Annotated in this window: 112 protein-coding genes, 1 tRNA gene, 1 other RNA gene, 3 pseudogenes and 1 riboswitch; of the genes and pseudogenes, 47 read left to right on the top strand and 70 right to left on the bottom strand. The window is 70.1% G+C overall.

From position 1 onward, the window contains the following. Positions 1–114: 114 nt before the first annotated feature. Complete coding sequence (locus ACLQ2T_RS20615) at positions 115–1,641, bottom strand: DUF6297 family protein (protein ID WP_425767976.1); 1,527 nt, start codon at positions 1,639–1,641, stop codon at positions 115–117. Continuing rightward, positions 1,638–2,294, bottom strand: coding sequence for an ABC transporter ATP-binding protein (locus ACLQ2T_RS20610; protein WP_425767975.1), 657 nt, complete (start codon positions 2,292–2,294; stop codon positions 1,638–1,640). Before ACLQ2T_RS20610 ends, ACLQ2T_RS20615 begins: the two co-directional genes overlap by 4 nt. A 63-nt stretch (positions 2,295–2,357) precedes the next feature. On the opposite strand from ACLQ2T_RS20610, the gene ACLQ2T_RS20605 reads away from it, so the two are divergent. Further along, positions 2,358–3,287, top strand: a complete 930-nt coding sequence (locus ACLQ2T_RS20605; protein WP_425767974.1) for an LLM class F420-dependent oxidoreductase — start codon at positions 2,358–2,360, stop codon at positions 3,285–3,287. A gap of 2 nt (positions 3,288–3,289) precedes the next feature. Here the strand turns inward: ACLQ2T_RS20605 and ACLQ2T_RS20600 are convergent, their stop codons facing one another. Next, the gene (locus tag ACLQ2T_RS20600) at positions 3,290–3,688 is read right to left on the bottom strand and encodes a hypothetical protein (protein ID WP_425767973.1); all 399 of its coding nucleotides are present in this window, start codon (positions 3,686–3,688) and stop codon (positions 3,290–3,292) included. 59 nt (positions 3,689–3,747) lie between these two features. Between ACLQ2T_RS20600 and ACLQ2T_RS20595 the strand changes: the two genes are divergently transcribed. Beyond that, positions 3,748–4,983 (top strand): FAD-binding protein, encoded by a 1,236-nt coding sequence (locus ACLQ2T_RS20595; RefSeq protein ID WP_425767972.1) that lies wholly within the window; start codon positions 3,748–3,750, stop codon positions 4,981–4,983. Positions 4,984–5,098: 115 nt separating this feature from the next. Here the strand turns inward: ACLQ2T_RS20595 and ACLQ2T_RS20590 are convergent, their stop codons facing one another. The 3 genes from ACLQ2T_RS20590 to ACLQ2T_RS20580 form a co-directional block, all read right to left on the bottom strand. Continuing rightward, positions 5,099–6,238, bottom strand: coding sequence for a site-2 protease family protein (locus tag ACLQ2T_RS20590; protein WP_425767971.1), 1,140 nt, complete (start codon positions 6,236–6,238; stop codon positions 5,099–5,101). A 105-nt stretch (positions 6,239–6,343) separates the two neighbouring features. Then, positions 6,344–6,763, bottom strand: a complete 420-nt coding sequence (locus tag ACLQ2T_RS20585) for a PIN domain nuclease (RefSeq protein ID WP_425767970.1) — start codon at positions 6,761–6,763, stop codon at positions 6,344–6,346. Then, the gene (locus tag ACLQ2T_RS20580; protein WP_327024600.1) at positions 6,760–6,966 is read right to left on the bottom strand and encodes a type II toxin-antitoxin system VapB family antitoxin; all 207 of its coding nucleotides are present in this window, start codon (positions 6,964–6,966) and stop codon (positions 6,760–6,762) included. The genes ACLQ2T_RS20585 and ACLQ2T_RS20580 overlap by 4 nt, the downstream gene beginning before the upstream one ends. A gap of 161 nt (positions 6,967–7,127) precedes the next feature. On the opposite strand from ACLQ2T_RS20580, the gene ACLQ2T_RS20575 reads away from it, so the two are divergent. The 3 genes from ACLQ2T_RS20575 to ACLQ2T_RS20565 are packed head-to-tail and all read left to right on the top strand — an operon-like array spanning position 7,128 to position 10,570. Further along, the gene (locus ACLQ2T_RS20575) at positions 7,128–9,221 is read left to right on the top strand and encodes a prolyl oligopeptidase family serine peptidase (RefSeq protein WP_425767969.1); all 2,094 of its coding nucleotides are present in this window, start codon (positions 7,128–7,130) and stop codon (positions 9,219–9,221) included. A gap of 60 nt (positions 9,222–9,281) precedes the next feature. Then, positions 9,282–10,382: a helix-turn-helix domain-containing protein gene (locus ACLQ2T_RS20570; RefSeq protein ID WP_425767968.1), complete on the top strand. Its 1,101-nt coding sequence runs from the start codon at positions 9,282–9,284 to the stop codon at positions 10,380–10,382. Further along, on the top strand, positions 10,379–10,570 hold the full coding sequence (locus ACLQ2T_RS20565; RefSeq protein ID WP_425767967.1) for a hypothetical protein: 192 nt from the start codon (positions 10,379–10,381) through the stop codon (positions 10,568–10,570). Before ACLQ2T_RS20570 ends, ACLQ2T_RS20565 begins: the two co-directional genes overlap by 4 nt. A gap of 463 nt (positions 10,571–11,033) precedes the next feature. Here the strand turns inward: ACLQ2T_RS20565 and ACLQ2T_RS20560 are convergent, their stop codons facing one another. After that, the gene (locus ACLQ2T_RS20560; RefSeq protein WP_425767966.1) at positions 11,034–11,921 is read right to left on the bottom strand and encodes a hypothetical protein; all 888 of its coding nucleotides are present in this window, start codon (positions 11,919–11,921) and stop codon (positions 11,034–11,036) included. Positions 11,922–12,117: 196 nt separating this feature from the next. Between ACLQ2T_RS20560 and ACLQ2T_RS20555 the strand changes: the two genes are divergently transcribed. Further along, positions 12,118–12,459, top strand: a complete 342-nt coding sequence (locus ACLQ2T_RS20555; RefSeq protein WP_425767965.1) for a hypothetical protein — start codon at positions 12,118–12,120, stop codon at positions 12,457–12,459. Between the two features lie 121 nt (positions 12,460–12,580). Beyond that, positions 12,581–12,979 carry a hypothetical protein gene (locus tag ACLQ2T_RS20550; RefSeq protein ID WP_425767964.1) on the top strand — a complete coding sequence of 133 codons (399 nt, stop codon included), beginning with the start codon at positions 12,581–12,583 and terminating at the stop codon, positions 12,977–12,979. A 144-nt stretch (positions 12,980–13,123) separates the two neighbouring features. Here ACLQ2T_RS20550 and ACLQ2T_RS20545 read toward each other — a convergent pair whose 3' ends face one another. From ACLQ2T_RS20545 to ACLQ2T_RS20515, 7 genes are all read right to left on the bottom strand, one after another. Further along, a complete protein-coding gene (locus tag ACLQ2T_RS20545; RefSeq protein ID WP_425767963.1) occupies positions 13,124–13,369 on the bottom strand; it encodes a hypothetical protein in 246 nt (81 codons plus the stop codon). A 29-nt stretch (positions 13,370–13,398) separates the two neighbouring features. Beyond that, on the bottom strand, positions 13,399–13,821 hold the full coding sequence (locus tag ACLQ2T_RS20540; protein ID WP_425767962.1) for a hypothetical protein: 423 nt from the start codon (positions 13,819–13,821) through the stop codon (positions 13,399–13,401). Beyond that, positions 13,805–14,482 carry a hypothetical protein gene (locus ACLQ2T_RS20535; RefSeq protein ID WP_425767961.1) on the bottom strand — a complete coding sequence of 226 codons (678 nt, stop codon included), beginning with the start codon at positions 14,480–14,482 and terminating at the stop codon, positions 13,805–13,807. Before ACLQ2T_RS20535 ends, ACLQ2T_RS20540 begins: the two co-directional genes overlap by 17 nt. Beyond that, the gene (locus tag ACLQ2T_RS20530) at positions 14,479–14,739 is read right to left on the bottom strand and encodes a hypothetical protein (protein WP_425767960.1); all 261 of its coding nucleotides are present in this window, start codon (positions 14,737–14,739) and stop codon (positions 14,479–14,481) included. The genes ACLQ2T_RS20535 and ACLQ2T_RS20530 overlap by 4 nt, the downstream gene beginning before the upstream one ends. 3 nt (positions 14,740–14,742) lie before the next feature. After that, positions 14,743–15,006, bottom strand: a complete 264-nt coding sequence (locus ACLQ2T_RS20525; RefSeq protein ID WP_327024609.1) for a hypothetical protein — start codon at positions 15,004–15,006, stop codon at positions 14,743–14,745. Positions 15,007–15,184: 178 nt separating this feature from the next. Continuing rightward, on the bottom strand, positions 15,185–15,391 hold the full coding sequence (locus tag ACLQ2T_RS20520; RefSeq protein ID WP_425767959.1) for a DUF397 domain-containing protein: 207 nt from the start codon (positions 15,389–15,391) through the stop codon (positions 15,185–15,187). A gap of 13 nt (positions 15,392–15,404) precedes the next feature. Next, positions 15,405–16,241, bottom strand: a complete 837-nt coding sequence (locus ACLQ2T_RS20515; protein WP_425767958.1) for a helix-turn-helix domain-containing protein — start codon at positions 16,239–16,241, stop codon at positions 15,405–15,407. Between the two features lie 332 nt (positions 16,242–16,573). On the opposite strand from ACLQ2T_RS20515, the gene ACLQ2T_RS20510 reads away from it, so the two are divergent. The 3 genes from ACLQ2T_RS20510 to ACLQ2T_RS20500 are packed head-to-tail and all read left to right on the top strand — an operon-like array spanning position 16,574 to position 19,211. Then, entirely contained in the window at positions 16,574–16,936 is a 363-nt protein-coding gene (locus ACLQ2T_RS20510) for a DivIVA domain-containing protein (protein ID WP_425767999.1), read from the top strand. Further along, the gene (locus ACLQ2T_RS20505; protein ID WP_425767957.1) at positions 16,933–17,190 is read left to right on the top strand and encodes a hypothetical protein; all 258 of its coding nucleotides are present in this window, start codon (positions 16,933–16,935) and stop codon (positions 17,188–17,190) included. The genes ACLQ2T_RS20510 and ACLQ2T_RS20505 overlap by 4 nt, the downstream gene beginning before the upstream one ends. After that, entirely contained in the window at positions 17,187–19,211 is a 2,025-nt protein-coding gene (locus ACLQ2T_RS20500) for a hypothetical protein (protein ID WP_425767956.1), read from the top strand. The genes ACLQ2T_RS20505 and ACLQ2T_RS20500 overlap by 4 nt, the downstream gene beginning before the upstream one ends. A gap of 22 nt (positions 19,212–19,233) precedes the next feature. Here ACLQ2T_RS20500 and ACLQ2T_RS20495 read toward each other — a convergent pair whose 3' ends face one another. The 3 genes from ACLQ2T_RS20495 to ACLQ2T_RS20485 all read right to left on the bottom strand — a co-directional run bounded on the left by ACLQ2T_RS20495 (position 19,234) and on the right by ACLQ2T_RS20485 (position 22,612). Then, positions 19,234–19,971, bottom strand: a complete 738-nt coding sequence (locus ACLQ2T_RS20495; RefSeq protein ID WP_425767955.1) for a DUF6518 family protein — start codon at positions 19,969–19,971, stop codon at positions 19,234–19,236. 106 nt (positions 19,972–20,077) lie between these two features. Then, positions 20,078–20,935: a L,D-transpeptidase family protein gene (locus ACLQ2T_RS20490; protein ID WP_425767954.1), complete on the bottom strand. Its 858-nt coding sequence runs from the start codon at positions 20,933–20,935 to the stop codon at positions 20,078–20,080. 228 nt (positions 20,936–21,163) lie between these two features. Next, positions 21,164–22,612: an alpha-amylase gene (locus ACLQ2T_RS20485; protein WP_425767953.1), complete on the bottom strand. Its 1,449-nt coding sequence runs from the start codon at positions 22,610–22,612 to the stop codon at positions 21,164–21,166. 96 nt (positions 22,613–22,708) lie between these two features. On the opposite strand from ACLQ2T_RS20485, the gene ACLQ2T_RS20480 reads away from it, so the two are divergent. The 4 genes from ACLQ2T_RS20480 (at position 22,709) to ACLQ2T_RS20465 (ending at position 27,905) form a co-directional block, all read left to right on the top strand. Next, complete coding sequence (locus ACLQ2T_RS20480; RefSeq protein ID WP_425767952.1) at positions 22,709–24,667, top strand: hypothetical protein; 1,959 nt, start codon at positions 22,709–22,711, stop codon at positions 24,665–24,667. A gap of 2 nt (positions 24,668–24,669) precedes the next feature. Then, positions 24,670–26,130 carry an NADH-ubiquinone oxidoreductase-F iron-sulfur binding region domain-containing protein gene (locus tag ACLQ2T_RS20475; protein WP_425767998.1) on the top strand — a complete coding sequence of 487 codons (1,461 nt, stop codon included), beginning with the start codon at positions 24,670–24,672 and terminating at the stop codon, positions 26,128–26,130. 115 nt (positions 26,131–26,245) lie between these two features. Continuing rightward, entirely contained in the window at positions 26,246–26,863 is a 618-nt protein-coding gene (locus ACLQ2T_RS20470; protein ID WP_425767951.1) for a redoxin domain-containing protein, read from the top strand. Between the two features lie 34 nt (positions 26,864–26,897). Continuing rightward, positions 26,898–27,905: a cytochrome c biogenesis CcdA family protein gene (locus ACLQ2T_RS20465; protein ID WP_425767950.1), complete on the top strand. Its 1,008-nt coding sequence runs from the start codon at positions 26,898–26,900 to the stop codon at positions 27,903–27,905. Here the strand turns inward: ACLQ2T_RS20465 and serS are convergent. The 4 genes from serS to ACLQ2T_RS20445 all read right to left on the bottom strand — a co-directional run bounded on the left by serS (position 27,876) and on the right by ACLQ2T_RS20445 (position 32,131). Beyond that, positions 27,876–29,156: a serine--tRNA ligase gene (gene serS / locus ACLQ2T_RS20460; protein WP_425767949.1), complete on the bottom strand. Its 1,281-nt coding sequence runs from the start codon at positions 29,154–29,156 to the stop codon at positions 27,876–27,878. The genes ACLQ2T_RS20465 and serS overlap by 30 nt on opposite strands. Positions 29,157–29,335: 179 nt before the next feature. Further along, positions 29,336–30,439 carry a MerR family transcriptional regulator gene (locus ACLQ2T_RS20455; RefSeq protein WP_425767948.1) on the bottom strand — a complete coding sequence of 368 codons (1,104 nt, stop codon included), beginning with the start codon at positions 30,437–30,439 and terminating at the stop codon, positions 29,336–29,338. Between the two features lie 33 nt (positions 30,440–30,472). Beyond that, positions 30,473–31,669 carry a saccharopine dehydrogenase family protein gene (locus ACLQ2T_RS20450; protein WP_425767947.1) on the bottom strand — a complete coding sequence of 399 codons (1,197 nt, stop codon included), beginning with the start codon at positions 31,667–31,669 and terminating at the stop codon, positions 30,473–30,475. Positions 31,670–31,723: 54 nt separating this feature from the next. Beyond that, positions 31,724–32,131 carry a hypothetical protein gene (locus tag ACLQ2T_RS20445; RefSeq protein ID WP_425767946.1) on the bottom strand — a complete coding sequence of 136 codons (408 nt, stop codon included), beginning with the start codon at positions 32,129–32,131 and terminating at the stop codon, positions 31,724–31,726. A gap of 125 nt (positions 32,132–32,256) precedes the next feature. Between ACLQ2T_RS20445 and ACLQ2T_RS20440 the strand changes: the two genes are divergently transcribed. Continuing rightward, positions 32,257–35,007, top strand: coding sequence for a LuxR C-terminal-related transcriptional regulator (locus ACLQ2T_RS20440; protein WP_425767945.1), 2,751 nt, complete (start codon positions 32,257–32,259; stop codon positions 35,005–35,007). A gap of 36 nt (positions 35,008–35,043) precedes the next feature. On the opposite strand, the gene ACLQ2T_RS20435 is transcribed toward ACLQ2T_RS20440, so the two are convergent. Together ACLQ2T_RS20435 and ACLQ2T_RS20430 are read right to left on the bottom strand one after the other, a co-directional pair. Then, positions 35,044–35,589 (bottom strand): DsbA family protein, encoded by a 546-nt coding sequence (locus ACLQ2T_RS20435; protein ID WP_425767997.1) that lies wholly within the window; start codon positions 35,587–35,589, stop codon positions 35,044–35,046. Between the two features lie 81 nt (positions 35,590–35,670). After that, a complete protein-coding gene (locus tag ACLQ2T_RS20430) occupies positions 35,671–36,360 on the bottom strand; it encodes a BON domain-containing protein (RefSeq protein ID WP_425767944.1) in 690 nt (229 codons plus the stop codon). 415 nt (positions 36,361–36,775) lie between these two features. Here ACLQ2T_RS20430 and ACLQ2T_RS20425 point away from each other — a divergent pair, with 415 nt between their 5' ends. Next, the gene (locus tag ACLQ2T_RS20425; RefSeq protein WP_425767943.1) at positions 36,776–39,511 is read left to right on the top strand and encodes a cellulose binding domain-containing protein; all 2,736 of its coding nucleotides are present in this window, start codon (positions 36,776–36,778) and stop codon (positions 39,509–39,511) included. A gap of 93 nt (positions 39,512–39,604) precedes the next feature. On the opposite strand, the gene ACLQ2T_RS20420 is transcribed toward ACLQ2T_RS20425, so the two are convergent. Beyond that, entirely contained in the window at positions 39,605–40,009 is a 405-nt protein-coding gene (locus ACLQ2T_RS20420) for a hypothetical protein (protein ID WP_425767942.1), read from the bottom strand. Between the two features lie 515 nt (positions 40,010–40,524). On the opposite strand from ACLQ2T_RS20420, the gene ACLQ2T_RS20415 reads away from it, so the two are divergent. Beyond that, entirely contained in the window at positions 40,525–40,890 is a 366-nt protein-coding gene (locus ACLQ2T_RS20415; protein ID WP_111218982.1) for an STAS domain-containing protein, read from the top strand. Positions 40,891–40,895: 5 nt separating this feature from the next. Here ACLQ2T_RS20415 and surE read toward each other — a convergent pair whose 3' ends face one another. The 6 genes from surE to ACLQ2T_RS20385 all read right to left on the bottom strand — a co-directional run bounded on the left by surE (position 40,896) and on the right by ACLQ2T_RS20385 (position 47,947). Continuing rightward, positions 40,896–41,720, bottom strand: a complete 825-nt coding sequence (surE, locus tag ACLQ2T_RS20410; RefSeq protein ID WP_425767941.1) for a 5'/3'-nucleotidase SurE — start codon at positions 41,718–41,720, stop codon at positions 40,896–40,898. Continuing rightward, complete coding sequence (locus ACLQ2T_RS20405; protein WP_425767940.1) at positions 41,717–42,697, bottom strand: 1-phosphofructokinase family hexose kinase; 981 nt, start codon at positions 42,695–42,697, stop codon at positions 41,717–41,719. Before ACLQ2T_RS20405 ends, surE begins: the two co-directional genes overlap by 4 nt. A gap of 214 nt (positions 42,698–42,911) precedes the next feature. Next, entirely contained in the window at positions 42,912–43,970 is a 1,059-nt protein-coding gene (locus ACLQ2T_RS20400) for a coiled-coil domain-containing protein (RefSeq protein WP_425767939.1), read from the bottom strand. Positions 43,971–43,974: 4 nt separating this feature from the next. Next, a riboswitch (cyclic di-AMP (ydaO/yuaA leader) is annotated at positions 43,975–44,108 on the bottom strand. A 184-nt stretch (positions 44,109–44,292) separates the two neighbouring features. Next, the gene (locus ACLQ2T_RS20395; RefSeq protein ID WP_425767938.1) at positions 44,293–46,404 is read right to left on the bottom strand and encodes a HelD family protein; all 2,112 of its coding nucleotides are present in this window, start codon (positions 46,402–46,404) and stop codon (positions 44,293–44,295) included. Between the two features lie 97 nt (positions 46,405–46,501). Continuing rightward, complete coding sequence (locus ACLQ2T_RS20390; RefSeq protein ID WP_425767937.1) at positions 46,502–47,416, bottom strand: alpha/beta fold hydrolase; 915 nt, start codon at positions 47,414–47,416, stop codon at positions 46,502–46,504. Positions 47,417–47,617: 201 nt separating this feature from the next. Beyond that, a complete protein-coding gene (locus tag ACLQ2T_RS20385; protein ID WP_425767936.1) occupies positions 47,618–47,947 on the bottom strand; it encodes a hypothetical protein in 330 nt (109 codons plus the stop codon). 308 nt (positions 47,948–48,255) lie between these two features. On the opposite strand from ACLQ2T_RS20385, the gene ACLQ2T_RS20380 reads away from it, so the two are divergent. Both ACLQ2T_RS20380 and ACLQ2T_RS20375 read left to right on the top strand, forming a co-directional pair. Then, positions 48,256–48,747: a DUF3145 domain-containing protein gene (locus tag ACLQ2T_RS20380; RefSeq protein ID WP_327024631.1), complete on the top strand. Its 492-nt coding sequence runs from the start codon at positions 48,256–48,258 to the stop codon at positions 48,745–48,747. A gap of 88 nt (positions 48,748–48,835) precedes the next feature. After that, positions 48,836–50,593, top strand: a complete 1,758-nt coding sequence (locus ACLQ2T_RS20375) for a glycoside hydrolase family 3 protein (protein ID WP_425767935.1) — start codon at positions 48,836–48,838, stop codon at positions 50,591–50,593. 26 nt (positions 50,594–50,619) lie between these two features. Here the strand turns inward: ACLQ2T_RS20375 and ACLQ2T_RS20370 are convergent, their stop codons facing one another. The 6 genes and pseudogenes from ACLQ2T_RS20370 to ACLQ2T_RS20345 all read right to left on the bottom strand — a co-directional run bounded on the left by ACLQ2T_RS20370 (position 50,620) and on the right by ACLQ2T_RS20345 (position 56,192). After that, entirely contained in the window at positions 50,620–51,267 is a 648-nt protein-coding gene (locus tag ACLQ2T_RS20370; protein WP_425767934.1) for a lipoprotein, read from the bottom strand. Positions 51,268–51,422: 155 nt separating this feature from the next. Continuing rightward, a complete protein-coding gene (gene fabF / locus ACLQ2T_RS20365; RefSeq protein WP_425767933.1) occupies positions 51,423–52,649 on the bottom strand; it encodes a beta-ketoacyl-ACP synthase II in 1,227 nt (408 codons plus the stop codon). Positions 52,650–52,651: 2 nt separating this feature from the next. Further along, positions 52,652–52,891 (bottom strand): acyl carrier protein, encoded by a 240-nt coding sequence (locus ACLQ2T_RS20360; RefSeq protein WP_013735281.1) that lies wholly within the window; start codon positions 52,889–52,891, stop codon positions 52,652–52,654. A gap of 77 nt (positions 52,892–52,968) precedes the next feature. After that, positions 52,969–53,913 carry a beta-ketoacyl-ACP synthase III gene (locus ACLQ2T_RS20355; RefSeq protein WP_425767932.1) on the bottom strand — a complete coding sequence of 315 codons (945 nt, stop codon included), beginning with the start codon at positions 53,911–53,913 and terminating at the stop codon, positions 52,969–52,971. A 47-nt stretch (positions 53,914–53,960) separates the two neighbouring features. Continuing rightward, a pseudogene (locus ACLQ2T_RS20350) lies at positions 53,961–54,884 on the bottom strand (ACP S-malonyltransferase); the annotation flags it as partial. Positions 54,885–54,962: 78 nt separating this feature from the next. Further along, complete coding sequence (locus ACLQ2T_RS20345; RefSeq protein WP_425767996.1) at positions 54,963–56,192, bottom strand: PucR family transcriptional regulator; 1,230 nt, start codon at positions 56,190–56,192, stop codon at positions 54,963–54,965. 183 nt (positions 56,193–56,375) lie between these two features. Here ACLQ2T_RS20345 and ACLQ2T_RS20340 point away from each other — a divergent pair, with 183 nt between their 5' ends. Next, a complete protein-coding gene (locus ACLQ2T_RS20340; protein ID WP_425767931.1) occupies positions 56,376–56,744 on the top strand; it encodes a hypothetical protein in 369 nt (122 codons plus the stop codon). Between the two features lie 38 nt (positions 56,745–56,782). Here the strand turns inward: ACLQ2T_RS20340 and ACLQ2T_RS20335 are convergent, their stop codons facing one another. The 4 genes from ACLQ2T_RS20335 to ACLQ2T_RS20320 form a co-directional block, all read right to left on the bottom strand. Next, positions 56,783–57,433, bottom strand: coding sequence for a hypothetical protein (locus ACLQ2T_RS20335; protein WP_425767930.1), 651 nt, complete (start codon positions 57,431–57,433; stop codon positions 56,783–56,785). A 270-nt stretch (positions 57,434–57,703) separates the two neighbouring features. After that, positions 57,704–59,113 (bottom strand): glutamate--tRNA ligase, encoded by a 1,410-nt coding sequence (gene gltX / locus ACLQ2T_RS20330; RefSeq protein WP_425767929.1) that lies wholly within the window; start codon positions 59,111–59,113, stop codon positions 57,704–57,706. Positions 59,114–59,128: 15 nt separating this feature from the next. Then, a complete protein-coding gene (locus ACLQ2T_RS20325; RefSeq protein ID WP_425767928.1) occupies positions 59,129–60,400 on the bottom strand; it encodes an MFS transporter in 1,272 nt (423 codons plus the stop codon). Beyond that, positions 60,397–61,746 carry a GH1 family beta-glucosidase gene (locus ACLQ2T_RS20320; protein ID WP_425767927.1) on the bottom strand — a complete coding sequence of 450 codons (1,350 nt, stop codon included), beginning with the start codon at positions 61,744–61,746 and terminating at the stop codon, positions 60,397–60,399. The genes ACLQ2T_RS20325 and ACLQ2T_RS20320 overlap by 4 nt, the downstream gene beginning before the upstream one ends. A gap of 187 nt (positions 61,747–61,933) precedes the next feature. Here ACLQ2T_RS20320 and ACLQ2T_RS20315 point away from each other — a divergent pair, with 187 nt between their 5' ends. After that, the gene (locus tag ACLQ2T_RS20315; RefSeq protein WP_327024643.1) at positions 61,934–62,380 is read left to right on the top strand and encodes an SRPBCC family protein; all 447 of its coding nucleotides are present in this window, start codon (positions 61,934–61,936) and stop codon (positions 62,378–62,380) included. Between the two features lie 89 nt (positions 62,381–62,469). Here ACLQ2T_RS20315 and ACLQ2T_RS20310 read toward each other — a convergent pair whose 3' ends face one another. The 3 genes from ACLQ2T_RS20310 to aceE form a co-directional block, all read right to left on the bottom strand. Beyond that, entirely contained in the window at positions 62,470–63,396 is a 927-nt protein-coding gene (locus tag ACLQ2T_RS20310; RefSeq protein ID WP_425767926.1) for a hypothetical protein, read from the bottom strand. Beyond that, on the bottom strand, positions 63,393–64,682 hold the full coding sequence (locus ACLQ2T_RS20305) for a choice-of-anchor B family protein (protein ID WP_425767925.1): 1,290 nt from the start codon (positions 64,680–64,682) through the stop codon (positions 63,393–63,395). The genes ACLQ2T_RS20310 and ACLQ2T_RS20305 overlap by 4 nt, the downstream gene beginning before the upstream one ends. Positions 64,683–65,099: 417 nt before the next feature. Then, positions 65,100–67,844, bottom strand: a complete 2,745-nt coding sequence (gene aceE, locus ACLQ2T_RS20300; protein WP_425767924.1) for a pyruvate dehydrogenase (acetyl-transferring), homodimeric type — start codon at positions 67,842–67,844, stop codon at positions 65,100–65,102. Between the two features lie 244 nt (positions 67,845–68,088). On the opposite strand from aceE, the gene ACLQ2T_RS20295 reads away from it, so the two are divergent. The 5 genes from ACLQ2T_RS20295 (at position 68,089) to ACLQ2T_RS20275 (ending at position 72,590) form a co-directional block, all read left to right on the top strand. Continuing rightward, a complete protein-coding gene (locus tag ACLQ2T_RS20295) occupies positions 68,089–68,493 on the top strand; it encodes a secondary thiamine-phosphate synthase enzyme YjbQ (RefSeq protein WP_425767923.1) in 405 nt (134 codons plus the stop codon). Between the two features lie 71 nt (positions 68,494–68,564). Further along, a complete protein-coding gene (locus tag ACLQ2T_RS20290) occupies positions 68,565–71,360 on the top strand; it encodes a transketolase C-terminal domain-containing protein (RefSeq protein WP_425767922.1) in 2,796 nt (931 codons plus the stop codon). Between the two features lie 111 nt (positions 71,361–71,471). Next, positions 71,472–71,909 (top strand): DUF3052 domain-containing protein, encoded by a 438-nt coding sequence (locus ACLQ2T_RS20285; RefSeq protein WP_425767921.1) that lies wholly within the window; start codon positions 71,472–71,474, stop codon positions 71,907–71,909. Positions 71,910–71,963: 54 nt separating this feature from the next. Beyond that, complete coding sequence (locus tag ACLQ2T_RS20280) at positions 71,964–72,428, top strand: peroxiredoxin (protein ID WP_425767920.1); 465 nt, start codon at positions 71,964–71,966, stop codon at positions 72,426–72,428. An 87-nt stretch (positions 72,429–72,515) separates the two neighbouring features. Then, a tRNA-Val gene (locus ACLQ2T_RS20275) sits at positions 72,516–72,590 on the top strand. A gap of 74 nt (positions 72,591–72,664) precedes the next feature. On the opposite strand, the gene ACLQ2T_RS20270 is transcribed toward ACLQ2T_RS20275, so the two are convergent. From ACLQ2T_RS20270 to ACLQ2T_RS20205, 14 genes are all read right to left on the bottom strand, one after another. Then, positions 72,665–73,906, bottom strand: a complete 1,242-nt coding sequence (locus ACLQ2T_RS20270; protein ID WP_425767919.1) for a tyrosine-type recombinase/integrase — start codon at positions 73,904–73,906, stop codon at positions 72,665–72,667. After that, positions 73,906–74,106 (bottom strand): helix-turn-helix domain-containing protein, encoded by a 201-nt coding sequence (locus tag ACLQ2T_RS20265; protein WP_282237281.1) that lies wholly within the window; start codon positions 74,104–74,106, stop codon positions 73,906–73,908. The genes ACLQ2T_RS20270 and ACLQ2T_RS20265 overlap by 1 nt, the downstream gene beginning before the upstream one ends. A 30-nt stretch (positions 74,107–74,136) precedes the next feature. Further along, positions 74,137–75,912, bottom strand: a complete 1,776-nt coding sequence (locus ACLQ2T_RS20260; protein WP_425767918.1) for a replication initiator — start codon at positions 75,910–75,912, stop codon at positions 74,137–74,139. Then, positions 75,912–76,181: a hypothetical protein gene (locus ACLQ2T_RS20255; protein WP_425767917.1), complete on the bottom strand. Its 270-nt coding sequence runs from the start codon at positions 76,179–76,181 to the stop codon at positions 75,912–75,914. Before ACLQ2T_RS20255 ends, ACLQ2T_RS20260 begins: the two co-directional genes overlap by 1 nt. Next, complete coding sequence (locus tag ACLQ2T_RS20250) at positions 76,178–76,924, bottom strand: hypothetical protein (protein WP_425767916.1); 747 nt, start codon at positions 76,922–76,924, stop codon at positions 76,178–76,180. The genes ACLQ2T_RS20255 and ACLQ2T_RS20250 overlap by 4 nt, the downstream gene beginning before the upstream one ends. Continuing rightward, complete coding sequence (locus ACLQ2T_RS20245; RefSeq protein WP_425767915.1) at positions 76,924–77,298, bottom strand: RRQRL motif-containing zinc-binding protein; 375 nt, start codon at positions 77,296–77,298, stop codon at positions 76,924–76,926. The genes ACLQ2T_RS20250 and ACLQ2T_RS20245 overlap by 1 nt, the downstream gene beginning before the upstream one ends. After that, positions 77,295–77,597 carry a hypothetical protein gene (locus ACLQ2T_RS20240; RefSeq protein ID WP_425767914.1) on the bottom strand — a complete coding sequence of 101 codons (303 nt, stop codon included), beginning with the start codon at positions 77,595–77,597 and terminating at the stop codon, positions 77,295–77,297. The genes ACLQ2T_RS20245 and ACLQ2T_RS20240 overlap by 4 nt, the downstream gene beginning before the upstream one ends. Further along, complete coding sequence (locus ACLQ2T_RS20235) at positions 77,594–78,034, bottom strand: DUF6197 family protein (protein WP_425767913.1); 441 nt, start codon at positions 78,032–78,034, stop codon at positions 77,594–77,596. Before ACLQ2T_RS20235 ends, ACLQ2T_RS20240 begins: the two co-directional genes overlap by 4 nt. Before the next feature lie 85 nt (positions 78,035–78,119). Beyond that, on the bottom strand, positions 78,120–78,329 hold the full coding sequence (locus tag ACLQ2T_RS20230; RefSeq protein WP_425767912.1) for a hypothetical protein: 210 nt from the start codon (positions 78,327–78,329) through the stop codon (positions 78,120–78,122). Continuing rightward, positions 78,326–79,195, bottom strand: coding sequence for an FtsK/SpoIIIE domain-containing protein (locus ACLQ2T_RS20225; RefSeq protein WP_425767911.1), 870 nt, complete (start codon positions 79,193–79,195; stop codon positions 78,326–78,328). The genes ACLQ2T_RS20230 and ACLQ2T_RS20225 overlap by 4 nt, the downstream gene beginning before the upstream one ends. 83 nt (positions 79,196–79,278) lie before the next feature. After that, the gene (locus ACLQ2T_RS20220) at positions 79,279–80,217 is read right to left on the bottom strand and encodes a hypothetical protein (RefSeq protein ID WP_425767910.1); all 939 of its coding nucleotides are present in this window, start codon (positions 80,215–80,217) and stop codon (positions 79,279–79,281) included. A 108-nt stretch (positions 80,218–80,325) separates the two neighbouring features. Beyond that, positions 80,326–80,511, bottom strand: a complete 186-nt coding sequence (locus ACLQ2T_RS20215; protein WP_425767909.1) for a hypothetical protein — start codon at positions 80,509–80,511, stop codon at positions 80,326–80,328. 25 nt (positions 80,512–80,536) lie between these two features. After that, entirely contained in the window at positions 80,537–80,965 is a 429-nt protein-coding gene (locus tag ACLQ2T_RS20210; protein WP_425767908.1) for a DUF3307 domain-containing protein, read from the bottom strand. 249 nt (positions 80,966–81,214) lie between these two features. Continuing rightward, positions 81,215–81,532, bottom strand: coding sequence for a hypothetical protein (locus ACLQ2T_RS20205; RefSeq protein WP_425767907.1), 318 nt, complete (start codon positions 81,530–81,532; stop codon positions 81,215–81,217). 180 nt (positions 81,533–81,712) lie between these two features. Here ACLQ2T_RS20205 and ACLQ2T_RS20200 point away from each other — a divergent pair, with 180 nt between their 5' ends. Further along, a complete protein-coding gene (locus ACLQ2T_RS20200; RefSeq protein WP_425767906.1) occupies positions 81,713–82,471 on the top strand; it encodes an XRE family transcriptional regulator in 759 nt (252 codons plus the stop codon). A gap of 4 nt (positions 82,472–82,475) precedes the next feature. Beyond that, positions 82,476–82,946 carry an NUDIX domain-containing protein gene (locus ACLQ2T_RS20195; protein WP_425767905.1) on the top strand — a complete coding sequence of 157 codons (471 nt, stop codon included), beginning with the start codon at positions 82,476–82,478 and terminating at the stop codon, positions 82,944–82,946. Here the strand turns inward: ACLQ2T_RS20195 and ACLQ2T_RS20190 are convergent. From ACLQ2T_RS20190 to ACLQ2T_RS20175, 4 genes are all read right to left on the bottom strand, one after another. Continuing rightward, positions 82,934–83,500: an HD domain-containing protein gene (locus ACLQ2T_RS20190; protein ID WP_425767904.1), complete on the bottom strand. Its 567-nt coding sequence runs from the start codon at positions 83,498–83,500 to the stop codon at positions 82,934–82,936. The two genes, ACLQ2T_RS20195 and ACLQ2T_RS20190, sit on opposite strands and share 13 nt — an antisense overlap. Positions 83,501–84,112: 612 nt before the next feature. Beyond that, complete coding sequence (locus ACLQ2T_RS20185) at positions 84,113–85,021, bottom strand: hypothetical protein (protein WP_425767903.1); 909 nt, start codon at positions 85,019–85,021, stop codon at positions 84,113–84,115. Between the two features lie 625 nt (positions 85,022–85,646). Next, positions 85,647–86,384: a VOC family protein gene (locus ACLQ2T_RS20180; protein WP_425767902.1), complete on the bottom strand. Its 738-nt coding sequence runs from the start codon at positions 86,382–86,384 to the stop codon at positions 85,647–85,649. Between the two features lie 164 nt (positions 86,385–86,548). Then, positions 86,549–87,115 (bottom strand): dihydrofolate reductase family protein, encoded by a 567-nt coding sequence (locus ACLQ2T_RS20175; protein ID WP_425767901.1) that lies wholly within the window; start codon positions 87,113–87,115, stop codon positions 86,549–86,551. Positions 87,116–87,192: 77 nt separating this feature from the next. On the opposite strand from ACLQ2T_RS20175, the gene ACLQ2T_RS20170 reads away from it, so the two are divergent. Both ACLQ2T_RS20170 and ACLQ2T_RS20165 read left to right on the top strand, forming a co-directional pair. Further along, complete coding sequence (locus tag ACLQ2T_RS20170) at positions 87,193–87,777, top strand: TetR/AcrR family transcriptional regulator (RefSeq protein ID WP_425767900.1); 585 nt, start codon at positions 87,193–87,195, stop codon at positions 87,775–87,777. 102 nt (positions 87,778–87,879) lie between these two features. Further along, positions 87,880–89,025, top strand: coding sequence for a polysaccharide pyruvyl transferase family protein (locus ACLQ2T_RS20165; RefSeq protein ID WP_425767899.1), 1,146 nt, complete (start codon positions 87,880–87,882; stop codon positions 89,023–89,025). 147 nt (positions 89,026–89,172) lie between these two features. Here the strand turns inward: ACLQ2T_RS20165 and ACLQ2T_RS20160 are convergent, their stop codons facing one another. Continuing rightward, positions 89,173–89,379, bottom strand: coding sequence for a hypothetical protein (locus tag ACLQ2T_RS20160; RefSeq protein ID WP_425767898.1), 207 nt, complete (start codon positions 89,377–89,379; stop codon positions 89,173–89,175). A 100-nt stretch (positions 89,380–89,479) separates the two neighbouring features. Between ACLQ2T_RS20160 and ACLQ2T_RS20155 the strand changes: the two genes are divergently transcribed. From ACLQ2T_RS20155 to ACLQ2T_RS20140, 4 genes and pseudogenes are all read left to right on the top strand, one after another. Further along, positions 89,480–90,001, top strand: a complete 522-nt coding sequence (locus ACLQ2T_RS20155) for a DinB family protein (RefSeq protein WP_425767897.1) — start codon at positions 89,480–89,482, stop codon at positions 89,999–90,001. Positions 90,002–90,270: 269 nt separating this feature from the next. Then, positions 90,271–90,976 (top strand): annotated as a pseudogene (locus tag ACLQ2T_RS20150) (ATP-dependent helicase); the annotation flags it as partial. Between the two features lie 20 nt (positions 90,977–90,996). Next, the gene (locus ACLQ2T_RS20145; RefSeq protein WP_425767995.1) at positions 90,997–93,612 is read left to right on the top strand and encodes a DEAD/DEAH box helicase; all 2,616 of its coding nucleotides are present in this window, start codon (positions 90,997–90,999) and stop codon (positions 93,610–93,612) included. Further along, positions 93,609–94,538, top strand: coding sequence for an SWIM zinc finger family protein (locus ACLQ2T_RS20140; RefSeq protein WP_425767896.1), 930 nt, complete (start codon positions 93,609–93,611; stop codon positions 94,536–94,538). Before ACLQ2T_RS20145 ends, ACLQ2T_RS20140 begins: the two co-directional genes overlap by 4 nt. A 26-nt stretch (positions 94,539–94,564) precedes the next feature. Here the strand turns inward: ACLQ2T_RS20140 and ACLQ2T_RS20135 are convergent, their stop codons facing one another. Together ACLQ2T_RS20135 and ACLQ2T_RS20130 are read right to left on the bottom strand one after the other, a co-directional pair. Next, a complete protein-coding gene (locus ACLQ2T_RS20135) occupies positions 94,565–94,822 on the bottom strand; it encodes a DUF3040 domain-containing protein (protein ID WP_425767895.1) in 258 nt (85 codons plus the stop codon). 449 nt (positions 94,823–95,271) lie between these two features. Continuing rightward, entirely contained in the window at positions 95,272–95,943 is a 672-nt protein-coding gene (locus tag ACLQ2T_RS20130; protein WP_425767894.1) for a bifunctional DNA primase/polymerase, read from the bottom strand. Between the two features lie 241 nt (positions 95,944–96,184). On the opposite strand from ACLQ2T_RS20130, the gene ACLQ2T_RS20125 reads away from it, so the two are divergent. The 5 genes from ACLQ2T_RS20125 (at position 96,185) to ACLQ2T_RS20105 (ending at position 100,969) form a co-directional block, all read left to right on the top strand. Continuing rightward, the gene (locus ACLQ2T_RS20125) at positions 96,185–97,414 is read left to right on the top strand and encodes a helix-turn-helix domain-containing protein (RefSeq protein WP_425767893.1); all 1,230 of its coding nucleotides are present in this window, start codon (positions 96,185–96,187) and stop codon (positions 97,412–97,414) included. 16 nt (positions 97,415–97,430) lie between these two features. After that, positions 97,431–98,003 (top strand): flavoprotein, encoded by a 573-nt coding sequence (locus tag ACLQ2T_RS20120; RefSeq protein ID WP_425767892.1) that lies wholly within the window; start codon positions 97,431–97,433, stop codon positions 98,001–98,003. 163 nt (positions 98,004–98,166) lie between these two features. Further along, the gene (locus ACLQ2T_RS20115; protein WP_425767994.1) at positions 98,167–99,027 is read left to right on the top strand and encodes a Nif3-like dinuclear metal center hexameric protein; all 861 of its coding nucleotides are present in this window, start codon (positions 98,167–98,169) and stop codon (positions 99,025–99,027) included. Continuing rightward, positions 99,017–99,754: a zinc ribbon domain-containing protein gene (locus ACLQ2T_RS20110; RefSeq protein ID WP_425767891.1), complete on the top strand. Its 738-nt coding sequence runs from the start codon at positions 99,017–99,019 to the stop codon at positions 99,752–99,754. Before ACLQ2T_RS20115 ends, ACLQ2T_RS20110 begins: the two co-directional genes overlap by 11 nt. 3 nt (positions 99,755–99,757) lie before the next feature. Continuing rightward, positions 99,758–100,969 carry a bifunctional RNase H/acid phosphatase gene (locus ACLQ2T_RS20105; protein ID WP_425767890.1) on the top strand — a complete coding sequence of 404 codons (1,212 nt, stop codon included), beginning with the start codon at positions 99,758–99,760 and terminating at the stop codon, positions 100,967–100,969. On the opposite strand, the gene ACLQ2T_RS20100 is transcribed toward ACLQ2T_RS20105, so the two are convergent. Next, positions 100,970–101,731 carry a sulfite exporter TauE/SafE family protein gene (locus ACLQ2T_RS20100; protein WP_425767889.1) on the bottom strand — a complete coding sequence of 254 codons (762 nt, stop codon included), beginning with the start codon at positions 101,729–101,731 and terminating at the stop codon, positions 100,970–100,972. 247 nt (positions 101,732–101,978) lie between these two features. On the opposite strand from ACLQ2T_RS20100, the gene rnpB reads away from it, so the two are divergent. Both rnpB and ACLQ2T_RS20090 read left to right on the top strand, forming a co-directional pair. Then, positions 101,979–102,395, top strand: an RNA gene (rnpB, locus tag ACLQ2T_RS20095) — RNase P RNA component class A. 827 nt (positions 102,396–103,222) lie between these two features. Continuing rightward, the gene (locus ACLQ2T_RS20090; RefSeq protein ID WP_425767888.1) at positions 103,223–104,062 is read left to right on the top strand and encodes a deaminase; all 840 of its coding nucleotides are present in this window, start codon (positions 103,223–103,225) and stop codon (positions 104,060–104,062) included. Between the two features lie 99 nt (positions 104,063–104,161). Here ACLQ2T_RS20090 and ACLQ2T_RS20085 read toward each other — a convergent pair whose 3' ends face one another. Together ACLQ2T_RS20085 and ACLQ2T_RS20080 are read right to left on the bottom strand one after the other, a co-directional pair. After that, the gene (locus ACLQ2T_RS20085) at positions 104,162–105,340 is read right to left on the bottom strand and encodes a hypothetical protein (protein ID WP_425767887.1); all 1,179 of its coding nucleotides are present in this window, start codon (positions 105,338–105,340) and stop codon (positions 104,162–104,164) included. 207 nt (positions 105,341–105,547) lie between these two features. Further along, positions 105,548–105,958: a GntR family transcriptional regulator gene (locus ACLQ2T_RS20080; protein WP_425767886.1), complete on the bottom strand. Its 411-nt coding sequence runs from the start codon at positions 105,956–105,958 to the stop codon at positions 105,548–105,550. 417 nt (positions 105,959–106,375) lie between these two features. Here ACLQ2T_RS20080 and ACLQ2T_RS20075 point away from each other — a divergent pair, with 417 nt between their 5' ends. The 5 genes from ACLQ2T_RS20075 (at position 106,376) to ACLQ2T_RS20055 (ending at position 108,883) form a co-directional block, all read left to right on the top strand. Continuing rightward, positions 106,376–106,507 carry a hypothetical protein gene (locus tag ACLQ2T_RS20075; RefSeq protein ID WP_425767885.1) on the top strand — a complete coding sequence of 44 codons (132 nt, stop codon included), beginning with the start codon at positions 106,376–106,378 and terminating at the stop codon, positions 106,505–106,507. Positions 106,508–106,575: 68 nt separating this feature from the next. After that, a complete protein-coding gene (locus ACLQ2T_RS20070) occupies positions 106,576–106,839 on the top strand; it encodes a hypothetical protein (RefSeq protein WP_425767884.1) in 264 nt (87 codons plus the stop codon). Next, entirely contained in the window at positions 106,826–107,170 is a 345-nt protein-coding gene (locus ACLQ2T_RS20065) for a hypothetical protein (RefSeq protein WP_425767883.1), read from the top strand. Before ACLQ2T_RS20070 ends, ACLQ2T_RS20065 begins: the two co-directional genes overlap by 14 nt. Then, positions 107,157–108,119: a GntR family transcriptional regulator gene (locus ACLQ2T_RS20060; RefSeq protein ID WP_425767882.1), complete on the top strand. Its 963-nt coding sequence runs from the start codon at positions 107,157–107,159 to the stop codon at positions 108,117–108,119. Before ACLQ2T_RS20065 ends, ACLQ2T_RS20060 begins: the two co-directional genes overlap by 14 nt. Then, complete coding sequence (locus tag ACLQ2T_RS20055; RefSeq protein ID WP_425767881.1) at positions 108,107–108,883, top strand: glycosyltransferase; 777 nt, start codon at positions 108,107–108,109, stop codon at positions 108,881–108,883. The genes ACLQ2T_RS20060 and ACLQ2T_RS20055 overlap by 13 nt, the downstream gene beginning before the upstream one ends. Positions 108,884–108,938: 55 nt before the next feature. On the opposite strand, the gene ACLQ2T_RS20050 is transcribed toward ACLQ2T_RS20055, so the two are convergent. The 3 genes and pseudogenes from ACLQ2T_RS20050 to ACLQ2T_RS20040 all read right to left on the bottom strand — a co-directional run. Further along, positions 108,939–109,838, bottom strand: a complete 900-nt coding sequence (locus tag ACLQ2T_RS20050) for an IS3 family transposase (protein ID WP_102660004.1) — start codon at positions 109,836–109,838, stop codon at positions 108,939–108,941. Continuing rightward, positions 109,835–110,137, bottom strand: a complete 303-nt coding sequence (locus ACLQ2T_RS20045) for a transposase (protein WP_158244936.1) — start codon at positions 110,135–110,137, stop codon at positions 109,835–109,837. The genes ACLQ2T_RS20050 and ACLQ2T_RS20045 overlap by 4 nt, the downstream gene beginning before the upstream one ends. Before the next feature lie 60 nt (positions 110,138–110,197). Further along, positions 110,198–110,415 (bottom strand): annotated as a pseudogene (locus tag ACLQ2T_RS20040) (hypothetical protein); the annotation flags it as partial. Here ACLQ2T_RS20040 and ACLQ2T_RS20035 point away from each other — a divergent pair. Further along, on the top strand, positions 110,404–110,760 hold the full coding sequence (locus ACLQ2T_RS20035) for a hypothetical protein (RefSeq protein WP_425767880.1): 357 nt from the start codon (positions 110,404–110,406) through the stop codon (positions 110,758–110,760). The pseudogene ACLQ2T_RS20040 and the gene ACLQ2T_RS20035 sit on opposite strands and share 12 nt — an antisense overlap. Positions 110,761–111,141: the final 381 nt, after the last annotated feature.

Here is a 111,141-nt window from a genome sequence, read left to right as displayed (position 1 = left end):
ATCGATCCTTGGGAACCTCTGATTCACAAGTCGCCCGCATGAAGAACAAGCCCTTGCGGACGACTGCAATCACTGCAAAGATTTGCGTCCACCTGGCTCGAAACAACCGGTGGTTCACACCTGGGAGCGGCGACCGTCCGTGCCGAAACGCAGATAGGCCCGCACCGCCAGCACAGCGCAACCGGCCTGGACGGCGACCCAACCCCAGCCGGGCCGGACCGGTCCCAGCAGAGCGACCAGAGCCGGTGTCGCGAACAGCAGCACATCGACGCCGTTGAACAGCCACAACAACGGCCCGGGAGAGAAGGCGCCCATCGGAGTGACGACCAGAGGCAGGGAGTGGTCGATCCGACCCGCCTGCGCCCGCCGGACGGCCAACATCGCGGCCGTCGGGCCGAACGCCAACCCCAGCGCCCACCACGGGCCCGGCGGCAGGTCACCGAGCCATCCCAGTACCGCCAGGGCCAGCCCGGACCAGACCGTGGCCAGCACCGTCGGCAGGACCAGCCGGATCGCGACCGCCCGCCGGCCGGTCAGTCCCAGCAGCCGCAGCAGCGCTGGATGGGCCACGTCGCGGCGCAGCGCGTCGAGGGTGACCCCGGCAGCGGTGACCGCCCCCGCCACCAGGGCAGCCACCGGCAGCCAGTCGGCACCGGCAGCGAGCACCGCCGGCAGCGGAGTAGCCGCCGCCAGCCAACCCAGTCGCCGACCGCGTCGGCGAAGCACCAGCAGATCCTGTTGCAGCGGCACCAGCGCACCGAACCGGGGACGCAACGGCCGGGAGCGCAGTGCCCGCCGCCGCCAGTACCGTCGCTCGTGCAGGTCGGCGAGGAAGGACGGCTCGACGGCGTACGCCGCGTCCAGGTAGGTGCCGACGGTCAGCGACGGCTCGTGCAGTCGGATGTCGGGCAGGCGGGTCAGGTCACGGACGGCCAGGGCGGTGAGTCCGGCGACCACGAGCAGGGCGCCGAGGGTGAGCGGCAGCGGTGGCCCGTCGAGGCCGGGCAGTGTCGGCAGCGGTCGTACCCGGGCGAGCAGTACGGTCGCGCCCAGCGCCACCAGCAGCGCCGGCATGGTCAGGTCCAGCACCCGGGCGTACCCCGGTCGGCGCTGCGCGGCCACCGCGAGCAGCGCCAGGAACCCACCGGCGGTCACACCCAGGGCGAGCCAGTCGGCCAGTACGGCCCCGGACACCGGGCGGACCGCCAGGCGGGCGGCGCCGGCCAACGCCAGCAACGCGCCGATGGCCGCCCCGACCGCCAGCGCCCGCACCAGCGCCGGTAGCAGCAGGCCACGCCGGGGCACCGGCGTCGGCAGCAGCCAGGTCAGCTCACCGCGCCCGAGGAACAACGGACCCGTGGAGCGCAGCAGCAGCACCAGACCGGCGGCGCCCGCGCCCAGCAGCACCAGCGCCACCAGCCGGTCCGGCGGGGTCGCCCCGGTCGTCGGCCACATCGCCGACCCCACCCCCGGACCGAACACCGCGACCGCCATCGCCACCGTCAGCAGCACCAGGTACGCGTTCTCCAACGAGAGCGAGGGGGCGCGTTCCGCGCGGCGCCTGCGTACCCAGCGGCGTAGCCGACGGGCGGTCGGCGGCACCGGCTCCGAACGGGTGGGCGCCTCGGCCACTCGTGTCATGTGCCCGGACCGGGCACCGGTGACCCGGTGTGCAGCCGGAGAACCGGACAGTCGAGAGCGGCCACGAAGACCGGATCGTGACTGGCGAACAACAGGCTCCCGTCGGCGGCCAGATGATCGCGGAGCAGACCGGCCACCACCGGCCGGATCGCCGCGTCCAGCCGCTGCTCCGGCTCGTCGAGCACCAGCAGCTGCGCCGGGCGGGCCAGGGCAGCGGCCAGCAGCAGGCGTTGCCGCTCGCCCGAGGAGAGCCGCTCCGGGGTGCTGTCGCCGAGATCGCGCAGGCCCAGCACGGACAGCAGCTCGTCCACCCGACCGTCGGCCGGGTCGTCGCCACCGGCCAGCCGGACCAGCTCCACGTGCTCCCGGACGGTCAGCCCGGCGTACCAACTGGGTTGCTCGACGGTGGCCACCACCCGGCGCCAGAACGCGGCCGAGCCGTCCGGCGCGGCCCCGAACACCCGGACCCGGCCCGCGCTCGGTTCGGTAAGGCCGGTGACGCAGCGCAACACGGTGGACTTGCCCGCGCCGTTCTCGCCGACCAGGCAGAGCGCGCCGCCCACCGGCAGGTCGAAGTCGACGTCCCGCACCACCGTCACGCTGCCGAAGGTGACCGCCAGACCCGCGACGTCGACGATCGGTTCAGCCACCACGCCAAGATAGATCGACGGCACAAGTCGGGGCGGTGGGGCCGTGGGCTTTCTATGCTCGACCTCATGGAACTGCGGATCTTCACCGAGCCCCAGCAGGGGGCTACCTATGACGACCTGCTCGCCGTGGCCCGGCGTGCCGAGGAGACCGGCTTCGGCGCCTTCTTCCGCTCGGACCACTACCTGAAGATGGGGTCGGTAAGTGGCGATCCCGGCCCCACGGACGCCTGGACGACCCTGGCCGGGCTGGCCCGCGACACCCGATCCATCCGGCTCGGCACCCTGATGACCGCGGCGACCTTCCGATTTCCCGGGCCGCTGGCGATCACGGTCGCGCAGGTCGACCAGATGAGCGGGGGACGGGTCGAGCTGGGCATCGGCACCGGCTGGTACGACGCCGAGCACAGCGCGTACGGCATGCCCTTCCCGGCCCTGGGGGAGCGGTTCGACCGGCTGGAGGAGCAGCTGGCGATCATCACCGGGATGTGGCGGACCCCCTCGGGTCAGACCTTCGACTACACCGGCCGCCACTACCAGGTCAGCGACTCACCGGCGCTGCCCAAGCCGGTGCAGCAGCCACACCCGCCGATCCTGCTCGGCGGCAAGGGCGCGAAGCGTACCCCGCGACTGACCGCCCGCTACGCCGACGAGTTCAACCTGCCCTTCGTCTCGATCGCGGACACCGAGGCCCAGTTCGAGCGGGTCCGGGCCGCCTGCCAGAGCATCGACCGGGACCCGACCGAGCTGGTCTGGTCCAACGCGCTGGTGCTGTGCTGCGGGAAAGACGAGGCCGAGGTGGCCCGACGGGCCGCCGCCATCGGCCGGGAGCCGGACGAACTGCGCGAGAACGGCCTGGCCGGCACCCCGTCCGAGGTCGTCGACAGGATCGGCCAGTACGCCGCCGTCGGCAGCCAGCGCATCTACCTCCAGGTGCTGGACCTGGGCGACCTGGACCACCTGGACCTGGTCGCCGGCGAGGTGATGCCCCAGCTCTGAACTCAGCGCGACGACGAGCGCAGCACCGTGTCCAGCCGACCGTCCCGATCACTGTCCAGGTAGGTGACGTCCGGTATCCCGTCACCGTCCAGGTCGAACTGCACTACATCGGCCACCCCGTCGCCGTCGACATCGGTGACCACCTGCACGGAGCCGTCCAGATGTCGACTGACGATCGACCGGCCGCCGCCCGCAAGGCGGGGCGGCGGCCCGGGGGTCGGCACCGGCGTCGGCGCCGGTTCGGGCGTCGGGTTCGGCTGCGGGCCCGGCTGGCTCGCCTCCACCAGGGGGTACGCCCCGGTCGGGCCGCTGGCCGGCTCGACCCCGCTGCCGCCCGGATCGATCTCCTCCTCGGAGGGGTACACATCGCCCCTGGGGGCGGGATCACGGTAGCTGCTCATCGGCGTAGGGTTCCCCGGCGGAGCCGGCGGTAACCGTCGGCGCGGCGAAGGGGGGCGCAGTGCCGACGCACCGTAACTGGGCCGGCAACATCCAGTACTCCGCCCGGGCCTACCACCGGCCCACATCAGTCGAGGAGCTGGCGGCCCTGGTAGCCGGCAGCGACCGGATCCGGGCGGTGGGCAGCGGACACTCCTTCAACCGGCTCGGTGACACCACCGGAGACCTGGTCACCCTGGCCGGACTGCCGGACACCGTGCGCCTGGACGAGGAACGCGCCACCGTCGAGGTCCCGGCCGCGATGCGCTACGGCGACCTGGCCACCTGGCTGCACGAGCGGGGGTACGCCCTGGCCAACCTGGCCTCCCTGCCGCACATCTCGGTGGCCGGTGCGGTGGCCACCGGCACCCACGGCTCCGGCGAGCGCACCGGCAACCTGGCCACCGCGGTGGCCGCCCTGGAACTGGTCACCGCCACCGGCGAACTGCGTACCGTGCACCGCGGCAGCGACGACTTCGCCGCGACGGTGGTCTCCCTAGGGGCCCTGGGCATCGTCACCCGGGTCACCCTGGACGTGCTGCCCACCTTCGACCTGCGCCAGTACGTCCACCTCGACCTGCCCCGCGCGGCCCTGGACGAGGCCCTCGGGTCCGCGTACAGCGTCAGTGTCTTCACCGACTGGCGCTCGACCCGCGGCACCCAGGTCTGGCGCAAGCAGCTAGCGGAGGCGCCGCCGCCCCCGGCGGGCTGGCTCGGCACCACGGCGGCCGACCGGCCCTGCCATCCGGTGCCCGGGATGCCCCCGGCCAACTGCACCGAGCAGCTCGGCGCGGTCGGACCCTGGCACGAGCGACTGCCGCACTTCCGGCTCGGCTTCACCCCCAGCAGCGGCGAGGAGTTGCAGTCCGAGTACCACCTGCCCCGCGCCTGCGCCGCCGAGGCCCTGGCCGCCCTGGACGAGGTGGCCCCCCTGATCGCCCCGGTGTTGCAGATCAGCGAACTGCGCACCATCGCCGCCGACGACCTGTGGCTCAGCCCGCAGTACGAGCGCGACAGCCTGGCGGTGCACTTCACCTGGATCGCGGACGCCGCACAGGTACTGCCGGTGGTCGCCGAGGTGGAACGGGCCCTGGCCCCCTACCGTCCCCGCCCACACTGGGGCAAGGTCTTCACCACCGCCCCCGAGGACATCGCCGCCACCTACCCCCGCTGGCCCGACTTCGCCGCCCTGCTGCACCACCTCGACCCCACCGCCAAGTTCCACACCCCCACCCTCAACCCCCTCTTCCCCCGCTGACTGCCCTGCCCGCCTCGCCCCGCCCCGCCCTGCTCGCGTCGATCTTGCACTTTTGGTCGCTGATACGCGGCTTTCGTCCCTGTATGCACCGACGAAAGGTGCATGATCGGCGGGGCTAGCGGCCGGTGGTGACGCGGTCGCGGAGGTGGCCGCGTTGGACGGCGCGGCTGATGTCGCTGGGGGAGACGATGCCGACCAGTTGGCCGTCGATGACCACCAGGGCTCGGCCGTCGGCGCACTCGCTGAGGCGGGGCAGCAGGTCGGTGAGTTGCTCCTCGGGGGAGGCGAGCACCAGATCCTCGGCCCGACAGGCCACCGCCGCCAGGGTGGTGCTGCCGCGTTGGTCGCCCGGCACCCCGCGGACCCGGTCGAGGGTGACCAGACCGACCGGCCGCCCGTCCTCGGTCAACGGCAGCGCGGTGTGCCGGTACGCGAACAGGTAGTTGTCGACGAAGTCCGCCACGGTCAGCTCACCCGAGGCGGTCTGCGGCTGCGGGGTCATCACCTCGCCGACCCGTACCCCACGCAGCGCGTCCCCCACCCGGGCCTGCCGTTCCTCCATGCTGGCCGCGCCGATCAGGAACCAGCCGATCAACGCCAACCAGAGCCCACCGAACCCGGCGCCGCTGAGGAACCGGAACAACCCCAGCCCGATCAGCAGCACGCCGAGCACCCAACCCGCCCGGGCCGCCACCACCGAGGCCCGGGTCCGGTCCCCGGTGGCCTTCCACACCGCCGCGCGCAGCAGCCGCCCGCCGTCCAGCGGCGCCGCCGGCAGCACGTTGAACAGGGCCAGCAGCAGGTTGATGCCGGCCAGCCAGGCCATCGCGCCCAGCAGCAGCCCCTGCACCCCGGCCAGGCTGAGCACTATCGCGATCGCCCCGAAGAACACCCCGATGATCAGGCTGACCAGCGGCCCGACCCCGGCGATGCGCAGCTCCGCGCCCGGGGTGCGGGCCTCGCCGCGCAGCTCGGCTACCCCACCGAAGAGCCACAGGGTGATCCCCTGCACGCTCAGCCCGTTGCGCTTGGCCACCACCGCGTGGGACACCTCGTGGGCGAGCAGGCCCAGGAAGAAGACCACCGCCGCCGCCAGACCCGCGAAGACGTACGCGACGACCGACCGGCCCGGATAGGACACCGGGAACAGGTTCGCCGACAACCCCCACCAGATCAGCGCGAAGATGAACAGGACACTCCAGTTCACGCCGACCGGTACGCCCGCGATCCGACCGAGCCCGAAACTCGCCCTCATGCCTGACCTGATACCCGGGGAGGCTTAACCCATGCCGTGTGGGCGACTTGCGCACCGCAGCGACCGTTGGCGTCTCGCTTCCGCTGAATCGACTAGTGCCGACGATCAGTCCGTAGTCCCGGCTGGTACGACCCAGGTGGTGGGCTGGCCGGTTATCGCGGTGATCATGTCGTAGTCGCCGTCATAGTGCAGCACAGTGGCTCCGTGCCGCTCTGCGGTCGCGCCAATCACCAGGTCAGCCATCGACAGGGCTCGGTGATTGCCCTTGTGTAATGCCTGGAGCTGGACTTCGACCGCCCGGTCCCAGACCTCGTCCGGCGTGGCAAGCCAGTGGAAGCCGCCGAGCAGCCAGCGCGCCCGCTGAGCTTCCCTGGCCGTCCGGGCGCTCTGAATCACCTCGATCTCGATCGCGCCACACACCGCCAACAGCCCGCGCTCGGACAACTCATCGAGCACTGGTGCGACGGCCGGTTTGGGCCAGCGGGCAAGTGCGGACTTGTCGAGCAGGTACAGCTCTCGACTCACGCCGCATCCGGCGTCGAGTCGGGGTGGCCGGTGAGATCCGGCAGGCCGCCGCTCTTGAGCCAGTCGGCGAACTCACGCCGTTTCTCCCGATCGACAGCGGCCTTCAATGCGGCGTTGACGGTCGCCTTCTTCGTGGTCGTACCGAAGATCTTGGCGGCTTCGGCAAGTAGTTCGTCATCGACGTCGAGGATCGTCCTGGACACGAGTTCCTCCAGTTCGGTGCGGCGCTTCCGCGATGATATCAACTTTCCGCGATCTTGATATCTAATGGCTGTCCGGCGATCTGCGGGTTCGGTCAGCGGGGAATGTACCTTGTGGTACTGCTGCGGCGGTGGCCGTCGTCAGGGCGCTAAGGAGTCGGTGGATGGGTGAGGATTCGCCGGGCGGGGACCCGTACCACTGGCTTGAGGACATCGATGGCGCGGCGGCCGCCCGGTGGGTGAGGGAGCGCAACGCGGAGGCTGTCGCGGCGCTGGCCGGCGGCCCGACGTTCGTCGCGCGGCAGGCCGAGATCCGGCAGATTCTCGACTCGGACGACCGCATCCCCTATCCGGGCTGGCGCGGGGACCACTTCTACTACAACTTCTGGCAGGACGCGGCGCATCCGCGCGGGCTCTGGCGGCGGACGACACTCGAGGAGTACCGCCGCGCCGAGCCGGAGTGGGATGTCCTGCTCGACGTCGATGAGCTGGCCGAGCGGGAGGGCGAGAACTGGAACTGGGGTGGCGTGACGACGCTGCCGCCCGAGCACCGGCGTTGCCTGATCAGCCTGTCCCGCGGGGGCGCGGACGCGGTGGTGGTGCGCGAGTACGACCTTGTCGACCGGGCCTTCGTGGCCGACGGCTTCACCGTCGCCGAGGCCAAGACCTATGTCGGCTGGATCGACGCGGACCACATCTACGTCGGCACCGATCTCGGACCGGGATCGTTGACCGAATCCGGCTATCCCCGACAGGTGCGGCGCTGGCGACGCGGCACGCCACTGGCCGAGGCCGAAGTCGTGTACGAGGTGTCCCGCGAGGATGTCAGCGCGTACGGCTGGCGCGACCTGACGCCCGGTTTCACGCGCGACTTCGTCCGCCGCCGCCTGGACTTCTTCCGCTCGGAGAACTTCGTGCTGACCGGGGCGGGCGAACGGGTCCGGATCCCGGTGCCCGAGGACGCCGGCTGGGACGTACACCGGGAATGGTTGGTGATTCGGCCGCGTACGCCGTGGCCGGTGGGGGAGTCGACCTACCCGGCGGGTGCCCTGCTGGCGATCCGGTTCGACGCCTTCCTCGCCGGCAGCCGGGACCTGACGGTGCTGTTCCAGCCCGACGACCGTACGGCGCTGAGTGGTTACACCTGGACCCGCCACCACCTGATCCTGACCACCCTCACCGACGTACGCAGCACCCTTGAGGTGCTCACCCCCGGTGAAGGTGAGTGGCGGCGGGCCCCACTGCCGGGAGTACCGGCCGACGAAGAGGGCCACCTCGTCGAGACCGACCCGGACCTCGGCGACACCTACCTGGTCGCCTCGGAGGGCTTTCTCCAGCCGGCCACGCTACGGCTCGGGCAGATCGACGGCACCGTCGAAACCCTCAAACGGACACCGGCATTCTTCGACACCGAGGGCCTGACCGTACGCCAGTTCTTCGCCACCTCCGCCGACGGCACCCGGGTGCCGTACTTCGTGGTCGGAGATCCGGCCGCGCCCGCCGGACCGACGCTGCTGACCGGGTACGGCGGCTTCGAGATCTCGAAGACCCCCGGCTACTCCGGGCTCATCGGCCGGGGCTGGCTGGCCCGGGGCGGCACGTACGTGGTCGCGAACATCCGGGGCGGCGGCGAGTACGGACCACGGTGGCATCGGGCCGCGTTGCGGGAGAACCGGCCCCGGGCGTTCGAGGACTTCGCGGCGGTGGCCGGTGACCTGGCCGACCGGGGCATCACCACGCCGGATCAGTTGGGCATCGAGGGCGGCAGCAACGGCGGCCTGCTGATGGGGGTGATGCTGACCCGCTACCCGGCGCTGGTCGGCGCCGTCGTCGCGCACGTCCCACTGCTGGACATGCGGCGCTACCACCGGCTGCTGGCCGGCGCCTCCTGGATGGCGGAGTACGGCGACCCGGATGCCCCCGAGGACTGGGCCTACCTGCGGGAATACTCGCCGTACCACAATGTTCGCGAAGGGGTCCGCTACCCGCCGGTCCTGTTCGTCACCTCCACCCGCGACGACCGGGTGCACCCCGGCCACGCGCGCAAGATGACCGCCCTGCTCCGCGAGTACGGCCACGATGCCACTTACTACGAGAACATCGAGGGCGGGCACGGCGCGGCTGCCAACAATGAGCAGCGCTCCTTCATCAAGGCGCTGGCGCTGGAGTTCCTCTGGCAGAGACTCTCCCCAGCGCGAGCCGTCGTACCGGGCCAGCGCAGCCGGTCCGCGGACCGCAATGTGCCCGAACTGCCGTAACCTGCTGGCTTCGCATCGTGTGTTGACCCATTCCGGCGTCGACTGTGCGATTATCGCACCATGGCTGGCGAGCAGCAGGACTGGCAGCGCATTGGCGAACAGGTGCGTCAGGCACGGATGTCGCTCGGCGTCTCGCAGCAGGACCTCGCCGACCGGGTCGGGCTTGACCGGACGATGCTTGCCAAGGTCGAAGCTGGCACGAGGCGTGTCGACGGAGTGGAGTTGGCACGGCTGTCTCGTGCTCTCAAAGTGTCGATGGAGTATCTGATCGAGCCGCGACCGGCAGTGCTGTCGCGGCGCGCCGTAACGCTGACCGAAGAGACCGACACCGTGGCGGGGCGCTCATCCGAGCGCTTGGAAATCGCCTTGGCCGAGTGGCTGCGCAATGTTCGGCAACTTGCCAGCCTCGGGACCTTGCAGACCCATCCGCTGCGCCAGTACCCGCAAGCGGTGACGTCGGAGGACGACGCGCGGCAGGCCGCCCGGTGGCTGCGGCAGCAGATGGGCCTCGGCAGCGAGCCCATCGGCAGCATCATGCAGCTCTGCGAACGTGCTGGTCAGTGGGTGCTCGTCACCGACCTACCCGGAGATGGCGCATCCTTGGTCGATGGCGATGTCGCCGTCGCCGTGGTGAGCACCGAGGGCGACCCCGGCCGCCGTCGCACCACCGCAGCGCACGAACTGGGCCATTTGGTCATCGGCGACGAGTATTCCAGCGATCTGGGGGTCAGCGCGTCACGCGCGGACCGGGAACTGGTGATTGACGCCTTTGCCGCCGAACTGCTGCTGCCGATCGACGCGATAGCTAGTGCCCGAGCCGCCGGGCAGTTGACCCGAGAAGTGCTGATCAGCTACGCGGCGCGATACCGCACCTCCTGGGTCCTGGCGTTGCGGCAGGCAGAGCAGGCCCAGGTGATCGATGCCGCGACGCGCAGTGCGTGGAGTTTTCCTCGACCTACGCGCGCGGAATTCATGGAGGCGGTTGGCTGGGCACCCCAACCCGACCTGATGGCCGTGCGGGTGCCGCCAGGCTATGCACATGCGGTCATCAAGGCGTGGCGGGACAACCGGATCACCCGGGCCAGGGCCATCGAAATGATGTACGGCCAGATCACCGACGCGGACCTGCCGGAGGAGACCGATCCGGAGCTTGCCCCGTGAGCGGTCCACCGCAGACCGTCTTCGTCCTCGACACGATGATCCTGTCGCACTTCACACTTGCTGACCGGTTGGATGTCCTGCAAGACCTGTTGATTGACGCGGACTGCTGGACAACGCAGGTGGTCATGGAAGAACTGCGGGAGGGCGCAGCCGCTCATCCGGCGCTACTCACGATGAGTAATCGGTGACGTGGGCTAGCGCCCGGATCGCGGCAGATCCGGATACTGCAAGTAGCTCATATCGGCTGGCCGTTGATCTGCAGCCAACCGGGTAGCCTCCTATATAGGAACCACCGTACAGTCCGGCCCCTACGCGCTGCGTTCGGGCCGATTGCAGGCTTAAGGCTTGGCCCAGACCGGAATGGAAACGTAGGCGCAGAGGCGCAGAGGCGCTGATCGAGCGGTGCGGAATACGCCGTCATCCCGCACCCCCTCGACGTCACGAACCGGCTGGACGAACCTCCGCAGGTAAGCCGCAACAGACACACATTTCCCCAGGGGAGCAGTTTGGTACTGCACAAACTCCCCTGGGAGTAGGACCGATGCGGCGCCCTCGTACCTACGAATCCGAACACTCAAGGGCAGCTGAATCACGTAGTTGCCCAGAACAGGCGAAGCTGCCGCGAATCCGGCTGCTCGACGGTGAGGTTATTTAGGCGGGAAGCCGCGCCTTCAACGACTGGCGGGCGCCTCGCATGTCCGTCCATGACAGCTCCACCCACTCCGTGATGTGCTCATAGGTGTCGGAAATCCATACCTGCTGTGTCACTTCTCCTGGTCGCACCACGTCGGCCGCCTGCCCCTCAAGGTGAGGCTCGGTCCCGGTGTTGTCCGTGAAGCGCACCTTGCTAGCCGGAGCATTGCCGACATTGGTAAACGTGATCACGATCGAACCGCCCGACCTGTGGGAGGCCACAGCATCAAACGTGGCCTGCGGCTGGTCAACCTCCAGCAGGAGGGTCCAGGGCTTGCCGCTGGCTCGGGCGCAAAGAAGCTCAAGCTGGATCGGGGACTCGTCGTACCGACTCACCCAGGTGTCTGCGCTTGTCCACGTAGGCGGCAAGCTTGGTTCGAGTTCGAGCTTGTGCCGCTCGCCGCGTCGTAAGGCAAAGGCCGCCGTAGTCTGCCCGAGTTTGTCCGATTGGTCGACACCGGGAACAAGCCGGTAGGGTCCCCAGACCGTATCGTCCATCTGCTGCTGACTCGGGCTTCCTGCCAACAGCGAGGTTGGGGGCTGATCACTCCGAATTCGGACGACGACTTCGTCCAAGCCCGGCAGGCCGGCGGGTCCTTCGAGGGTGAGGGTCAGAACAACCCGGTTGCTGCCGTGTTCACGCGCCATCGCGGACACCACGAAGTGAGGCGTCAGTTCGGCATTTCGGCGCTCAGCCTCAAGCTCTGCCGTCTCCTTAGCCGAAGCCGCAGCTGTCTCGGCCGCTCGGGTAGCTCGCCGAGTGAAATGCACGCTCACGACGAGTGCAAGAATGCCTGTCGCAGCACCCGTTATGCCACCGATCCACGACAACGCCTCCAAGTCCACGGTCCACATCGTAGTGACGCAGCCAACCATCGCCACGCACGCCGCGCAGTAAGTAGCAGTGGCGGCCTTGGGCGAGGGTGACCACGTATGCCGCCACGGTCCGAGGGGTTGTCGGCGGGTGGCAGGTCGCCACCTGCAGCGGACCGTAGCGCCCGGTCGGCGGCAGATCAGGACGCCGGCTGCGATCATCGGACGGATGGAGGTACGTGTCGCCGCAGTGCACCCCGGTACGCCCACCATGGTCGAAGCCGTGTTGGCCGGCGTTCGGCTGAAGGCCGAATGGGTTGGACAGCCCGCCCAGCCCGGCGAGATCGTCGATGTCGAACTCGACAGTGACGACATGCTCGAATGGGGCGACGCGATTGCGATGGCCGACGCCGAATCGACGCTGCACGAAGGCCCCCCGACTGCGCGGAACCGTCGAAGACCACGAGCAACAACTCCTGACCATACGGATCACCGACGGACTGTTGCAGGTCGAGCTCAACAACGGCCCAGTCAACATCCCGCCCGGCACGGCTGTTGCCGTCGTTGTTGAGCATCTCAAGCTGTATCCCACCGGCATATGAGCCTGACGAGCTCACCGATCTTGACGGCCTCGCGCGGAACGCGGCATGAGCGTGCATTTCTCGTCCTGGCAGGCCGCTACCCTCCGGGGTGTGGACGATCCCCGAGGCCCCAGCGAACGCCTCGTCGAGCAACGCCTGCGCAATCGCGTCATGGAAGCGCTGGTCGCCCTGAGCGAAGGTGACTCAGGCGTTCCCAGCGTCGGCGTCGGCGACTACGTCAACCAGTTCTTCGACTTCATCGACGACGACATCCCGTGGCACTGGCGCGACTGGTCGTGTTTCACGCCCGAGGAGGTTGAGCGACTCGACGCGGTACACCGATTGCTGAATGCAGCCTGCGCCGCAACGCCTCGGATCGACACCGACGACGACTTCATCGCCTCCGGCTGGCCGGCCAGGATTCAACCCGCTGCTCGCACGGCGTTGAACGTCATGCAGGCAAGGGGCCGATTCCGGGAGGACGCCGAGGAAGAGACTCCCTCCGAGTAGTACCGCTTAGCGAGCAGTGAGCGGATACCTACGCGCGTGGATCTGGCTGCGGTCGTGGTCGACTGCCGCGACAGCAGCTACCGCATGCGGCAACGGGCGTGCCGCGAATTCGCGGTGAGTCCACGCCCGAGCGCGTCGTTCCGGTCAGGCCGATGGAAGGGAACGAACTTCCACACCGTCGGCGAGCCAGTCGCCGATCACGGTCGGATCGACCAGGCCAGCCCTGAGCGTCGCGTCCGATCCGTTGATGATGATCAGGTCATCGGGTTGCAGGTTGAGCAGGTCCCTGGCTGCTGGACCGATGTATGCGATGGCGACGCGCTTACGGGTCGCCTGCTGCACATACCGTTCCAAGCCATCCCATGCGTTGTCGGCGATCAACCGCATCATGACCTTGATCCTGGCACTAGAGGCTGGACTTACATGTACTCCGCAGCGGTCTGTTCCGCTTCGGCGACGAAGGCGTCAAGCTGCTCCGGCGTCAGGCTGGCTTCCTGCAGGAGTCGGGTAAGGACGAACAGTTCTGCACCGAGCGCCACGTCCGGAGCTATGTTGTCGGCAAGTTCTGGCTCGCCGAGGGCCGCGCGGATCAGCCCTTCGGTCTCAAGTGCGGGAATGGTGTCGCCCTCCTCATAGCTGGCCCGAGCTGTGGCCACGAACTGGGCGATGTCGGCAGGTGTGGCGTCTGCTCCGAAGCGTCGGTTGACGGCGATGGCGAAGGCGGCACCGATCACCTGGAGGCCCCCCGCCCAATTGGCGCGGTCAAGATCAGCGATGAGGGCGTCGGTGGTCTCCCAGTCGCCCCGCGCCATTGCCTGGATCAACTCACCCAGTTTCGTCACGGCCACGCCTCCTTATCCTCGGAATGTTCTTCTTGACGATTGCTGTGATCCGGTGGACTGCCACGCCAGCCAGTAGGCCGACGACGACGAGGTTTCCGGCAGCATCCGGTGCGTCTATCTTTGGCCGTGCTGTCGGGTCGGGTGCACTTGGGGTCGCCGTGCCAGTGGAATGTGAGCCAGCCGCGCCGCTTGGATTTCGCACCACCTTGACTGTCTGCTGCACGGCCCGGGTCGCGCTGGCTGCCTGATCTTGTAACTCGTCCGCGTTGCGGACCGCGCGCTTGAGGAACGTCCCGACGTTCTTGCGCGCGAGTTCTCGCTTCTCACTGTCTGCGAGCAGGTCTTCGCCGGTGGGAGATGCCCCCTCGGCCGCACTCCGGGGAGTCGCCGAGCCCGGCGCAATCGCGTTGACGTAGTCGGCGAGGTGATCGGCGGCGACGCTGCTCAACCTTCCGAGTCGGCCAGCCTTCGCTGCTGACGTCTGGCTGTCCTTGATGGCTGCCTGAACCCTCGGATGGCTGCTGCCCTTACCACCAGAAATGAAGTGGCTTGTCGCCTGCTCGATGTCTGCCTGTGCACGGATGGCCTGGATGGCGAGAGCGTCGAGATCCTTTATGGCGGAGTTGAGCTGGGCGACGACCTGGGCGATGAGGCCGCTCATCCGAGTCCGGTGACAAACGATGATGCATGGGCTTTCGCCCTCTTGATGGTCCGCAGGGTCAGATCGACCTCGCGCTGCGCGGCCAACAACGCTCCGCGGGCTGCCTGAGCCTTCTCGTGTTGGCTGCCATCGAGAGTGGCCACCACAAGGCGGATCACATCCTCGAGAACGGTTCCGATGCCCTCGACCGTTGTAGTGGCCTGGTCGAGGGAATGGTTACCTTCTCCGAATACCGCCTTGATGTCGCCAATGCTCACGGGTCAGCCCAGGACGCTGATGTACTGCCGGGCGGCCTGGGTGCTGCCCTGAAGCGTCGTCGCTGCTTCGATCAGCCGCTGCTTGCTCTGCTCGGCGCGGGCGATGGCCTCGCCGATCGCCGGGTGACCGGTGCCGGCGGCGACCGAACGCAGCCGGGCGAGCACCTGCTCGGTGCCGTCGATGGCCGCCCGGATCTGGTTCGTGGTGGCGTTGCTCTGCTCGGCTGCCTGGGCGAGCGCGGCCTTGACCTGCTCGATACTGGCCATGCTGTTCCTTCCGAAGCTGCGGTAGCCGTCGACAAACCACGATGTTTACGGATCCGTGGCCGGACGAACACTATCCGACGTCCTGCAGCATTCGCAGCCCCGCAAGGGTCAACTCTCGCCCTGAGCAATGGCGAAGGGCACCGTCCAGTGGCTGGACGGCGCCCTCGCCTTATCGGCCTCAGTTACCGAACATGTCCCGCTGCACGCCGGTCACGAAGGCGATCCAGGATGCCGGACTGAAGGCGAGGACGGGTCCGTCAGGGTCCTTGCTGTCTCGCAGGCCGACCGATCCCGCGAGGTCGTCCGCGACTTCGACGCAGTTGCCGGAGCCGTTGCTGCGCGTGCTCTTTCGCCAGGTCACGCGGGCCGTGCTGACCTCTTCCACCCGCGCCGTCCTCTCATAGCTCGTTGATCGCCCCCTGGATCAGGTCGCGCGAGTCCCGAGTGCTGGCCGCCGAGGCGACCAGGTGCTCGAAGACCCGGCTGTATTCCCTGACCTGTTGGCCTTCGAGGTAGAGGCTACCCGCGCGGGTTTCCACGTAGACGACGCCGGGATCGGCTGGCTCAGGGAATGTGAGGATGCTGAACGCGCTGCCCATCGAGCCGTACTCGCCGGCGGCGAAGGTGAGGATCTGGATCGTGCGTCCAGGACGGTCTGCCTCCTCGGCGAGCCGCTGCAACTGCCCCTTGAAGGCGACGACGCCACCGACCGGACGGCGTAGGGCAGCCTCGTCCAGCACCACCCACAACTTGGGCGGTGACTCGGTCTGCTGGCGGCGTAGCCGAAGCTCGACGCGCCGGTCGATTTCCTCGGCTGGTGCGTCGGGATGCTCGGCGCGGATGACCGCTCGGGCGTAGTCGGCGGTCTGGAGTAGACCGGGGATCAGTTGTGGCTCGAAAGCTCGGATCTCCGATGCCTCCGCCTCCAAGCCGACGTAGACCTCGAACCACTCTGGCAGGACATCGTCGTAGGCCTGCCACCAGCCGCGCTTGCGGGCGTCTCGGGCTACCTGGACCAGCGCGTCGACCTCTTCTCCTTCGACGCCGTACAACTCCAGCAGGCCACGCGCGACCGGTGGCATGACGGAAACCTGAGCGTTCTCGATCCGGCTCAACGCCGACTTGGAGATGCCGATCTCCTTGGCGGCTTGGTCGGCGGTCATGCCGGTCTGCTCTCGCAATCGGCGCAGAGCAGCGGCCAGGCGTCGACGTCGGACGGTCGGGCTTCCAGTCATGGCGATCAGTGTTCCGCAATGGGGTCGAGTCCGCAACGACCTAGTTCCGAATCGGGAGTTGCGTAAAGGGCGCGATCCGATGCACGATGAGTGATGTCACGGTTCGGCTGGGTTACCGAAGTTGCTCGGTCCTCTGTGGCTTCGTGTCTGCCCTGGTGCCGTACTGCGATGAGGGCTGCGGTGGCAGGTGCGTGGCGGGTCCGTCGGTGCGCGGCGGGCCGACGGGCCCGCCGTTTTCATCGCCCACGCTGACGAGAGCGAGGTCTGTCATGCGCAACCCTTTCCGGCGACGAGCCGAGCGGTACGACGCCCGGCACACCGCAGCGCACCCCATGCGGACGGCAGAGCGCACCAACAGCACCAGGTGGTCCGACGAGCAGCAGAGCGAGAGCGTCGGCACCTGTTACCGGGCGGCGAGCTATCGGCCGTGGCAGGTGCGGGATCGGCGGTTCCGGTTGAGCCGGCGTGGCTACGACCCGGCGGAGGTGGCCGAGTTTCTCGACCGGGTGGCCGACGACCTGGAGGCCGCGTACGAGCAGGTGGCCCAGTCGCACCGGGAGGCGGCCCGGGTCCGGGAGGCGTTGCGGCAGTGGCAGACCGAGCGGGGTGAAGCCCGGCATGGCAGCGCGAACCACAGGCCGGTGTACCGCCAGGCGGTGCAGCAGCAGCCGGCGAATCAGGGAGCGTGGCGGTGAGCGGGCGGTACGTGGTGCATCTGCCGGTTCAGGCGGGCGATCTGCTGGCGGCGCAGCGGCTGGCGCGGTTGATGGCCCGGTGGGCGCGGGTGCTGCCGCAGGCCGACCCGGGGGAGACCACCGTCTCGGCCGAGGACGACCAGGGCGTACGCCATCGGGTTTTCTGCGACCTGCGGCTGCCCGGTGGTGGTAGGTGCCTGCTGCGGGCCGACCACGACGGTGACTGCGCGCGGCGGCTGGGCGGTCGGTCGTGAACACGGTGGACTGCGACGACTGCGGCGGGCTGGGCTTTCGGGTACGGCGATGCCAGTGCACCCGGGGTGGCGACCGGCTCATCGTGGACGGCGGCGAATACCGCGACGAGGCGTACGCCGACTGTCGGCTCTGTGGCGGTGACGGCAGTGTGGCCGAGCCGTGTCATCGGTGCGGGCGTGGTGGGCGGCGGCGGGCGGAGCTGGTGGTGACCGTGGTCAACCTGGACACCGGGGCGGCGGCGTCGCGGCGGCTGGTGCCCGGTCGGCTAGACCCACCGAACGGCCGGGAACGGGTCCGTCGGGCGGGGGAGCTGGTCGGTGGGCTCTGCGCCACTGTCGGGGTACGCGGGCTGCGCCCCCGGTGGGGACGGCGGGATCTGGACGAGACGCTGTTCTGGTTGCCGCCGCAGTGGCGGCCCGAACTGCCCGAGCAGCAGCGGTGGGTGTTGGAAGCCGAGGCCCTCGCCCGGCACGACAACGATCCGTGGTGGATCTTCGTCGGCCGGGGCAGCGCGACACCGTCGCCGCCCGATCCGGCCGTCGAGCTGTCCCGGCTCTGCGGGCTGGCCGACCTGCTCCATCTTGACCTGGTGGTGGAAGCTCGCCGCCGTAGCTACGACGGGGTTGTCTGGGAGCTGCGGTACGAGCTGCCGGGTAGTCCGGTGCCGCTCGACCGGCAGGTGCACGCGTACGCCCGGGATCTGCCCTCGGCGATCGCCGACACGAGTTTCCGGGCCGCCATCTGCGGGTTGGACGAGCGGGGGCGGCAGGCGCCGCTGTACACGGTGCGGCCGGTGTCGGCTGTCGGCGTACCCCCGATCATGGATCTTGATCGGCTCGGCCGGGCGGTGCTCGCGGAGCTGGTCGGCGACGCGCCCGGCGCTCAGGCGATCTGGCGGGACGGCCGCTGGTGGCACACCGCGCTGCAACCGACCGGCAGCGTCGAGAGCCTGCACGAGCGGGAGACCGGGCAGATCGTCCGGCACGTCACGGAGACACTGCGGCGGGCCAGCGAACCACCCGACCCGGCCTGGTGGGGTGAGCCGATAGCGCATCGGCCCTGCCCGGACTGTCGGCCCGGCAGTCGGTTGCGTCGCTGCGACTGCCGACTCGGCACCTCCGTACCCGACCCGGCCTGCCCCGACTGCTCGGGTGCCGGTCTGGCCCCCTCGGTGGGCTGCTGCTCGACCTGCCGGGACAGCGGCCGGATTCCGGCGGCCGTGTCGGTGACCGTGACCGACCTGCGTCAGGTCAGCCACGGAACCTGGCGGCCCGACGCGGACGAGGTGGCTCCGGTGGTCGCCCACCAGCCCAACGGCAAACCGGTGCATCAGCTCGGCCCACACCGACGGCTGGCCCGCTACGCCGACACCTTCCGGGTACGCCCGGCCGACCTCACCCGGCTCGACACGGACTGGCCCGTCGAGCCGGACCTGCTCGACGGGATCGTGACCGTTCATGAGCCTGGCGTCGACCCGGTACGCCAGCACGTCGAGCAGCTCGCCGCCGGGCTGCCCGGGGCGCGGCTGTTCGTGCTGGCCGCCGTGCCGGACGCGCCGCCGCTGACCGACCTGCTGCGCCTCGCCCACGCTCTGGACCTCACCGCCGTGCTGACCTACTGCGACCACCGGCTCGACGCCGGTGACCCGCGCAAGATCCAGGGGGAGCGGTGGGATGTGCGGGTCATCGCCCGGGATGCGCAGGTCGGGGCCGAGTTCCCGTTCGGCGCCAGTGTCGAGGCGGCCGTGGCGCGCTGCGTCGAGTACCTCGACTGTCACCTGGTCGCCAGCGTGCCCCGGGACCCCGACCAGCCGGTGCCCGCCCCACAGGCCGTACCCTCGCCGCCGCTGCCGGACCCGACCGAGTTGCTGCGCCGCGTCGGGTGGCACTACGCCGGGCAGCCGGTGGTGGCGGCGTTCGACCGGACAGGCTGTCGGCTCTGGCTGACCGGGGAGGACACCCTCCAGCCACTCGCCCAGGCCGCCACCCTCGACGACGCCGTCTCCGCCCTGCGTCTATGACCATGGGCACTGCCGCCCTGCGTCAGATGACGGTGGTGATCGAACTGATCTGGTGCCAGAGCAGCGCCCCGGCCAGGCTGGCCACCACGGAGGCGGCCACGAAGATCGGCCACGACCTTGGACCCCGGCGGTACGCGAGAAGCATGGTTGCTCCGATCACCGCTAGTAGGACGCTGACCGTGGCGGAAAGCACCTTTCCCAGGAAGAACCCGTCGAGGGCGTGCCAGGCACGGAAGATCATCAGGAATTCCAGGCCCTGCCCGGCGAGGAGCCCGAGCGCCATCCCGGCGGCCACCGACGCCGCAGTCCGCTTCCCTCTTCGGACGAGCGCGCCCAGGTAGCCCAGGGTGACCCCGGCGAGGACCGAGGCGGCGAGCCAGAACGCGGTGACCCGCCCGATCGAGGCCAGATTGCTTAGGGCGGACGAGCCGCCGTCCTCGAGGGTGCCCAAGCGCCAGCGTCGGCCGTGAGCGACGATCAGTCCGTAGTAGACGATCGTGGCGATCAGCAGGAGGGCGGTGGCGTTGATCGGTGCCATCGCCCGGCGGGTCGTCAGGTAGCCGGCAACAAGGGCCGCCCCGCCCCAGGCGAAGCCCGTGCTGGTGAGGGTCAGCACGATCACCCCAGCCGTGCCCGGCAACTCGTCGCCGACGAAGGCGAACAGGCCCAGGGCTGCCCCGACCGGCAGCAACGACTTCCACGGCAGGTGTCGGTACCTGCGGACCGCCGTACCATCCGTCTCAGCCCGCGCTGCGGTCATCAATCTCGCCAACTGCCCGGTCGTCCACGGGCAAGGTTGCGCGTGTCCATCGCCCGGGAGCATGCCACAGCCGGTCAGGATGCGCGGACCGCAAACCCTCTGCGGATCAGGCTGTCGGGGGTGGGCTGGGTAGCCGGTCGACGACCACTACCGGGCTGCCCGGGGGCACCTCCTTCAGCAGCAGCCGCTGGCCAGCGGGAGTCAGCCGGATGCAGCCGTTGGTGGTCTTCCGACCCAGTTCGCCGTCGTGGTACCAGGTGTGGATGCCGATGTGTGCGCCGCGCAGGCCGGCCGGTACGGAGTCCGGGTCGTCGGGTATCGAGCCGAGGGCGTAGATGTCGACCCCGCCGTAGACCGACTCGGGTGGCGGCGTGCGACCCAGCACGAAGGTGCGACCCAGCGGGGTCTCCTGGCCGTGCAGCCCCAGGCTGACCCGCCAGCTGCGCCTGGCGACGCCGTCGCGGTACCAGGTGAGCCGGTACGGCACCCGCTCGACGATGATCTGGTCCCGCAGCTCGACCGTCTTGAAGCCGCCGGGCGGTAGCCAGGCCAGCTTGCGGTTGGCCGACGGCAGCAGCACCGCCGTCCAGCCGGCCTCGCGGCGGGCGACCGGGACGGTCAGGTCCACCCCGCTGATGGTGGGCATGAGGAAGGCGATCGGGCGCCCACCGGGCCGGTCGTAGGCGGCGAGACGGCGCTGCGGGCGTACGCCCTCGGTGAGCGGCCTGGTGTCCAGGGCGTCCGGGTCGTCGGGGAAGCCGACCGGCGCGGGGTCGTAGTCGATCTCCGGCAGGTGATCCGGTGCCGGCGCGGCCGGTGGAATGGTCTCGGCGATCTCCGTCGGCACCGGCGCTGTCGGTGCCGGGGCCTGGTCGGTGGGCCGGGCGACGGGTGCCGGCCCCGCGGAGGGTGTCAGGGCCCAACCGGCGTACGCCGACCCACCCAGCAGCACCGCAACACCCACCGCCGCGACGACCCACCGCCGCCTATTCCCAAACCTCCCAAAAGCCACTACTAACCCTAACCTCCCCACCTACCCCAGCACCCCCAAACCACCCCACCCGCCCGCACTCCGAGCCATTTTGATCAAGAGGTTTGCGTCTGGATCCGGCCAGATCCTGACGCAAACCTCTTGATCACCGAAGCGGGAGCGGGAGCGCGGCGGAGGGGAGGGGGAGGGGGAGGGGAGGCCTCAGGGGAGGCGGGCGGAGAGGTGGATGGCTAGGGCGTCGTGGGCGGGGATGTTGGCGGTGAACCAGCCGTTGGCGTCGACCGTGATGACCGGGCCGGAGCAGGTGCCGCCCGAGAAGGTGCCGTGGATGATGTCGCAGTAGCGGCCGGCGGGCAGGCCGGTGTAGTAGGAGCGGCCGTTGATGGCGGAGTCTTCGTCGTTGATGGTGATGAAACCCTTGCCGGTACGGCTGAAGGCGATGTGCTGGGCGCCGTTGTCGTACCAGTTGCTGACGCCGGTGCCCTCGGTGGCGTTGCGGAAGCCGACCATGTTCGCGATGACCGGCCAGCGGTGCTCGCACTCCCAGCCGGAGTAGCAGACCGTGTTGCGGGTCTTGTTGTTGCTGTCCGAGGGTGGGCCCGCGTCGCGGCTGCTGTAGGTGTAGCTGGACATCACCGTCGGCGAGCCGTACGGCCAGGCCAGCATGAAGGCGTTGGCCAGCGCGTAGATGCCCCGGTCGCGGTAGGTGAGCACCCCGCCGTCGTCGCGTTGGGTGTCGTGGTTGTCGATGAACACCGACGAGACCCCGCTGGGCAGATGCCCCCAGCCCGCACCGAAGTTGCGCAGGTACGCCAACCGCTCGGATCGGAAGACCCGGGCCAGGTCCTTGCCGTAGCGGAACTCGTGCACGTCGCCGTTGCCGGTGTACTCCTCGGGCCGGATCGGCTCACCGGCGCCGTAGATGACCTCCTGCACGATGTACGGGCGGCGGTTCAGTCGACTGAGGATGTTGGCGATGTCGGCGGCGGGCATGTGTTTGCTGGCGTCCAGCCGGAAGCCGTCCACCCCGAGGGAGAGCAGGTCGTTGAGGTACGCGGCCAGCCGCGAGCGGACGTAGTCCGAGCCGGTCTTCAGGTCGGCGAGGTTGACCAGCTCGCAGTTCTGCACCTCGTACCGGTCGTTGTAGTTGACGATGTCGTTGTTGCCGTTGCGGCCGCAGTAGTTGAAGTCCTGCGCCTGATAGATCCCGGGGTAGACGTGGTGCTGGTACGACGATCCGGCCCAGCCGGTGCCGCCGCCCGACTGCCCGGACATGTGGTTGATGACGGCGTCGACGATCACCTTGACGCCGGCCGACTGACAGGTGGCGACCATGGACCGGAACTGGTCGCGGGTGCCCTTGCGGGACTCGATCCGGTAGCTGACCGGCTGGTACGCCACCCACCACTGGTTGCCGCGGACGTGCTCCTGCGGCGGCGAGACCTGGACGTAGCCGTAGCCCTTCGGGCCCAGGGTGCTGGTGCACTCGCTGGACACCGAGGGCCAGTTCCACTCGAACAGGTTGGCGATGACCTTCTTGCCGCCGGTCGGGGCGGCGACGGCCGGGGGTGCCGTCACGACGGTGGGGGAGAGCAGGGTGGCGATCGCGCCGAGGGCCACGATCGCCGTACGGAGTCGACGTCGGTGCATCGGAAGCTCCTGGGGGAGTGGGCGGTTGCCTGAATCTTGCATCGATGCTGAAAAATTTCAGCAAGGTTACAAGTTGATTTCACAGGCTGTCAACGCATGGACATGCGTCAGTGTTCGAGCGGGGTCTACACGCGCCAGGAGTGGGGGTGGTTCGACAAGTCGTGGAGATTTTTTCGGCGCGGGCTGATCCGTCCGGCATCCGACTGCGTACTGGAGTGGGGAACAGGTCGGCCGGTGGTACGCCGCCGCGAGACGATCGAGGAGCACATGGCCCGGGCTATGCAGAACGAGACGCCGCCTGCCGTCCGAACCAGCAGCAGCAGTAGAGGGGTCCAGGTGGCCTCCCGCGGCCAGATCCTGGCGCTGTCCGCGTCCGGGCTGGCCGCGGTGTGGGCGCTGGTCATGCTCACCGGCGCCGGCCAGCAGGCGTACGCGATGGGGTTCTTCTTCACGGAGTTCTTCGCCGGGGTGATCGCCCTGGTCGCGCTGAGCCTCACGGTGATGATGGGTCTGCTCTCCACCGACCGGCTGGTGCTGCTCATCCGGCACCGGGTCCTGTTGCAGTCCGCGCACCGGGCCACCGGCATCCTCGGGGTGGCGGGCCTGGGCTTCCACGTCATCACCAAGATCACCACTGGTCGGGCCGGGATGACGGACGCGGCCGTGCCCTTCGTCGGTGGGCGGGGCCTCTACGTCGGGCTGGGCACCATCGCCGCGCTGCTCATGGTGAGCGTGCTGTGGACCGGGATCATCCGGGCCCGGTTCGCCGACATCGGCCCCAAGTGGGTGTGGCGGGCGCTGCACTCCCTGGCGTACCTGTCCTGGCCGTTCGGCATCTTCCACGGCCTCGGTGCCGGCCGCCCGCCGGCCACCTGGGTCAGCCTGAGCTACGGGCTCTGCGTGGTGCTGGTGGTGATGGCGCTGTTGGTCCGTCTCTCGGTCACCCTTCAGCGGCGCAGCCGGGAGCGGCACCAGGCCGCCGCCCTGAACGAGGCGATGACCGGCAAGGGCAGTGACGAGACCCGACCGAAGACCCTGCTCGGCAACCTGACCAAACGCGCCGGTGAGGGGGAGCGGAGCCGCCGCGACACGAGCTGGGCGGAGAGCACCTCCGGTACCTGGGCCAGCCCCACCATCCGGCGCAACGACCCGGAGCGGTTCACCGTGCCGGTGGTGCCGCAGCCGGGCACCCTGCGCGAACCGGTCCGCCCCGGCCGGGAGCGCCGGGACGAGGAGTTCGAGCCGGCCGCCCGGCGTACCTCCTGGCGCGAGGAGGAGGACGTGGAGCGCGCGGTACGCCGGGAGACCGAGTTGCTCGAACCGGTGGCCCGTCGGCGCCGTGACGAGGAGCCGGTCGGCCGGCGTGGTTCCCGCCGCGAGGAGGAACTGGAGCCGGCACCGCGCCGTTCCCGGATCGACGACGACGTGGAACCGCGTCGTTCCCGACGGGACGAGGAATCGAGTCGGCGTCGCGTCGACCGGCGGGACGAGGACTACGAGCCGGTCGCACGCCGCACCACCCGACGCCGCGACGAGGAACCGGTGGCCGACGTCGACCGTGAGCCCGGCGGCCGGCGCTACCGCGACGACGCGGCGTACGGCCGGTCGCGGCGGTCCCGGTCCGACCTGGACGCCGGCACCCGTTACTCGGCACCCCCGCAGGGCATCGTCGAGGAGCCGGAGGAGCCCTGGGACAGCCCGCGCCGCTGGGAGTCCACCGCGCCCATCTCCGGCTCGCCGATCTCGGGCTCGCCCATTTCGGGTTCACCGATCTCGGGCTCGCCCATCTCCGGGTCGCCGATCTCGGCCGCACCGCGTAGTGGTGGCGGTCGGCACAGCGCCGACGACGACGGCCCGGAGGCGGAGACCGACTACTGGCGGCCCCCGGCCCGGTACGCCCCGGACGACGTCGCCGACGACGACACCCCGACCCTTGTCGACCTGGCCGCCCGACGGGCTCAGCGGGCGGCCGCGGACAGCCGGCGTCGCCGCCGGGCCGATCCGGACTCGGTCGATGGGGCCTACTGGGCCGGCCTGCGAGGGGAGGCCAAGTGACGATGCGCACCACCGTGCCACCTGTCGCCTGCGTGGGCGAGCCACGGATCACCGCCGGGTTCGCCGAGTTCGGTCGCCTGGACCTGCGGGCACACGAGATGGTGCACGGCCCGATCAGCCCGATGGAACCGTCAAGCCTGCTGCGACTGGCCGAGGGCATCCAGCTCAAGGGCAAGGGCGGTGCCGGGTTCCCGTTCGCCCGGAAGCTGCGCGCGGTGCTGGAGTCCTGCGAACGCCAGGACCTGCCCCCGGTGGTGGTGGTCAACGCCACCGAGGGTGAGCCGGCCAGCTGGAAGGACAAGGTCATCCTCACCCGGGCGCCGCACCTGATCCTCGACGGTGCCGCCCTGGCCGCGTTCGCCCTGGACGCCGAGGAGATCGTGCTCTGCGTGGCCGACGACCTGATCGGCCGGGACTCCCTGATGGAGGCGCTGGAGGAGCGCCGGATGCCGGTACCCACCAGTGTGGTCACCGTGCCGCACCGCTTCATCAGCGGCGAGGGTGGTGCACTGGTCAACGGGATCAACGGCCTGCCGCACATCCCGCCCGGTACGAAGAAGCGGTCCAGCGACTCCGGCGTCAACAACCTGCCCACCCTGCTGTCCAACGCCGAGACGTACTCCCAGTTGGCGATCGCCGCCCGGCTGGGCCCGTACGAGTACGCGGCCCTCGGCACCGACGACGAGCCCGGCACCGTGCTGCTGAGCATCACCGGCGCGGCCAAACGCCACGCGGTGGTGGAGTGCGCCGCCGGCACCCCGCTGCGGGAGATCCTCGAACTCTGCGAGGTCCCCGAGGGGCCCGGCATCCTGATGGGCGGCTACCACGGCAAGTGGATCACCTGGGAGGCCGCGAACAGGGCCGAGGTCTCCCGCAAGGGACTGGCCGCGGTCGGGGGCACCCTCGGCGCCGGCATCATCGTCCCGCTGGCCAACGACACCTGCCCGCTGGGTGAGGCCGCCCAGGTGGTGCGGTATCTGGCCGGGGAGTCCGCCGGGCAGTGCGGCCCCTGCAAGCGCGGGCTGCCGGACCTGGCCCGCGCGGTCGATCTGGCGGTCTCCGGCAGCGCCCCGGTGGAGGTCGTTCGCGCCGCCGCCGGGGACGTCAAGGGACGCGGTGCGTGCAGCCACCCGGACGGTACCTCCCGGTTCGCGCTGTCGGCGATGGAGGTCTTCGCCGAGGACCTGAAGAAGCACACCACCGGAGAAGGCTGCGGGCGACGGGTCAAGGGCGTGATGGGCCTGCCCGGTGCCCCCGACCCGGATCCCCAGAAGCTGGTCCTGGACTGGTCCCGATGCGACGGTCACGGCCTCTGCGCCCACGTCGTACCGGACTTCATCCGGCTGGACCAGAACGGATACCCGGCTTTCCCACCCACCCCGGTGCCCACCTGGCTGCGGGAGGGCGCCTCGAAGGCGGTGAAGGTCTGTCCGGAGCTGGCCCTGCGACTGGCCAAGGCCTGAAAGCCGCCCGGCAGCCCCGACCACCCGGCAGTCTCTGGCCGACCGGCGGGGACGCCCGGCCGACCGGCAACGCCCGGCAAGCGGCCCGGCACCTGACCCGACGAAGGAGACGCCGATGGGGACGGCACGAAGGACCGGACTTACCGCAGCCCTGCTGGCGGTCGTCCTGGCCGGGGCCGGCTGCGGCGCCGAGGCGGTCGCGCCGGCCGATGCCCGGCCCGACTCGCCCTCGGCCGACGCTCCGCCCGGCTCCACCCCGGCCGACGACGCGGCGACTCCGGCCGGCGGCGCCGTGTCCCCGGGGGCCGCGCCCACCGGGCCGGTGACCGTGCCGGACACCCTCCGGTTCACCGGCAGAACCCTCGACGGTACGGCGTTCGAGGCCGCCGGACTGGCCGGTCGGCCGGTCGTCCTCTGGTTCTGGGCGCCGTGGTGTGCCGCCTGCGCCAGCCAGGCCTGGACGGTGGCCGAGATCGCCCCGGGGTTCCGGGACACCGTGCCGATCGTCGGGGTGGCCGGGCTGGGCGAACACCGGGCGATGACCGACTTCGTCACCGAGTTCGAGTTGGCGCCGGTGCCGCAGCTCGATGATCGGGAGGGTGTGCTCTGGCGGCGCTTCGCCGTCACCGAACAGAGCACCTTCGTGATCATCGACCGGGAGGGCCGGGTGATCCACAAGGGTTGGCTGGACGGGGAGGACCTCACCCGCCGGGTCACCGCCCTGGCCGCCTGATGCCGAGGCCGTACCGGCACCGGAGACCCCGCTGATGGAGGCCACCCTGCTGCTGGCGTTGACCGCCGGGATGCTCGGCGCGGTCAACCCGTGCGGCTTCGCGATGCTGCCGGCGTACCTGTCGCTGCTGGTGGCCGGAGCCACCGACACCGGTGGCGCGGTACGACGGGCGCTCACCGCCGCCGCCGCGCTGACCCTCGGGTACGTCGTCGTGTTCGGTGCCTTCGGCCTGGCCCTGGCCCCCCTCGCTGGTTGGCTGCGCCCTCGGCTGCCCTGGTTCACCGTCGGGTTGGGGCTGCTGCTGGTGCTGCTCGGCTGCTGGCTGCTCGCCGGCCGACGGCTGCCCACCCTGCGCCCGCTGGCCCGGGCACCCCAACTGACCCGTTCGCTGCCGTCGATGGTGCTGTTCGGCATGGCGTACGCGGTCGCCTCGTTGGGCTGCGCCATCGCACCGTTCCTGGCCATCGTGGTGACCAGCCTGCGGGCCGGTACCTTGCCGCGCGGGCTGGCCCTGTTCGGCGCGTACGCCCTGGGGATGGGGTTGGTGGTGGCGGTGGCCGCCCTGGGGGTGGCACTGGTACGCGGCGAGGTGGTGGCCCGGCTGCGTGGCGCCGGTGCCTGGGTGCCCCGGCTCAGTGGCCTGGTGCTGCTGCTCGCCGGCGGCTATGTCGCCTGGTACGGCTGGTACGAGGCCCGCCTGTTCGCCGGCCACCGAGACGCCCTGACCGACCCGGTGATCGTCGGGGCAGCGCAGGTCCAACGCTGGCTGGCCGCAACCCTAGACACCGTCGGCCCCACCACCCTGGCCCTCCTCCTGGCCACCCTCACCCTCCTCACCCGCCCTCGCCCCCACCCTCGCCTCCGCGATCTTGCACTTTCTGCCCCGACAAAGGAGACAGATGTGGGCGTTTCAGCGACCAAAAGTGCAAGATCGACGCAGAGGTCGACCGCCAGCGCAGAGGTCGAGGTCGACGTCAAGGCGCGCGGTGGGGGTGGGGGAGAGGGAGAGGGGTTAGCGGGGGGCCAGGCGGTCGGTGCCTAGACGGTCGCGCAGCACCTCGGGGACCAGGACTGAGCCGTCGGGCTGCTGGAACTGCTCCAGGATGGCCGGGTACAGGCGGCTGGTGGCCAGGGCCGAGCCGTTGAGGGTGTGTACGAAGCGGGTCTGCTTGCCGCCCGGCTCCCGATAGCGGATGGCCGCCCGGCGGGCCTGGTAGTCACCGCCCCAGGAGACCGAGGAGACCTCCTTGTACTTGCCGGTGCTCGGCATCCACACCTCGATGTCGAGGGTCTTGCGCATCGAGGCGCTGGAGTCCCCGGCGGCCAGCAGGCTGCGCTGGTAGTGCAGCCCCAGCCCTTCGACCAGGCTCTCCGCGTGGGTGACCATCTGCTCCAACGCGGCCTCGGCCTGCTCGGGCAGGGTGAACTGGAAGATCTCCACCTTGTTGAACTGGTGGCCGCGGACCGTCCCCCGCTCGTCCGAATGCGACCCGGCGGCCTCCCGCCGGTAGCAGGGGGTGTACGCGAACACCCGCAGCGGCAGCTTCGCGGTGTCCAGGATCTCGTCCTGGTACGCCCCGAGGATCGCCGTCTCCGCGGTGGGCAGCAGGAACTGTCCACGCGGGGCGGACTGCTTGTCCAGGTGGTAGACGTCGTCGTAGAACTTGGGGAACTGGCCGGCGGCGAAACCGGCGGTGTCCAGCAGCAGGTGCGGCGGGAGCAGGAACTCGTACCCGGCCTCGATGTTGCGCTCGATCAACCAGTTGATCAGCGCCCACTCCAGCCGGGCGCCCAGCCCGGTGTACATCCAGAAGCCCGACCCGCCCAGCTTGACCCCACGCTCGTGGTCGACCAGACCCAGCATCCGGCTCAACTCGACATGGTCCCGCAGCTTCTCGATGACCGGCGGGGAACCGAAGGTCTTGACCACCCGGTTGGCTTCCTTGCCACCGGAGATCACGTCGTCGGCGGGCAGGTTGGGCAGCTCGCTCATTACGGTACGCAGCCGGGACTGCACCTCGTCGAGCTCGGCCTCCAACTCGGCTACCTGCTTACGCCCGGCCTCGTCGGTCACCTGCGGCTCGACACCGGCCCGCTTGGCCTGCGCGTACGCCCGGGCCTCGGCCTTGCGACGCTGCCGCTCCCCGTCGATCTCGGTGATCAGCCGGCGGCGTTCCCGGTCGAGGTGCTGGATCTCCTCCAGCACCTGGTCGACCTCGGCGGCATCGAGCCGCTTGGCCAGCGCGGTCGCCACCGCGTCGCGATCCTTACGGATCAACTCCATGTCGAGCATGCTGCTCCGTACCTTCAGGTCAGGCTGACCCGGTGATGCTACCGCCGGGCACCGACCGTCCTGTCTCCCGCACCCGCCCCTCCTCCATCCGGGCCCGACCGGCCCGGCACGCCAGCCCGCACCGCCGGTCCAGCGCTCACCGGCAGAGCAGGCCGCGAGGCGGATCAGGGCGCGAGGGCTCACAGGCGGATCGGCATCAGGATGGAGAAGGCGCCCTCGTCGTCCGGGCGGCGGATGGTCAGCGGGGTCAGCGGGCTGTCGAGCTCCAGGGTCAGGTGCCGCCCGCCCGCCGCGTCCAGCGCATCGAGCAGATAGTCGCCGTTGACGCCGACCCGTAGTTCGGTGCCGTCCGCGCCGACCGGGTCGCCGCCGTCGGTCAGGTCGTCCGGGCCGAGCAGGCGGAGCCGGTCCGGCGTACCCAGGCCGAGCACGGTCACCGGCCAGGACCGGCCGGCGTACTCCCGCAGGATGGTCGGTCCGCCCGCCCGCAACGCGGCGACCAGCCACTGCGCGTCGACCGGAACCCGCCGGGCGGCATCGGAGCGCGGCAGCAGTACGTGGTAGTCCGGAAACTCCTCCGGCAGGGCGGTGGCCCGCAGTTCCTGCCCGGCCACCTGCGCTACCAACGACGAGGCGGACAGGACCAACTCGATCTCACCCTGTCCCGGACCACCCGGAGCGGGGTCGAGCAGGTGGCGCAGGGCCTCTACCGCCTCCAGGGGCAGCAGGGTCCGCACCGAAGGGCCGTGCACCACCGCCTCGGCGGTCGCCACCGCCAGCCGGTGCCGGTCGGTGGCCACCAGTTCCAGGCCGGTGCCGGTCACCTCGAACAGCACCCCGGTCAACGCCGGCACCGCCGGGTCGGTGCCGACGGCGAACCGTACGGCGTCCATGGCGGCGACCAGCGCGGCACCGGTCAGGGTGAGCCGGGTCAGGGTGGCGGGCCCCTCGGCCGGCAACAGGGACCGGATCCGGGACACCTCCCGGCGAGCGTCGGCCAACCCCTGCTCCAGCCGCCGCAGGTGGGTGTCCAGGAGCCGGTGCACCACGGCCGGTTCGGCGCGTACCGCCTCGGCGATCTCGGCCACCGGCATTCCGGCCCGGCGCAGCCCGGCCACCAGCCGGGCGGGCGCCACCTGGTCGTGGGTGTAGCGGCGGTAGCCGGTCACCGGGTCGACCCGGGCGGGCACCAGCACCCCGGCGGCGTCGTAGAACCGCAGGGCGCTCACCGTCAGTCCGCTGGCCCTGGCCAACTCGCCGATGCTGCGCAGGTCACTGTCCACCCCCAGATCGTGCCCCCTCGACCTGCTTGAGGGTCAACCCGCCGAAGGTGCCTTGCCTTCGTCCAGGACCTCGAATTTCATCCCGGCGGTGGTCAGGCGGTGCAGCAGGGCGTCGCCCATCGCGGTTACCGGGGTGACCTGCCCGGCGGTGGGCGGCAGGTCGTCCAGGGCCAGGCAGAGGGCCGATTCGGCGAGCATCTTGGCGGTCTCGTCGTAGCCGGGATCGCCACCGGCCACTTCGGTGACCACCCGCCGGTCGCCGCCGCGACCGACGAACCGGACCCGGAACCACGACTTGGCCCGCTGCTCGGGGCTGGGTCCCTGCCCGGAGGCGAGTCGGCCGAGCAGCCAACGCCGGGTCGGCGGCAGCTTCACCAGGGCGGTCAGCGTGCCAAGACCGGCACCGGCGGCCAGCACCGTCGGCAGTCGCCGTACCGCCGCGAAGTGCCGGTAACGGAAGTCCGGGCCGTACTCCGGGCGGGCCGCGGCGGATCGGCGGACCATCTGCGGGTCGATGGTGGGCAGGGGTACCGCCCAGACCGGCAGGTCGCGTGAGCGGGCCACCTTGCCGGGCACGGCCCGCACCTGGCGGCCGGTCGGGCGCGGCTCCACCGCGCGGCGTTCGCGGGCCGCCCGGGCGGTCTCGGCGGTACGCGAGAAGGCGGTCAACGCGGAGTGGTAGGTGCCGGCGGAGACCCGGCCACCGGCGCGTACGTAACCGTCCACGGTGATCGGCACCTCGGCGGGCAGGTGCTTGATGGTGAACCAGACCCCCAGGTCATGGGGGATGGAGTCGAAGCCGCAGGCGTGCACCAGCCGGGCGCCGGTGCGTACCGCCTCGGCGTGATGGCGCACGTACATCAGGTCGACGAACTCCGGTTCCCCGGTGATGTCCAGGTAGTCCGTGCCGGCGGCGGCGCAGGCGGCCACCAGCGGCTCCCCGTGCCGGATGTACGGCCCTACCGTGCTGGCCACCACCCGGGCGGCCTCGGCCACCGCCCGCAGCGACCCCGGGTCGGTGACCTCGGCGGTGAGCAGCGGCAGGGTGGCCAGGGCCGGGTCGATCCCGGCCAGCCGGTCACGGACCCCGGCCAACTTGTCGGGGTTGCGTCCGGCGATTGCCCACCGCAGCCCCGGTGGGGCATGTCGGGCGAGATATTCGGCGGTCAACCCGCCGGTGAAGCCGGTAGCCCCGAACAACACGATGTCGTACGCCCGCTCCGCCGTCATCCCGCGATGATGCCAGGCGGCCCCGACAACCGCTCGGTGCCGCCCTGCCCGCACTCAGTCCGCACGGCCGGGCGGCGGCAGTTCCCCGGTCTCGGCCAGCTGCTTGGCCTGCCACAACGCGTGCCGGACCGCCAGCCGGGGATCGTCTGCGACCAGATGCGCACCCAGCCCGGTGGGGTCGGCCACCGGTCGGGCGGCCAGCTCGGTGCGTCGCTCGTCGGGTGGGCCGCGCAGCTCGACCTGGATGGCCCCGTCCAGCCGGCGCAGCGGCTCCGGCCAGATTCCCGCCGGCAGCACCTCCTCGGGCGGCCGGGCGATGGCGATCACCTGCCAGGACCGGGTACCTCCGGGGGCCGCACCGGTTCGGCCGGGCAGCCGACGGCCCAGGGCGGTGCGCAGGGCTCGCAGGGTGGCCGTACCGAGGACGCCGAGTACCGCGAAGGCCGTTCCCACCCGTCCCACCGGCACCCCTTCCGTCGACCGATCTCCACCGTCACCGCGGTCGGGGTGAACCCGGCTCCCCCCGAAGGGGTGAACCGCCCGGGGGCGGGTAACCGCCGGCCGCAGGACCCCAGGGGAGGGGACACATGGCCGTGGGGGTGGACCGGATGGCGCAGGACCGCACAAACCTCCGGGCCGCCGTACCGGGCGCTCCACCCGTGCTGGCCTCCCGGCTGTCCCCGGCCGCCCTGCCCGAGCCGGTGGTGCTGCGACCCCGGCTGGCCCGGCTGCTGGACGAGGCCGTGGCCCGACCGGTCACCCTGCTGCGGGCCCCGGCAGGCTGGGGAAAGACGACGGTGCTGGCCTCGTGGCGGCAGGCGGTCACGCAGGCGGGTGGGGCAGGACCGGCCTGGGTCTCCGTCGAGGCCGGGGACGACGCGGACCGGCTCTGGGCGTACCTCGCGGCCGCCCTGCGCTCGATCATCGAGGTGGACCCGGCGGCGACCCCGATTCCTGATCGGCCGCCTGGGCCGGACGAGTTGGAGGTGTTGGCCGCCGCCCTGGCCGCCCGGGAACAGCCGGTGGTGCTGATCCTGGACGACCTGCACCGGGTCACCGATCCGGCGGCGGTGGCCGGGCTGGAGTTTCTGCTGCGGCACACCGACCAGCGGCTGCGTCTGGTGATGGCCGGGCGGTCCGGCCCGCCCCTGGCGGTGCAGCGACTGCGGCTGGCCGGTGAGTTGACCGAGATCGGCCGAGACGAACTGGCCTTCACCGGCGACGAGATCGCCGACCTGCTGACCGCGCACGGTGCGGCCGTACCGGCGGCGGCGGTGCGCCGCCTGCGGCAGCGGACCGAGGGCTGGCCGGCGGCGCTGCGCATCGCCGCCCTGGCCCTGCGCCAGCAGCCGGATCCGCAACGGTGGATCGACCAGCTCGGGGCCGACCAGCCGGAGATCACCGGCTACCTACGCGAGGAGGTGCTCGCCGGGCTGGCCCCGCAGGACCGTGAGCTGCTACGCCGGGCCGCGGTGGCGGACACCGTCTGCGTCGGGCTGGCCGGTGCGCTGACCGGGGACCCGGCCGTCGAGGAGCGGCTGAGCGGTCTTGCCGAGGACGCCGGGTTGCTGCACCACGACGGGGGCCGCCCGGTGTGGTACCGCTGCCATCCCCTCCTGGCCGACCTGCTGCACCGCGAGTTGGGTCGGCTGCCCGCCGAGGAACTGCGTGACCTGCACCTGCGTGCGCAGGGCTGGTACGCCGACAACGGTCGACCGGCCGAGGCCCTGCGGCACGCCCTCGCCGCGCAGGACTGGACCAACGCGGTCGACCTGTTCGTCACCCGATGGCCGGAACTCGTCCCGGCGGGCCGGGTCGACCGGTCCGGACCGCCGCCCCCGGCACCCCCGCCGGAGGCGGTGACCCGGGATCCGGAACTCGCCCTGGCCTGCGCCGTCGACCGGGCCCTGCACGGCGACCGGGAGGCGGCCGAGACCCAACTGCGGCTGGCCGCCGAGTCCGGCCGCCGACTGCCCCAGCCCCGCCGGACCCGGTTCGACCGGCTGGTCGTCGCCGCAGACCTGGCCCTGGCCCGGTTGACCGACAACCCTGCGGCGGTACGCGCAGCCGCCACCCGCCTGCTCGCCACCACCTCCCTGGCGGGGGGCGGCCCGCAGGGTCCGGTCGCCGGGGTGCCGCGTACCGGCGACAGTGCGGACGTGGCGGCGGTGGCCGGCACGGAGTTGGCTCGGCTGGCCCTGGAGGCCGGGGAGTTGACCGAGGCGGCGCAGGGGTTCGAGGGGGCGTTGTCGGCCGCCCGGGCGGCCGGCCGACTCCGTCCGGAGCTGGTCTGCGCCAGCCGTGGGGCGCTGCTGGCGGCGCTGGGCGGCAACCTGCGGGCGGCCGAGGAGACGGCCCGTGCCGCCCTGGCCCTGCCCCCCTGTCAGGGCTGGTCGGCACCGCTGGACTGCGGGTACGCGTACCTGGCCCTGGGGTTGGTGGCGCTGTACCGGGACCAGCCGGCGGAGGCGGCGGCGAACCTGACCCTGGCGGCGGCGGCCACCGGCGACCCCCTGGCCGGGGCGGTGGCGGCCTGGTGCCGCTCGCTGCTGTGCCGCGACGATGGGGACCTGGGGCAGGCGCACCGCCTGCTCGTAGCGGCCCGGGAGCGCTGGTCGCCGCGGACCGGCCCGTTGGCAGCCTGGCTGCTGGCCGCCGACCTGGATCTGCACGCCGCCCGGGGCGACCTGTCCACCGCCCGTGAGCTGGCGGTGGGTGCGATGGCGCAGTTCAGCACCCCCGGGCGGGACCTCTCGACGGCCGTGCTGGCGGTGGCGGCGGCCCGGGTGGAACTGCGGGCCGGTGACCCGCACGCCGCCGCCCGTCTGCTGCCGGACTGGGCGGCCGGGCCGGCAGCCGACTGGCCCCTGCCGGTACGCCTGGACGCCGCGCTGCTCGACGCGGTGCTGGCGGCCACCGACGGCGACCACCGCCGGGCGGGGCGCACCCTGGAACAGGCCCTCGACCTGGCCGCCCCCGACGATCACCGCCGGTCCTTCCTGCGGGCCGAACCGGGCCTGCGGGACCTGCTGGCCGCCCACCTGGACGCCGGTACGGCGCACTGGCCGATGGTCAGTGACCTGGTCCGGGCGGTGGACACCCCGGCGGAACCGACCACCTCGGGCACCTCCGTGGCGGCGCTGGACGAGCCCCTGACCGAGCGGGAGCTGACCATCCTGCGCTACCTGCAGAGCATCCTGTCCAATGTGGAGATAGCGGCCGAGCTGTCGGTGTCGGTGAACACCGTCAAGACCCACGTTCGCAACATCTACCGCAAACTCGACGCCACCCGCCGCCGCGACGCAGTCCGCCGCGCCCGCGAACTGCACCTGATCTGAAAGCCCGGTGCGGGTTCGCGGGCGCACGACGGCCGGTCAGTCGTCGGCGGCGTCGACGATGGTCAGCAGGGTGGCCAGGTCGAACTCCCCGTCGAGTCGGGTGTCGTTGACGAACAGGGTGGGGGTGGCCTCCACCCCGCTGCGGATGCCGCCGACGAAGTCGTACCGGATCCGGTCACCGCCGACCTGCCGCCCGGTCTCCGCCTCCACCTCGGCCACGGGCAGCCCGAGCTGCTCCACACCGAGCATCAGGTGTACCGGGTCCAACTCCTCCTGGTGCTCGTAGAGCCAGTCGTGCAGCTCCCAGAAGCGCCCCCGTCGCCCGGCGGCCTCGACCGCCTCGGCGGCCATCTCGGCGTACGGGTGCATGTTCGCGATGGGGAAGTGCCGGTAGACCAGGCGGACGATGTCGGACCGTTGCCGGAGCAGCTCACGCAGGTTGGCGTGCGCCTGGCCGCAGTAGGGGCACTGGTAGTCGCCGTACTCGACGATGGTCACCGGCGCGTCCATCGGCCCTCGGACGTGATCGCGTTCCGTGACGGGGGTGCGGAGCCGCGCAGTGACCTGCAATGGGGTGGTCAGCTGATCGGTCATGACTGCCAGGCTGCTACCCGGCCGGGTGAGGGCGGGTCACCCGGCCCGGGTGGTTGAGACGGTGGCGTCTCAGCGCAGCACCGGTGCCACGGCGATGTGGTTCTGCACCTCCCGGATGCCCGGCGCGGACCAGGCGACCCGCTCCACCTCGGCGCGTTCGGGCATCGAGTGCACCACGCCGCCCAGCAGCACGGTGTCGCCGTGGACCCGTACGGTCACCTGCTCGGCGACGGTGGCCCGATTACGGGCCAGGGCGTCGACGATCCGGTCGGCCAGGGTGACCCCGTCGGGACGGACCGCCGGGCGCACCATGATGCCGTTACTGACCCCCCGTACGCCGTGGAGCCGTTCGACCGACTCCTGCGCGGCCCGCCGCTGGTACTCCCATTCGACCTCGCCGTGCAGGGTGACCCAGCCCTGCGAGACCGTCAGATCCAGCTGCTCGATCGGTACGAAAGCGTGCCACTGCAAGGCGTGCTGGACCGCCCTGGCGATCTCCGAATCGGCGGGTTCCGCCCCGCTGGCCAGCCGTACGGCCACGTCGTTGGCGACCGCCCGCACCTGGGTGACCCGGTGGGCCGCACGTTCCGCCGCCCACTTCTTGGCGTAGCTGTCCACTTGGCCGGTCAGGGTCACCACCCCCTCGGCCACGCTCACCCCGATCTCATGCGGCTGCACCCGAGGCTCCCAGCCCAGCTCGTCGAGCACCGCAGCTCGAATGTCCTGATCCCTGCGCTGAATCATCGAAACACTCACCATCACCCAACTCCTTCCTACCGACCCTGCACGAGTCCTCCCGCCGCCCCCCTTTCTCCCGGTGATCAAGAGGTTTGCGTCTAAAACGCCTCGATTCCTGACGCAAACTTCTTGATCAACCCAGGCCAGCCCGGGTGGCCCGGGCAACGCGCATAGTCCGGGCCTGGGTCTGGTGGGTGAGGGGTGGGGCGGGTTCGGGGATCAGCCTGGTGGTGGGGTGGGTGAGGTGGGCTCACCCGGGTGGGAGGAAATGCGTGGGAGCGCTTCCATTGATCTCGATGGCCGGTTAGGCTGAGGCTATTCCTCGGGTGCGGGAGCCATCGCGCCGGTGCCGGAGCCAGGGCAGCTCCGACGGGTTTTCCCTGTGCGTCCAGCCTGCCCCGACACGGGTGTGGGGTGTCCCCCGAGAGGAACCCAGATGCGGAGAAGTTTCGTCAGTGCGGTGGTGGCCGCCCTGGTCGCCGTCACGGCGGTGGTGGCGTTGCCGCTTACCGCCTCCTCGGCACCGGCCGGAAAGGCCGCCACGGAGGCGTACGACTGGCGCAACGTCCGGATCGACGGCGGCGGCTTCGTACCCGGAATTATCTTCAACCCCACCGAGCGGAACCTGATCTACGCCCGGACGGACATCGGCGGGGCGTACCGTTGGAACCAGTCCACCCGGTCCTGGATCCCGTTGCTGGACTGGGTGGGCGAGGACCGCTGGGGCTGGAACGGGGTGGTCAGCCTGGCCACCGACCCGGTGCAGACCAACCGGGTGTACGCCGCCGTGGGCATGTACACCAACGACTGGGACCCGAACAACGGCGCGATCCTGCGCTCCACGGACAAGGGCGACACCTGGCAGGCGTTCGAGCTGCCGTTCAAGAACGGTGGCAACATGCCCGGCCGGGGCATGGGGGAGCGGCTGGCCGTGGACCCCAACCGCAACAGTGTCGTCTACTACGCCGCCGAGGGCGGCAACGGCCTGTGGCGCAGCACCGACCACGGCACCACCTTCGCCAAGGTGACCAGCTTCCCCAATGTCGGCAACTATGTGGCCGATCCGAACGACAGCAGCGGCTACCAGTCCCAGAACCAGGGCCTGACCTGGGTCAGCTTCGACAACTCCACCGGTACGCCGGGCTCGGTCACGCAGACCATCTACGTCGGGGTGGCCGACAAGCAGAACCCGGTCTACCGCAGCACGGACGGTGGCGGCACCTGGGAGCGGATCCCGGGGCAGCCCACCGGGTACCTCGCCCACAAGGGGGTGGTCGATCACGTCGGCGGCCACCTCTACATCGCCACCAGCGACACCGGCGGGCCGTACGACGGCGGCAAGGGTGACGTCTGGAAGTTCACCCGGTCCACCGGCACCTGGACGCAGATCAGTCCGGTGCCGTCGAGCAGCGCCGACGCCTACTTCGGCTACAGCGGCCTGACCATCGACCGGCAGAACCCGAACACCCTGATGGTGGCCACCCAGATCTCCTGGTGGCCGGACGCGATCTTCTGGCGCAGCATCGACGGGGGCGCCGCCTGGAGCCGGATCTGGGACTGGGGCAGCTATCCGCAGCGCGTCAAGAAGTACACCATGGACATCAGTTCCGTGCCGTGGCTGACCTTCGGGGCCAACCCCCAGCCGCCGGAGGAGACACCGAAGCTGGGCTGGATGAACGAGTCGGTGGAGATCGACCCGCACGACTCGGACCGGTTCATGTACGGCACCGGGGCGACCATCTACGGCAGCACCGACCTGACCCGGTGGGACACCGGCGGCACCATCACCGTCCGGCCGATGGTCGAGGGCCTGGAGGAGACCGCGGTGCTCGACCTGATCAGTCCGCCCTCGGGCGCACCCCTGGTCAGCGCGCTCGGCGACATCGGCGGCTTCCGGCACACCGACCTCGACGCCGTCCCGGCGATGATGTTCACCCAGCCGGTCTTCACCAGCACCACCAGCCTCGACTACGCCGAAGCCAACCCCTCGGTGATGGTCCGCGCCGGCGACTTCACCGACGCCGACCGGCCCAACGACAGTCATGTCGCCTTCTCCACCGACGGCGGAGCGAACTGGTTCCAGGGCAGCGAACCCGCCGGGGTCAACCGGGGTGGCACGGTCGCCGCCTCGGCCGACGGCAGCCGTTTCGTCTGGGCCCCCGGCGACGAGGGGCAGCGGGTCGTCCACTCGGTGGGCTTCGGCAACTCGTGGACCGCGTCCACCGGCATCCCGGCCAACGCCATCGTCGAATCCGACCGGGTCAACCCGAGCAGGTTCTACGGCTTCAGCGCCGGCCGGTTCTATGTGAGCACCAACGGTGGGATCAGCTTCACCGCGTCCGCCGCGACCGGGCTGCCCACCACCGGAAACGTACGGTTCAAGGCCCTGCCCGGTAAGGAGGGCGAACTGTGGCTGGCTGGGCAGGGTGGACTGTGGCGGTCCACCGATTCCGGAGCAACCTTCACCAGATCGGCCGGCGTCGGCAGCGCGGGCAACATCGGCTTCGGTCGGGCGGCCCCCGGGCAGACCTACCCTGCCCTCTACCTGTTCGGCACGGTCGACGGCCGGCACGGGGTGTACCGCTCCGACGACATCGGCGCCACCTGGGTACGCATCAACGACGACCAGCACCAGTACGGCAACGCCGGTGACGCCCTCACCGGCGACCCTCGGGTCTACGGGCGGGTCTACCTCGGCACCAACGGGCGGGGAATCCTGGTCGCGGACCGGGTCGGTGGTGATCCCACCCCGACCCCGACGAGCCCTTCCCCGGGCCCGACCAGCCCGACGCCGTCGCCTACCGGTTCGTCCCCGTCCCCGACGCCCACCAGCCCGGCCCCGTCCCCGACCACCCCGCCGCCGACGGGCGGCTGCTCGGCCACCTACCACCTGGTCGGGCAGTGGCCGGGGGGTTTCCAGGGCGAGTTGGTGGTGCGCAATGCCGGCCCGGCGCCGATCAGCGGCTGGACCCTGAGCTGGACCTTCCCGAGTGGGCAGCGGATCAGCCAGGTCTGGGGTGGCAGCCACACCCAGACCGGGGCGACCGTGTCGCTGCGTGACGCCGGTTACAACGGCGCGCTGGCCCCCGGCGCCACCGCCACCGCCGGTTTCCTGGCCGGCACCACCGGGACCAACGATCCACCGATGACCATCACCTGCACCACTCGCTGACCGTCCACACCCGGTCAGCGCAGCGGGCCCCGTCCGACCGAATCGGTCGGACGGGGCCCGTCACCATGACGCGGGCTGGAGGTGCGGCCCCGGTCAGCGGTCGGTGGTGGCGGGGGAGTCCGGGCGCTCGACATCGACGAACTCGATGTCGTCGACGGATCGGTCCTGGCTGCCGGCGGCCCGGGCGGCGGTCCCGGCGGCCCAGCCGAGGGCCGCGCCGACCAGGGCCGCGCCGATCAGCAAGGTCCACGGCAGGGCGGGGCTGCGACCGGCCAGGGCGTCGAAGGCCCGGGTGGCCCGACGGCGGGCCTCATCGGCGGCCGAACCCACCAGGTCCCCGGCGTCGTCGGCCAGTCCAAGCGAGGTGTGCCGGGCGGAGCGGGTGGTGTCGCGGATCGTGTCACCCGCGGTGTTCATCGCCGACACGAGGTGGTGCCACGCGTCATCCGCGATCCGCTCCGGCTTGCTGCGGCGGTCCAGCAGGTTGGTTCCGAACATGTGGTTTCCTCCTCGACGGTGCCGAGGAGAGTGCCCGCATGAGACCTCCTCGGCGGCTTGCCCGGCGTGCGGCGGGGTGCGCCTTCGGAGGCTGTGCCCCATCCGCTATCGGCGCAAACCACGACGAGACGATCCTCAGGTCTCCCTACCTCCCGGACCCCGCCGAGGGACGCCGAAACGGTCAATCGTGATGCTAGGCACATCGAGCCCCTGGTCGCAGGCCTGCTACCAGGGGTGTCGGCCCTCGGGGCGGCGCCTCGGCGCGCCGGATATCGAAACCGCTGGCGTCGGCCCGCTACGCTGGTTCGGCGGCGTGGGCTGGCGCGCGAAGCGGACTGGCGGCCAGCGCGTCGAGTGATAGGACATGAAAATTCCGGACAAGGGGGACGCTAAGTGCTCCTGTCCGCGAATTGCTCATCCCGAGGGGTGGCGACCGAGGCCGTTGGAGGAATACTCTCGGTCGCGGCCCGCGTACTGATGAGGCGCCCGTCGTACGGGCGAGTGGAGGTGCTCGCGTGAGCCTGTCGATCCTTCAGACGGTTCGGCCCGGTGGTGTCATCGAGATCGCCCCCCGAGGGGAGATCGACGTCGACACCGCGTACGAGGTGAAAGAGGCCATTGCCGAGGTGCTGGCCAAGGGGCGGCCGGCCCGGATCGAGCTCAACATGCGGCTGGTCACCTTCATCGACTCGGTGGGCATCAGTGCGATGGTCGCCGGATTCCAGACCGCCGAGGTCAGCGGTGTGAAGTTGGTCGTCACCGAGCCGAGCCGGTTCGTGCACCGGCAACTCTGGGTGACCGGCCTGCTCGGCCTGTTCGGTGCCCCCGAGCCGTACTACGCGGGGGCCGCCGCGACACCCGAGGTTCTACCGGGGGCCTGAGGCCCTCAGTCGGGGTCCAGGCCGGACAGATCAATATCGGTCGCCTCGGTGAGGGCCCGGATGGCCGTCACCGAGGCGTAACCCTCGGCGAGCAGGGCCAGGTCGGTACCGGGCTGCACCGCCTGACCGGGCTGCTCCAGCGAGGTACGCACGAATCCCTGACCGGATTCGGCGACCGTCATCTGCACCTGACCGAAGGTGGCCAGGGTGCCCCGGCGTATCCCCCGGAGCCGCCCGAAGGGCAGATCCGGCGCGTTGACATTGAGCACGCTCGCCACCGGCCCGGTGAGCAGCCGAGGCAGCAGGTCCAGGGCTACCCGGGCGGCCGTGTCCCAGTGCCGGTCGGCATCGCGTACCCGGGCGGCTGCGGCCACCGCCGCACCGCCGCTGGCTGCGGTCGCCTCACCGGCGGACAGCACGTCCAGTGACACCGCCATCGCCGGGCAGCCGTTGGCCACCGCGGTGAAGGCCGCTCCCACCGTGCCCGAGTGCAGCACCGCCCGGCCGGCGTTGGCGCCCCGATTGATTCCGGACAGCAGCACCTGCGGGGGCGGCCCGAAGGCACCGTGCACGGCGATCAGGGCGATGAACCCGGGAGAACCTCCCACCGCGAACGCCGGGGTGGTGTCCAACTCCGGCAGGGGGTGTTCATGGACCACCACCCTGCCCTCCTCCTCCACCGCCCTCATCGCGGCGCTGGTGCCGCTGGCCTCCTCGAAGGGCGCGGCCACCACCACCTCCAAGCCCCGGGCGACCGCTGCTCGGGCCAGCGAGTGGAGGCCGGGGGCGGCGATCCCGTCGTCATTGGTAATCAGTACCCGCAGGGTCATCGGCCGCCCGCCCGGTGGGCCCACTCGTCCGGGGTGGTGCGGAACTGCGGCCGGTTGCCCGCTGGCACCAACTCGACCCGGTCGACCAGGCCGGTGATCGAATCCAGTCGTCCGGTGCCCAGCCCGTGCCGGGTGACGTTCAGCGCGCCGGCCGCCGCCCCGGTGCGGATCGCGGTTCGGATGTCGCCGCCCCGGGCCACCACGGCCGCCACTCCGGCGGTCATCGAGTCCCCCGCGCCACGGGGGTCGGCCGCCTCCAACCGGGGCATCCGCACCTCGAACACCTCGCCGTCGAGCAGGGTCAGGGCCGGTTTGTCGGCCCGGCTGACCAGCACGTTCTCCGCCCCGGCGGTGTGCAGGTCGTACAGGGCGGTGACGAGCTGATCCTGATCGTCACCGGCGGCCCGCCCGTCCGCGATCAGCTCCTCGTGGCTGACCTTGAGGAAGAACACCCCGCTGTCCAGGACGGCCGTCAGGTGTTCACCGCTGAGGTCGACCACCACCGGGCTGCCGTTGGCGCACAGATCGGCGGCGAAGCGGCGGTACAGGTCGGGGGGTACCAGGCTGGGGTGGTTGGGGCCGCTCAACACGCACACCGCCGCCCGCAGTCCCTCGCTGAGGGCCAGGTTGTACAGCTCGTCCAACTCGTGGCGGCTCAACGGCTGACCGGGCACGTCGATGATCTCCCGCCGGCTGCCCTCCCGGCGGTCGTGCACGTACGCCCCGCTGCCGCCGGAGTCGCGGGCCACGACCTTGAGGTTCACTCCCTCGCTGACCAGCAAGGGCTCCAGCACCTGCCCGATCTCGCCGCCCAGGGTGGTGCAGAGCACCACCTCGACCCCGAGGGACAGCACCATCCGGGCCTGCCAGACCCCCTGCCCGCCGGGGTGCAGATGCAGCTCCGGGGTGCCGTTGGGCTGGTCGACGGTGACGGTCAGCAGCGGCGTGGGCGCGAAGACCATGACGTGCCCGGTCACCGGAGCCACCCGCAGTTGCCGGGCCGGGTGAACCGGATGGTGGATTGCCTCATGCGCTGCCCCCTCGTGGCGAAATGTCCACTTCACCCCCGACGGTAACCATGGTGACGGATTCCCGCGCGGCGACGGGCGGGGGACAGGGATCTTCGAGCGGCCAGGGCGGACACGACGACGCCGGGTGGGGATGCCCACCCGGCGTCGTGGCGAGGATCGGTCAGTACACCGACAGGTGTACGTGGTTGGTGTGGTCGCTGGACGGATCGCCCCGCGCGCCGCTGTAGGTCTTCCAGCCGCTGCTGGGCAGCCAGATCTGCTTGTACCAGATCACGTAGAGCACGGCGAGCCGGTCGGCGTTGTTGACGAAGTAGGCCGCCAGGTTGTTGCCGTAGGTCCGGTCGCCGCCGGTGGCGGCCCCACCGAAGCCGTTCTTCTGCGCCGCGAAGTCGCAGGCCCGGCCCTTGGGGTGCTCGCCGGAGCCACCCGAGCGGTAGCAGGAGACGTACCGGGTGAACCCGGCCGACTTGGCCTGCTTGAGGGCGTGCAGCGTACGCGGGGTGATGCAGCCGTTGGCCGGGGTGGGGTCGTTGACACTGCACGACTCCGCCGGCCACGAGCCGTTCGCGTTGCGGGGTGCGGGGGCGGCCCTGGGGCTGGATCCGCCGGCCCGGGTCGGGGCCCGCTCGGCCCGCTGGGCGGCCTCGGCCCGTTCGTTGGCCACGGTCAGGGCCTGCTCGGCCTGATCCTTGCGCTTGGCCATCACCGCGACCTGCTTGCGCTGCTCCTGGACCTCCCGGTCCAGCGCCTGCTTGGTCCGGCTGACCTCGTCGCGGGTGGCCCGCAGCTCACCCAGGGCGCGTTCCTCGTTGGCGGCCACCGCGTCCAGCGCCGCCGCCCGGTCCATGAAGCCGGCCGGGGAGGCGCTGTTGAGCAGGGCCGACGCCGCGCTGAGCCGACCGGATCGGTACGCCTGGGCGGCGATCTCGGCTACCTTGCTGCCGCGTTCGGCGAGCTGGCTCTCGGTGGTGGTGAGCTGGCCGGCCAGCTGCTTCTGGCGCTTGACCGAACGGTCCAGGGCGGCCTTGGCGTCGAGGTACCCCTTGCTGGCCGCCTCCAACTGGGCCCGCAGCGCCGGGGTGCCGCCTTCGTCACCGACATCGCCGGGTGCCGCCGCGGCGGGAGCGGGAACCAGCGCTGCACCCACAGCGAGGGCGAGCGCCGCGCAGATCAGGGCCGCCGTGCGGGCGGCCGGTCTCACGGTTGCCACTGTTGGCATGCACATGTCCTTCCGTCAGCCGCCGACCGGGTTAGCTGACGGGTTCGGGACGGAAGATCCCTACCGCGCGTGCGCGGATGCACCCCAGGAACATGGTTCCCCGGCTCGCCCTGGCGGGCGATTGAGCGGCGGCCGCCGCCGGCACCGGTGGGTGCCGCCTGGCGGAGGCCGGAGCCGAGCCTACCGGGACTGCCGTGACCCGTGCAGCCGGTGTGACTCGTGGTGTTCGTCTGCTCACCATAGAATCAGACATAAGTGTTGAGTACGCCGTTTTGGTGACACCAGTCACCGCGGTATCCGTACCGAGCGTGTCCGGGCAGGTTCAACCGATGTCGACGGTGGTCAGCCGTTGGGTGGCTCGGGACAGCGCGACGTAGAGCGTACGGACCCCGGAGTCCGGCACCGCCCGGACCTCGCTCGGGGCGACCAGCACCACCCCGTCGTACTCCATGCCCTTGGCCTCCAGGCTCGTCACCACCTGGAGACGATCGCCGCCCAGGCCGCCGAGCCAGCCCGCCACCTCCTCCCGCCGGGGCACCGGAGTGATCACCCCGACGGTGCCCTCGACCTCGTCCAGCAGGGTGCGCGCGGCCGAGACCACCCGGCTGGCCAGCTCGGCCGCCGGAACCAGCAGTCGAATCGGCTCCACCCCGGTGGAGCGGACCGCCGTGGGCAGCGGAAGGTCCGGGTACACCCGGCGGATCTCCTCGGCCGCCACCGCGAAGATCTCCGCCGAGTTGCGGTAGTTCGTGGTCAGGGTGAACAGGTGGCGCGGGCGCCGTCCCAGGGCCTTGTCCCGGGCGCGGGTCAACTCCTGGGGATCTCCCGTCCACGCGGTCTGCGCCGGATCGCCCACCACCGTCCAGGAGGCCAGCCGACCCCGCCGGCCGATCATCCGCCACTGCATCGGCGAGACGTCCTGCGCCTCGTCGACCACCACATGGGCGTAGTCCCGGTAGTCCTCCGGGCGCTCGCGGGCGGCCTGCCGGGCGGCTCGCTGCCGATCGGCGAGGGTGCTCAACTCCCGGACCCCGCCGGCCAACTGGAAGGGGTCCCGCTTGGCCCGGGCCGGGCGCATCGGCTTACCGAGCAGGGTGTCGAGCTCGTCCAGCAGGGCGGCGTCGGCGACCGTCGGACCCTCGGTGGCCAGCCCCTGGTACGCCTCGGCCAGCAGCCGGATCTCGGTGCCGGACAGGATGCCCCCGGCGTACCGACGCAGCCGCTCGTGGTCGGCCAGCCAGCCGAGTACGTGCCGGGGATGCAGCCGGGGCCACCAGGCCTTGAGGAACTCCCGGAAGTCGGCGCGGTCGATCAGTTCGTCCTCGAAGGCGCGCTGCTCGGGCAGCCCGCCGATGCCCAGTCGACGGGCCTGCGCCCAGAGCGCGGCCAGTACCCCGTCGAAGCCGGCCCGGCGGACCTCGTTGCGTCGGGCGCCGCGCGGCAACGCCCGGTTCCAGATCGCGTTCAGCTCCGCCCGGTCCAGTTGCAGCAACTGTCCCCGGTACAGCAGTCGCAACTGGGTGGGGGTGCCCGGAGCGGGGTCCCGGACGGCCCGTTCCAGGACCCGCCGCATCCGCAACGATCCCTTGATCGTGGCCACCCGGGGCGGGTCGGTGCGGGTGGCGGTCACCCCGGGGAAGAGACTGCCCAGGGAGTGCAGGGTGGCCGCGTCCTCGCCCAACGACGGCAGCACCGAGGCGATGTAGGAGACGAAGACCGAGGAGGGGCCGAGGACCAGGATGCCGCCCCCGGCGTACCGGCTGCGGTCGGCGTAGAGCAGGTACGCGGCACGGTGCAGGGCCACCGCGGTCTTGCCGGTACCCGGGCCACCGGAGACCAGGGTGATCCCGGAAGCGGGGGAGCGGATCGCCTCGTCCTGCTCCCGTTGGATGGTCGCGACGATGTCGCGCATCCCTCGACCGGTGGTACGGGACAGGGTGGCCAGCAGGGCCCCGTCGCCCACCACCGGCATCTCCGCCGGGGCGGCGTCCGGGTCGAGCAGATCGTCCTCGATCCGGGTGACCCGTTCCCCGCTGGATTGGATGGTCCGACGCCGCACCACCCCGAGGGGTTCGGCCGGTGTCGCCTGGTAGAAGGCGGCGGCGGCCGGGGCGCGCCAGTCGACCACCAGGGTGCTGGCGTCCTCGTCGCGGATGCCGAGCCGCCCGACGTAGAGCACCTGCCCGTCCCGCAGGTCCAGCCGACCGAAGACCAGCCCCTCGTACTCCGCGTCGAGCAGGTGACGTCGCTGCGCGGCGTGGAAGACCATCGCGTCGCGTTCCACCAGGGCACCGAAGTTGCCGACCCGGGCCAGCCGGTAGCCGTCCCGCTCCGCGATGACGGCCGCGCGTCGCAGCTCGGCCAGTCGTGCGTACACCCGGTCGAGATGCCGTTGCTCGACGGCGATCTCCTGATCCAGGGTGCTCTGATCCACCGCTCGTGCTCCTCGTCCCGCCGCCCGGCCAACCGCACGAGATTACGCCCCACCCTCGACGGGCAGGGAAGGCACCTTCTCGGGCAGGGGACCTTTGTCAACAATCCGGGACGGAACTGGCGTCCAGGACCCGACGCAGTACGCCGGACAGGGCGTCGTTCACCTCCTTGGGGCGTTCCATCATCAGCATGTGGCCGGCTCCCGGGCACACCACCAGTTCGGTGGCCGACAGGGCCTCGGCGATCGACTCCGCGCAGGGCGGTGGGGTCAGCCGGTCCTTGTCCCCGACCAGGGCGGCGGCCGGCAGGTGCGTCAACGCGGCCAGGGTCTCCAGCCGGTGCTGGTCACCGATCGAGGCCCGGAACCCGCCGATCGAGCGCAGCGAGGCACGGGCCACCGCCGAGGTGACCAGGCGGATGTCCGACGGATCACAGCGCTCCCCGAAGAGCATCCAGCGGATGCTGGGCTGCAGGGCACGCAGCAGTGGGCGGGGCGGACGCCAGGAGCCGCAGCGGGCCAACACCCCCGCCCCGGCGGTCTCCGCCAACCGGATGATCCGGGTGATCCGGGGCGACAGGCCGTAGACGGTGTGGGTGTGCCCCTCGGCGGTGGTGGAGACGAAGACCAGACCGGCGATCTGTCCCGCGAAGTGCTCGGGATGCCGGTGGGCGTACTCCATGATCGTCATGCCGCCCATCGAGTGGCCGACGAGCATCACCGGACCGGTGGGTGCCACCGTGTCCAGCACCGCCGCCAGGTCGTCGCCGAGCTGGGCCAGGGTGGCCGTGGGCAGGGCCATGCAACTGGACCTGCCGTGCCCGCGGGCGTCATAGGTGACCACCCGCACCGAGGGGTACGTCTCCCGCAGGGCCGCCACCTGTCGGTGCCAGCTCCGCCCGTCCAGGGTCCAGCCGTGCACCAGCACCACGGTGACCTCGGCCTCCGCCGGTCCGCTGACTTCCACGTGCAGGCGTACGTCGTCGGTAGTTCGTACCTCGACCCGTTCTGGCATCGCCACCTCCCCCAAGGCGCCGCGTGGCTGCGTGACACCGGGGATACCCGGTGGTAACACCGGCTACCCGCCATGACACCACGCCAACCACGATGCTGAGAAGGTTCCGATCGGTCGAGGGCTCGGCGACCTGGACCCCGGAGACGACGAAACGCCCGCCGGCGGACCGGACGGGCGTTTCGTGGTGGTACGGGAGAGGGCTCAGCCCTCGAAGACACCGGCCTCGACCAGGCGCTTCTCGGCGGCGTCCCAGCCGTCACCCGGGTGGGTGGCGTTGAGGCTGTTGATCTCCGCCCGGATCTTGGCGGCGTGCCCGGCGGCGGCCAGCACCCGGATCTCCTCGACGAAGGCCTCGGAGTCGGTGCGCAGGTGCACGGTCTTGCCGTTGGTCAGGTTCCGCACGTAGGCGTGCTTGCCGCCGTTGAGCGGGATCAGGTACTTGAACTCGCCCAGCACGCTGAGGGCGCCACCCTGGCCAGCCTGGCCGGCCCGGACTGACGCGCGCGCGGTCTTAGAGGTGTTGCTCGCCACGGAGGTACTCCTTGCAAGACGTACGGAGGACGGAACGTCCGGGGGCTGTTGCGGGGGGCACCGATGGGTGACCCACGAGAGGCTTACGCGGCACAGGCCGCCGATGGAACTGTACACGACCCGCGATCCCGGCTGGTCATCGCGGCTTCACGAGATGGAACGACTGGCCCCGGTTCGAGTATTCCGACCGGCGGATTTGCCGATTCCCTGGCGCACCATCCGTCACACCAGTCATCATGTGTGCAACAAGCACCCGGATTCGGGCGAGGTCGTAGGGGAAGACGCACCTCGCTCTCCGGGAGGTCACCGTGCCAACGCGTGGCGTCGTATACGTCCATTCGACCCCGCTCGCCGTGTGCTCACACGTCGAGTGGGCGATCGCGCGCGTCCTTGCCGCGCCGGTCAACCTGCAATGGACGGCCCAGCCCGTCGACCCCGGCGCCCGCCGAGCCGAATGCGGCTGGTCCGGTCGCCCCGGAACGGGCGCCGAGCTGGCTGCTGCCCTCCGGCAGTGGCCCATGATCCGTTTCGAGGTCACCGAGGAACCCAGTCCGGGTGCCGACGGTGAACGCTTCATGCACGTCCCCGGTCGGGGCCTGTTCCGGGCCACCGTGGGCGCGGCCGGTGACATTCAACTCGGCGAGGACCGGCTGCGCAGCATCATGGCCTCCGCCCGGGGACCCGAGGCCCTGGCGCACGCCCTGGACCGAGCGCTCGGCACCGCCTGGGACGCCGAACTGGAGCCGTATCGCTACGCGGGAGACGGTGCCCCGGTGACCCTGCTCACCCGGGTCGGCTGAGCCTGGCCCCGACCGCCGACGGTGCTGGAGTCCGCCGGCGGTCGGTCCTGGCCAGGCCGAGTTGCCCGGTCCCCGGTCACCTGGTGGGATGGGCCGCGTGTCGACTACCCCTCGGCGTGTCGTCGCCGTGCTCCTCGCGGTGACCATGCTGTTCGCCGCCGGCTGCTCGAACCCCGGGCAGGGCCCCGGCACGGCCGCCCCCACCGACTCGACCGAACCGGCGCCCTCGTCCGCGTCGAGCGGGCCGGCGCCGTCGGCGAGCCCGGCCCCGGGGGACCCGGCGGGCCGGGCCGCCGCCCTGGTAGCCGAACTCACCGACGAGGACCTGGTCGGTCAGGTGCTCATGCCCTACGCGTACGGCGATCGGGCCACCAAGGTGTCGGCCGGATCGGCGGCCGGCAACCGGGCTCTGGCCGGGGTGGACACCCCGGCCGAGATGATCGAGAAGTACCGGCTGGGCGGGCTGATCCTGGTCGGCTTCAGCGCGGACGATCCCACCCAGGGCAACCAGCCGACCACCAACGTCGACAATCCCGAGCAGGTCCGGGAGTTGACCACCGGGCTGCGCGAGGCCGCCGGCAGGCTGGCCGCCGCCCCGGCACCCCTGCTGATCGGCACCGACCAGGAGTACGGGGTGGTCACCCGGGTCACCGAGGGGGTGACCATGCTGCCCAGCGCCCTGGCCGCCGGGGCCGCCGGTGATCCCGCCCTGACCGAGGCGGCCTGGCGGGCCGCCGGCACCGAACTGGCGGCGATGGGGATCAATGTCGACTTCGCGCCGGTCGCCGACGTGCTGGTCACCCGCAGCGCGGTGATCGGATCCCGGTCCTTCGGCGCGGACCCGCAACGGGCGGCGGCGCAGGTCGGCGGGGCGGTACGCGGACTACAGGCGGCCGGGGTGGCGGCCACCGTCAAGCACTTCCCGGGGCACGGGCACAGCGCCGAGGACTCCCACCGGGACCTGCCCGTCCTGAGCCAGTCCCGGAAGAAGTTGGCGGCGCAGGCGTGGCCCCCCTTCACCGCCGGCATCGAGGCCGGCGCGTTGGCCGTGATGTCCGCCCACCTCGACGTCCGCTCCGTGGACCCCGGGGTGCCGGCCACCTTCTCGTACAAGCTGCTCACCGAGGTGCTGCGCGGGGAACTCGGCTTCCAGGGGGTGGTGATCACCGACGGCATGAACATGCCCCCGGCGCGCCGCTGGGGGCCGGGGGAGGCCGCGGTACGCGCCCTGAAGGCCGGCAACGACCTGATCCTCATGCCACCGAATGTGAGCCAGGCCTACGAGGGGCTGCTGGCGGCCCTGCGGGACGGCTCGCTGCCCCGGGCCCGACTGGTCGAGGCCGTCACCCGGGTGTTGACCATGAAGTTCACCCTGTCCGGTGCGCCGGCACCGGAGCTGTCCGCCCTGGCCACCCCGGAGCACCGGGCGGCGGCACGGGCCTTGGCCGCCGCCGCGGTGACCGTACTGCGCGGCCGGTGCGACCAGGCCGCGATACCCGGACCGGTCACGGTGACCTCCTCCGACGGCCGGGCGCACACCCGGGCCACCCTGACCAAGGCGTTGACGGAGGCCGGAGTGCCGGTGGTGCCCAGCGGCGGCACCGTCGTCCACCTGGTCGGGTACGGCGACCGAGCCGGGGATCTGCGGGCCGACGCGGCGGTCACGGTCGCCATGGACACCCCGTACGTGCTCGGTCAGGCGAAGTCACCGACCCTGCTGGCCACCTACTCGTCGAGCCGGGCCGCGATGGAGGCCCTGGCCGAGGTGCTCGCCGGCAAGGCCCGACCCCAGGGGCGATCCCCGGTCAAGGTCTCCGGACTGCCCGCCACCACCTGCGCCAGTTGACGCCACCGTCAGGTCGGGCGCTGCGGTCAGGGCGTTGCGGTCAGCGTGCCGCGGGCCAGCCGGTACGCGGGCAGCAGGTCGAGCGGGTCACCGAAGCTGGTGCTGCTGGCCTCCAGCAGCACCGTCGCCTCGCCGACCCGGACCGCCAGCGCCCACTCCCGGATGTCCTCGTCGAGCAACTCCCGATGGCTCAACCAACTCGCCTCGACCACGTCGAGGTCGCCGACGCGGGTCTGGCGGTACTGCGGATCGGTCGCCTTCCCCTCGGCGGCGACGAACGCCTCCAGCGTCTGCCGGGCCGGGGCGTCCGCGTCGTCGGCCGTCCACACCCGCAGGAAGCCCGACGCGACAGCGCGGCCGTCCACCTCGCAGCGCGCGGTCGTGCCGCCGCGTCGGGTCAACGCCTCGGCCACGGCGGCGGCCACCTCGTCGTCGGGGTCGGCGGTCTTGATCTCTTCTGCCCGCCACCCGTCGGCCAGCTCGAACGTCACCGGCAGCGGACAGGGCGCACCGGCGCCGACCGTCCCGTTCGCCGTGGCTGAGGTCACCTCGTCATGCCATGGCGCACCCGTCGCGCCGCCGCCGGGCTGCTCGCCGGTGTCGGGCTGCTCGCCGCCGCAGCCGGCGAGCAGCCCGATGGCCAACGCCGCCAACGCGAACCGGGATCGTCCCACGATGCCCACTCCTCGCTGTTGATCTATCGAAGCGCTCAGCAAAGCGAAAGCGCCGATCGCCGTCAAATCCGCCAGCGCCTGCGACCGCCGGGGTGGGCCAACACGAAACCCCTGCCGTCGCCATGACAGCGACGGCAGGGGTGACGGTCGGAGGGTCAGACGCGGGTGAAGATCAGCGCCACGTTGTGACCGCCGAAGCCGAACGAGTTGTTCAGCGCCGCTTCGATCGACATCTCGCGGGCCTTGTTGGTGACCACGTCGAGGTCCAGACCGTCGTCCGGGTCGTCCAGGTTGATCGTCGGGGGCACCAGGCCGTCCCGGATCGCCAGGACCGTGGCGATCGACTCCAGGGCGCCGGCGGCACCGAGCAGGTGCCCGGACATGGACTTGGTCGCGGTCAGCACCGGGTGGTCGCCCAGCGCCTGGTGCAGTGCCTTGATCTCGGCCAGGTCGCCCACCGGGGTCGAGGTGGCGTGCGCGTTGACGTGCCTGATGTCCGACTTGGCGACGTCCGCGTCGATGATCGCCTTCTCGATGGCCCGGATCGCTCCGGCACCCTCGGGGTGCGGCTGCACGATGTCGTAACCGTCCGAGGTGATGCCGGAACCGGCCAGCCGGGCGTACACCCGGGCACCCCGGGCGGCGGCATGTTCGGCGCGTTCCAGCACCACGATGCCGGCGCCCTCACCGAGGACGAACCCGTCCCGACCCTTGTCCCACGGCCGGGAGGCCCGCTGCGGCTCGTCGTTGCGGGTGGACATGGCCCGCATCGAGGCGAAACCGGCGATCGGCAGGGGGTGGATCACCGCCTCGGTGCCACCGGCCACCACCACGTCGGCGCGGCCGGCCCGGATCATGTCCAGACCCAGCGCGATCGCCTCCGCGCCGGTGGCACAGGCACTGGCCACCGAGTGCACCCCCGCCTGGGCCCCGAGCTCCAGCCCCACCCAGGCGGCCGGGCCGTTGGGCATCAGCATGGGCACGGTGTGCGGGGAGACCTTGCGCGGGCCGGAGGCCTCCAGGATGTCGTCCTGGGCCAGCAGGGTGACCGCCCCACCGATGCCGGAGCCGATGCTGACCCCCACCCGTTCCGGGTCGGGCGCGGCGTCGGCCAGGCCGGCGTCGGCCCAGGCCTGATGGGCGGCGATCAGGGCGATCGCCTCGGAACGGTCCAGCCGACGCAGTTTCACCCGGTCCAGCACGGTGGCCGGATCGACCGCCAGTTGGGCGGCGATCCGGACCGGCAACTGCTCGGCCCACTCCTGGGTGAGGGCACTCACCCCGGAGTGGCCGTTGAGCATGGCGTCCCAGGTCGACGCGACGTCCCCGCCCAGCGGGGTGGTCGCGCCTAGCCCGGTGACGACGACGTCGGAACGACTCATGATCAGGACTGCGCCTCGATGTAGCTGACGGCGTCCCCGACCGTCTTGAGGTTCTGCACCTCGTTGTCCGGAATCTTGACGCCGAACTTCTCCTCGGCGGCGACCACGACCTCCACCATGGAGAGCGAGTCGACGTCGAGGTCGTCAGTGAAGGACTTCCCCTCGGCCACGTCGTCCGGGCTCACCCCGGCAACCTCTTCGAGGATCTCGGCGAGGCCGGCGGTGATCTCGTCACGGGTCATTGCGGTGGGTTCCTCTCATCGGGTTCTGTCGGCGGCGACGCCGCCTAGCTCCTCGGCGACGACGCGCCGAGGTGGTATCAGGGGCAGCGGACGACCTGACCGGCGTAGGTCAGACCGCCGCCGAAGCCGAACAACAGCACCGGCGCGCCGGAGGGCACCTCACGGCGCTCGACCAGCTTGGACAGGGCCAGCGGGATGCTGGCCGCCGAGGTGTTGCCGGACTCGACGAGATCCTTGGCGATGATCGCCTGCGGGATGTTCAACCGCTTGGCGATGCCGTCGATGATCCGGGTGTTGGCCTGGTGGGGCACGAAAGCGGCCAGCTCCGAGGGGTCGACCCCGGCCCGCTCGCAGGCCTGTAGGGCCAGCGGAGCCAACGCCGTGGTGGCCCAGCGGAACACCATCTGGCCCTCCTGGGCGACGTACGGGCGCCAGCCCTCGATGCGTACCGCCTCACCGCGCTCGGGCACCGAACCCCAGACCACCGGGCCCACTCCCGGTGCCTCGCCCTCCGCGGTGGCGGTGACCACGGCGGCGCCCGCACCGTCACCGAAGATGATGCAGGTGGAACGGTCCGTCCAGTCGGTGAACTCGGAGAGCTTCTCGGCGCCGATCACGATGGCGTTGCGGCTGGCACCGGCCCGGATCGCATGATCGACCGTGCCGAGGGCGTACGCGAAACCGGAGCAGGCGGTGTTGACGTCGAAGGCCCCTGGGGCCTGGATGCCCAGCTTGGCGGCGACCCGGCAGGCCACGTTCGGGCTGCGGTCGACCGAGGTGCAGGTGGCGACCACGACCAGATCGATGTCGGCGGCGGTCAGGCCGGAGTTCGCCAGGGCCTTGCCGGCGGCGGCGGCGGCCATGTCGGCGACCGTCTCGTCACCGGCGATGCGCCGACTGACGATGCCGACCCGGTCGCGGATCCACTCGTCGTTGGTCTCCACCAGTTGGGCGATGTCGTGGTTGGTCACCACCTGGGACGGCTGGTAGTGGCCCAGTGAGATGATCCTGCTGCCGCTCATGCCGAGACCTCCCTGTGGTCGGTCTCGTCGCGAGACCCGTTCTGGCTGGCGGTCGTGCCGTGCCGGGCGATCAGGTCCCGGGCGGCGGGCAGGTCGTCCGGGGTGTTCAGGGTGACGATCTCCGGGACGCCGGTGCCCTTGAGTTCCCGCTTCACCATGCCGGCGAGGGTGCCGGCGGGGGGCAGCTCGATCACCGCGGTCACCCCGAGGTCGGCGAGGGTGGCCATGCACAGGTCCCAGCGCACCGGGGCGGTGACCTGACGGACCAGCCGTTGCAGGACCTCGCGGCCGTCGCGGACCGGACCGCCGTCGAGGTTGGACAACAGGATCCGGGTCGGGTCGTTCGGGGTGATCTCCTCCGCCACCGAGGTCAGTGCGGCCTCCGCCGGTGCCATGAACGGGGTGTGGAAGGCGCCGGCCACCTTGAGCCGGATGATCCGGGCCCGGGCCGGCGGCTCGGCGGCCAGCTTGTCCAATCCGGCGACCGAACCGGCGGCCACGATCTGGCCGGCGCCGTTGCGGTTGGCGGGGTACAGGCCGTGTCCGTCGATCGCGGCGATCACCTCGTCCGGGTCGCCACCGACCACGGCGGCCATCCCGGTCGGCTCCAGCGCGCAGGCCGCGGCCATCTCCCGGCCGCGTACCCCCGCCAGGGTGATCGCCGCCTGGGTCGGCAGGGTGCCGGCCAACGCGGCGGCGGCGAGTTCCCCGACGCTGTGCCCGGCGGTCAGGGCCACCTCCGACAGCGGCAGGTGCTCGGCGGCCAGCAGCGCGGCGGCCACCAGCAGCGGCTGGGTGCGGGCGGTGTCGAGGATCTCGTCGGCATCGGCCTCGGTGCCCAGCCGAACCAGATCCACCCCGGCCAGTGTCGACCACTCCCGCAGCCGGGCCTCGGCGCCGGGCAGGTCGATCCAGGGGGTGAGGAAGCCGGGTTTCTGAGAACCCTGGCCGGGGCAGAGTACGGCTAGCACGTGTATGACTCTCCCGGATCGCCACTCGTTACGCTGTGTCGACTGACACCAAACCGCACTAGGACCTTTGGAGGAATCCTACAAAGGCTGGTGGTTGTCGTCGCTAGCCTGTGATCTTTTACCGGCGGCCGGGGGCATTGTCTGGGTAGGTACCACCGGGTCCAGCCGACCCACCGTCAGCGCCACCCGCAGGGCGAAGGCGTCCCGGGAGATCAGCGGGCTGAACCCGGTGACATCGGAGATCCGCCGCAGCCGGTAGCGCACCGTGTTCGGATGCACGTACAGCGCCCGGGCGGCGCTCTCCAAGGTGCCGCCCGCCGCGAAGAAGGCGTCCAGGGTTTCCAGCAGCTCACCGCCGGCCCGCACCAGGGTCGCGTACACGTCGTGACGCAGCCGCCGACGGGCCTCCGCGTCACCGGCCAGAGCCCGCTCCGGCAGCAGGTCACCGGCGTGCACCGGGCGGGGGGCGGTCGGCCAGGCCGGGGCCGCGCGGTAACCGGCCAGGGCCGCCCGCGCGGACTCGGTGGCCTCGTCCAGGCTCGGCACCGCCGGACCCACCACCACCGGCCCCGGACCGAAGGCGGTCAGCAGCTTGGCGGTGGCCGCCACCGGTTCGGCCGCGCCGCCGAGCACGATCACCAGCCGGTCGCCGTGCACCCCGCCGATCACCTCCACCCCGATGCGCCGCGCCTGGCGGTAGACGGTGTGCAGCACGGCGGCCACCTCTCCGCCGGGTGAGGTGCCGACCGCCACCGCCACCGGTGGCGCGTCCGTCCAGCCGAGGGCCGCGGCACGACTGGCCAGTACGTCCGGGGAGTCACCACGCAACAGGGCATCCACCAGCAGGGCCTGCAACCGGGCGTCCCAGGAGCCGCGGGATTCCGCCGCCCGCGCGTACACCCGGGCGGCGGCGAAGGCGATCTCCCGGGAGAAGCGCAGCACCGCCTCCCGCAGCTGCGGCTCCTCACCCGGGGCGGCGAGATCGCTTACCTGCTCCTCGACCACGTCGATGGTGACCTTGATCAGGGCGACGGTCTGCTGAAGGGTGATCGAGCGGGCCAGCGCCTGCGGGGCGGTGGCGAACACCTCGTCGGAGACCTCCTGGCTGCCCTCCCCGGCGCCGCCGCCCGAGCAGAGCCACTGCACCAGGGAGCGGACGCCGGCCTGGGCCACCAACATCACCCAGGAGCGTTGGTCGGCCGGCAACGCCCGGAACCAGGGCAGGGTCTCATCCATCCGGGCCACGCTGGCGGTGGCCAGGGAGCCGGCCGCCCGCTCGATCCGGCGCAGTGTGGCCGACAGCTCCATCCCGCCCGATTCGCTCACCCGCCTAGCCTGACATGTCCTGAACTGGCCCTTCACGGCAGCCGTCGGCAGGCGGCCCGGCCGGTTCACCCGGTACGCGGTGCGTGGGCGGTCGGTACCGGCCAGTACGGTGTCAGGACACGTCGGGTGGGCACCGGCGTGCGGGCGAGAGGTGAGGAGAAGCCGATGGCGCAGGGGGACGCCGAACACGGCTGCGCTCAGGAGGAGCCGAGTCGACCGGGCACTCACGAACAGCCGATGACCGGCAAGCATCACCATCACCGCCGACCGACCGGCCTCACCCCGGCGGCCGAGGCGCACGCCGGCTGGACCCCGGAGCGCGGTGACGAGGAGCCGGGTGCCGTACGACCCGGCCCGGCCGAGCCGGTGGTGCCCCGGCAACGGGCCGCCGAACCGCCGGTCGAGCCGGTCGAGTCGACCGCCCCCGGGTGCCTCAGCGAGCGGCCGGGCTGGGCCGGTGCCCACCGGCACGCTCCGGTACGCCCGGCCCGCCGTACCACCCGACGGGAACGTCCGCCCCGACGCTGGTGCTGATCACCTGGACGGTCAGGCCGATGAGGCTGGGTTGGCGGTCAGCGGGTGCGGCGGCGGACCAGCAGGGCGATGCCGGCCAGCCCCAGGGTGATCACGAGCACCACGGCGACGTTGAGCAGCAGGAGGCGGCGCAGATCGCCGAAGGCCTCGTTGAGGTCCTGCGCCGGGTTCAGGGCCTCCTCCGGGATGATCCGTTCACCCCCGCCGATGCCCCCGCTGACCGACTCGTACGTGCGCTCCAGCGGCACCCCGGCGGTGCGCAGGGTCTCGGACATGCTGACCCGTCCGAGGAACCAGGCCGCGGTGGTCTTGCGGGAGTCCGGCTGCTTGGCCGGTCGGAAGACCCGGGGCCCGCCCACCGCCTTCGGGTAGAGGTCGTAGGTCTGTTTGGGTACGTCACCGGCCAGCACCACGACGGTGTACTTCGGACCGAGGGCGGCCTTCTTCGGGCTGCCCGACTGGCGTACCAGCGCTCGGGCGCTGACCTGGTCGACGATGGCCTTGACATGGTCGGGATGGTGCTCGGCGCGCAGTCGCAACGGTTCGGCGAGACCGTCCCCGGTGATGTCCACCCCGGCCGGTGGCGACTTCGGTGCCGCCGGAGCCGGCTGTGCGACCGTGAGGGACAGCAGGAGCGCCGCCAACCCACCCACCGTCAGTACGGCCAGTCGCCTCATCCGTCGGACCATGCCGCCTCCTCGCCCCGTTCGATGGGTGGCTCCGCTGCAGGGGTCACGCGCCGGAAGCTGACGGCGGTGACCGTGCCCGCAGGACGGGTACCCACCTAAAGACTCCGCCGAACGTCGATCGGTTGCAGCCGGTGGAACACTAATTGGAACTATCTGCGATCTCGACTCGGCATGGTAGCGGCCGTGGAGCAGTGGGCGGATTTACCGGTGCCGTGGCCGGTGATGCAGGCAGGATAACGCGTCCCGGCAACCTCGGGGTGCCGGTGCCGGCTAGACCAGGCGCAACCGGGCGGCCCGCAACCGGGTCAGGGTGCGCTCGGAGCCCAGCACCTCAAGGGACTCGAACAGCGGCAGACCGACCGTGCGGCCGGTGACGGCGACCCGTACCGGCGCCTGGGCTTTGCCCAGCTTGAGACCACGTTCCGCGCCGACCGCCTCCAGGGTGGCCTTGAGGGTCTCCGCGTCCCAGGAGTCGACCGCCTCGAAGGCCGCGATGCTCGCCTCCAGCAGCTCCGCGGAACCCTCCTTCATGGCCTTCGTCCAGGACGCCTCGTCGACCATCGGGGTGGCCAGGAACAGGAAGTCGACATTCGGCACGATCTCGCTGAGCACCGCGATCCGGGTCTGGGCCAGGGGTGCCACCGCGGCGAAGACGGCCGGGTCGAACTCCTCGGGCTGCCACGGGGGCGGCGCGATCGTGCCGGTGCCGGTCAGCCAGGGCCGGCAGGCCTCGATGAACTCCTCGACCGGCAGCGCCCGGATGTACTCGCCGTTGAAGGCGCGCAGCTTCTTCTCGTCGAAGAAGGCCGGTGAGGGGTTCACCTCCGACAGGCGGAACTCCTCCTCGATCACCGACCAGGGCACGATCTCCCGGTCGCCCGACGGCGCCCAGCCGAGCAGCATCAGGTAGTTGCGCATCGCGGCGGCGAGGTAGCCCTCGTCCCGGTACGCCTCCAGGGCCACCTTGTCGCGGCGCTTGGACAGCTTCTGCCGCTTCTCGTTGACCACCACCGGCACGTGCGCCCAGATCGGCGGCTTGACCCCGAGGGCATCCCAGAGCAGCTGCTGCTTGGGGGTGTTGGGCAGGTGCTCCTCGGCCCGGATCACATGGGTGATCCCCATGGTCATGTCGTCGACGACATTGGCCAGCAGGAAGACCGGTGAGCCGTCACCACGGGCGATGACGAAGTCCTCGATGAGCTTGTTCTCGAAGGTCGGCTCGCCCCGGATCAGGTCGACCACCACGGTCGAGCCCTCGTCCGGGGTGCGGAACCGCAGGGCCCGGCCCTCACCCGGCCCCAGGTCCCGGTCGCGGCAGTAGCCGTCGTAGCCGGTGTACTGGTTGCCGGTGCGGGCCTGCACCGCGTCCCGGGTGCAGTCGCAGTAGTACGCCCGGCCGGACTCGTACAGCCGGGCGGCGGCGGCGCGGTGCTCCTGGGCGTACGCGGACTGGAAGTAGGGGCCCTCGTAGCTGTCCCGGGAGATGCCGATCCAGTCCAGGGCCGACAGGATGCCCTCGGTCCACTCGGGCTTGTTGCGCGCCGCGTCGGTGTCCTCGATGCGCAGCACGAACACCCCGCCCTGCTGCTTGGCGTAGATCCAGTTCTGCAGTGCCGAGCGGGCACCGCCGACGTGGAACATACCGGTCGGGGATGGGGCGAAGCGCACACGTACCGTCACGACGACAGCCTACCGTCAGGGTACGGAGCGGATCTTCAGCACCAGCGCGCTGCCGAGAACGGTCACCGCGGCCGTGATCGCGTACAGGGTCGGGTAGCCGCCCAGATGCACCACGATCGGGGCGGAGACGGCCGGTCCGAGCACCTGGGGTGCGGAGTTGGCGATGTTGACCACCCCCAGGTCCTTGGCCCGGTCGGCGGCCTTCGGCAGCACCTGGGTGATCAGGGCGGCGTCGACCGACAGGTAGACGCCGTATCCGGCACCGAGCAGGGGAGCGGCGGCCAGGGCCATCGGCCAGGTGGGCACGGCGGCCAGCAGCAGTGCCGCCACCGCCATCACCATCCCGGCGGCGATCACGAAGATCTTCCGTCTGCCGGAGCGGTCCGACAGCCGCCCGGCGATCACCGTGGTGGCCATCAGCCCGGCGGTGTAGAGCAGGATCAGGATCAGCAGGCCGCCGTCGGGATCGGCCATCTCCACCTTGTCGGTGAGGAAGTACAGCAGGTAGAGGGTGCCCAGGGCGTTGCCGAGCTGCACCAGGAACCGGGTGATCCAGGCCCAACCGAAGTCGGGATGCTGTCGCGGTGAGACCCACATGCCGGCCAGCAGCCCTCGCAACGTCGGCCGGTGGGTACGCGGGAGGGGATCGTCCGTGGTGCGCAGGGTGAACGGCACCGCGAGCAGCACCACGGCGGCGGCGATCGCGAGATAGCCGGCGGCGTTGCCGGTGAACACCACGGTCACCAGCACCACCCCGAGCACCAACCCGAGGGCCTGGGGGATGCCGACCCAGCCGGAGATCCCGCCACGCTGCAACACCGGCACCCGATCCGGTACGGCGGCGGTCAGGCTGGCCAGCATCGCGTTGAGGCACACCTGCGCGGCGATCCAGCCGACCGCCACCGCGGCGACGGTCCGGGCCTGGGCCAGCAGCACCAGGGCCAGGGCCCCGACCAGGGCCCCGCCGAGGGTCCAGACGTGTCGGCGACCGAACTCCCGGCGGCCGATCCGCAGGCAGGTCCGGTCCGACAGGGCTCCGGCCAGCGGGTTGGCCAGCACCGCGGCCAGCGCACCCAGGCCGGTGACCACCGCCAGCATGGTCTCCTTGTCGGCGGGTGCGATCTGCTCGATCTGCTGGGGCAGCAACACCTGGATGGGGGTGAAGAAGGCCATCCAGACGCCGAGGTTCGCGGCGAACAGCAGGGCGGTCCAGCCCCGCCGTACCGGCACGGTCGGCTCGGTCAGGGCGGCCGGCAGCGAGGCCGGGGTGGGGTCGATGGTGGTCACCGGGCGGGTTCCCGCCGGGCGGTCGCGATCACCTCACGCAGCCAGGCGTACGAGGACTTCGGGGTGCGCCGCTGCGTGGGGTAGTCGACATGCACCAGGCCGAAGCGTTTGGTGAAACCCTCGGCCCACTCCCAGTTGTCCAGCAGGGACCAGACGAAGTAGCCGGTCACCTCGACCCCGTCGTCGATCGCGGCGCGTACCGCCCGCAGGTGGGAGTCCAGGTAGGCGATCCGGTCCGGGTCGTGCACCCGCCCGTCGGCGTCGGGTACGTCGTCGTAGGCGCAGCCGTTCTCGGTGATCTGGATCGGTGGCAGGTCGGCGCCGTAGCGACCGTGCAGCCAGCCGAGCAGTTCGCGTAGCCCTTCGGGGGCCACCGGCCAGTCGAAGGCGGTACGCGGGTAGCCCTGAAGTGGCACCAGCTCGAAGGGCAGGGGCGATCCCGGCTCGGCTGCCCGTACCGCCGTGGGGTTGTAGTAGTTGACGCCCAGCACGTCCAGGGGCGCGGCGATCACCGCCAGGTCCCCGTCGCGGACCGCGCTCTGGTCGAAGCCCAGTTCGGTCGGGTAACCGCGGCCGAGCAGGGGGTCGGTGAACAGCCGGTTGTGCAGGGCCTCGTAGCCGGCCACGGCGGCCAGGTCGGCCGGGGTGTCACCGGCGGGGCGTACGGGGGAGTAGTTGTTGGCGATGGCGACCGGGGCGGCCGTCCGGGCGCGCAGGGCGGCGACCGCCAGACCGTGGCCGAGCAGTTGGTGGTGGGCGACCGGGAAGGCGTCGAAGAGCAGCGCCCGGCCGGGCGCGTGTCCTCCCGTGCCGTGACCCAGGCTCATGTGGATGAAGGGCTCGTTCAGGGTGATCCAGAGCGCCACCCGGTCGCCCAGGCGCTCGGCCACCAGGTCGGCGTACTCGGCGAAGCGGTGGGCGGTGTCCCGGTTCAGCCATCCGCCGGTGTCCTCGATCGGCTGGGGCAGGTCCCAGTGGAACAGGGTGGCTACCGGTTCGATGCCCCGGTCGAGCAGCCCGTCGACCAGCCGCTCGTAGAAGTCCAGCCCAGCGGGGTTGACCGCGCCGCTGCCGGTGGGCCGCACCCGGGGCCAGGCCACCGAGAACCGGTACGCGCTCACCCCCAGCTCGGCCATCAGGGCGATGTCCTCGGGGTACCGGTGGTAGTGGTCGCAGGCGACCTGGCCGCTGCTGCCGTCGGCGATCCGTCCGGGGGTGTGCGCGAAGGTGTCCCAGATGGAGGGTCCGCGTCCGTCCGTGTCGGCCGCGCCCTCGATCTGGTACGCCGATGTGGAGACCCCCCAACGGAAGCCGGTGGGGAAGCTGGGCATAGCTGCGGTCGACATGCGCCCTCCCGGAGAAACGCGAAACGTGTTCGGCACTCTAGGGCTCGGCGGGGCGCGGGTCTATAGGTCGATGTGCATGGAAAAGCAATACCTTTCGGCGTGTCTTTTGCGAACACGTCCACATACGTCCGTTTTGCCGCATAGAGTGCCGATATCGTGGGATGTCCTCACTGGAGGAAGACGGATAATGATCCTCGTGGAACGCAGCGCGCACGTGGCGGCGCCGGTCGAAGCGGTCTGGGATGTGGTGCAGCGGGCCGAGCAGTTGCCCGCCTGGTTGGCCGGGGTCCGGGCGGCCGAGGTCCTCTCGGGAGAGGGCTTCGGGCGGCGGCAGTTGGTCCAGGCCGGCCGGGGTGCCGCGCATGAGGCCGAGGTGATCGCCTACCAGGAACCGACCCTGATCGGCTGGCGAGAACGCGCGAAGGGCGCCGGTGCCCGAGCGGAGGCGCGCACCGAGATATACGTCCAGCTCACCGCAGACGAGGAGGCGGGCGGCACGATCGTACGGCTGATCGTCGTACGGTGGCCGGCCGGTCCGGTCAAGGCCGCCCTGCTGCGCCTCGGCCTGCGTCGGGTCGGCGCCGACCTGGAGGACTCGCTGGCCCGGCTGACCGACCTGGCCGCCGTCGGCTGACCGGCCACGTCCTGGCGTCACCCGCGACGGTGGCGGCCCCGGTGTCCCTGCCAGGTTCACCCGGGCCGCCACCGCTTTGCGACCGGTACTCACACGACCACGGTGAACGCGGCTACCCGCACCTCGTCGAGATGTCGGAACTCGAAGAACAGCCGGTAGGTGCCCGCCGAGGGCACGGTGATCCCGAACGCCACCACCGAACTGGGTTGGCTGGCCGCCGCCGGATGCACATGCAGGTACGCCAGGTCCCCCTGGCGCAGCGCCACCAGATGCCCGTACGCCCCCAGGTGCAGTTGCAGGTCGTTGACCGGCTGGCCGTCACGGCCCAACCAGACCAGCACCTGGTTGGACTCGCCGGCCCGCAGGCCCCCGTCCAGGGTGATGGTGTAGCCGTCCACCAGCACGGTCTCCTCGGGCGGAGCAAGCTCCTCGGCCGCGTACCGACCGGGAACCGGCAGGTCGATGCCGAGTGTGGTGCCCGCCGCCGCCCCCGCCGGCCAGAAGTCGGCGATCGCCCGTAACGGGCCGGGGGCGGCCGGAGTGACCGTGACCCGCCAGGTGCCGTCCGGTGACATCTCCGGATGTACGTGCTGATATCCGCCGAGGTCCCGGCCGACCAGGATCAGGTGCAGCGGCCGGTCGTGGACCACCTGGAAGTCGGTGAGGGCGCCACCTGCCGCATCGGTGATCCGGAAGACCAGCTCACCCGGCTTGCCGGCGCGCAGCTTCGCCTGGTCCACGGTCAGGGTCCAGCCGTCCCGGGAGACCTCCAACCCGCCGGGCCCATGATTGGCGTGGGTCAGCGCGCCGGCCGTCGCCGGTCGGGCCGGCCCGGTCGTACCGCCGGCCCGCCCCGCGAAGAAGCCGACGGCCAGGGTCAGGCCCAGCACCAGGACGGCGGCGGCGTACCGGCCGACCCGGCCCGCCGGTGCGTCCCCGAGACCGGGGCGCCCCGGCTGGGGCGCCCCGTCCACGATCTCGGCGAGGGTCGCCGACCGCTGATCGGTCGTGGTCACGACAACCGGGGCTGCAACACGAACAGCCCCTGCTCGATGCCGCTGACCACCACGATGCCGCTGGGGAAGTAGGGGTACACGCTCCACGCCCCGTTCATCGACGCGCTGTTGCTCGACGGGTAGATGTCGAAGTAACCCGCCTCGGTGGCCCGGCCGCTGGACACGTTCGTCAGGTCCAGGATGCGCAACCCGGCCCGGTAGTTGGCCTGGTAGCTGTACCTGCCCTTGACGTACTGGTTGTGGTCGGTGGCGGAGACCCCGCTGGGCGCGCTGTACGTGCCGATGTGCCGGGGGGCGTCCAGGTCGGCCAGGTCCCAGATGTAGGTCTGGGTGGTCACCCCGCGCCGGGACTCGTCCAACTCGTCGTCGAGCAGGAAGTACCGCTGGTCCTCGGTGAACCAGCCCTGATGGGTGTACGCCCGACCGGTGTAGCCGATGCGGGCCAGCTGCCGTGGAGCGGACTTGCTGGTCACGTCGACGACGGTCACCGTGTCCTCGTTGGAGCTGACACAGATCTCCCGACCGGTGTACGCGGTGTCCGGCCCCCGGTAGACGACACACTGGGTGTCGTGGGTGTAGCCGTCGTTGCTGACGCAGCCCGCCGAGACCGGGGACTTCGGGGTCCGGATGTCGACCATGTGCAGGCCGCCGCTGCAGGTGTTGGTGCCCACCGCGTACGCGTATCCGGTCTGCTCGTTGATCGCGATGTTGTGGGAGTTGCCGAAGCGGCTGTAGTGGACATCCGCCGTCCAGGTCTGCGGGCTCGTCACGCCCCGGAGCCGGGTGAGGTCGAAGACCTGCATGCCGTGCCCGGAGACGTCCGCCACCACGTACGCGTGGTCGCGGTAGACCTTGATGTCCCGCCACACCGCGGTGCGATTCTGGTACGCGGGCAGGTTGCCCAGGTAGACCGGGGCGCTCGGGTTGGACACGTCCACGAAGGAGGTGCCGTTGCGCCGGCCGACCAGCGCGTACTCCTTGCGGGTCTGTGGGTCGGTCCAGCCCCAGATGTCGTTCGCCTGGCTGCCGCCGATGTTGGCCAGCGGCATGAACGACAGCAGGTCCACGTTGCGGCAGGGGTAGCCCGCCGCCTGACCGTTGGTGCAGGCGGTCGCCGCGGCGGCGGCCGTCTGCTGGGTGGGTTCACGCTGGGCCATGAACTCCTGGGCCGAGGCCCGCCCGGCGGGGGTAGCGGGGTCATGGGCCACCGAGGGTGAGCCCGGCCCCACCATCGACACCACCAGGGCGCCGACGGCCAGGGACAGGCCGATCCGGACACTTCGCATGTGCACTCCCTCCCGTCGCGCCGCGGCGTCGGTGGCGTCCGGGCCGACGGTGAGACGGCGCGACGGAATGTCCACCAGGCCGACCCATGCCCGAGGAGAGCTAACGCCTATAGATGAGTCTGAATCACCCGTGTTACAGACAGAACCCACCTTCAATACCACCTACGTCATACCACCCCCCACTCCGCGCGTTCCCCCTCCGCGCGTTCCCCCTCCGCGCGTTCCCCCTTCACCCACCGCGTTGATCATGAGGTTGGCGGCATCTTGAAGATCAACAACTGCCGTCAACCTCATGATCAACGGGGCGAGGGTGGGGGTGGGGGTGGGGGTGGGGGTGGGGGTGGGGGTGGGGGTGGGGGAAAGGGGCCGGGCCCGGCGCGGGGGCGCCGGGCCCGGGTGGAGCGGGTTTGGGGTGGGTCAGGTGTCGCCGCCGGTTTCGCCTACGGGGGCGGCGTTGACGTCCTCGATGGCGTACTTCTTGGCTGCCTCGGCCGGTACGTGGGCCGGTACCGCTCCGCGCAGCGCGAGCTGGCGCAGGGTGGCCACCGTCACCGACTCGGCGTCGACGTGGAAGTGCCGGCGCAGGGCGTGACGGGTGTCGGACAGGCCGAAGCCGTCCGTGCCCAGGGAGGTCCAGTCACCCGGTACCCAGCGGGAGATCAGGTCCGGCACCGCGCGCATCCAGTCGCTGACCGCGACCTTCGGCCCGTCGGCGTCGGCCAGCTTCTGCTGGATGTACGGCACCCGCTGCTCCGCACCCGGGTGTACGAGGTTGTACTCCTCGCACTCGATGGCGTCCCGGCGCAGCTCGGTCCAGGAGGTCACCGACCAGACGTCCGCGGCCACTCCCCAGTCCTGGGCCAGCAGCTGCTGCGCCTTGAGCGCCCACTGCATGCCGGTGCCGGAGGCCAGCAGGTTCGCCCGGGGGGCGTCGCCCTCCACGGACGGGGCGGCCGAGTAGCGGTAGATGCCCTTGAGGATGCCCTCGGCGTCCACCCCTTCCGGCTCGGCCGGCTGCTGGATCGGCTCGTTGTAGACGGTGAGGTAGTAGAAGATGTTCTCCTGCTGCTCGCCGTACATGCGGTGCAGGCCGTTCTCCATGATGTGCGCGATCTCGAACGCGAAGGCCGGATCGTACGCGACGACCGCCGGGTTGGTGGCCGCGAGCAGGTGGGAGTGGCCGTCCTCGTGTTGCAGGCCTTCACCGTTGAGGGTGGTGCGGCCGGCGGTCGCGCCGAGTACGAAACCGCGCGTCATCTGGTCGGCGGCGGCCCAGAAGCCGTCGCCGGTGCGCTGGAACCCGAACATCGAGTAGAAGATGTACATCGGGATCATCGGCTCGTCGTGGGTGGCGTACGAGGAGCCGGCGGCGGTGAAGGAGGCGACCGAACCGGCCTCGTTGATCCCCTCGTGCAGGATCTGCCCGACGGTCGACTCCTTGTACGACAGGAACAGCTCCCGGTCCACCGCGGTGTACCGCTGACCGTGCGGCGAGTAGATCTTCGCGGTCGGGAAGATCGAGTCCAGGCCGAAGGTACGCGCCTCGTCCGGGATGATCGGCACCCAGCGCTTGCCGAACTGCTTGTCCTTCATCAGGTCCTTGAGCAGGCGGACGAAGGCCATCGTGGTGGCGACCTTCTGCTTGCCGGAACCGCGCTTGATGTCGGCGAACCGCTCGCTGTCGGGGATCGGCAGGGACTTGGCCTTGGTACGCCGCGAGGGCAGGTAGCCGCCGAGCTGCTGGCGCCGCTCGTGCAGGTACTGCATCTCGGCGGACTTCTCGTCCGGGCGGTAGTACGGCGGCAGGTAGGGGTTGTCCTCCAGCGCCGAGTCCGGGATGTCCAGGTAGAGCCGGTCGCGGAAGGTCTTCAGGTCCTCCAGCGTCAGCTTCTTCATCTGGTGGGTCGCGTTGCGGCCCTCGAAGTGCGAGCCGAGGGTCCAGCCCTTGATCGTCTTGGCCAGGATCACCGTCGGCTGGCCGGTGTGCTCCGTCGCCGCCTTGTAGGCCGCGTAGAGCTTGCGGTAGTCGTGCCCGCCCCGCTTGAGGCTCCAGATCTCGTCGTCGCTGAGACCCTCGACCATCTTGCGGGTACGCGGGTCACGGCCGAAGAAGTGCTCCCGCACGTACGCCCCGGACTCCGCCTTGTAGGTCTGGTAGTCACCGTCGGGGGTGGTGTTCATGAGGTTGACCAGCGCACCGTCGGTGTCGGCGGCGAGCAGTGGGTCCCACTCCCGGCCCCAGACCACCTTGATCACGTTCCAGCCGGCACCCCGGAAGAACGCCTCCAGCTCCTGCATCACCTTGCCGTTGCCCCGCACCGGCCCGTCCAGCCGCTGGAGGTTGCAGTTGATCACGAAGGTGAGGTTGTCCAGCTCCTCGCGAGCGGCCACCCCGATCGCGCCGAGGGTCTCCGGCTCGTCCATCTCACCGTCGCCGAGGAACGCCCAGACATGCTGGTCGGAGGTGTCCTTGATGCCCCGGTGCTGCAGGTACCGGTTGAACCGGGCCTGGTAGATGGCGTTCAACCCACCCAGACCCATGGAGACCGTGGGGAACTCCCAGAAGTCCGGCATCAGCCGCGGGTGCGGGTACGACGGCAGGCCGCCGCCGGGGTGTGACAGCTCCTGCCGGAAGCCGTCGAGCTGGTTCTCGCTGAGCCGGCCCTCCAGGAACGCCCGGGCGTACATGCCGGGGGAGGCGTGCCCCTGGTAGAAGATGTGGTCGCCGCCCCCGGGGTGGTTCTTGCCCCGGAAGAAGTGGTTGAAGCCCACCTCGTACAGCGAGGCGGAGCTGGCGAAGGTGGAGATGTGGCCGCCGACACCGATCTCCGGCCGCTGGGCGCGGTGCACCAGCATCGCCGCGTTCCACCGCACGTACGCCCGGATGCGCCGCTCGACGTGCTCGTCGCCGGGGAACCACGGTTCCCGCTCCGGCGTGATGGTGTTGATGTAGTCGGTGGTGGTCAGCGACGGCACCCCGACCTGGCGCTCACGAGCGCGCTCCAGCAGACGCAGCATCACGTAGCGGGCCCGCTTGGCGCCGCGCTCGTCGATGACACCGTCAAGCGACTCGACCCACTCGCTGGTCTCTTCGGGGTCGATGTCTGGAAGCTGGCTAGGCAGGCCGGCCGTGATCACCGGGCGCTTGCGTTCCGTAGCCACAGGCGTTCCCTCGGTTGTGTGTGGGATAGGTCTCTAGCGCCATCCTGCCCCGTCGTGGCACGTGTCGTCACGTCCACCCGTGTCAAGGGCGACGCGCGACACAGGTACTCATCAGTAACGTCGTAGTTTCCGGACTTACCGCCTCCGAGCTGTGGCCCGAGCGGCTGACCTGTGAATCCGCCCTGTTGGTGAAGATCATCGGCGGCTGGAGCGCCGGTCGGCCGATTGCGGCAGAATGCGAGACATGCGTAGTGAGGTGATCACCGTCCGGACCGGCTCCCGGCCCACCGTGCAGGACATCACCGCCGAGGCGGAACAGTTCGTCGCCGGGCAGGGGGACGGGCTGTTGCACGTGTTCGTCCCGCACGCCACCGCCGGGCTGGCCATCATCGAGACCGGCGCCGGCTCGGACGACGACCTGCTCACCGCGCTGGACGGGGTGCTGCCCACGGACAACCGCTGGCGGCACCGGCACGGCTCCCCGGGCCACGGGCGGGATCACGTACTGCCCGCCTTCGTCGCCCCGTACGCGACCCTGCCGGTGCTCGACGGTCGGCTGGCCCTGGGCACCTGGCAGTCGATCTGCCTGGTGGACACCAACGGCGACAACACCACCCGCCAGGTCCGGTTCTCCTTCCTACCGGGCTGAGGCATCCGTCGATCGGGTCGACCGGTGAACCCGAGCGGGGTTCGAGTGGGCGAGGTGTGCTCCGGTCGGTAATGCTGTCGGACGTGACCACCCCGCAGGATCTTGACGACCGACTCCGGGAGTCCCTGGCCGCGCTGACCGCGCCGCGGCACCGTACCGACCCGGCCCGGCCGGTGGCCGAGGGCGCGGCGTTGACCGGCGCCCAACTGCTGGAACTCTTCGATGCGCAGGTCACCAGCCGGCAGCTCGACCTCGCCGGGCGTTGGCTGCACAGCTTCGGCGAGGGTTACTACACGATCAGCTCGGCGGGCCACGAGGGCAATGCCGCGGTCGCGGCCGCCCTGCGCCCCACCGACCCGGCGCTGCTGCACTACCGCTCGGGCGCGTTCTACTGCGTCCGCGCTGCCCAGGCCGCCGAGCCGGCCGCCGGGTCCGTGCTGCTGACGGCCGACGACGACCCGGACGGTACGCCCACACCCCCGACCGCCCCCACCGACGCGGCCGACCGAGCCGATCCGGGCGACCGGGCTGGCCGCGCCGGTTCAGCCGAGCGATCCGGCGAGGCAGACCGAGTCGATTCGAGCGACCGAGCCGACCCGGCTGACCGAGCTGGTCGAGCCGATCCGGGTGACCAGACCGTTCGAGCCGATCCGGCGGACTCGGCTGACCGAGCCGACTCGGCGGGTCGCGTCGACTCGAACGGCCGAGCCGACCCGGCGGGTCGCGCCGACTCGGCCGTTCGAGTCGACGGAACCGATCCGAGGGCGGGCCGGGTCGACCCGGCAGACCCAGGCCCTGCGGCTGACTCAGCCGGAGGTTCGCCGACGATCCTCGGCACCGAATCGGCCGGGTCGCCCGATGACGGGGGCGACGGTCGGGCTCGGCTGGCCGTGGTACGGCGGCCGGTGGCGGCGGCGTACCTCGAGGCGGCGCGGGACGCGCTGCGCGGGATGGTGGCCTCCGGCCAGGATCCGATCTCCGGTGGGCGGCAGAAGGTCTTCGGTCGCGCCGACCTCGCCGTGGTGCCGACCACCTCCACCGCCGCTTCCCACCTGCCCCGGGCGGTGGGCATGGGGTTGGCGGTGGAGCGGCTGCGTCGACTGGACGCCCAGGGTGCCGCGGCGCAGGCCGACCCGAGTTTCCGGGCCTCCTGGGCGCCGGACGCGATCGTGGTCTGCTGCTTCGGCGACGCCGCGATCAACCATGCCAGCGCCACGGCCGCGTTCAACACCGCCGGCTGGTACGACCACACCGGCCTGCGGATTCCGGTGCTGTTCGTCTGCGAGGACAACGGCCTGGGCGGCAGCCTGCGATCCCCGCAGGGCTGGGTGGCGACCGCGCTGCGGTCCAAGCCGGGCATCCGCTACTTCGCCGCGGACGGCGCCGACCTGGTGGAGGCGTACCAGGCGGCGCGCGAGGCAGCGGCCTGGGTACGGCGACACCGCCGCCCGGCCGTGCTGCACCTGAGCACCGTCCGGCTGCTGGGCCACGTCGGCGCGGACGCCGAGAGCGCGTACCGCGATGCCGAGGAGATCGCCGCCGACCTCGCCGCCGATCCGGTGGTCGCCACCGCGCGGCGGTTGGTCGAGGCGGGCCTGGCCGGTGGTGGCGAACTGCTGGACCGGTACGACGAGATCGGCTGGCAGATCCGTAGGCTCGCCGAACAGGTGCTCGACGAGCCGAAACTGAGCAGCGCGGCCGAGGTGGTCGCCCCGCTGGCCCCGCGCCGTCCGGTCCGGGTGACCCAGGCGGTGGCCGACGCGGGCCTGTACGCGGCCGGGCCGGGTGCCGGGGCCCGACTGGAGGCCTTCGGCGGCAAGCCGCCGGAACTGTCCGGCCCCCTCACCCTCGCGCAGAGCATCAACGCCGCCCTCACCGACGGGCTGCTGGCGTACCCCCAGATGGCCGTTTTCGGCGAGGACGTCGCCGCCAAGGGCGGACGGTACGGGGTGACCAGCCGGTTGCGTGACCGCTTCGGTCCGGCCCGGGTGTTCGACACCCTGCTCGACGAGACCTCGGTGCTCGGTCTGGGGCTCGGCGCGGGACTGGCCGGGCTGCTGCCGGTGCCGGAGATCCAGTATCTGGCCTACCTGCACGGCGCCGAGGACCAGGTGCGCGGCGAGGCGGCCACCATGGGGTTCTTCTCCCAGGGTGCGCTGCGTAACCCGATGGTGGTGCGGGTGGCGGGCCTGGCGTACCAGGAGGGCCTGGGCGGGCACTTCCACAACGACAACTCAGTGGCCTTCCTGCGGGACGTACCCGGACTGGTGGTCGCCGTGCCGGCCCGGCCGGACGACGCCGCGGCGATGCTGCGTACCTGCCTGGCCAGCGCGGTGGTGGACGGCAGCGTCTGCGTGTTCCTGGAGCCGATCGCCCTCTACCACGCCCGCGACCTCTACGGCGACGGTGACGGTGAGTGGCTGGCCGGCTATGCCGAGCCGGGGACCTGGGCGGCCGGGCACGTCCCGGTCGGGCGGGCGCGGGTGTACGGCGTCGGCTCGGCCGAGGACCTCACGATCGTGACCTTCGGCAACGGCGTACGGATGGCTCTGCGGGCGGCCTCGGCCCTGGCGGACGAGGGCATCGGCAGCCGGGTGGTTGACCTCCGCTGGCTGGCGCCGCTGCCGGTGGCCGACCTGATTCGGGAGGCCGCCGCGACCGGGCGGGTGCTGGTGGTGGACGAGACCCGGCGCTCCGGCGGGGTCGGCGAGGGGGTGATCGCCGCGCTGGTCGACGCCGGATATGTCGGAGCCGTACGCCGAGTGGCGGCAGTTGACTCTTTCGTGCCTCTGGGTCCGGCTGCCCGGCAGGTCCTGGTCTCCGAGGAAGCAATCACCCAGGGTGCCCGTACGCTGCTGGCACGGTAAATTTCGTTCCACCCGGTGCGCCACTTGCGCAGGGCGGCACAACTGTGTGGACTTGCCTGACGGCACCGACCGGGTGCCGTGAGCTTGGACGAGATGAGGAGGCACGCGACAGTGAGCGCGACCGCTGGTCAGGCTGCCGACGGGGTACGCAGCCTGGCGGACCGGTTCGGCATCGAACCGGGCATGGTCGTCATGGAGATGGGCTACGACGACGACGTCGACTCAGATCTCCGGGACGCCCTGACCGATCGTTGTGGAGACCTGGTCGACGAGGACACCGATGAAGTGGTCGACGCGGTGCTCGTGTGGTACCGCGATGGCGACGGTGACCTGTTCGAGCTTCTCGTCGACGCCCTCGGCCCGCTGGCCGACAACGGGGTCGTGTGGCTGCTGACGCCCAAGGCCGGCCGCGACGGCCACGTCGAGCCGAGCGAGATCACCGAGTCCGCTCCCACCGCCGGCCTTCAGCAGACCTCGACGGTCAACGCCGGCAAGGACTGGAGCGGTGCCCGTCTCGTGTTGCGTCGCGGGGCAAAGGGCAAGAAGTAGTCTGCCGCAGAACGTGACAGGCTGTTGCCTCTAGACTCGATCCAAGGAGTTCACATGCCCATCGAGGTTGGCGCCGAGGCGCCCGACTTCGTCCTCAAGGACCAGAACAACCAGGAGGTCCGGCTCTCGGACTTCCGGGGTTCGCGTACGGTCCTGCTGGTCTTCTACCCGCTGGCTTTCACCGGCGTGTGCCAGGGCGAGCTGTGTGAGGTGCGGGACAACCTCAACGAGTACGTCAGCGACGACGTCCAGGTGCTGACCGTGAGCGTGGACTCGGTCTACGCCCACAAGGTCTGGGCGGACCGGGAGGGCTTCCAGTTTCCGCTGCTGGCCGACTTCTGGCCGCACGGCGCGGTCGCGCAGGCGTACGGGGTCTTCAACGACACCGCCGGTATCGCCAACCGGGGCACCTTCGTCATCGACAAGGCCGGTGTCGTCCGCTTCGCCGAGATGAACATGCCGGGCGAGCCGCGCGACCAGCAGGGCTGGCGCAAGGCTCTGGCGGAGGCCACCGCCTGACCCCGATCCCAACGGGTGCGACCGTCCGGCAGGGCCGGTGCGCGGCAGGGTAAGCTGCCAACCGCCGGTCCGCCGTACGGCGTTTCCGGGCGCGTAGCTCAGTGGGAGAGCACTCGCCTTACAAGCGAGGGGTCGCAGGTTCGAAACCTGCCGCGCCCACCATCAGCCACCAGCACCAACGACGGCCCGGAGATCAATTCTCCGGGCCGTGACAGCAACGGTGACAGCAACGGTGGTTACGAGAGTCGGCCGTCGAGCTTGCCGAGCGCCTGACGCATGGCGTCAAGGTTGGCATGCGAATAGACCTTCAGAGTCAGCTTCACATCCGCGTGCCGGGCGATGGCCTGGACGACGTGCGGCGCCACGCCCAGCTCCATCAGCAGCGACACGACCGTGTGCCGTAGGTCATGCAGCCGCACATCGGGACAGCCGGCCTTCACCCGCAGCGCCGCGAAGTGGCGATTGAGGTTGCGCGGTTCGATCGGGGTGCCGACCTCGGAGGGGAAGACCAGGCCGTGATCCTGCCAGACCTCAGCTAGCCGTTCACGTTCCTTCTGTTGGCGCTCCTGGTGGTCCAGCAGTGTCAGCCAGGTCCAATCAGGCAGGGGAAGGATGCCGTCCGACTCCTCGGTCTTGGTGTCTTGCAGGTGCAGCTTCCCACCGGCCCGCTGGACGGTCTGGTCGATGGCAGCCGTGCCGTTGTCGAGATCGAGATCCGACCAGCGCAGCCCGAGCAGCTCGCCGCGCCGCAGCCCGAGGGTCGCTGCCACGACGTAGAGCGCCTGTAGGCGATGCCCCTCCGCAGCGGCGATCAGCTTGCGTACCTGCTCGACCGAGAGGCCCTTGCCGACCTTGTAACGCGGCGAGGGGACGCGGACCAGCTTGGCGACGTTGCGGGACACCAGCTCTTCCCGCATGGCGTGTTGCAGCGCGTTGCGCAGCACCGCGTGCACGTACTGGATCTGTCGCGCGCTGGGGTAGTGCTGGCAGCACTTGCCGACCGAGCAGCACCGCCGGTCAGGCTGGCGGGTGGCGTCGAGCCCGGCGGTACAGCAGAGGCACTTGCGGCGGAACTCGTCCATGAACGTCTTGACGTGTTTCACCTGCAACGCGTCGAGACGCTTGGTGCCGAGCGCGGGAATCAAGTGCAGCCGAACGGCGCTCTCGTAGCCCCGGGCGGTGGTGGGCTTGAGATCGGTGACGTAGGCCGCCAGCCAGTACGGCAGGTAGTCAGCGACCTTCCAGGCGCGATCAGGTACGGGTATTCCGCGCTGAGATCGAGACTTCAACTCGACGAGCTTGGCGTGAGCCTCCTCCCAGGTCGCACCGTAGACGAACTTGCGTTTACGGGTGCCGTCGGTGGTGAGGACGTACGCCTGTCCGACCCAGCGGCCGTCACTGGACCGCTGGTAGATGGAGCCTTCCCCGTTCGGGTTACGGCGGGCGGTGGACTGGCGAGGTTTCGGCTGTTTGGGCATCAGGCGGCTTCTTCCGTGAGCGTGGCAATCGTCTCGTCGATGGCGGCGGCAGGGATGAGGCGGCGGCTACCGACCTTGAAGGAGCGCAGCCGACCGGAACGGATCAGGTCATAGACGAGCGAGCGGCCGATGCCGAGCGCTCGGGCGGCTTCCTCCACGCGCAGCACGCGAGGAGCGATCGGGGTAGGGGTGGTGTCCAACAGTGGCCTTCCTCGTGCGGCGGGGCAGGATCAAGCGGCAGCCGGGGTGGTGCCGAGTTCGTGGGCGAGTTCTTCGCGGCCGGTGGTGCGTCGTTCTCTGGCCATGGCGGCGGCGGTGGCGGCGAGCATGGCGTCTCCGGTGGTGTGCCAGCCGACGCCAGCGAAGGTGAGAGTGCCGACGATGAGGTTGGTGTCGTCGTCGTGGTGGTCGACGGCGCGGAGCGTGCCGGTGTGTTCGTCGGCCTGGTCGTGGTGCTCGTGTCGCCGGTAGCTGACGCGGGTGTCGCGTAGGAGTTGGAAGGTGACGGAGTAGCGGCGGCCTTTGGTGAGGAAGTGGCCGCCGAAGCCGAGCATGTGCGCCCAGCGGCGTAGCCGGGCGTAGGGGTTGGTCGTCACTGGTTTCATCGGTTTGGTGTCAAGGGCGGCTTGACGTTCGGCGACGCAGACGGGGCAGGCGGCGTATCGGGTGTGGGTGCCGCAGTCAGGGCACTCCCAGGCGTCGATGAAGCCGGGTCGGGGTCGAGGGTCGCGGGGCCGCTCGGACAGCGGGATCGGGGTATGGGTGGGTCTGCCGATGCGCCAGCAGGCATCGATGAGGCGGGCGGTGTGGTCGCCGTCGGGGTCGGCGTAGTCCCCGATGGTGTCGGCGGTCAGGCGGGTGGAGGTGTGCCCGGTGGCCTCGGTGCTTTTGGTGGCGTACTTGGCAAGGTAACCGGCCACCATGCCATCGGTGACCTCACCAGCGCCATCGGTGGTTATCGGCCGTACGTCGACCTGCTCGCCCCAGGCGATCGGCCACCCGCCGGGCCGGTCGGGATGTTCCGGGGTGTGGAAGGCGATCTGTGCGGCGGCGTGGCGGAGCGCGTCGACGAGGTCGGCGACCGTGAAGGCGGGTGGGGGTGGGATGACGGCGGTGGGGTCGGTGGGATGGATGCCGTCGAGTCGGGCGATGGCGTGGAAGTGGACCGCTCCCCGCGCCTGCAACTCCGCCACCTTGCCGGGTGAGAGCCGGACCGGGGCAACCTTGCGGATGTTGCCCGAGGCGGTGACGACATCGACGCGGGGAACACCTCGACGGCGGGCGAGTTTGGCCAGCCAGCGTTCCGCGGCTTGTTTGGTGCGGTGCCACAGCTCCCCGGAGAACAGGTTGAACACGACTTGGTGGTCGTGGTCGTAGCAGTCCAGGCACAGCGGCCGACCGAGCACCGCGTCACCGGGTTCGTGACGAGCCCAGCACGCGGACGGTTGGCCGTGTTCGCACAGACCGGCATCGCGGCGGGCGTGGCACGGTTCGGCCCGGCAGTCACAGCGGCGGCGGTTGGTGCAGGTGTGGCGTTTGACGGTCCGGGTGTGGACCGTGCCGAAGGATGGTGCGGTGAAGGTGGCGAACACTGCCGGATGCGTGGCGACGGTCTCCGGTACGCCCTTGCCGCCGACCAGGCCCGCGCGCAGGAGTTGGAAAGCGTCGCGTTGGTAGGTGTGGGCGCAGGACGGGCAGACGGTGGCGCGGCGGTTGCCGCAGGCGGTGTAGATCGCGGCGTCGGGCATGGCGTCGGTGTGCCGCTGATTCAGCACACGGCCGGTGGACTGCTCGACGGTGAGGAGTTGTCCGGCGAGGCGGATCGGTCGGGTGCAGCCGGCGGCGGCGCGGACGTGGTCCAGCCAGCCGAAGTAGTCCGGTCGGGTGGCGCGGATAAAGGCGGACCCGGCGGCGGTGTAGTCGTAGACGGGTGGGGTGGTGTCGGCGTTCGAGCCCACACCCCGGGCCAGAGCGGTCCGGGGTGTGAGTTCCAGCGTCGACGCCATCAAGCCGCATCCCCGTTGGTGTGGGGGCGGGTGGTGATGGTGCGTTCGCGCACGATGATCCGGCAGGCGCCGCACTGGCGTTTGGCCGGTTCGTGCCGGTAACAGGGAATGACGGCGGTGGTGGTGCCGCAGCGGATGGTGACCGGGGTGCGGCAGGGGCCGCCGGGGATGACGTCGATGACAGTCCGGCGGGTGTCGTAGGGGTGTGGCTCCGGGGCTCCGGGGCAGGTGTGGGTGATGTGTTCGATGTCGACGAGGTAGATGGTCATCGGGCACCACCGGCCAGGGTGGTCAGGAGTTGCCCGGCGACGGCCGGGGCGATGTCGAGTCGGTCGGCCAGTTCGTCGGCGGTGATGGGCCGTCCGGTGGCCTGTTCGTGCTGCACGGCCGAGAACCGAGCCATCGGCAGCAGATGAGCGGGTACGTCGACCGGTTCGACGGTCGGCACCGTGATGGGTTCCGGCTCGACAGCCGGTGCAGAGGTCGGCTCAGGCTCGGTGGTTGGGGTGGGTTCGGGTGCGGTGATCGCGGCAGGTGCTTCGGTGGTGACGTGCTCGGCGGCCTGGACGTGGATAGGCGTGGCCGGCTCAGCCGGTGGCGGGTTGCTGGTGCCCTTGGCGGGGGCGAGGACGAGTTTCACCAGGGCCATGAAGGCCAGGGCGGGGACGGCGGACAGGAGCCAGCCAGAGACGCCCGGCTTGGCGACCGCCAACTGTGCGGCCAGAGACAAACTGGCGGCGGCGATCAGGAGGAACAGGGGGTAGCCGATCGGAGCACCGGCCCGGCGACGACGCCGGATGGTCAGCAGGCAGGCGATGGGCACGAGTTCGGAGATGACGGCGTTGGCCCAGCCGAACCACTCGCCCGTTCCTGCCGGGGAGTTGGCGAGGGTCCAGTCCTTGACGTGGGTGAACGAGGCGGCACCGGCGAATCCGGCGACGACGAGCAGGATGAGGACCAGGACGACACCCTCGACACGGGTGCCCCGGCTGGTCGTGGTGTTGGTGTTCATCAGTGGCCTCCGTGGCAGTCGAGGCATTCGCCGTGGCGGCGGGGGATGTAGTAGGGCTTCACCTCGCCGCAGTAGCGGCAGGTCCGCCGAGCGATCAGCGCCTTCGCAATGGCCTCCCGTTGGGCGGGGGTGGCGGTGCGCTTGGGTTTGGCGCAGTCGAGGCGGTAGAGGTAGGCGACCCGCTTACCGCGACGCCAGAGAATCTGCGCGACCGGGTCATGACCGCCGGGGCGCAGACCGGCGGCACGGAGTTGACGGCGGGTGGCCAGCCCGTCAGGGGCCATCCGGTAGGGGAAGGTGGGGAACCCGTAGCGGGTGCCGAGCGGGTCGTAGAAGCGGACCCGCAGGCCGATGTGATCGGAGAAGTCGGTCACGGCTGACCACCGCCCCAGCGCTGCTGGGCGGCCTGCCGGGAGATTCCGAGGCGGGAGCCGATCTCGGCCCAGGAGTAGCCGAACTGGCGTAGTCCGACCACGGCAGCGGTGATGGCCTGGTCGAGGTCGGCGGATAGGGCGACGAGGTCGCGGAGTGCTTCCACGTCTCCGGTGGCGACGCGACGACCGTGGGCGCGGATGATGCGCCGGGCGAACGCGGCGAACTCGGTGTTCTCGACGACCTCCCGCCGCTTCTGTACGGGGATGCGGGGCGTCAAGGACTTCTTGACAGTGCTCACCGGTTCTCACCCCCGGTGGTGTGGAAGTCATCCCACTCATCGGCGGCCGTCTCAAGGGCGGTGACGACCTGCTCGGCCGTACGGCCGGGGTCGTCGTTCCACGAGTACGGGGAGGTGTGTTCGTCGATGAGGTAGCCGTCCTCGTCGATGAGGAACAGCGGTTCGGAGGTGTCGAGGTAGTCGACGAACACGCCGAGCGCGGCGAGGTAGTCGCCCAGGGCGTCGGGGGCGAGTTGGGAGAAGTGCTCGACGCGATGTCCGGCGGCGGCGATGCCGATGGCCCCGGCGGCACAGGCCGACGGGAAAGGCTCGGCGGTGGTGGGGTGGTAGTAGGTGCCCTGGTGCCAGCCGTGCCGACGTAGGTAGAGGGCAGCCATCCGCAACAGATCAGCCGGAGTGGCCGGCGCGAGGGTAGGCGGTTGGTGGGTAACCTTCATGGCAACCACGTCCTTCCAGTAAGGGCTTGGTGGAGGTCGGCGGAACCGGACTGCTTTCCACGGCTGAGGCCGGTTCCGTCGACTGCTAGTGGGTACGGAGCCGCAGGTAGCGGCGGTGGCGGGTGTCGTCGCCGCCCATTGCGTGTGGTTCGGAGACGAAGACGAGCCGTCCCGTGGCACGGGCGGCCTGGATCATCGCGGCCAAGTCCTCGGGACTGCCGACGATCCACATTTCGGTGAACTGGTTGAACCGCTGGTTACTGGCCTTGGCGTAGGCCCGTTCGCGGGTGGTCATGCCGCCATCCCCCAATCAGCGGGAGAGCTGGGCGGGGTGGTGATGGTGCCGGGCCGACGAATCCACGCGGCGTAATCCGCGATACCGGCAATCTGCGCATCGGACAGGTAGGCGACCTTGATACGGCGAGGGACACCGCCTTCGGCGATGAGGTAAGCGGCGCCCTGGTTGGTGGGGGCGATGTCGGTGGCCGAGTAGCCCTGCTCAGCCCAACCGTGACCGAGCACGATGTTCGAACTGTTCGGGGTGGTGCAGCGGAACGCCGCCCGGTAGCCGAACAGATCCCGCAGGCTGGTGGGGATGATGTCGAAGGACGGCCGCTGGGTCGCGGCGACCACCGGGATACCGGCGGCACGGCCACGGGCGACCAGGTCCCGCAGCAGGGAGATGAATTCTTCCTGTTCCTGCTTGCTGCCGACCGTCGCGCTGTAGAAGGCGATTTCGTCGACCAGGACCGTAATCACCGACAGGCGGTCGGCGGCGGTGACCTTGCGCCGGTTGTGAGCGCGCAGCCAGGCGTAGCGGTTGTTCATCACAACCTGGAGCCGCCGCAGCACATCCAGGGCGGCGGGCATGTCCGGGCCGATGAACGCATCGGCCGAGTCCTCCCACTGCCCCAGCTCGACGAGCTTGCCGTCCAGCAGCACAAGGCGGCTGTCGACGGAGAGGGCGGCGTGGGCGGCGATGGCGTTGAGCAGCCCGGACTTACCTCCACCGGGTTCACCACCAGCGAGGAGGTTGCGGTAAGCGAGAGTGATGTAGACGGGCTGGCCGAACTCGTCGATGCCGATAAAGATCGGGTCGAACATCGACAGACCGGGCCCCACCGGAATCCCCACAGAAGGGGAGACGGTAGCGGTAGCCATGGGTTGCCCTCCTTGGGCGTTGGTGGGCGCGAGAAGCCACACGAACGAGCCGTGACGGCTCCCCGCGTCCTGGTGGGAAGGGGTCAGATCCAGTCGGAAACGTCGTCGGCATCCGCCGAGGTAGCCGCGGGCTTGCTGCCGTTGGCCGAGGTGGCGGCTGGCTTCCGGTCGGCCGTGCCGCCCTGTTTGGGCAGGGTGATGGTGGGGGCCTGCACGTCGGGCAGGTCCAGAGCGGTCGGCACCACCGGGGGTGCCTGCTCGACGGTGGGGGTGTCCGGGTCGATCACGTCGATCAGCGGCGAGGCGACGTTGGCGTTCAGCACTTCGCGGCGTTTGATGTCGAACCGCACGTAGGCGGAGTTGCCGTCGGAGGCGCGTTCGATGAGCACGGTGGAGGCGTGGCAGGTCACGGCGATCTTGTCGAGCCGTGATTCGAGGTCCTTGACCGACAGGCCAGGGCGCAGGTACACCCACACCCGCTCACCGACCGGAGTCGGCACGGCCCACAGGATCAGCGGCAGCGAGCCGGACTGGTTGGCGATGATGAACTGCGCGAAGCACACCCGTAGCCGATGCCGCACGACGAGGCACCATCCCCACGCCACCACACGGCGGCGGATCACCGGAACACCAGCCGGCACACCCACGACCAGGGCGACAACGAGCAACGTCACCAACGTCGAAGTGTTCGCGGCGAGTTGGACCCAGCCGGTCAGGAGCAGACCGGTGAGGACGATTTCCGGGGTCCACCACCACAACAGCCGGATCACCGGCCAGACACGGACCAGCACCCACACGATCCCACCCAGCGGCACGCCGACGAACACACCGACGAACAGGGCGAGAATCGGGTGCATGTACGAAGCGGCTACCACAGCCGCCAACAGACCGACGATGACCGCCGTCAGGACGAACGCCATCCGGGCGTTCCGAGCCCAGGAACGATGAACGCGGGCCTCGATGACCGTTACCGTTCCGGTTGACTTCCCGCCAAACGGGCGGCGAGAGCTAGACTTGGACATAACACGTCCTCCCAAGTGATTGGGGTGGATGGGTTGGAGAGCCCGGGGTCGGCAGGTTGCGAGCCAGTACCGGCCCCGTGCTCGAAATTCCGGAACGCTGACCGAAGGTCAGCTGTTGTCCCGCAGCTTCTGGGCGAGCAGCCCGAAGCGGATGCGCTCGTCCTCGTCGAGAACGGTCGGGGTACGCCCGGCAGCGCGTTCCTCGCGGATCTGCTTGTCGAGGTGCTTCGGATCGACCTTGACCTCACGGGTCCGGCCGTTGCTGTCCTCGCTGAACAGATACTTTTTGCCCATCACAGGGCTCCCTTCGTTGAGGGGTTTAGAGACAGGCGATGAGCAGGGACGACGCCCACAGGCACGCGGCGTGTAGGGACTGGTCGGCCAGGTACATCCCGCAGATCGGGGCCTGACGGTCCGCGAAATCGCTACTGCCGGTGTGGGTCAGCAGCCACCTGACCGGCCAACGCCGGTCGAGAATCGCGTGACTGATCGCGGAGAAACCCAGCCCGGCGACGAGGCCGAGGGCAGTGACGGGCAGCTCCAACGCGACGATGGTGACGGCCAACATGACCACCACCACGAGGTGATAGGCCACGACGTGGCCCAGCAGATGACGCCAGCCGTGCCAGCCCGGCGCGGCCTTGTGCGCGGCCTGCTTGTCGGACTGGCCGAACACGTGATCGGCCACCTGGTGACCGGCGTAGAACGTCGCCGCGACGACGGCGAACACGACAGCGGAAATGAGCACGACAACCACTCCCCAAGAGAGAAAAGGGGCGGACGGGTTGGAAGGCAGGCGGGGTCGGCAGGTATGCGAGCCAGTACCGACCCCGCGCCTCATAGGGTTGTGACCACCTGACATGGCCACCGGCCGGAAACGTGCGAGCCAGAACCGTTTCCGGACGTCATGGAACAGATCAGCGGACCATCAGACCGCTACACGCGCAGATGCGCGAGGAGACACCGCAGGCTTCACACAGCACGCTGTGCGAAGGACTTACTTGGCCGAGGCACCAGCCTTCGGCTTCAGCGAGATCGCACGGAACGCGACGCCGTTACGCCCGTTGGTCGCCCACGGGATGGCCTCCAACTGCTCGACCTCGATGAGCTGCCCCACCATCACACTCGGCTTCTCACCCGCCGTGGTGATGGTGATGACCTCACCGCCGTTCTCGTCGAGAACGAAGACCTGGGTGGACCACATGAGCCGGCCCGTTCCCTTCTCCGACCGCTGATTGCCGTTCTGGTCGTTCTTCGGCTCCGGGTCCTTCGACACCGTCACCTGCTTCGCCTTGGTGTCCACGTACAGCTTCACTTAAAGACCTCCTGTGTCTCGGGCCAGTCGTTGAGCTCGTCCCCGGTGGACTCTTGCTCGTGGCCTCTCTGGAAAAGAGACTCCCCGATTCCAGGAGACAGCCCATCCGAAGGGCTGGACGACTAAAGGACGTCTTGGTTAGCATGGATGCGTCCCTAGTCGTCCCTTGAGGAGGGTTCGATGGCGAACGAACGGCTGCGCGATGCCATCCTGCGAAACGGCCTGACTCCGGTCGCGGTGGCCGAGCGAATCGGCGTCGACCCGAAGACGGTGGAACGGTGGATCACGCAGGACCGCACGCCGTATCCACGCCATCAGCACGCCATCGCGGCGATGGTGCGAATGGATGTGCCCTACCTCTGGCCGAGAGCCGTGACCCCGGAGAAGGCGTCGAAAATCGGCCAGAGCGAGATGGTTCACCTCTACACCCGTCGCTCATCGGTGCCGTACGACCTGTGGCATCAACTGATCGAGCGAGCCGAGAAGCGGATTGACGTACTCGCCTACGCCGGACTCTTTCTCGTAGAGCAGGACCCGAGACTTATCGACACCTTGCGTCAAAAAGCTGAGGACGGGGTCGAAGTGACCATTCTGCTTGGTGACCCGACCAGCGCCGCGATCGAACGGAGAAGCGTCGAGGAAGGCGGACCCGGAGTCATGGCCGCAAAGATCCGACAGGTCGAGCAGTACTACAACCAGCTTAAAGGCGCGGACAAGGTCACGGTGCGCTACCACGAGACGACCCTGTACAACTCGATCTACCGTTTTGACGACGAGATGCTCGTGAACATGCACGTACTCGGGTTCCCGGCACCACACGCGCCCGTGATGCACCTGCGCAAGCTCAACGGCGGAGACCTATTCCGAACCTACTCCGACAGCTTCGACAGAGTGCTCCGCGCATCGAAAGCGCAGCCAGGCCACGAGGTGGCACCCTAGGTACATGGCGAGGACCGAGCACTACCACGACCCGAACGCGCCGAAGGCCAACAGCATCGTCGTGGCCGTCTCCGTCTTCGTCCGCGACAAGCAGGGGCGAGTGCTGCTCATCCAGCGCACCGACAACGGCCTATGGTCCCTGCCCGGCGGTGGCCAGGAGATCGGCGAGTCGGTCGCAGAGACAGCGGTCCGGGAGACCCACGAGGAAACCGGCATCACGGTCGAGGTGACCGGCATCGTCGGCGTCTACTCCGACCCAGGCCACGTAGTCGCCTACTCGGACGGCGAAGTACGACAGCAGTTCTCGCTCTGCTTCCGCGCCGCACCCGTCAACGGCACCCCGACCCCAAGCGACGAGTCAAGCGAAGTCCGCTGGGTGGCCCGCGACGAGCTGGCCGTCTACGACATCCACCCGTCGACCCTGCTCCGAATCACCCACGGCTACGAGGACCGAGCCGAGCCCTACATCGGCTGAGGAACGCTGCCGACAAGCCGCTGTTGAGTCCGCTGCACAGCGGCGACCATCTCCGGTTCCGCCCGGCCGATGAACCGGGTAACCAGGTGCTCCGGCCCGTACCGCGACCGAATCTCCGCCAGCCGCTCCAACACCTCGAAGTCTTGCCCGTCCGGCCCCGTCGTCATGTCCGAGAAGCAGAGCGCGTCAGTTACTGCGGTTTCCTCCCGAGTGAACTCGGCGGCCAGGACCTCACCGAGCCCACGCTCTTCGGCTTCCAGCCAGGCGCAGGAGTGGTGAGCCACCAGGGCGGCAATCCGCTCGTTGAACCGCTCCCGCCGCAGCCAGCGGCCTCCATCGAGCGAGTGAAAGCCGGTGTCGACCAGGTCGGGGCTATAGCCAACGTCATGCAGCCACGCCGACGCCACGAGCACCGCACGATCCTCGACCGGTACCGCTGCGCTGATCCGGTCCGCCTTGGCGGCCACCGCCTGGACGTGACTCCATCGACGAGGCAGCGGAGTCTCCAACAGATGTCGCGCAACTTCCCGAGCGGTATCGACGAGGTCGGCCATGCCGCCAGGGTACGGAGCGCGCGAGGTCCGCACCATCCTGTGTCCGCTCGGCGACGGCACGAGGCGGCCGGCTGCCGGTGATGTGGTTCAAACTTTCTGTACGTCTTCAAGGCGGCCCTGAACGGGCCGCACGCGCCGCCGCCTGGGCGCGCGTCCGTCGCTCCGCTGGCGCTCCGACTCCGGCCACGCAACACGCCCGGCGGCTGGCGCGGAGGGCGGGTAGCCCGGTGGGCCGCCGCATGACGACAAGCCGTTTCCCGGTGGGGTAGTGGGGCCGGCAGCCGGCCGGGCCGCGCGGCGAGCACCGCGCGGCATAGGAGAGCGCACGCCGGGTCCGTCGGCGGCCGGCGGGCTGATGGCCGGGTTGCGGTTACTGCGCCTCCGGCGGGGGCGCTCCGGCTCCAGGATGGCCGGGGGTCCGTCGGCGGCTTGCGGTCTGTGGGTGGTTGCGGTGGGAGCCATCCCGTCTGCCGTCGACCCGGGCAAGCCGAGCAGACCACCGCCCGACCCGCCAGCGTCCGTACGAGCCGTCAAGGCCGTCTTGACGTGGCGGGCCGGGCGGCGGCCCGCTCCCCAGAAGGGCGGGTCGACGGCAGACGGGATGGAGACCACTCAAGATATCGAGTTAACGAATACGCCTATCGGAATTGAAATCAGGACAGATGTCAGGAAGGCTATTCTCCGACCTCCGGAAGATTGACTTCCTTCTCCCGTTACCTCAAAGGGTGGGAATAGCCATCCAAACAGCTTTTCTCCATACGCAAAAGGAATGCTCATGAAGCCCAGGAAGGCTCCACCGAAGGGTGCCAGCCACCAATCGTTCCAGTAGGCCTGAAGTGAGTACCCAATAGCGAATCCTAATATGGTAAATGCCGAAGTGAGAAAGGCGAAGGGGATCATGATGTGCTTACGAAGGCGCGCCCACCGAGGTACTCCTTTCTCAATTTCATCTACTAGCCTGGCGAAGGTTGATCGAGCCCATCCGGTGTCAGGTGACGAAACCCGGACCTCGGCTCCTACGAGGTTGAACTGTCCGCCACTGCCTAGGTGGACATAGATCCCTTCGGTCAGGGATGAGTTTTCGTCTTGCTCAACATCATGAATATCTCCTGCCAGGTATCGGTAGGGGCTCGCGGTCATCGTGACTGACTTGGTGCTACGCCTGTCAAGCTCCGAAAGCACTTCGGCCACTTGCCCCGAAACTGTCTCGTGTTGATCCTCAACGTCTAGGCGAACGAAGAGTTCGACTTTCCCCGTAAGGATTCTTTCGTGGGAGGCCTTGAGCTTGTTCAGTTTGCTTCTGATTAGATCGGAGACGTCCTTTTGCGACTCATTGCCGATGCTCTCAATGAGATCTTCCAGTTCCTTCGCGGCTGTCTGCTGGCGCTCTCGGGTGCTCTCCCGAAGTATGCCGGCAATAGCCTCTAGTTCTCGCAGGTCACCCGCCCATGCACCCCAAGATCTCTGCCGGAAAGTTGTTCTTTTGTTCGACAAGTCGAGTTCCGCCCTAAGCAAATACAATGTCGGAGATTGCTAATGGAGTCTACGAACCGTAGGGGATACAGGTGTTTTGCCTGTCGCCAACATGACAGGAGATGTCAGGAGCTAGCGACAGTGCCTGACGTTGATGCGCAACCGGGGAGCCAAGGCACCCTCGAATCTGAGGGTATTACACCGTTTCGGGTCGTTTCGTCATCATCGGACTGCCTGGGCCCGCCGGGGGCGTTTGGCTCCTGGACGAGGATGATTGATCCGAGCGCGCGGCTATCTGTCGACAGCAACGGTGACAGCAACAGGCGCGGACGAAGCCACTCAGTGAGGACCGACGCCGGACGCCGGCCTGAGGTCAGTGATGCGGACGGACCCCGGCGGACGAAGCGCCCAGAACTTACAAGCGAGGGGTCGCAGGTTCGAAACCTGCCGCGCCCACCAGCACCAACGGCGGTGGAGCCGGGGTGCCCGCACCGTTACGGCGAAACGGCGGAGTCCAGGCGAGCCGGAAACCGCCATTACGGCGTAACGGAGTCGATCACCTCGCGAGAGCCGACCGTCGCGCTTGCCGAGCGCTCGGCGCATGGCGTCGTCCATCGCGGTAGCGCCGCTGCTGGCCGCGCCATGTTCGACGGCGGTGTGCCGGAGGGTCGGGTCAGCGCGGGGTGAGCAGACAGAACTCGTTGCCCTCCGGGTCGGCGAGGACCTTCCAGTGGACATCGTCGTCCAGGTCGACGGGGGTGGCGCCGAGCGTCCGCAGCCTGGCCGCCTCGGCCGCCAGGTCGTCACCGGGGTACGGGCGGACGTCGAGGTGGACGCGATTCCACACCGTCTTCACGTCGGGGGTACGGACAAACCGCAGGTAGGGGCCGACGCCCTTGGCGGAGCGCAACACCGCGTGGTGGTCGGTGACCTCGTGCACGGTCCAGTCCATGGCGTTGCCCCAGAAGTCGACCATGGCCCGGGGGTCCGTGCAGTCGGCCACTATCGCCGCGATCGGTCCGGTGTCTCGGGGCGAGGTGCGCCAGTCCAGTACGCAGAACTCGTTGCCCTCCGGGTCGGCCATGACCGTCCACGGCACGTCACCCTGGCCGATGTCGGCGGGGGTCGCCCCGAGTTCCGTCAGGCGGGCGATCAATTCCGCATGATGGGCCGCCGAGGTGGTGGCGAGGTCGACATGCACGCGGTTCTTCACCGTCTTGGGGTCGTCCGGGTAGGCGACGAGGTCGATGCAGACGGCGACGGGGTCGGGGTAGACGGAATCCTCCGGTTCGAGGTTGGTCACCCTCGGCCCCTCGCTGGAGACCCCCCACCCGAGCACCTGCGCCCAGAAGCGGCCCAGCGCGTCGTCGTCCCGAGCCTTCATATTGATCTGCACCAGCCGAGTCGCCATGTCGACGATGCTAAGTCCCGCCACCGACAATCCACCCCCATCACCCGCCGGGGTCTGCCGTGGTGGCAACTTCCGGGATGTTGCTGCCTGACCCGCGTGCCGAGGCAGCAACATCCCCTAAGTTGCCGGGCGGGCGAGCGAGCGAGGGGCGAGGGCGGCGGTGGTCATCGGGTGTAGTGCAGGAGGACGACTCCGCGCCCGGCGGGGATGGTGTCCACCAGGGTCAGGCGCTGTGGGGTGAAGGAGTGGTCGACCAGCGGAATGCCGCTGCCGGCGACGACGGGGTTGACCTTGACCACCCACTCGTCCACTTCGGAGACGAGTTGACCGGCGAGCCGGCCGCCGCCGCAGAGCCAGATGTCGGCGCCGGGACGGCCCTTGAGGTCGCGGACGAAGGTCACCGGATCGCCGGAGACGATCTCCACCGCCGGGTCCTCGGAGGGGGGCAGCGAGCGGGCGAAGACGTACTGCTTGAGGTGGGCGTACGGGCTGGTGACGCCCAGGTGCAGGGCGGGCTCGTAGGTGGCTCGGCCCATCAGGACCGTGTCGAACCGGCCCTGCGGTCGGTCGATGCCGAGCTGCTGGTGAGCGAAGGTCGGGAAGGTCTGCGGCCACCGCGTCACCAGGGGGCCTGCCGGGTCGGGGTGCAGGTCGAAGAAGTCGTACGACCCGTCCGGGGCGGCGATGAAGCCGTCGATGGTGCTGGCCACGTAGTAGACGAGCTTACGCAAGGGGTACTCCAATCACTACGGATGTTGTGGTTGTGTCAACGTACAACAGATGTTGTGGTTGCTGTTAGGGTTTTCCGGTGGCACGCAACCCGGAGCGGCGGGCGGCCCTGGCGGACGCCGGGCTGCGGGTGCTGGCCGCCCACGGCGCCCGGGGGCTGACCCACCGGGCCGTGGACGCCGAGGCGGGGGTGCCGATCGGCACCGCCGTCAACTACTTCCGCTCCCGGGACGCCCTGCTCGGGGCCCTCGGGGAGCGGATCTTCGAGCGGTTCGCACCGGACGACACCGTCGTGGCGGAACTGGCCGCCCGCCCGCCCTCCCCGGCCCTGCTCACGGACTATGTCCGGTACATCGTCGAGCGGACCACCCGGCACCCGGAACTCACCCGTGCCCTGATCGAACTGCGTCTGGAGTCGGTCCGCCGCCCCGACCTGGCCCGCATCCTCGGCGACACCCTGCGTCGGGGCTACCGCGCCGATGTCGCGTACCACCTGGCCGCCGGCCTGCCCGGCGGCGCGTTCGAGGTGGCCCTGCTGCGCTACGCCGTGGACGGGCTCCTGCTCGACCTGCTCACCACCTCGATCGACACCGGATTCGACCCGGATGAGGTCGTCGCCGCCCTGGTGTCCCGCCTGGCCGGGGGAGTCCCGCCCGGAGGCTGAGGCAGCCACCCCGGCCCGGAGGGTGGCCCGGCGGCCCGGCGATGACTGTTCGGCGGTGCAGCGGGGAAACCTTGATCCGACGCACCTGGGGAGGAGCGACGGATGACGCGTGGCGGACTGACCATCGGCGTGCTCGGCTCATACGGCGGCCGTAACCTCGGCGACGAGGCCATCCTCACCGGCCTGCTGACCGATCTGCGTCAGCAGGAGCCCAACGCTCGGATCATCGTCTTCTCGCGCAACCCCGCACACACCAAGGTCGCCCACCCATATGTGGAGGCCGTGCCGTGGGAAGGGGTCAGCCGCACCGACTCCGCCCTCGTACTGTCCCAGCTCGACCTGCTCATTCTCGGCGGTGGCGGGATCCTCTACGACAAGGAGGCCCGCCGGTACCTGCGGGTCGTCCGGGTCGCGCAGGAACGGGGTCTACCGGTGCTGACCTACGCGGTGGGGGTCGGGCCCCTGAGCGACATGGTGGACACCGGCATGGTGCGCGAAACCCTGGCCGGTGCCACCCAGGTGACCGTACGCGATCAGGAGTCGCGGATGGTGCTGGAAGAGGCCGGGTTGCTCAACCCGATCACCGTCACCGCCGACCCGGCGTTCCTGCTGCAACCGGAGGAGTTCCCGGCGCAACTGCTGCGCGAGGAGGGGGTACCGGCCGGCAAGCGGCTGGTCGGGATGAGTGTGCGGGAGCCGGGCCGGGCCGCGGAACGACTCGACGTGGACGGCTACCACCGCCTGCTCGCCCAGATCGGTGACTTCCTGGTGCACCGGATAGACGCGCACGTGTTGTTCGTGCCGATGGAACGCGACGACATCCGGCACTCCCACGGGGTGCTGTCGCACATGATCGCCGCCGAGCGGGGCCGGATCCTGCACGGCACCTACAGCCCGCAGCAGGTGGTCGGTCTGATGCGTCACCTGGACCTGGCGGTCGGGATGCGGCTGCACTTCCTGATCTTCGCCGCGACGATGGGTACGCCGTTTCTCCCCCTGCCGTACGCCGGCAAGGTCTTCGACCTGGCCCAGCGACTGGGGGTGCCGGCCCTGCGCGGGGTGGAGCGGGAGGTGGAGGGCCCGTTGCTGGCCGAGGTCGACCAACTGTGGGACGAACGTGAACAGCGGGCCGAGACCACCGCCCAGCGGGTGGCCCAGGTCTGCGAGGAGGCCCGGGGCACCTCCCAGGTGACCCGGGCGGTGTTGGATAGCCTGCGCCACCGCTCCCTGGTCAAGGTCGGCGCCTGAGCCGCGCTCGCGTGGGCCGCTCTTGCTCGGAGGTGGCTGAGCGGTTCTCGCCCGACGGCGCCTGGGCCGTTCTTGCCGGAGGTGGCTGAGCGGTTCTTGCGGACTCTGCGGCCGGTGCCGGCGGAGGTAGGCGGCTGGCGGGCGCGGTCAGACGGCCGGGCCGCGCCAGCGGTAACACCACTGCCGGGCCTCGGCATCGACCATTTCGAGCTCGTAGATGTCCGCCTCGGCCAGGCCCCCCGACCCCATGTGATGGTGGGTCAACGGGGGCCGATTGTTCGGATCCAACTCGACGGTGACGTGCTGGCCGTCTGCCGAACCGCCCACCAGCGGGATCTCAACCGTTGCTGCCATGCGCCCATCCTGCCCCGTGTGCCGCGTCACCGCAGCGGATACACCTCGGCGCACCGGCTCGCTCGTAGGTCGACCCGGCGGAGGGGGATAGCGTGTCGACATGGCGGAGATTGCGATCGACCCGACGCTCGGACCCGTGGTGAACCGGACCGCCGGGGAGCGGGAGATCCTCGAATCCTTCCTTGATTTCCACCGGGCGGTCCTGCTGCGCAAGGTCCAGGGGCTTGCCGACGCCGACGCGGCCCGCCGGCTGCTGCCCTCGGCGACCACCCTCGCCGGGCTGGTCAAACACCTCACCGAGATCGAGTACAACTGGTTCCACATCCTGCTGGAACCCTCGCCGGGAGAGACCTTCCCGACCACCGAGGAGTCCGCGCTGGCCAGCTTCACCCTCGCCGAGGGCGACACCGCGGAGCGGCTGGTCGCCGACTACCAACAGGTTTGTGGCCGGTCCCGGGAGATCGTGGGACGCTTCGACCTCGACCATGTCGTGCCACACCCGCAGCTCGGCGAGGTGTCGGTGCGCTGGATCCTGGTGCACATGATCGAGGAGACCGCCCGGCACGTCGGACACGCCGACATCCTCCGGGAACTCACCGACGGCGCCACCGGCGCCCTCTGACCCCACAGCATCAGCCGTGCCCGCTGGCACGCCGGCACGCCAGGGTCGCGTCGGTGGGCAGGCCATGATCGTGCTCGATGTAGGTTCGAGTGGCCTCGGAGCCGAGGATAGCCACTCGATCCCGGATCGAGCGCGATCATGCAATCCTGCTCGCGGCCACGGCCACGGCGAAGGTGGTCGGCGGGGTCGGCCTATCCTGATCCAGGTGTCAAGCGGGGTCCCCGGAGGCGTTGAGAAGGGGCCCTTCCGTTCAGCAAGGGGGAGTGTGGGTGCTGGTCGTCCACGGGATGTGGCTGCCGGGCCGAGGGCTCGCCGTCTGGGGCGAGGACAGCACCTTGGCGCCGCAGGCCCCCCGACGTCCCGGTCGGGTACCCCGGGAGCGTCCGCACCCCTTCGCCGCTGATCACGCCACCCTGGTCGCGGTGTCCGGGGAGGCCGCCGAGCCGACCGATCTCGGCACCGCGCTGCTGCGCCTGCCCACCCGCTCCGGATCACCGGTCGACTCCCCGGAACTGGTCCGGACCACCGTCGTGGAACCGGCCCGCGGCCCGGTCACCCTCGCCGGGTGGCGGGTGCCCATCCTGGGGTACGCCCCGGATGCGGCCCTGCCGTTGCTGCGTGCCCTCGACGAGTTGGCCGCCGTACCCGGTGCGACCCTGCGGCACCTGGCGGAGTTGGCCACCTTCGCCGCCGACCTGGCCACCCGGGGCCGGGTCCTGCCCGGCCTGACCCTCCTGCCCACCCCGACGGTTCCTGCGGCCACCCGCACGGCGGCCTCTGGCCGGGCGGCTCGCACCACTTCCGGTCCAGGGTCTCGCCGGGCGGCCTCTTCGCGCCCCGCCCCCGGTAGTCGCGCCCGGGGCGCCGGGGACGAGGCCGGGGCCCGTGCGTTGTGGCGACCCCTGCTCACCGGCACCGACGCCGCCTGGGCCCGGGCGTTGGCGCTGGCCCTACCACCGGCCGCCCGCGCGGTGGTCGAGGTGGACCTGCCCACGATGCCGACCGCGGCGGAGCCACCCGGAAGGCCGGCCCAACCGGCCCCGCGCGCGACACAGCCGGACCTGCCCGTGACGCAGGCAGGCGTGCCTGCGGGGAAGGCCGGGGCCGGTGGGCGGGTGGGGTCCGGGCAGGGGGATCCGGGGCCGGGGCTGCTGGTGGGGGACGCGCTCGATGTGCTCACCGACGCGGCGGTGCGGGCGGCGCTGCCGCAGACCACCCTGACCCGGGGGGCCCGCCGCGAGGGTGCGGTGACGGCCTGGCTCGCCGCGCTCACCGGCCCCCAGCGCGAGTTCACCGCCGAACCGGCGGGGTTGCAGGTCCTGCGCGACGAACTGGAGACCTGGCAGCGGGACGCGGCCGGCGGGGCGGTACGGGCCAGCTTCCGGCTCGTCGAACCGGCCGACGACGAGATCGAGGAGCCCCTGACCGTGGTACCCGCCGACCCGGACGCCGTCGTGGCGACCGGGGAGACCTGGCGGGTGGAGTTCGGACTCCGCGCGGCCGACGACTCGGGTACCCATGTCGACGCCGCCGACATCTGGCGCGGTGCGGCCATGCCCATGGTGGACAGCCCGCAGGAGACCCTGCTGGCCGAGCTGGGTCGGGCCAGCAGGCTGTGGCCACAGGTGGACACGGCGCTGCGGACGGCCACCCCGCAGGCGTTGGAGTTGGACGCCGAAGGGGCCCACCGGTTCCTGCGCGAAGGTGCCCCGATGCTGCACGCGGCCGGGTTCACCGTGCTGCTGCCCTCGTGGTGGCAGCGGCCCTCGGCACGGCTCGGCGCGCGGCTGCGGGCCAGTTCCCGTACCGCACCCGGCACGGTGACCGGCGCCGGTGAGCGGGTCGGGTTGACGGCGCTCGTCGACTACCGCTGGGAGATCGCCCTGGGCGATCAGCCGTTGACCGCGGAGGAGTTGGCCCACCTGGCCGACCTGAAGACCCCGCTGGTACGGCTGCGGGGGCGCTGGGTGGAACTGGATCCCAAGCGGCTCGCCGCCGGTCTGCGGCTGCTGCGCTCCACCGGCGAGTTGACCGTCGCCGACCTGCTCCGGCTGGGGCTCGCCGACGCCGAACAGCCGGACGCCCTGCCGGTGCTGGAGGTCAGCGCCGACGGGGCGTTGGGGGATCTGCTGGCCGGGTCGGTGGAGCAGCGGCTGGCCCCGCTGACCGAGCCGCCCTCGTTCGCCGGCACCCTGCGGCCGTACCAACGTCGGGGTCTTTCCTGGATGACCTTCCTCCAGTCGCTGGGGCTGGGCGGGGTGCTCGCCGACGACATGGGCCTGGGTAAGACGGTGCAGCTGTTGGCGTTGTTCGCGGCCGACCCGCCGCAGGCCGGGCCGACCCTGCTGGTGTGTCCGATGTCGCTGGTCGGCAACTGGCAGCGGGAGGCGGCCCGGTTCACCCCGGAGCTGCGGGTGCATGTGCACCACGGCGCGCAGCGGGCCCGGGGCGCCGAGTTCGGCGACGCCGTGCAGGCCGCGGATCTGGTGCTCACCACCTATCCGACGGCGGCCCGGGACGCGGCGGACCTGGCCGGGGTCGACTGGCACCGGGTGGTGCTCGACGAGGCGCAGGCGGTGAAGAACGCCGCCACCCGGCAGGCCGAGGCGGTCCGTACGCTGCCCGCCCGGCACCGGATCGCGGTGACCGGTACGCCGGTGGAGAACCGGCTGGCCGATCTGTGGTCCATCATGCAGTTCGCCAACCCGGGGCTGCTCGGCCCGGCGGCGACCTTCCGTAAGCGCTTCGCCGAGCCGATCGAGCGGCACGGTGACACCGAGACCGCCGAGCGGCTGCGCCGGATCACCGGCCCGTTCGTGCTGCGCCGACTCAAGACCGACTCGTCGATCATCTCGGATCTGCCGGAGAAGCTGGAGATGGAGGTCGTCTGCAACCTGACCGCCGAGCAGGCGGCGCTCTACCAGGTGGTGGTCGACGACATGATGGCCCGGATCGAGAGCAGCGAGGGCATCGAGCGGCGCGGCCTGGTGCTGGCCACGATGACCCGGCTCAAGCAGGTCTGCAACCATCCCGCCCAGTTGCTGCGCGACGGTTCGGCGTTGGACGGGCGCTCCGGCAAGCTGGCCCGGTTGGAGGAGATCCTCGACGAGGTACTCGCGGCAGGGGAGAAGGCCCTGATGTTCACCCAGTACGCGGAGTTCGGCGGGATGCTGCGCGGCCACCTGTCGGCCCGCTTCGGCCGGGAGGTGCTGTTCCTGCACGGCGGCCTCGGCAAGGCCGACCGGGACGAGTTGGTGACCCGGTTCCAGTCCGACGACGGCCCGGCCCTGTTCGTGCTCTCCCTCAAGGCCGGTGGCACCGGGCTGACCCTGACCGCCGCCAACCATGTCGTGCATGTCGACCGGTGGTGGAACCCGGCCGTGGAGGACCAGGCCACCGACCGGGCCTTCCGGATCGGCCAGCGCCGCCGGGTGCAGGTCCGCAAGTTCGTCTGTGCCGGGACGGTGGAGGAGAAGGTCGCGGCCCTGATCGCGGACAAACGGGGGCTGGCCGCCTCCGTGGTCGGCGCCGGCGAACAGTGGATCACCGAACTCTCCAGCGGCCAGCTGCGCGAGTTGTTCCAGTTGGAGGCCGGGGCGGTGGCGCAGTGACCGGTCCCACCGGCCGGTTCGCCGACTACGGGCGGCCACGCCGGGTCGAGGGCGGGCTGCGGGCCCGCAGCGCCCGAGGCGCCATCGGGGTGTCCTGGTGGTCGCGGCGGTTCCTGGAGGTGCTGGAGTCCTTCGCCCTCGGCACCCGACTGACCCGGGGCCGCGCGTACGCCCGCGCCGGTCAGGTGGTACGCCTCGACATCGCCCCCGGCATGGTGAGCGCGTCGGTGCAGGGCTCCCGACCCCGGCCGTACCAGGTCCACATCGCCCTGCCGCGGTTTCCGGACCCGCTGTGGCAGCGGATCGAGGCCCAACTGGCCGCGCAGGCGTTCTTCAGCGCCCGGCTGCTGGCCGGTGATCTGCCGGCCGAGCTGGAGGAGCTGTTCGCCGCAGCCAGCGCGCCCCTGTTCCCGGCCACCGTGACCGAGCTGGAGCAACGCTGCTCCTGCCCGGACGGGGCAATCCCCTGCAAACACCTGGCGGCCACCTTCTACCTGCTCGCCGAGGCCTTCGACGCGGATCCGTTCGCCCTGCTGCACTGGCGCGGCCGCAGCCGCCAGGACCTGCTCGACCGGCTCCGCGCGCTGCGCGGCGCCCACACCGAGCCGGACCCCACCCGCCCACCAGCCACCGAGTCGGCAGGCCAGCCGGCAGTCACCGAGTCGACGGACGAACCGCCAGTCGAGTCCGGTGTGGGTCGGCCGGCGGCCGGGGCGGTGCGAGCCCTCGCCGACCTGCCTGTCGCGCCCTTGGCGGAGACCCTCGACCGGTTCTGGCTGCCGCCGGTGCCCCTGCCGGATCGCCCGCCCAGCCTGGCGAGCCGTCCGGATCTGCTGTTGCGGCAGCTCGGTGCACCCGCACCGGCGATCGGTGGACCGGGTCTGCTGGAGCGGCTGCGGCAGGCGTACCGCCAGCTTGGTGAGTGAGCGGTCCGGTCGAGCCGCGGCGGTGTTCAGAGCCAGCGTCGGCGGAACCGCCACATGAGTACCGCGTTGGTCAGCAGCACCGCGGCGAAGATCGCCCCGGTCAGTCGGCCGAACGCCACGGTCGTCGCCGGTAGCGCCGCCCACAGCAGAATGGTCAACAGCAGCAGCCACCGCCCTCGTCGACCCCGGGCCCGGTTGTCGAGCCGGGCGAAGAACGCCGGGTCACTCTCCCGTAGATTGCGGGTGATCTGATCGAACCTGCGCTGATCCTCTTTGCTGAGCATGTGCCTTCCCCTCACGCGTTCAGCAACGGCGAGGCGGAATACCCACTGGGGTCACGGCTCACGCGCTTCTCCTGCTGCTACTTTCCCCCGGCAGCTCGGGCCGCCCGGCCCGGGATTTTCTGCCCACCAGTCGGGCCGCTCGTGCGGTTTGCCCCCGTTACAGCCGCAAAAGGGCAGGAGGTCCCAGGCCCGGTCACAGCCAGCGCATCGGCCGGTGGGTGGTCGCGGGGCGGGTGCCGAGCGGTCTGGGTGACCCGGGGCGCGCCCCCGGCGGGCGGGTGGCGGCCCACCGTCGGCCGGGTCGGTGCCGCCGTGGCGGCTCGGCACCGTTCGGGTGGTGTGTGGTGTCGTCCGTGGACATCGCCGATCCCCGCTCCCGGCGCTGACGCGCCGTCGTGGTGTTCAACGACCGGCGCACGGGTGGCGTCGCTGTCCGGGAAGGCGACCGCTCATCCGCCCCGGCGGGGCAGCGGCAGATGACCGGGCACCAGCGCCGGCACCAGGTTGACCCCGGTGGCCCGCAGGGCGCCGATCAGGGTGTTCTGCACCAGGTAGGAGTCGGGCAGTTGCCAGCGGGCCTGTTCCGGAGCCACCACCCAGCGGACCTGACCCTCGGGCAGCCGGGTGGGGGGTGCGGCGATCCAGGAGCCGGGACCGTGCCGTACCACCTGTAGACAGTGCTCCAACTCGGGACGCAGCGGGTCGCCCGGGCGTACCAGGAACATCCACCGCCCGGTCGGGGTGATCAGCACCGGTCCGCGTACGCCCGGACCGGCCGGATGGGCGCGGACCGCTTCCAGGACGCGGCGCCCCAGGTCGGCGGGGATCTCCAGCACGTCGAAGGAGTGCCCGGTGGGCAGCAGTACGCTGTACGGCCGGGCCCGCCACCAGTTCGCCACCCGGGCCGGATCGGCGCTCGCGGCGTGCTCCCAGTTCTCCAGGGCCGGATGGCAGCCGACCGTCGGGCAGCCGGCCCGCCCGCAGACGAAGCGGCTGCGCGCCAGGCAGGCACCGGGGGTCACCTCCCAGCCGTGCATCGCGTACCGCACCGCCACCCGGCGCAGTCGTACCCGTTCCAACGGCGACAGATGTGCCACCCGAGGTCCGACGTTCCCCCACATTGGTGCCATCTCCCCTCGCCGGACCGGCCGGCAACTGTCACGTAGAGCACCGTCACTGTCATCGTTGACGATCGTTGGCCTGACGAGTGGCTGATGCAACTTGCACGAAAGCTATGAGGACTGGCCGTACGGATGACGTACAACCAGTGCGACCAGCGGAAACCTGAAGACGGACGGCTCACCACGCCCGCGAAACGGCCTACGGCGATCGGCCGAGGCTCCATCTAGGAAGGACTGGGAGATGGACGAACTACCCATCGGGCGACGGGTGGCCTACTGGCGAGGACGACGACGAATGTCGCAGCAGGTCTTCGCCGACCGGTTGGGCAAGTCGAAGAGCTGGGTCGACAAGGTCGAACGCGGGGTACGTCGGCTGGACAAGTTCTCCGTCCTCCACGAGATCGCCGACATCCTGCAGATGGACGTGCAACTGCTGCTCGGCAAGGACCCGGAACGACGCGGTGAGACCCTGCACTGCATCGAGCCGTTCGAGGTCGAGGAGATCCGGGCGGCCCTGGAGCGGTACGACGCGGTCAGCGCGTACTTCGACGCCGCACCCTGCCCGCCCACCCTGGCGGACCTGGGCAAGGCGGTCACCCACGCCTGGCTGACCTACCAGTACGGCCGCTACGGCCTGCTGATCCGGGCCCTGCCCAAGCTGGTGCGCGACGCCCAGGCGGCCGACGCCGCCTACGGCGGCGATCAGGCGCGGCCGGCCGCCGACCTGCTCGCGCAGGTCTACCAGATCGCCTCCTCGGTGCTGCGCAAGCTGGGGGAGTGCGAGCTGGCCTGGCTGGCCGCGGACCGGTCCATCGCGGTCGCCCAGCGCGCCGACGACCTGCTGCTCGCCGGAGTCGCCACGACCCGGGTGTGCAACGCCCTGGCCTCGTTGGGGCGGGCCCGTCCCGCGCTGGAACTGAACGTCAGGATCGCCAACCAACTGGCTCCCGGTGGGCAGAACGACAGGACCCCGCAACGACTCTCGGTCTACGGGATGCTGCTGCTCCAGGGGGCCATGGCCGCCGCCCGCATCGGTGACTCCGCCACCGTCGAGGACCTGCTCCAGGGCGCCGAGGACGCGGCCCGGGAACTCGGCGGCGACCAGAACCACTACTGGACCTCATTCGGTCCCACCAATGTCATCCTGCACCGGGCGGCGGCCGCCGTGGAGCTGGGCGACGGGGGCCAGGCCGTGGAGCTGCACCTGGCGAAGCTCCAGAACCCGGCCTTCGACGCCCTGCTGCCGGAACGCCGGGCCCATCACCTGCTGGACCTGGCCCGGGGCTACGCCCAGATCGGCGACCTGGCCAACGCCGGGGAGATGCTGCTGCGCGGTGACCGGCTGGCGCCCTCCGAGATCCGGTGCCGGCCGATCGCCCACGAGGTGATGTCGAACGTGCTGCGTCGCACACGGGGTGCGCCGCCTTCCTTGATCGCAGAGTTGGCTGAGCACATGGGAGTAGGAGTATGACTTCGGGGCCGGTCTGATGACCGGTTCGCACCGCCATGACGGGCACCGTGAGGTGCTGTACATCATCGCCTGCGGTTCGCCGCTGGCCCGAGACGTGGGTCGGCTCGTCGAGCTGGCCCAGCAGGACGGCTGGGACGTCTGCGTGGTCACCACGCCGGACGGCGCCAAGTTCGTCGACCGCGCCGCGTTGGCCCGACAGACCGGCCATCCGGTGCGTACGCACTACAAGAACCCGGGTGATCCCGACGTGTTGCCCTCGGCCGACGCCATCGTCGTCTGCCCGGCCACGGTCAACACGGTGAACAAATGGGCGGCCGGCATCGCCGACACCCTGGCCCTCGGCCTGCTGGTCGAGGCCCAGGGTCTGGGCGTACCGCTGGTCGCCGTGCCGTACACCAACGCCGCGATGGCCGCCCACCCCGCCTTCCGGGCGGCCCTCGACCGCCTGACCGAATGGGGGGTACGGGTGATCTTCGGCGAGGAGGTCATCCCGCTGCACCCACCCGGCACCGGGGAACGGCACCAACACGCCTTCCCCTGGCCGCTCGCCCTCACCGCCCTCCACGACCACCTCATCCACACCGCGTGAAAGGAAGGGCCCCTTGTCAACGCCGCCGGCGGCACAAGGGGCCCCGGTCGACAGCACCCCTGCGGTCGGTCCGGCCTCGGCCGGGTGAGGTCCCGTCCCGCCACCGACGCCGGTAAGCTGGCCCGTCGTGAGCCCAACCGCAGCCGTGCCGACCGTCGCCGAGGTGGTGGCCGAGCTGGAGCGGCGCTATCCGCCGAGCTGGGCCGAGGAGTGGGACCGGGTCGGCCTGGTCCTCGGCGAGCCGAGCGCCCCCGTACGCCGGATCCTCTGCGTGGTCGACGTGGTCCCCGAAACGGTCGCCGAAGCCCTTGCCGCCGAGGTCGACATGATCGTCGCTCACCATCCGCTGCTGCTGCGCGGCGTCTCCTCGGTGGCCCCGACGACGTACAAGGGCCGGATCATCCACCAACTGATCAAGGCCGATGTCGCCCTGTACGTGGCGCACACCAACGCCGACGTGGCCGTCCCCGGCGTCTCCGACGCCCTGGCCCACCGGCTGGGGCTGACCGACCTGCGTCCCCTGCAACCGGCCCGCCCCGGCACCCCGGCCGCCGGTGAGGGTCGAGGGGCGGGCCGCATCGGCCGGCTGCCGCAACCGATGAGCCTGGCCGAGCTGGCCCGGCACGCCGCCGCCGTGCTACCCCCCACCGCAGTCGGGGTACGCGCCGCCGGAGCCCCGGACCGTGTCGTGCGTACCCTCGCGGTGTGCGGTGGATCCGGGGACAGCTTCCTGGCCGACGCGACCGCAGCCGGCGTGGACGCCTACCTCACCGCCGACCTGCGCCACCACCCGGCCGGCGAGCACCTCGCCACCGACGGGCCGGCGTTGCTCGACGCCACCCACTGGGCGACCGAGCGACCCTGGCTGGACGACCTGGCCGCGCTGCTGCGGAGCACCCCGGGGGTGCAGACCCTGGTGTCCGACCTGGACACCAGCCCGTGGACCGTACACGCAGCCCCACCCTCAGCGGGCGGGCCCGCAGTGGCCGAACCCGTAGACAAGGAGCCCGACCGTGAAGGCTGACCCCCAGGTCCAGCGCCGCCTGCTCGACCTCCAGGCGATCGACACCGCCCTCGCCCAGCTCGCCCACCGGCGGCGGTCGCTGCCGGAGCAGGCCGAGCTGGAGGCCCTGGCCCGGGAGCTGTCCGCCCTGGAGGACGAGCGGGTCCGCGCCCAGGTGGCGGTCGACGACCTGGACCGGGACATCGCCCGGATGGAGAAGGACGTCGACCAGGTACGGGCGCGTAAGGCCAAGAACGAGGACCGGCTGGCCGCCGGCACCGGCCCGGCCCGCGAGCTGGAGGCCCTGCAACACGAACTGGCGTCGCTGAACCGTCGGCAGGGCGACCTGGAGGACGCCGAACTGGAGCTGATGGAGCAGCGCGAGACCGCCCAGGCCGTGCTGGACGGGGTGGAGCAGCGACTGGCCGAGGTCCGCGAGCGGCGGGCCGCCACCGAGCAGCGACGCGACGAGAGCCTCGCCGAGATCAGCCGGGAGGAGGAGTTCAAGCGCTCCGCCCGCCAGCCGCTGGCCAACGACCTCCCCGCCGACCTGGTGCAGCTCTACGAACGCATCCGCACCGACACCGGGCTCGGCGCCGCCCTGCTCTACGCGGGTCGCTGCGGTGGCTGTCGGCTGGACATCTCCGGTGCCGACCTGGCCCGCATCCGTAAGACCGACCCGGACGAGGTGGTCCGCTGCGAGGACTGCCGACGGATCATGGTCCGCACCAACGAGTCCGGGCTGTAGCCGGTGGCGCCGCGTACCGTCCTGGTCGAGGCCGACGGCGGCGCCCGGGGCAACCCGGGCCCGGCCGGGTACGGCGCGGTGCTGCGCGACCCGGCCACCGGCGAGGTGCTGGCCGAGCGCAGTGCCGCGATCGGCACCGCCACCAACAACGTCGCCGAATACCAGGGCCTGCTCGCCGGGCTGACCGCCGCGGTCGAGCTGGGGGCCACCGAGGTCGAGGTCCGGATGGACTCCAAGCTGGTGGTCGAGCAGATGTCCGGCCGCTGGCAGATCAAGCACCCGGGGCTGCGTCCGCTCGCCGCCCAGGCCGCCCAACTGGTCGGCCGCATCGGCACGGTCCGGTTCACCTGGATCCCCCGGAACCGTAACGGCCACGCCGACGCCCTGGCCAACGCCGCCATGGACGCCGCCGCGACCTCCGGGGTAGCCGTACCCTCCGTCGAGCCGCCCCGCCTGGTCGAGCCGCCCCGGAAACTCGGCGGTGCCCGGCCGGCCGGTGGCGGCGCCGCCGAGGTCGCCGCCCGCGCCGAGGCCCCTGGTGCCGACCTGACCACCGCGCCGGTCTCCTGGGAGCCACGGCCCAGCTTCACCGCCACCCGGCTGATCCTGGTCCGGCACGGCGAGACCGAGTACACCGAACAGGGCCGCTACTCCGGACGCGGCGATGTCGCCCTGTCGGCCAAGGGCCAGGCCCAGGTGCGGGCCACCGCCGCCCGGGTCGCCGCCCTCGCCCCGGACACCGCCGCCGTGGTCAGCTCACCCCTGTCCAGGTGTACGACGACCGCCACCGCGATCGCCGCCGCCCTCGGCGACCTGCCGGTACGACCCGACCAGGACCTGATCGAGTGCGACTTCGGTGCCTGGGAGGGCCGCACCTTCGCCGAGGTACGCGAACAATGGGCGGGCGAGTTGGACGCCTGGCTGTCCTCCACCCGCATCGCCCCACCGGACGGCGAATCCTTCGCCGAGGTGGCCGAACGCTGTGCCCGGGTGACCGAGCGCCTGACCTCGGCGTACCCCGGTCAGACCGTGGTGGTGGTCTCGCACGTCTCGCCGATCAAGCTGATGCTGCGCGACGCCCTGGCCGCCAGCGACACCTTCCTGCACCGGCTCTACCTCGACGCCGCCGGCATCTCGGTGCTGGACCGCTGGCCGGACGGCGGCATCGCCGTCCGCACCGTCAACGACACCGCCCACCTGGCCGACCTGCGCTGATCAGCGGAAGGACCGCCACAGCAGGTACAGCCCGATCGTGGTGCCGAAGACCACGATGATCGCCTTCAGCAGCCCCGACGGCAGCCGACGCACCAGCCGGGCACCCGCGTACCCGCCGACCAGGGTGGCCGGCGCCAGCAGCGCCACCCCTACCCAGTTCACCGGCCCGGCGAGCGTGAACACCGCCACCCCGGTCAGCCCGATGATCGCCGAGAGCAGATTCTTGATCGCGCTCACCCGGGCCAGGGAGGCGTCCAACACCAGGGCCAGCGCGGCGACCAGCATCACCCCTACGGCCGCGCCGAAATAGCCGCCGTACACCGCGGCCAGCGCCACCACGACCTGGATCATCAGACCCCGCCGCCGCGGCGACAGGTCACCCGGATGCCCCACCAGCCGCCGCAGCGGATCCTGAAACGCCAGCACCGCGGTCGCCCCGAGCACCAGAAACGGTACGACCACCTCGAAGGCCCGCGCCGGGGTGACCAGCAGCAGCCCCGCACCCGCCAGCGCGCCGAGAATCGTGGTCGGCACCAGGGTGGCCAGCAGCCGCCCCCGGGGCAGATCCATCCAACTGCCCGCCACCGCGGCGCCGTACCCCGGGAACACCGACACCGAGTTGGTGACGTTCGCCGGCACCGGCGGCAACCCCACCGCCAGCAGCGCCGGGAAGGTGATCAGCGAACCGCCCCCCGCCACCGCGTTGACCGTACCGGCGGCCAGTCCGGCCCCGAGCAGCAACGCGGCGTCGGCAAACTCCATGATCCTGAGGCTAGTACCACCCCTGCCCCGGCCCGCAGCCCGGCTGCGCCGCCCGCGCCGGGCCGCGCCGGGCGGTGAGGGGCTGTGCGGGGCCGCGCCGGGCGGTGCCGGGCCGTGCCAACTTCGGGGAAGTTGTCGGGTCCAGCGGGTCGGGAGGCCACAACTTTCCCGAAGTTGCGCGGCCCAGCGGTGGTGCAGGGCGGAAATCGGGTGGGCTGACGCGTCGTTAGGATGAGTACGCGACGGACGAGTCGACCGGGCGGTCGCGTCGGCGGGCAGCAGCCCGCCGCCGAGGAACGTCCGGACTCCACAGGGCAGGGTGGTTGCTAACGGCAACCCGGGGCGACCCGCGGGACAGTGCCACAGAAAACAGACCGCCGACCCGAACTGGGACGGTAAGGGTGAAACGGTGGGGTAAGAGCCCACCAGCACCCCGGGTGACCGGGGTGGCTCGGTAAACCCCACCCGGAGCAAGGCCAAGAAAGGGTCGTCACCGCAAGATGACGACCCGCGCAGACGCTTGAGGGCTGCCCGCCCGATGTCTGCGGGTAGGCCGCACGAGCCTGTCGGCAACGGCAGGCCGAGATGGATGGCCGCCGCCGGCGCGAAACCCTTCAGGGGTACGCGTCGCGCACAGAATCCGGCGTACAGGTCGACTCGTCCGTCGCTCACCAGCTCAGAGCTTTGATCAAGGCTCTGAGCTGGTTCTATGTTGGTGTGTCGATGGTCGTTCATGGTCAACATTGGGCGGCGTTTGACGCCCTGACGACGCCCTGACGCCCTGGAGACGCCCTGAGCGTGGGGTCAGTGGAGCCAGCCCGCCCGACCTGGGTGCTGCCCTGCCATGGGGACCGTCGGGCCTGTGCGTGGGTACCGGTGGTGGCCGGGCACGTCCTGGCGGTGGGGCTGCTTCCGTGGGCCGGTGACACGGTGGCAAGCCAGTCCCGGGGTTGGACTGGTGCGGCAGCCGGAAGCCCCGACGACGCGACCAGGCCGACCCGCCGGCTTCCGTCTCGGCCTCTCTGGGCCTGGCACCCGATGTGGTGGGGGCGGTGTCCCGGCGGCTGTCGGTGGCTCACCGCCCCGGCGCCGTAGGCGGCCGGGGCGGCTTGCCGCCGGCCGGGCTTGCCGCCCCGCACCGCGCGGAGCGCGGTGCCTTGATCTCGAATAGAAGAATTCGGCAGAGAAGCAACACCTGGGGGGGCAACACCTGGGGCAACACCTGGGACGGATCCGTCAAGCATCAGGTGGGACTAGACAAGCAGTTGTTGGGAGTAGTTAGCAGGGTCCTCCGTCGCCTGGTGCGCGATCCGCTTTCGCACCAATCTGTGACACCCTCGGCGCGTTGGTCGCCGCATGGGTGGACATACGAGCCAGCGGGGCGGCCTCTTCCAGACGAAAGGCCGCCCGATTGGTGGCATTTGAGAGCTATGGAAAGCCGGGCGGGCTCCCCCGTTACGCCTAACCAAGCCGCATGCAACAATAATCATCATGGATGACCCGAATCGGCAATTTATGCGAATCGCCATCGAAGAAGCGAAGAAATCGGCCGAGGATGGCGCTCGTGTCGGTGCCGTTCTTGTCCGAGATGGCGTGCTGCTTATGGCAGGCCACAAGGGTGAATTGGGGGATAAAATGCATGCGGAGCAGGTGGTTCTGAAGAAGGCGGAAGAAGCGGGCATCGATTTGCGCGGCGCAACGGCTTTTGTGACGTTGGAGCCGTGTTCTAACCTGACGACGAAGAGAACTTGCTGCGCCGATCTTCTGGCTGCCGCTGGGGTCGCTGAAGTCTACATCGGTCGGTACGATATAAACCCACAGATCAATCGCTTAGGCTGGCGAGCGCTTGTTGATAATGGTGTAAGGTGCCGAGACTTCCCCGCTGACCTCCGCAAAGAATTAGAAGCCTTGACTTCTCGGTTCGAGGGATACTTTCTTCGGCGGGACGGCCTAACCGGAATTGCAAAGTTTGATTTCACGCAGAATGGCGGACAATACGTTTTCGCGACAGACGAAACCGAAAACGCTCGCGTATGGGTGACGCGATGGAATAACTGTGGAGCCCAAGCGATTTACGCAAACGGCGGTCTTCCGGGCTTCGTGGCGTTAGCACGCTACGCGCGAGAATTTGATGAGATCGATGACCCTGACGCGCTCGACTATGGTAGTCACTCCGCATGCGTTGCTATCGGCGAAATTGCCTCCTTTCGCAACGAACATGGTCACGTGCTGTGTAAGGTGCTACAGATCGAACCCACACCTGATTATGGTGGTGGTCCCCATGTATCGGTGAAGGTGTCCTACCAGATTCGGCTAAGGGCTGATAGTTAGTCCTGACTTCGAGCTGCGGCTAGAGCGCACGTTCGAGGGTGCGATACTCCTTTATCGGCCAGCTACTCTATCTGTGCTAGATTGTTGAATTTGCCAGTGCTATGGTGCCATGTCGAGAAGCGACTCGAAACTAAGTTGCCCAAAGATTATCGCTATCACGGCTAGCACAACGACTAATGCTTGCCACCGACTCTGCAACCACGTGAGAGAAAGATCAGCGTAGCGAGCAACAGCGCGAACCCTTCGCGCTGCCCCGCCCGCGGCTGGGCCGGTAGCCAGGGGTCTAGGTGAACCGTCTGCTCGAAATATGTTAAGTCGCTTGACAAGTTGTTTGCGCCACATATTATCGCCTGAAATCATGAAGCCAGCGGTTGCTTTAAGTGTGGAGATAGTGGTCGCTGGAACTTGCGCCTCAAGTGACCTTGCTGAGCTGCAATATAAGCGGATGTGATCTGCCACGGCTCTGTATATGGCTGCAACTGGGTGGCTATTGCCGGGACCCGCTAGCGAGTCTTCTCGCCTAGCCATTCGGTCGAGGATATGCGCTACGAGTAGTAGTTCAGCTCGCGCCCAACCTATTGGGTCAGACTTTCGTTTGGATAATGCGCGGCGAGCCTCGCTTGGTTTGGCGTTCTGAGCGATCACTTGATTAATTTTAGATATTGCAACAAGGCTTGAGGGGTACCGAAGGATGAGGTTCCGTGCGGGTTCGGTAATAAATGCTACTCCTAAGAGCCCAAGCATGAAGGATAAGGTGATTTCAGCCTCTGCTTCTCCAGCTAGGCACAACACGAAGTAGATGCTTACGTGAGCCATCGCGATGATGGTCACGGAAGTGAGGCCGATTAGATTGAAGATTTTAATCCAAAGCTTTCTTACGCCAACAGGATCTTTCTTGTAGATATCCGCTGGGAATACTAGCAAGCTTCGCCCTCTAAATTTGGTGACATGAGAGATGCTGTAGTGAAACGCGGTTGCCATACTGAAGAGAGAAAGGCCGCCAAGTAGTGCAATCGCTGATTCGCGTACCTCTTCTCGCAGATGCTCCGGGTAGATGCTCGTAACGAGCGGAAGGGCTATTGATCCGTCGTATTGAATTAGTGCCCCAATGCCGAAGATGGCGAGCAGGTAGTCAGACAGCTTTCGATCGATTATTCCTGAAGCGAGGCGTGTCTCGACGAAGAGAAGGAAGAGAAGTTGGCCTGCCAGCAGAGCAAGGCTCAATAGCCATATGCCGAAGGGGGAGACGAAAGCTAGTAGAACTCGGGGCCAGTCCATCGTCGTGATATATCACCTGACAAAAGGCGCTCAAGGTTTGTGTCGGATACTTGCCAGACAGAGCCCTGGTGCCTAAATCTACTGATTGCAGGCTCACCTGGCCTGAGATCCGTCGCCGGACGCTGTAGTCGCAAGAAGTGATCCGAGGCGGTAGACGAGAGCCTGAACCGTTCCGCGTCTCGATGACATATGGAAGGTGCGCTCGGCCTACGGGCTAGTGCGGTGTAGGTGGTACGCCACGATAACCATTTCAACCTGATCTTCCTGCCGAATGACCGTCTCCCGTTCGATCAGCGTTGTTCCGACCTCGACCTGGAACAGCTTTGCCAGGCGTGCATCTGCTGGCATTTCTCGCTGGCTGGTGCCCGCCTCGGTCGGCGCGTCCTGTATTTTTAGGTTCGCGTATGTGCCCCTTCCTTGCTCAGTGGTGGCAAAGCCTTCCTCACGTAGGACAGCAATTGCATTGCGGATCGTGCCGCGAGCTACCCGGAACTCGGCGGCAAGGATGCTTTCGGCCGGCAACAGCGCTCCGGGCGGGATGCTGCCGCTTTTGATTCGCTCTCGCAGCTCGTGGGCAATGACTCGATAGCGGGGTTGTCCGTAGTGCGGGGTGGGCACCTGCTTACCGTACCTGGCACTTGTCTTACCAAGTGCCAACCAGGTGAGTCGTGTTGATGTGTAGACAAGTCGTCCACTTGTAGGTACGTTTCCGGGTGTGCGGCTTGGGTGACGGCGTGTATCAGGGGTGGTGCTGCGTCGGCCTGGTCGTGAGGCGCGGCGTCCTGGTGGGCCGGTTGCGGTGGCCGCGCGTACAAGGTGGCTCGGTGATACCCGACCCGTCCGGTGTCGGACGGTGCGCCGTGCCCTGTGTCGGGCCGGTGGCCGGCTGATTCCCCCTGGTCGGCCGTCGGCTCTCCTATTCCTGGAGGTGTGATGCCTGGCTCTCATCGTCGACGTCCCTGGTTCTCGTTCTGGCGGTCCCGCCGAGAGCCGGACCAGGCCGGACCCGCAGCAGGGAACCGACCCCGCGATTCCGTGCCTGTTCGCAACGCCGCTCTGCTGCGCTGGGCCATGGAGCGGACCCGTGAGCTGCCAGCGCTGCGACATGCGCCGCTGCTGACCCGTGGCCAGATCTTCCGGGGCAACGGTGGACGGTGGCCGCTATGAGTCAGACGGGTCGGCGGCCCGCCGTGGAGCATCCTTCGTGGTGTGCGCCGGATCGGTGCGGTCATCTGGTGCCGCCGGTGCTGGCGCACATGGCGCGTCGCCATCGGGGCGTGCTGCTGCGGGTTGGTGAGGTCCGGTCCTCTGGGCTGGTCGTGTCGTACCTGATCGGCTCCGACGACGAACCGCCGTCGGTCGCGGTGCACTCCTCCTGCCGGGCCGGCGCTGGCTGGGCCGAACTCACCCTCCCGCAAGCGGTGCAGCTGGTCGATCAGCTTGGCTCGCTCCTGACGCAAGCCGCCGACCCAGGGGAGGGCCAGCATGGGCGGCTGTGACGAGCCGACCTACACCCCGGCGGTCAACACTGCCGACGAGGCGTCGTGTCCTGACTGGTGCCGGGGGTGTGGGCCGAACGATCCGATGCACCGGGGGCTGTTGGCCACGATCGGTAGCGAGGGCGGCGGCTGGGTGAGTCTGCAACTGCTCCTGGATCGCTTTCGGCGACGTGACCCGGTTGTGAAGGTCGACGCGACTCGTTCGGGGGCGACGCGATCGGTGCTGCTGTCACGGAGGCAGCTCGATCGGCTGATCTACGAACTGGCGCACGCCCGGTGGCGGGTTATGACCAAGGGACAACCGTTGGAGGGACACGATGACCGCCACTGACCGCAGCTCCCGCCGTACGCCGATACCCGCGCTTCGTCCGCGTCGGCCGGTGGTCGAGGTGCCTCCGGTGCCGGAGCGGCCGGCGGGTGGGACCACCTGGCAGTCGTTGGAACGTCTAGGGGGTACGGTGACCGGTGTGCATGGCCGGGACTGGCGCCCTCGTTACCTGCAACTCGCCGAAGAGTTGCGGGTCAAAATCACGAGCGGAGAACTCGCCCCCGGCACGCTGATGCCGTCCGAGACGGAGTTGGCCGAAACGTCGGGACTGTCGCGTACGAGTGTCCGCAACGCTATCCGGCAGCTCCGGGAGTGGGGCTTGGTCCGTGCGGAGCAGGGGCGCGGCACCTACGTGCGGGCACCGCGCCAGCGGGTACGGCGGCGGAACGCGGAGCGGTACCAGTGGGAGAAGGACCGGGTCCTGCTCGACGAGGCCGAGCGGTTCAAGACTGGCGCGACTGAGCATGACACCGGTCTGACCGTTGATGACCTCAAGTTCCACGCCGAGTACACCCGCGTGGAAGCGGACGCGGAGATGGCGGCGGCGTTGCAGGTGGAGCCGGGTACGCCGTTGCTGCGGCGGGTGTACTGGACGTCGTCGCGGCATGAGAATGCGCCGTTGACCATGTCGTACTCGTACCTGCCCTATGAGCTGGTGGCTGCGAACCCGGACCTACTCGACGCCAGTAACGAGCCTTGGCCCGGCGGCTCGCAGCACCAGCTCTACACGGTCGGCGTCGAGTTGGACCGGATCGAGGACGAGGTTCGGGCGCGTCCGCCGTCGCCGGATGAGGCCGAACTCCTCGACATCGACCCGGGTGTGTCGGTGCTGACCGTGCGCAAGACCTCCATCGACACCACTGGCCGGGTCGTCGAGGTGGCCGATGTGGTGATGCCGGGGGACCGGACGGAACTGGTGTACTCCCACAAACTGCAACGGTGGAAAACTTGACGGACCTCGTCTCGGTCATCACCCCGGTCCACGCGCCCAGCATCGAGTACCTGGCCGGCGCGTACGACTCGTTGGTCAAGCAGGACATGCCCGACGGGTGGGACTGGCAGTGGCTCGTCCAGGAAGACGGGCAGACCGGCGCGTTGAACGGGGTGCTGCCGGACGACCCTCGCATCAGCATCGGCGGCGGTCGTTCCGGCGGCCCGGGTGTTGCCCGCACCCTCGCTCTCTCCCGCGTCGCTGGCGACCTAGTCAAGGTGCTCGACGCGGACGACCAGCTTACGGCCGGCGCCCTCGCCCGCGACATCGCTGCCTTCGAGGCGCATCCGCGCATCGGCTGGACGACTTCACGCGTCCTGGACTTGATGCCCGACGGGTCAACCGTCGGATGGGACAAGGACCCGGACGGCGGAACCATCGCCCGCGGTGCCGTTCTCGCCTTCTGGCAAGCCAACGGCTACCGCGCCCAGGTCCACCCCGCCACGCTGTGCATCCGTCGGGATCTGCTCCTGGCCCTCGGCGGCTGGATGGCACTGCCCGCCTCCGAGGACACCGGTCTACTCCTAGCCGCGAGCGCGGTCAGCGAGGGCTACTTCACCCGCGAACACGGCCTGCTCTACCGCAAGTGGCCCGGCCAAGTCACCAGCCAAGCCGCCCACCGCGAACCCATCGAGTACGAAGGCCGAATGAAAATTATCGAGGCCAGAGCCGTAGCCCTGGCCTCGATACTTCCTGACGGGTTGCGGGTCACTACTGCGGCATAGCCTCATGCCTCCTGGGCTTGACCCGTTTCGACGGACAGGGTCGATGAGTTGGTCTTCAGGCTACCTTGAGCGCCGGCACCAAGCTGATGTCGGTGCCGTCTTCGTAGGCGGCGGGGCTGAGGTAGCCGAGGCTGGAGTGCCGGCGGCGAGTGTTGTACCAGCCTTCGATGTACTCAAATGTGGCCTGGTGGGCGGCTTTGCGGGTGGGCCAGGCCTGCCGGTGGATCAGTTCCGTTTTCAGGGTCGAGAAGAACGACTCGGCGACCGCGTTGTCCCAGCACTGCCCGCGCCGGCCCACGCTCAGCCGTACACCGTGGCGTTTCGCGAGGCGGGCGTGCTGAGCGCTCGTATATTGACAGCCGCGGTCGGAGTGGAAGACCAGGCCGTCGGCGGGACGGCGCCGGGCGAGGGCGTCGGACAGAGCGGCGTCGACCAGATCGGTCTTGAGATGGTCAGCCGTGGCCCAGCCCACGACCCGGCGCGAGGCCAGGTCGATGACGGTGGCCAGGTAGAGCCAACCTTCCCACGTGTTGATGTAGGTGATGTCGCCGCACCAGCGGGTGTCGAGCGCCGCCGGGTCGGCGGTGAAGTCCCGCTCGACGAGGTCCGGCCGGTTCCCGGCGTTCGGGTCCGGGATCGTGGTCGCCTTCCAGCGGCGTGGGCTCTTGCCGCGCACGCCGGCCTCGCGCATCCGGGCGGCGATGCGTTTACGGCCGTGGCGCCGTCCGGCCGCAGCGAGTTCGGCGTGGATGCGCGGCGCCCCGTAGGTGCCGTTCGATGCCGCGTGCACGGCGATGATCTGCTCGGTGAGTTCGGCATCGACGCGGTCGCGGGCGGACTGCTCGCCGCGGGCGTGCTGGTAAAAGGCGGACCGGGAGACCTTCAGCAGCTCGCACGCACGCTTGACGTTGTGCTTGCCGGCCTGCTCCGCCTCGATGAACGGGTACACGTTCACCGGGTCTCCCTCGCGAAGAAAGCCGTGGCCCGTTTCAGGATGTCGACGTCCTGCTGCAACCGGCGGTTCTCCGCCCGCAGCCGGGCCAGTTCCGCCCGCTCGTCGGAGGCGAGCCCGTCCGTGCGGGCCCCGGCGTCGATCTCGGCCTGTTTGACCCAGGCTCGCACAGCCGTCTCGGTCAGGTCGAAGTCCCTGGCCACCTGCCCGACGGTGCGGTCACCACGCTGACACAGCTCGACGATCTCGGCCTTGAACTCGGGCGTGAACGCCCGCCTCGGCCGCGATCGCTTCTTTCCCACGCTCTCCATGATGCTGGACATCCTCCCGGAGACTCCAGGTCCCCTGATCTTGGATGTCCGTCAAAACGGGGTAGGCCCATCCGGCATCCTATGGTTCCGCCGGCGCTCCTTACATCTCCGCGTCATAGATGTGCCGCCGGCCACCAGCCAGAGGCCCCCGCGCGTAGTGCTCGACCTCCTGAAACGCCGCGTAACACCCATCGTCGAACCCCTCCATGATCTGAAAAGGTTAAGCGACGAGGCAGGAGGTTGCAGCCCAGCGGTTCATGCTCGACGCGGCCGAAGGGCTTTACGTCCGCTGCCAGGCGTGCCGGTCAGGTTTCAGTATCGACCACTCCGGCGGTGGCCTCACTTCAAAAATCTGGCTGGGCCGCCGGGTGGGTGAGTGGTCACCCGAGAGTATTATGGTTGGCGAGGCAAAGGTGATGATGGTGATAGGGGGCGCTATGGATATTGATATCTTTAGTGACTCGGGCTTAGGCTTGGGTAGGATTGTAGGAAGCTATCTGTTTCCGCTTTTCGTGCTAGCGATGATTATTTACGGGATTCGCCGTCAAATACGGATTCGCCGCTTCCGCGCGGAGCGGGCGGAGCGAGGTGTGCCGCAACGGAAGTCGAAATAGCGGGACGGACCGTTATTCTGAGTTGCGGTTGGCTGTGACGTGCTGCAGAACGAGGATGCTCTGAACAATCTTGGTCGCCGGCCCTGGGCGGCAGTGCGGATTGGGTCAGGAGTTCCCAGGCCTTAGGGTAGCGGTCGCGATCGCTGCAGTTGCATATTCTGCGTCCCAATGACGTGTCTCTCGATGGCCCCACACCTGCTTCCGCCACCGCCCGACTCGCCCCCTTTGCCCGTGTGACGGAGACCAAACTTTGCGTTGCTGGGCCTGCATTCGTGAGGTGCCTCGCTTACGTAAGCGAGGCACCACACAAATGGAGTTGGACGTGACACACGTAGCCGGCAAGAATTTTTTGGGACAGGGGCGCCCGCCCGGTGTTTACGC

Origin of the sequence: Micromonospora sp. DT229 (assembly GCF_049844505.1) — a bacterium.
Taxonomy (GTDB): domain Bacteria; phylum Actinomycetota; class Actinomycetes; order Mycobacteriales; family Micromonosporaceae; genus Micromonospora.
This window is presented reverse-complemented; position numbering and strand designations above follow the sequence as displayed.

Excerpts from the sequence above, each read along its gene's own strand:
- ACLQ2T_RS20340 (WP_425767931.1), top strand. The coding sequence starts at position 56,376 with ATGGCGCAGGGGGACGCCGAACACGGCTGCGCTCAGGAGGAGCCGAGT.
- ACLQ2T_RS20510 (WP_425767999.1), top strand. The coding sequence starts at position 16,574 with ATGCGGACGGCAGAGCGCACCAACAGCACCAGGTGGTCCGACGAGCAG.
- ACLQ2T_RS20060 (WP_425767882.1), top strand. The coding sequence starts at position 107,157 with ATGACCGCCACTGACCGCAGCTCCCGCCGTACGCCGATACCCGCGCTT.
- ACLQ2T_RS20465 (WP_425767950.1), top strand. The coding sequence starts at position 26,898 with ATGGAGGCCACCCTGCTGCTGGCGTTGACCGCCGGGATGCTCGGCGCG.
- ACLQ2T_RS20130 (WP_425767894.1), bottom strand. The coding sequence starts at position 95,943 with ATGTGGGGGAACGTCGGACCTCGGGTGGCACATCTGTCGCCGTTGGAA.
- ACLQ2T_RS20375 (WP_425767935.1), top strand. The coding sequence starts at position 48,836 with ATGGGCCGCGTGTCGACTACCCCTCGGCGTGTCGTCGCCGTGCTCCTC.
- serS (WP_425767949.1), bottom strand. The coding sequence starts at position 29,156 with ATGCTCGACATGGAGTTGATCCGTAAGGATCGCGACGCGGTGGCGACC.
- ACLQ2T_RS20475 (WP_425767998.1), top strand. The coding sequence starts at position 24,670 with ATGCGCACCACCGTGCCACCTGTCGCCTGCGTGGGCGAGCCACGGATC.
- ACLQ2T_RS20215 (WP_425767909.1), bottom strand. The coding sequence starts at position 80,511 with ATGGGCAAAAAGTATCTGTTCAGCGAGGACAGCAACGGCCGGACCCGT.
- ACLQ2T_RS20190 (WP_425767904.1), bottom strand. The coding sequence starts at position 83,500 with ATGGCCGACCTCGTCGATACCGCTCGGGAAGTTGCGCGACATCTGTTG.
- ACLQ2T_RS20570 (WP_425767968.1), top strand. The coding sequence starts at position 9,282 with ATGGCTGGCGAGCAGCAGGACTGGCAGCGCATTGGCGAACAGGTGCGT.
- ACLQ2T_RS20600 (WP_425767973.1), bottom strand. The coding sequence starts at position 3,688 with ATGAGCAGCTACCGTGATCCCGCCCCCAGGGGCGATGTGTACCCCTCC.
- fabF (WP_425767933.1), bottom strand. The coding sequence starts at position 52,649 with ATGAGTCGTTCCGACGTCGTCGTCACCGGGCTAGGCGCGACCACCCCG.
- ACLQ2T_RS20470 (WP_425767951.1), top strand. The coding sequence starts at position 26,246 with ATGGGGACGGCACGAAGGACCGGACTTACCGCAGCCCTGCTGGCGGTC.
- ACLQ2T_RS20495 (WP_425767955.1), bottom strand. The coding sequence starts at position 19,971 with ATGACCGCAGCGCGGGCTGAGACGGATGGTACGGCGGTCCGCAGGTAC.
- ACLQ2T_RS20125 (WP_425767893.1), top strand. The coding sequence starts at position 96,185 with ATGGACGAACTACCCATCGGGCGACGGGTGGCCTACTGGCGAGGACGA.
- ACLQ2T_RS20290 (WP_425767922.1), top strand. The coding sequence starts at position 68,565 with ATGCTGTCGGACGTGACCACCCCGCAGGATCTTGACGACCGACTCCGG.
- ACLQ2T_RS20200 (WP_425767906.1), top strand. The coding sequence starts at position 81,713 with ATGGCGAACGAACGGCTGCGCGATGCCATCCTGCGAAACGGCCTGACT.
- ACLQ2T_RS20355 (WP_425767932.1), bottom strand. The coding sequence starts at position 53,913 with ATGAGCGGCAGCAGGATCATCTCACTGGGCCACTACCAGCCGTCCCAG.
- ACLQ2T_RS20450 (WP_425767947.1), bottom strand. The coding sequence starts at position 31,669 with ATGACGGCGGAGCGGGCGTACGACATCGTGTTGTTCGGGGCTACCGGC.
- ACLQ2T_RS20090 (WP_425767888.1), top strand. The coding sequence starts at position 103,223 with ATGGATGACCCGAATCGGCAATTTATGCGAATCGCCATCGAAGAAGCG.
- ACLQ2T_RS20035 (WP_425767880.1), top strand. The coding sequence starts at position 110,404 with ATGCTCGACGCGGCCGAAGGGCTTTACGTCCGCTGCCAGGCGTGCCGG.
- ACLQ2T_RS20485 (WP_425767953.1), bottom strand. The coding sequence starts at position 22,612 with ATGCACCGACGTCGACTCCGTACGGCGATCGTGGCCCTCGGCGCGATC.
- ACLQ2T_RS20605 (WP_425767974.1), top strand. The coding sequence starts at position 2,358 with ATGGAACTGCGGATCTTCACCGAGCCCCAGCAGGGGGCTACCTATGAC.
- ACLQ2T_RS20360 (WP_013735281.1), bottom strand. The coding sequence starts at position 52,891 with ATGACCCGTGACGAGATCACCGCCGGCCTCGCCGAGATCCTCGAAGAG.
- ACLQ2T_RS20065 (WP_425767883.1), top strand. The coding sequence starts at position 106,826 with ATGGGCGGCTGTGACGAGCCGACCTACACCCCGGCGGTCAACACTGCC.
- ACLQ2T_RS20180 (WP_425767902.1), bottom strand. The coding sequence starts at position 86,384 with ATGGCGACTCGGCTGGTGCAGATCAATATGAAGGCTCGGGACGACGAC.
- ACLQ2T_RS20305 (WP_425767925.1), bottom strand. The coding sequence starts at position 64,682 with ATGCGAAGTGTCCGGATCGGCCTGTCCCTGGCCGTCGGCGCCCTGGTG.
- ACLQ2T_RS20255 (WP_425767917.1), bottom strand. The coding sequence starts at position 76,181 with ATGACCATCTACCTCGTCGACATCGAACACATCACCCACACCTGCCCC.
- ACLQ2T_RS20390 (WP_425767937.1), bottom strand. The coding sequence starts at position 47,416 with ATGCCAGAACGGGTCGAGGTACGAACTACCGACGACGTACGCCTGCAC.
- surE (WP_425767941.1), bottom strand. The coding sequence starts at position 41,720 with ATGACCCTGCGGGTACTGATTACCAATGACGACGGGATCGCCGCCCCC.
- ACLQ2T_RS20280 (WP_425767920.1), top strand. The coding sequence starts at position 71,964 with ATGCCCATCGAGGTTGGCGCCGAGGCGCCCGACTTCGTCCTCAAGGAC.
- ACLQ2T_RS20590 (WP_425767971.1), bottom strand. The coding sequence starts at position 6,238 with ATGAGGGCGAGTTTCGGGCTCGGTCGGATCGCGGGCGTACCGGTCGGC.
- ACLQ2T_RS20430 (WP_425767944.1), bottom strand. The coding sequence starts at position 36,360 with ATGGTGAGTGTTTCGATGATTCAGCGCAGGGATCAGGACATTCGAGCT.
- ACLQ2T_RS20270 (WP_425767919.1), bottom strand. The coding sequence starts at position 73,906 with ATGCCCAAACAGCCGAAACCTCGCCAGTCCACCGCCCGCCGTAACCCG.
- ACLQ2T_RS20345 (WP_425767996.1), bottom strand. The coding sequence starts at position 56,192 with ATGGAGCTGTCGGCCACACTGCGCCGGATCGAGCGGGCGGCCGGCTCC.
- ACLQ2T_RS20615 (WP_425767976.1), bottom strand. The coding sequence starts at position 1,641 with ATGACACGAGTGGCCGAGGCGCCCACCCGTTCGGAGCCGGTGCCGCCG.
- ACLQ2T_RS20195 (WP_425767905.1), top strand. The coding sequence starts at position 82,476 with ATGGCGAGGACCGAGCACTACCACGACCCGAACGCGCCGAAGGCCAAC.
- ACLQ2T_RS20545 (WP_425767963.1), bottom strand. The coding sequence starts at position 13,369 with ATGATGCGGTTGATCGCCGACAACGCATGGGATGGCTTGGAACGGTAT.
- ACLQ2T_RS20235 (WP_425767913.1), bottom strand. The coding sequence starts at position 78,034 with ATGAAGGTTACCCACCAACCGCCTACCCTCGCGCCGGCCACTCCGGCT.
- ACLQ2T_RS20320 (WP_425767927.1), bottom strand. The coding sequence starts at position 61,746 with ATGTCGACCGCAGCTATGCCCAGCTTCCCCACCGGCTTCCGTTGGGGG.
- ACLQ2T_RS20515 (WP_425767958.1), bottom strand. The coding sequence starts at position 16,241 with ATGACTGGAAGCCCGACCGTCCGACGTCGACGCCTGGCCGCTGCTCTG.
- ACLQ2T_RS20525 (WP_327024609.1), bottom strand. The coding sequence starts at position 15,006 with ATGGCCAGTATCGAGCAGGTCAAGGCCGCGCTCGCCCAGGCAGCCGAG.
- ACLQ2T_RS20100 (WP_425767889.1), bottom strand. The coding sequence starts at position 101,731 with ATGGAGTTTGCCGACGCCGCGTTGCTGCTCGGGGCCGGACTGGCCGCC.
- ACLQ2T_RS20425 (WP_425767943.1), top strand. The coding sequence starts at position 36,776 with ATGCGGAGAAGTTTCGTCAGTGCGGTGGTGGCCGCCCTGGTCGCCGTC.
- ACLQ2T_RS20440 (WP_425767945.1), top strand. The coding sequence starts at position 32,257 with ATGGCCGTGGGGGTGGACCGGATGGCGCAGGACCGCACAAACCTCCGG.
- ACLQ2T_RS20535 (WP_425767961.1), bottom strand. The coding sequence starts at position 14,482 with ATGAGCGGCCTCATCGCCCAGGTCGTCGCCCAGCTCAACTCCGCCATA.
- ACLQ2T_RS20220 (WP_425767910.1), bottom strand. The coding sequence starts at position 80,217 with ATGTCCAAGTCTAGCTCTCGCCGCCCGTTTGGCGGGAAGTCAACCGGA.
- ACLQ2T_RS20250 (WP_425767916.1), bottom strand. The coding sequence starts at position 76,924 with ATGAACACCAACACCACGACCAGCCGGGGCACCCGTGTCGAGGGTGTC.
- ACLQ2T_RS20260 (WP_425767918.1), bottom strand. The coding sequence starts at position 75,912 with ATGGCGTCGACGCTGGAACTCACACCCCGGACCGCTCTGGCCCGGGGT.
- ACLQ2T_RS20155 (WP_425767897.1), top strand. The coding sequence starts at position 89,480 with ATGGCGGAGATTGCGATCGACCCGACGCTCGGACCCGTGGTGAACCGG.
- ACLQ2T_RS20555 (WP_425767965.1), top strand. The coding sequence starts at position 12,118 with ATGGAGGTACGTGTCGCCGCAGTGCACCCCGGTACGCCCACCATGGTC.
- ACLQ2T_RS20160 (WP_425767898.1), bottom strand. The coding sequence starts at position 89,379 with ATGGCAGCAACGGTTGAGATCCCGCTGGTGGGCGGTTCGGCAGACGGC.
- ACLQ2T_RS20400 (WP_425767939.1), bottom strand. The coding sequence starts at position 43,970 with ATGCCAACAGTGGCAACCGTGAGACCGGCCGCCCGCACGGCGGCCCTG.
- ACLQ2T_RS20315 (WP_327024643.1), top strand. The coding sequence starts at position 61,934 with ATGATCCTCGTGGAACGCAGCGCGCACGTGGCGGCGCCGGTCGAAGCG.
- ACLQ2T_RS20085 (WP_425767887.1), bottom strand. The coding sequence starts at position 105,340 with ATGGACTGGCCCCGAGTTCTACTAGCTTTCGTCTCCCCCTTCGGCATA.
- ACLQ2T_RS20165 (WP_425767899.1), top strand. The coding sequence starts at position 87,880 with ATGACGCGTGGCGGACTGACCATCGGCGTGCTCGGCTCATACGGCGGC.
- ACLQ2T_RS20295 (WP_425767923.1), top strand. The coding sequence starts at position 68,089 with ATGCGTAGTGAGGTGATCACCGTCCGGACCGGCTCCCGGCCCACCGTG.
- ACLQ2T_RS20120 (WP_425767892.1), top strand. The coding sequence starts at position 97,431 with ATGACCGGTTCGCACCGCCATGACGGGCACCGTGAGGTGCTGTACATC.
- ACLQ2T_RS20335 (WP_425767930.1), bottom strand. The coding sequence starts at position 57,433 with ATGGTCCGACGGATGAGGCGACTGGCCGTACTGACGGTGGGTGGGTTG.
- ACLQ2T_RS20145 (WP_425767995.1), top strand. The coding sequence starts at position 90,997 with ATGCCGACCGCGGCGGAGCCACCCGGAAGGCCGGCCCAACCGGCCCCG.
- ACLQ2T_RS20480 (WP_425767952.1), top strand. The coding sequence starts at position 22,709 with ATGGACATGCGTCAGTGTTCGAGCGGGGTCTACACGCGCCAGGAGTGG.
- ACLQ2T_RS20420 (WP_425767942.1), bottom strand. The coding sequence starts at position 40,009 with ATGTTCGGAACCAACCTGCTGGACCGCCGCAGCAAGCCGGAGCGGATC.
- ACLQ2T_RS20135 (WP_425767895.1), bottom strand. The coding sequence starts at position 94,822 with ATGCTCAGCAAAGAGGATCAGCGCAGGTTCGATCAGATCACCCGCAAT.
- ACLQ2T_RS20575 (WP_425767969.1), top strand. The coding sequence starts at position 7,128 with ATGGGTGAGGATTCGCCGGGCGGGGACCCGTACCACTGGCTTGAGGAC.
- ACLQ2T_RS20225 (WP_425767911.1), bottom strand. The coding sequence starts at position 79,195 with ATGGCTACCGCTACCGTCTCCCCTTCTGTGGGGATTCCGGTGGGGCCC.
- ACLQ2T_RS20230 (WP_425767912.1), bottom strand. The coding sequence starts at position 78,329 with ATGACCACCCGCGAACGGGCCTACGCCAAGGCCAGTAACCAGCGGTTC.